A 115,343-nucleotide genomic window follows, 5' to 3' on the forward strand; every position below is an offset into this window, starting at 1 on the left:
AGATGAAGTTGAAGTTATTCAAGTAAGCGGTATTCGCGGCAGTATGATCCGCTCCATGGACTTGAAACGCAGTTCCAATGGCGTTGTAGATGCCATTTCTGCCGAGGAGTTAGGTAAATTTCCAGACACTAACTTGGCGGAAGCACTTCAGCGTATTACCGGTGTAACTATCAGCCGAAATAACGGTGAAGGTAGTCAGATTACGGTGCGTGGTTTTGGACCAGAATTTAACTTGGTTACACTAAACGGACGTCAAATGCCGGGCACCGGATTCACTCGCTCATTCGACCTAGCGAATTTGTCTTCTGAAGGTGTAAGTACGCTTGAACTACAAAAAACTGCACGCGCAGAAAACCCTAGTGGTGGTCTAGGCGCGACAGTAAATATTATTACTATGAAGCCTCTGTCTCAGCCGGGACAAAATGCCACAATCTCGGTGAAAGGCATTCATGACACCTCTGTTGAGGAAGGCGATGACCTCACGCCTGAAATTGCAGGTGTATATAGCAATACTTTTGCGGATGAAATGTTCGGTTTCGGTGTTTCGTTCTCGCACCAAGAGCGTGATTTCCAACAGCAGTCTGCAAATATCCAAGGGTGGCAGCTTCAAGAAAATGCAGCTCTGCCTGATCTTGACCCTGCGAATGTGGTAGACAACCGCACGAACATTACCGACGTAGCTTTCTTCCCGAAAGATATGAACTACGGCATCAATGATGTTCAGCGTGAGCGCCAGAACGGACAAGTCACACTGCAATTCCGCCCGGTTGATGCTTTTACAGCGACAGTAGACTATACCGCTTCGCGCGCCACAACTGGCACAAATTCCGTGGGTTGGGGAATATGGAACAACTTCGGCGCTAACATTAATGCGTATGAATTAGATGAGAATGGTACGGCGGTATACGCTGACATTAGCGGTGATGATGGTTCATTTACTGCTAGTAGAAATACCACTCGTGTTGATGCCCGCTCGCTAGGTGTTAACTTTGACTGGATGATTAACGACGACTGGCACGTCAGCCTTGATTACCACGACTCGTACAACGAAATAGACAACGGCTACGACAAAGGCTTAGGTAGCTCTGGCCAAATCATCTTAGGCTCAAACCAACTTGATTCAAAGGTTTATGATTTCCGCGAAGGTGAGATTCCGCAGGTTTATGTGAACTGGAATAATGGCACCAATGAAATTCTGCCTAGTGAAATTGACTCAAACTTCAGTCAGTTCATTTACTCGCCTGGTCGTTCTGATATCGAGCAGCTTCAACTAGACGGCACTTGGTACAACTCAGCGTTCGAGATTCCACTTGTAAAAATCGATTTTGGTTACGCTCGCACAGAGCAAGCGCTATCCGGCTTTAGTGCGTGGAGTGGACTACGCGGTGGCCCAGGGTTTAGCCCATCGTTTACCGAAATTTTCCCTGACAGTATGTTTGTTCGCCATGATACCTCTGGCTTCTTAGACGCTTTTGATGGCGGTGGCGCAAGCATGAATCCAGGCTATTACTACACCTATGATTTTGATGAAGCGATTGCCCGACAGCTTGCCTTTATCACAGGCGATGTGGTCGGCGAAAGTAACGCCTACTCTATCGACCCTTATTTTAGTGGCGCACCTTCTGTAAGTAACGTAGAAGAGATTACCGACTCGATTTATGTTCAATCAGAGTGGGACTTCGAAGTAGGTGATTACTTCGTTCAAATTAACGCAGGTGTGCGCTATGAAGAAACAGAAGTACCAAGCTCTGCGGAAGTGCGCGTTCCGGTGCAGGTAAATTGGGTAGCCGCTTCTGAGTGGATCACACAATTTGAAGATGAGCTACAAGTACAAGATTTTACCGGCGAATATGATGTTCTTCTGCCTATGTTCGATGTGAAAGTGGATCTCACGGACGACATTGTTGCGCGTTTCTCATGGGGTAAGTCAATTACCCGAGCTCCTATTGGCTTGCTACAAGGTGGCCTAGCATTTAGTGGCAGCCCTAAAATTGGTGCAAGAACCGCATCGGCGGGTAACACAAGCTTGTTACCGTTCGAGTCAACTAACTTAGACCTTTCATTTGAGTGGTACTACGACGAGTCGAGCATGCTTGCCGTTGGCTTATTCAGAAAGTCGGTAGAAAACTATATTACGACCACAGGTCAAGACCAGCAGTTTGAAGGTTTACGCGACATCTACCAAGGACCACGCTGGAACGAAGCAGTGACTGCATTAACGGCAGCCGGTGAGCAGGCAACCGATAGTGCTATTTATAACTACTTCATTGATAACGGTTATGCTGACGAAAACGGTGTGGTAACCCCTAATGCGGACGACCCGTTAATCACGTGGCGCACCACACAGCCTGGTAACTCTAGCGATTCAAAAACCGTTGAAGGTATTGAGTTAGCTATTCAGCATACGTTTGGCGACACTGGCTTTGGCTTCGGCGCGAACGCGACGTTGGTTGACGGCGACGTTGAATACGACCCTTACAACCTGAACGAGCAAGACCCGCTTGTAGGCATCAGCGACTCTGCTAACTTCCAGGTGTTTTATGAGAAAGAAGGCCTATCTGTAAAAGTCACCTATGCATGGCGCTCAGACTACGTTGTTGGAATTGGTCAAGCACAAGGGTCATCAGATAACCCAGCTACTCAGTTCGACACTTTCGGTCAAATTGATGCCAGCATCAACTACGACGTTAACGAACACCTAACCGTGTTCTTAGAAGGCGTGAACATCAACGATGAAACAGAACGTGGCTATGGTCGCTTCGAAGAGCAATTCTTATTTGCTCGTCAATACGGACCACGCTATACGCTGGGCGCTAGATATACTTTCTAAGTTCAGCAAGCAATATTATTAAGGGCCTTTCCAGGCCCTTTTTTTTACATATCGCCTAGGCGCCAAGCTACCTAGCAAGTCGATTACCATTAATCAGTAACTGGCGTTCCATCCTTGTTAAATTTCGCAATATCAGCGCCTGAAGACTTCCATTCTTCCTGCTCCGCTTTGGTAGCTTTTGGCGAGAACCAGCCAAGATAGGCGTACAATATGCCTATCAATGGAGCAGTCCAACATGCAAATGCAAAGGGGATATACAGTAAGTTTTCCAGGCTTGCGCCCGATATTCCAAGACCAAGTGCAGATATCACAAACGCACCACCAGCATTCCAGGGAATAAGTGGTGACATTAAGGTGCCGCCCTCTTCAATTCCACGAGACAGATTAAGTGTGGAATAACCCATACCACGGTAAACGGGTGAATACATTCTTCCCGGTAAGGCAACTGATAAATATGGGTCGCCAGCTACTAAGTTAGTGGCAAAGGCCGTTCCTACCGCTGCAACCTGAGTACCAGCGAAGGTTTTCGCTTTGCTTTTAATAGCGTTAATAATGCTTCTTAGGCAGCCCGTCGTTTCTAGCGCACCGCCAAAACCAAGCGCAATGAGTACCAACGAAATGGTCCACATCATAGACTGAACACCACCACGGTTAAGCAAACTATCTATTTCAACGATATTAGTTTGAATTGAATAGCCGTTATTTGCATAGTCGAAGACGGCTTGTAGGCTTTGTCCCTGCATAAACATGGCGAACACGCCTCCAACTACAGCCCCAGCGAATAGTGCAGGTAGGGGCGGAATTTTCTTTAACGCCAGCCCCATAACAACAAGCGCTGGCAATAATGCCCAGCCGGAAATGGTAAAGTTGTCTTCTAATGCTGCAGTAATACCTGCAATTTTTGCAAACGAAACACTCTGAGCGTCAATGACGAAAAAGCCAACGCCAAGATAAATTAAAAATGCGATAACCATGGCTGGAATTGTGGTGGCCATCATATTTTTGATATGTGAAAACACATCCGTGCCGGTAACAGCTGGGGCAAGGTTAGTGGTATCAGACAGGGGCGACACTTTATCGCCGAAAAATGCGCCGGAAACTACTGCGCCCGCCGTCCAATACATAGGAATATCAAATCCTTCGCCGATACCCATCAAGGCAAGACCAACGGTACCTACACTTCCCCAACTTGTGCCTAGTGAAACGGATACCACTGCACAGATAACCATTCCTGCCGCAAGAAATATCTGAGGAGACAGGGTTTTCAAGCCGTAGTAAATAATAGTCGGGACTGTCCCGCTTGCTATCCATATACCGATAATCATTCCTACGACAATAAGTACGCTTACCGACGGCAAGGCGACATGGATAACTTTAAAGATTCCAGCCCGCACTTCTTCCCATGTAAGGCCAAGATAGGTACCTACAAAGCTTGTCAACGCAATGCCAATGGCTAGAGGTATATGAGGCTCAAACACACCAAAGTAAAATATCTGGGTGCCAAGGATTAAAAGCGTTAATACAACAGGTGTTAACGCAAGTAAGAGACTTGGTGTAGCACGCTGTTCATCTGTCATTTTACTACCCTGTAATTCAATGAGTGATAAGAATGAATGCACAGTCGACAAACACCTAAACCAGCTTTCATTCAAACACTGATTATTGTTAATGTTACAGATTGGCTACGGGATGAATTGCATAATAGATCGATAAATAGCAGGTTAAGAGACAGTTGGTACCGTTCTCATCTATCGAGAACAAATGAAATTTCATTTAATCATGAGCATACGATCACCTTTGTTGGCTCCTCGCATTGTGGTTTTTCAGCATTGGACTTGAACGTGAAAGCTTTTTGTAATTTAGCTCCAACGATACGTGTTTGTGATATAGAATCTCTATTGAGGAACACACGCCTCACTATTTCACAAAGGATAAAGGGATTAATGTGAATATGATTAATAATAAAACGTTTATATCAGCGGTATCACTTCTAGCCATCATCGGCGTCACATCAGGATGTGCAACAACATCTTCTCAAGTAGTTGAAACACCGAAAGTAAATAGCTATAACACTCAGTATACAGGCGAAAAGAAAAAACTCGTTGTCGGCCAGTTCGTAAATCGCTCTAGCTTCCAAAACGGCATTTTCTCAAATGGCCAAGACCGTCTGGGTAGCCAAGCGAAGACCACGTTGATGAGCCACTTACAACAAACCAATCGTTTCAGCGTTTTAGATAGAGATAATATGAATCTCTTAGCTGAAGAAGCTCAGCGTACTGGTACAGAACAAAAAATTTCTGGCGCAAAGTTTGTTATCACAGGTGACGTTACTGAGTTCGGTCGTAAAGCAATTGGTGATAAGCAGCTTTTCGGTATTCTCGGTAAAGGTAAATCGCAAATTGCTTATGCCAAAGTAACGTTAAACGTGGTCGATGTTACCACGTCAGAAGTGGTTTATTCTGTCGCAGGCGCAGGTGAATACAGTCTTTCAGAAAGAGAGGTTATCGGCTTTGGCAGCACAGCAAGCTACGATGCCACGTTAAATGGAAAGGTTCTTGATTTAGCCATCCGCGAATCGGTTAACAATTTAGTTAACGGTATCGAATCAGGGGCATGGAAAATTTAAGAATGAAAAAGTTAATAATACTTACAGCCCTAACATTAGGAATTGTAGGGTGTAAAACTACCGAGCCGCTTTACTATTACGGTGAATATAATAAAGCCGTTTACAGTTACCTGAAAGGCGAAGAAACGACCGTCGAAGAACAAATTATGGTTCTAGAAGAGACTATTGAACTCGCTGCGGCAAACGGAAAAAATATTGCACCTGGTGTACATGCACATCTTGGAATGCTGTATTTCGAAAGTGGAAATATTCTGCAAGGCGAAGCGCATTTCGAAACAGAAAAGCAATTATTTCCAGAATCAAAGCAATACATCGATTTCCTTCTTAATTCAGCTAAAGGAGCGTAATTGATGTTTGCTAGAATCCTTAGTGCACTTGTTTTAATTACCTCTTTGTCTGCATGCGTAAGCATGCCGCCTGCTCACGACTACACAGCATTTAAAGCTGCCAATCCTGCGTCGGTTATTATTTTACCTCCGTTGAATAATACCCCTGAAGTGATTGCGCCATATAGTGTTATGACACAGCTTGCTACCCCAATTGCCGAATCAGGTTTTTATGTATTTCCTGTCGCTATGGTTAATCAAACCTTTAACAATAATGGTTTGACGCAAGCCGCCGATATTCAAGCAGTTCCGACGACTAAGCTAAAAGAGATATTCGGTGCAGACACGGCACTTTACGTCACTATCGATGACTACGGCACAAGCTATGTGGTTATTTCAAGTGAAACACGAGTAACAGTAACAGCATCTCTCGTAGATCTTGAGACTGGAAACATGCTTTGGACCGGAGCGGCTACCGCATCGAGTGCAGAACAGCAAAACGCCAACAGCGGCGGTTTAGTGGGTATGCTAGTACAAGCAGCGGTAAATCAAATTTTTGAAACCGTCACAGATAGAGGTTTTGATATTGCAGCTATAACCTCTGCGCGACTTCTTTCTGCTGAAAGCTATAACGGCCTGTTATATGGCCCTCGCTCTCCGAAGTACGGGCAACCTGTACCTAGCGAAAAGCAAAAATAAGAGCGTTTATCGTTGGTTAATACCGCCATGATTAGGTAATCATGGCGGTATTTTTTCACTCAACTCGTCACTTGTCTGTAACTCAGTTTTGGCAATTTATACTCGCCGATTTGCCAGCCTCGGGCGTAAACTGAATATCTGCCACACTCAAGCTAGCCTTCCCTGAACTTCCCAGCTCAAACGGCACCACAAGACCGGTAAAGTCGATACCTTCATTTACAAAGCACTGTAGGTCAATACTTACGTTTGTCCATGTGTCAGCTGGCATTGCCTTTAGCTGCTCGCTAATATCAATTTGAGTTGAGCAGCTGCCCGCTGCGTCTCCCTCGCCTTCACAGTTCATGCCTACCGTTACAGGTGCATTTATGTCTGAGTGACGACTAACGTTAAAGCTTAAGGCACCATGCGTAAGTAGTTGCGCACTTAAATCTTCACGGAAAAAGCTCTTGCTTGCAAAACGCATAGCGGCGAACTCAGTGCCATCGAAGGTTATTTTACGCGCATCTTCCTGCACTTCTTTATCAACTGTACGATAAGTAATTGCTCCAACAGTATGCGTGCTTGCGTTCACTGCCAGAGAATCATCACCAGAGTAAAGCCATAAAACCCAAGGTGCCTCAACCGAGCCCTTCAGAATTTCCATCGGCTTGTTACTGTCCGTACTCACCTTAATTTCAGTATTTAGCGTATCGCTTAGAACGTTGTCATCGCTGTACGTTAAGCCGAAGCCATAAGGCAGCAAAGGTTCATAGGTTTCATCCCCTTTGTTAACGATTTGCTGGGGTTCTGATGGCCAAGAGAAAGACAGCTTGCCTTTAAAGTCCTGCTCACCAAACAGCACGTCTGCCACCGCTGCACCTTCAGAGCCAGGAAGCCAAGCTGCAACAAATGCATCAGATGCATTTAGCTCTGCATTAACCCACATCGGACGGCCGCTGATAAATACCGACACCACGGGAATGCCCTGAGATTTCAATTTTTCGAGCAACGCTAGATCTGTCTTGCTACCGTGTTGATAAATTAAGGTTTCTCTATCGCCATGACCTTCTGCATAAGGCTCTTCACCGAACACCACAATGGCTACATCAGGTTTAGTTTCAAAGCTACCGTCAACCGATAGCTGTACGTTACCACCAGCATTGTCTACATGTGCTTTAATACCGTCATAAATAGAGCTGCCGCCAGGGAAATCATCGTTGGTATTATTTGTGCCTTGCCACGTAATACTCCAACCACCTGATTGCTTGCCGATGTTATCCGCACCATCGCCCGCTACCAGTATGCGTTTGCTTGCAGAAATCGGGAGAGTTTTATTCTTATTTTTCAGCAGCACCAGAGACTCGCGCACCGCTTGCGCCGCCACTTCTCTATGCTCTGCCTTACCGATAAGCGAACGGTCACCAGATAACGGGCGGTTTGCCGGGCTTGGCTTTTCGAAAAGCCCAGCGCGTACTTTGACTCGAAGAATTCGGCGTACCGCATCGTCAATACGCGACATAGGGATGGTGCCGTCGTTTACTTGAGCAAGAGTGTTGTCATACAGCACCTTCCAATCGTTGGGCACCATGAAGATATCCAAGCCTGCGTTAATGGCCTGCGCACAATCTTCGTTGTTGCAACCTTTAACTTGCCCATGACCGTTCCAGTCACCAACAACAAACCCGTCAAAGCCCATTTGCTCTTTAAGTACGTCGGTTAGTAAGTATTTATGACCGTGAAGCTTCTCGCCATTCCAGCTATTGAACGACGCCATAACAGACTGTGCGCCCGCCGTTAGTCCGCCCACATAGCCTTGGGCGTGAATATCAAATAACTCTTGTTCGCTGGCAACATTGTCACCTTGGTCATCACCGCCAACCGTACCGCCGTCACCTACAAAGTGCTTTACTGTGCTAATTACACGCTGATCGCTTAAGAAGTCTTTGTCCGCTGCGCCTTGAAGACCTTTAACCACTGAAGCAGCATACTCTCTAACAATGGCTGGGTCTTCAGAATAGCTCTCGTAGGTTCTGCCCCATCGGTCATCGCGAACCACAGCAACGGTAGGCGCAAATACCCAATCGATACCTGTCGCCATGACCTCTTTAGCTGTAATGTGCGCAATCTTCTCTACCAGTTCAGGGTTATTCGCCGCGCCTAATCCAATGTTGTGAGGAAACAAGGTTGCGCCTATAACATTGTTGTGACCATGAACAGCGTCTGTCCCCCACATTGTAGGAATTGTCGAGCCGTCCAAACTGTCGTCAATGGAAGCTTGATAGAGCTTTTCTGCAAGCGCTACCCAGTCTTCTGGTGTGGCGTGCTTGTCGTTATTAGGGAATGCACCACCGCCATTAAGATAAGAACCAAATCCGTATTTGCGCATATCTTCTACCGTGATATTGCGAATTTCAGGCTGGATCATCTGCGCAATTTTTTGCTCGACAGTCATGGTAGACAGAATTTCTTCAACCTTGGTTTCGACAGCAGGATTTGATTTAACTTCAATATCAAGCTTAGGCCACACAGCGCTCGCTTTGCTTGGCGTCGGCTCAACGCTTTCAACTGAAGCAGCATCTTTTTCAGCAGAACATGCACTAACTAAAACGCCAACCAATGCACCGGTAACAACTTTCGCGATTATACTTTTTCGCATTTTTAATCCTCGTTACTTTTCAGTGGTATTAATTTGAGATACGCGACTTCCTACAAGGCCATAGTAGGCAATGTAAAGGTAGCAAGAAGCGGGTAGTAAAAATGACAGCGTAACGCCGATAGTGTCTGCCAGCATTCCCTGTAGAAGTGGAATAATGGCGCCGCCAACTATGGCTAAACAAAGAATGCCAGAACCTTGTGGGGTGTCTTTTCCTAGCTGGTGAAGTGCAAGGCTAAAAATGGTGGGGAACATGATTGAGTTAAACAAACCTACTCCCAAAATACTCCATAGCGCTATATCACCTGTGCTTGAAAGTGATAGCAAAATAAGCGCAATAGCCATACAAGCGTTAAACGCCAGTACATAACCGCCCGAGATTTTTTGCATAACAACAGCACCGATAAAGCGCCCTACCATCGCGCCTCCCCAGTAGTAGGCAAGTAGCTTGGCCGCCCCTGCCTCGCTTAATCCGCCAACCGCCGGACTCGCTAGATAGTTCACCAGCATACTGCCAATAGCTACTTCCGCGCCGACATACATAAAAATGCCAACCGCGCCTAAAACAAGGTGCTTGTGGTGCCATGCTCCGCCTTTAAACACTCCAGTGCTTGCGCTGGTGTGATTTAACTTCGGCAGCTTTAAATACATAAAAATAAGAGCCAGAAGAAGCAGTGATGCAGCAAGAATTAGGTAAGGCACTTGAACGTCTGATGCGCTTGGCGTACCGCCCCCGTGCTCGCCCGTTGCGCCGTAAATAAGATAAGAGCCGAAAAAGGGAGCCACAGTTGTACCAAAAGCGTTAAATGCTTGGGTCATAGTTAGCCGTGACGAGGCAGTTTTAGGGTCACCAAGCGCCGTTACATAAGGGTTGGCAGAGACCTGAAGTACAGTGATTCCAGACGCTAAGACAAAAAGAGCTAACAGAAAGATACCGTATATTTGACTTGAGGCAGCAGGGAAGAACAACAAGCACCCCGCGCAGGCTATGGCGAGCCCAAGTACAATCCCTTTTTGGTAGCCAATGCGCGAGACCACCATGCCTGCAGGCAGTGAAACAATGAAATAGGCACTAAAAAAGCAAAACTGAATCAGCATTGCTTGAGTGAAGCTAAGGTTAAATGCACCTTTTAAGTAAGGAATAAGGATGTCATTCAAACAGGTAATAAAACCCCACATGAAGAACAGCGTGGTGAGTGAGATAAGCGCAAAACGGTATCCACCGTTTGCCTCTGCCTCTTGGGCGCTTGAAATATTAGGCTGCACTGGTGTGTCCACGAATAACCTCTGTTGCTATTTTTCTATTTAATGATAAATTTACATTTGAAAGCGCTTACATCTAGCTACAAGCAATTTTGTAAGCGCTTACATTGAAGAGATAATTACACGAAGCGTAATCGAATTCAATGTAAATATGATGTTATTTGCTCTGTCTAACGCAGGGTTAATATGAAGAAATTGTTATAGTCAGGACATTTCCACGATGCAAGAAATTAACCTTCCATCCAACTCAATGATGTTGTCGAAAGACTTTTTGTTTGGTGTGGCTACATCGAGCTTCCAAATAGAGGGAGACCGTAAGGGTAGATTGGATTGTATCTGGGACACGTTCTGTGAAAAGAAAGGGGCGATTACTGACGCCACTAATGGCGATATTGCATGTAATCACGTTGATTTGTGGAAACAAGATGTAGAGCTAATTGACTCCCTTGGTGTAGACGCTTACCGCCTATCCATTTCGTGGCCGCGAGTAATGAAACAAGACGGTAGCGTAAACGAAGTTGGCATGCGCTTTTACGTAAACTTAGTCAATGAAGTTATCAAGCGCGGCATGAAAGTGTTCGTGACGCTTTATCACTGGGATTTACCGCAACATCTTGAAGATAACGGTGGCTGGCTTAATCGCAATACAGCCTATGAATTCGAAAAATATGCTGAAGCCGTAGCAAACGCGTTGGGCGAAAAAGTCCACTCCTACGCTACATTAAATGAGCCATTTTGTTCAGCCTATTTGGGTTATGAGGCAGGCATTCATGCACCTGGAAAGACAGGCATGGCAAATGGTCGAAAGGCAGCGCACCATTTATTACTTGCCCACGGTTTAGCGTTGAAGGTGCTTAACCGAGTTTGTCCAAATAGCCAAAACGGTATCGTACTTAACTTTAGTAATTGCCATACAAGAAGTGATTCACAGGAAGACATTCACGCCGCCAAGCTGGCCGATGACTACCACAATCAATGGTATCTAAAGCCTATTATAGAAGGTAAGTACCCAAACATTATCGATAAGCTTGATGCCGACGCAAAACCTGACATATTGGACGGTGATATGGCTCTTATTTGCCAACCAATCGATTACTTAGGCATTAATTACTACACCCGCACTGTGTATCAAAGCGATGGCAACGGTTGGTTTGAAATTGTACCACCAGCCACAACCGAATTAACCGCAATGGGCTGGGAAATTACCCCAGATGCCTTTACCGAACTGCTTGTTGATTTACACCAGCGCTACGATTTACCGCCTATTTATATTACTGAAAACGGAGCCGCAATGGATGATGAGCTCGTAGACGGTGAAGTGTTAGACGACGGGCGTACCGCCTACTTTCACACACATTTAAATGCGGTAAATGAGGCAATAGAAAAAGGCGTAGATATACGCGGATATTTTGCCTGGAGCCTAATGGATAACTTTGAATGGGCACTGGGCTATTCAAAGCGTTTCGGCATAGTTTATGTTGACTACGAAACCCAAAAACGTACGCTAAAACAAAGTGCTTTGGCTTATTCAGAACTGGTTAAGAGCCGGATAAATGGGTACATTAGCGGTATCAAATAAGGACAAGTACCAAACCGTATGGCAACAATTTACCAAGTATCAGAGGCTGCTGGTGTTTCGTTAGCTACCGTTTCTCGCGTTATGAATGGCAACGCGAAGGTAAGTGAACGCACCCGCAAAAAAGTAGAGGATGCTATGGCGTCGTTGGGATATCAGCCCAATGCCATTGCTCAATCTCTTGCGTCAAACCGCACTAACAGCGTAGGTCTGCTCGTATCAGAACTTCACGGCTCTTACTTTGGCGACCTGATGAGTACGGTAGAACATGTGCTAAAACAAAATGGTAAGCACGTTATTATTACCGCCGGTCACGTGGATGAAAAACGCGAACACGAAGCCATTGAATTTTTAAAAAGCCGCCGTTGCGATGCGTTAATTCTGCACGCTGAAGCGGTATCTGATGAGTACTTAAAAACATTAGTAGACAGTAAAATCCCCGTTGTTGTCATAAACCGTAAAGTGGAAGAACTCGACGAAAACTGCTTTGTTGTGGACAACGAAAGAGGCGGTTACATGGCAACGAAAGCTGCTATTGATGCAGGCCACAAAAAGATTGCGTACATTAGCGGCCCGCTATTTAAAAAGGATGCGAGCGATCGTCTGGAAGGTCACAAAAGAGCGCTACAAGAAGCAGGGCTAACTTTTGATGAAACGAGCGTCTTTGAAGGCGATTTCCACGAGTCATCAGGCCAAGAAGGTATGCAGCATCTTCAAAAGGTATTCCCTCATTTTACAGCTTTGGTATGTGCTAACGACGAAATGGCGTCTGGCGCAATGACCGCTGCACGAGAATCGGGTTTTGATATCCCTTCACAGCTATCCATAATCGGTTTCGATAATGTGCTGTTTTCGCGCTACCTTTATCCAAAACTCACTACCATTAATAACCCTATTCACGCTATGGGCGAAATGGCTGCTTATTGGGTGCTACAACATGTTTATGACATAAAAAGCCCCATTCCTATTGAGCACCTATTTGAACCCGAAGTAATAAATAGGGACACATTAGGCAAATTATAAAATGAATAAAGCCCTGTCTCCGTCGCTGTATTACACTCTCATTGTCTCTCTTGGAGGGTTCATTTTTGGCTTTGATGCCAGTGTGATAGCAGGAGCCAATGGCTTTATCGATGCTGAATTTAACTTAAGCGACTGGCAGCAAGGCTTCGTCGTAAGCTCTCCGACACTAGGTGCGCTTATAGCCATGCTATTTGCAGGCGGCGTTAGCGACGCTATTGGCAGACGCAAAGCACTCATTCTTGTCGCTTTCCTTTACCTGCTTTCTTCTGTCGGCTCTGCCTTAGCCCCTAACTTCGAACTATTAGTGCTCTCTCGCTTTATTGGCGGCATTGCCTTTTGTTCGCTGATCATTGCCCCGCTGTATATCTCGGAAATAAGCGCCCCTGAAAACCGAGGCAAAATGGTGTCGGTGAACCAGCTAAACATTGTATTTGGCTTCGCCCTATCCTATTTCACCAACTATTACCTGTTGCAGCTGAGTAACAGCGGTGCAGGTTGGGTTGCTGAATGGGGTATAGATACGCATTTGTGGCGCTACATGCTGGGCTTGGAGGTTATCCCCGCAGCACTATGGTTTGGTTTACTGTTTACTATTCCACGTAGCCCTAGGTGGCTGGTATTGAAAGGCCAAAACAAAGAGGCGGAGCAGGTAATAAATCGCTTGTTCGACAGAGCCCAAGCCAGCGCTCTTGTTGAAGATATAGCGTCTTCACTTAAAGAAAAGTCGTGGCCTTTTCGCGAGCGGCTCGGCTTTCTAAAAGCCAAAGCCATGCGATTTCCGTTAATGGTGGGCATTATCATTGCCATTGCACAGCAAATTACAGGCATTAACGTTATCTTTTTTTACGCGCCCACTATTTTTGAACAAAGCGGTGTAGGTACCAATGCGGCATTTATGCAGGCTGTATGGATTGGCTTGGTTAACGTGGCATTTACTGTGGTTGCTATGCTAACTATTGATAGATGGGGTAGAAAACCGCTGCTACTTATTGGCTTAACTGGCGTAGTGATCAGCATGTCTATTTGTACCTATGGCTTTAAACAAGCAACGTACCAAGTGCAGCAAACCGCCATAAGCGAAATACAGCTAGACGCGCCGAGTGTGGCAATAAAGCTAACATCATTAACCAACGATACTTATTATTCAGACGTCGAGTTTAAGCGCGCGCTTAAAACCGCACTTACCAGCGAAGAATACGATACTTACCAGCAACCATTGCTTACAAGCAGTATTAACATGAATGCGCCTCTAGTTTTGTTTGGCATTATTGCGTTCGTTGCTTCGTTTGCGATGTCCCTTGGCCCTGTGATGTGGGCAATGCTTGCTGAAATTTTTCCGAATCAAACTCGCGCTTTGGCTATTTCATTAGTGGGCATGGTGAATTCACTCACCAGCTTTCTTGTTCAGGTCATCTTTCCTTGGGAGTTGGCTAACTTGGGAGCCGCGGCCACGTTTGCAATCTACGGCGGGTTTGCCTTAGTCAGCCTGATATTAGTTGCTAAGTTCTTCCCAGAAACAAAAGGAAGAACGTTGGAAGAAATCACGGAAGAATTTGAGCAATGTGCATAATTTAAAACTGCACTGATGTTCAAGTGACCATGTTAAAGCGCTGACCTTTACTCAGGCTACCAACACTCCCTTCATCTAGTGATAGTATTGATGACACATTCAACGCGCTTGGCGTAACGTGAGAAGCAACAAGGATGAGGTGGTTGGCAGCGTAGCGATTTAATACCTCACACACTTTATGTTGAGTAGTTACATCCAAGCCCTCGAAGGGTTCATCAACAAGCAACACATTGGCGTGAGATAGAATAGCGCGCGCTAACGCAAGCCGTTTACGCTCCCCACCAGAAAGCGCCCTTCCCGCCTTGCCAACCCAAATCGACAGTGGCATCAGTGCCTCTAGCCCTAATTGAGCCAACAGATTACTCATGTCATCAAGGGGAATACCCACTCCGGCAGGGTCTAAATTTGAAGAGACACTGCCAGAAAGTACTATTGGCTCTTGTTCCACATAGCGCCAGTTTGTAATTAAGCCATCGGGTATACGCATGCCATCCACCTCTTTAATGCCTGTAGATGGCAGCACTCCAGCAATTGACTGAAGCAAGGATGACTTACCACAGCCTGAGGGCCCAGATACAGATACGATCCCTGAGGCTGGAAATGTTGCGCTCACCAAGGGTAGACGCCTGTTTTTAGTTGCAAAATCAAACAATGTAAGTGAATGCTGCAGTTCGGTATTTTCGATTACCTGAATGGGTGTGGTTTTGAGCTTTTTAAGGGCCTTCACGCTTTGTTTGTGCTGTGCAAACTTGGAGATACTGTGAAACGCCGCGCCAGCCCAATCAGGGGCAGCCAGAAGTATCATAGGTACTACAATAGCGATGGGCATATACGACATCTCAGATGGCGAGCTTAATACGCCCGACATGACTAATACAACGGTAGAAAATGCAGCCCCCTGAAACCACCAATTCGCGCGTTGCGCTTTGTCTTTCTGCGCAGTTTGTTGTTGCCAAACACTATGAGCACTCGGAGCGCTGTTGATCACATGCCTTCCCTCTTCCTTTGGCATGTTGTTCATTGCTTTATTTAAGTGCCATATAGCGCTGCAATTAAGAAAGTCGGCCGATTGCTGGCGAAATGCCTTATTTTCTTTCGTTACTCGTTTGGCAATATTTAGTGCACCTAAGCCTTGTACCACCACTGCCACTAACCAAATAGCAAAAAGCGTAATTAAAAATGAGGTACCGGGAAGGTCAAACCATACTGCAACAACGCAAAGATTTGTGAATATAAATGTAATGTTAGAAAGCGGAGCTATCCATGCAATCCAACGGCTGGCAAGCTCTTCGGTGTGCTGTGCTAACGCTTCTGTGGTGAAGGCTTTGTCGGTAATTTTACTGTTTTCAAGTTGCCTAAAAACACGTAGTCGCACCCCTGCGATACGCGCAAGTAAATCGTTGTGCCCCACCCACATACTGGCATACCCAGATGCTATGCGAAGTAGCGCTAGCGCGCGAATGACCACCGCCGGAATAACGTAGTTAAAACCTACAGGTGCAATAGCACTGATAGCGATGAACCACGAAGAAATAACGAGAATGGTTATTCCTGCCGCACCGTGTAGAAGAGCAAGCAGTAGCGTGAGATAAGCCGGTTTACTTTTCATCAAGGCTACGCTCCTTTTGATTGGCATTCGTCTTGAAACTTGTTTCTACAACGCTACTACAACCTTGTTGGTGCCCTTCATGTTTTGCGCCCAGCTTGCTTTTAAGTCCTGCCTTTGACTTTAAGAGAACGTCTTGTTCAGGCGTGCTTCGCGATACCGTCCAAAAGCGGTTAAACCAGTTTGCAGGGAGGGCTTTGTGAGAAGCCCAAATCAGTGTTTTATCTTTGCCCAATCGTTCAATTAGCTGTGCCAATCTTGTGTGCTGAGCATCAGGTAAATGGGCCGTGGGTTCATCAAGCAACCATATATTGTCTTTGCGCAACAGCGCTCTCGCAAGCGACAGCCTTTGCGCTTCTCCACCTGAAAGCAGCGGATAATCCGTCATTACCGTATCAAGCCCCAAAGGCAATAACGACAGCCACAAGTCAAGTTCTACTGCTTCTAGCGCTTTCATAAGCGCGTCGTCTGTATAGGTGTCGTTTAAGCACAAATTTTCACGCACGGTACCTGGCGTGATCACGGGGTGCTGGGTTATCCAAATTACCGGTTCACTGAATGTATGTGTGCTAGGTCTTTGACCACCTAGGGCTTCTAATAACAGTGTTTTACCCGAACCTGAGCGCCCGCTAATAAGTATTTTGTCGCCCTTTGATACTTCTAGAGATTCAGCGTGCAAATGCACAGACGGCTCATCAACATCCGTTGTAGCGCAAGAGCTTTGCGAGTGAGTTTGCCCGGCGTTAATGTCATAGACCTTAAGATTGTTAGCCGTTAGCAATACACCGTGTTCTGAAAAATGATAGTGGGATGTGGCAATGTTAACCGCGTTCACTGCACTACCATCAAGATTTTGCGTGAAGCACGAGAATAACGGCGCGAGTTCAGTTGTGGCTGCTTCTGCTTGCGCCTTCTGATGGTATACCTGCCCTAACTTTTTCATTTCACTTAGCAGCAAAGGTACGGTCAGCAATATCCATAAGCCTTGCTGGAGCGTTATTTCCGGCCCAATACTCAATTCTCCTAACAGTGAAAAACCAATAAATACTGCCGTAAGTGCAACCGCGAGTGTTGCGAAGAAGTCGAGCACGCTGTTGGACAAAAAGGCTACGCTCACTACTTTCATAGTACGCGCATTCAAGTTTTCACTGGCATCTTTTAGCAGGGCAGTTTGCTTTTGATGCGCCTGATAGCTAGTCAGCATAGGCAATGCAGCTAACCTATCAGTAAATAAACTTCCCAAACGTTCAAGGGCGATAAAGTGCTTTCGATGAAGAGCTGCCGCCCCTTTACCCACAATAATCATAAAAAGTGGCACTACTGGCAATGTAAGCAGTAGGCCAATCCCTATAACGGGGTTCACATAAAAGATAACGGCTAAAGCAAATAATGGGACAACAACTGCAATCAATTGCTGCACTCGATATTCAAGTGCCCAGTCGGCAAAAGCCTGTAAGTGCTGTAGCCACAACGTTTGCCAATAGTAAACCGAGTGCTGTCGAATAAGCGCATGTTGACGCTCAATGAATACGTGTTGTAGATGCTGTTCGAGCTTGTTTAACACCTGCATTCTTGCACTACTAGATAAGGCATTGAATGCGCCTTGTAGCAGCCAGCTAAGCCCCAGAGAAACGGCAAGTCCTGTGACATCACTCGCTGTTGCAGGAGTCTGGTTTACTACCCAGTCATGAGCAATATGTGAAAAATAATAGAACCCAATAATCAAAGAAAAAAGCGACAAACACTTAACCATTACTTGGGCCGTAAGAGAGGTACGCAAGCCAAGCGACTGCGCCTTATCTATCTTATTGGACCACGTGTTGAGCGTTTGCCGGTTGGGAACTTTTTCTTTGATCACTGTGGTTTTGACTCATCTTTTTCGTTACTTAGTAACGAGAGCAAATCTCGCATTTCTTTTTCATTCTTTCGAAGTGGTGGTGGGCTGGCTGCAAGAACGCTCTAACACCTGCCAACTGAACTGATGACTCGGTGTTCACCCGTTTTCAAACCTTCAGCAGCAGGGACGCTGCTGAAGAGCCCCCAAGGACGGGCTCACGGCATGTTCTGGCGGCCAGCCTACCTCCGCTTCTACTCTTGGTCTTCGGGTCTATCCATATTTTCCGTCGACTCCAACCACATGGCGTTGATAATGCCAAAAGAGCACGCCAGTAAAACTCCTAAAATCCAAGCGAAATACCACATAGCGTTCTCCTTAATATATGGTGTGAGACTGGTCAAGGTCTTCATTTTTAATACGTCCGCGCATTACGTAAAAGCTATAAGCCGTGTAGCTGAGTACAATAGGCACAAAGATACAGGCAACGATAAACATTACGTTGAGCGTCATATGGCTAGACGTAGCGTCCCAAACCGTTAAGCTCGCCTCTGGCATAGTGATGCTTGGCATTAGAAATGGGAACATTGAAAAGCCTGCCGTTAAAATAACGCCTGCTATAAATAGCGCACTCGATACAAACGCCATACCTGCATTACCCTTCTTAGAGAAAAGCGCACAGGCCAAACCCGCAATAATGCCCAGCACAGGTGCTGCAATCATAAAGGGGTATTTGCTGTAGTTGCTCATCCAAGCCCCAGCTTCAATGGCAACCTCTTTCTTAAGTGGATTTGACGTAGCAATGGTGTCAATTGCCGAGGTAATCACGAAGCCATCTAATCCAAATGCTACCCACAGGCCTGCAAGTACAAATAGCGTTACACCAGTCAGGCTTAACACAACCGATACTGCACGTGCGCGAACTTCAATGAAGCCATCGGTTTTCATTTGTAGCCAGGTTGCACCGTGGTTCAGCAACATAGCCACAGAAAGCAATCCTGCCACCAGCGCAAACGGTGTTAAAAGGCCAAAAAACGAGCCTGTGTAGGTTGATTTAAGCGTGCTATCCATTTCAAACGGTACGCCCAACAGCAGGTTACCAAACGCCACACCAAAGATAAGGGCTGGGATAATACCGCCAGCAAATAACGCCCAATCCCACGCTTTACGCCACTGCGGGTTAGGTAATTTACTGCGGTAATCAAAGCCTATCGGGCGCATCCAAAGGGCAATTAAGGTAAGGGCCAATGCTAGGTAAAACCCAGAAAACGCGGTGGCGTAAATCATCGGCCACGCAGCGAAAATAGCGCCACCTGCGGTGATAAACCAAACTTGGTTGCCATCCCAATGCGGTCCTACCGTGTTTATCATTACACGACGCTCTTTGTCATTTTTACCAATAAGCGTGAGCAGAGCTCCAACGCCCAAATCGAAGCCATCAGTAACCGCGAAGCCAATTAGCAGAACGCCAACCAAGCACCACCAAATGACTCTTAGTAGTTCATAATCAATCATGCTTTTGCTCCTTGCTCATCAAGGTCAATAAGATCAAATTCAGTGTCAGGCTGTTTATCTGCAGGGGGAACCGGCCCTTTTTTGGCAAACTTCTTCATTAAGTAAAAACCAATAATGAACATGCCGGTGTAGAAGGCGCTGTACGCCACAAGGGTTATCACCACATCGCTTACCGCGAGGTTTGAAACAGACGTATGCACCGGAAGTACTTCTGCAATTGACCATGGTTGGCGGCCATATTCAGCGACGAACCAGCCAGCCTCACAAGCAATCCAAGGAAGCGGCAAGCCATAGAGCGCGCTTTTTAATAGCCAGCGTGGCTTAGTAATTTTGTGCTTAGTGCTGTAGTAAAAGGCACACACAAATAGCGCAAGCATGATAAAGCCAGCCGCAACCATCAAACGGAAACTCCAAAACAAAGGAGCAACTGGCGGAATGCTGTAATCTACAGCCTGTTGGAGTGCGGTATCAGAAGGATTTGAAACGTTCTCAGTAAAAGGCTCTAGCAGCATGGCATAGCCTAAACTATCTTTATTTGCATCGAATGCAGCACGCTGTTCAGCTGTCGCGGTGCCATTTCTTACATCATCAAGTACTTCATAAGCTTTAATTCCGCTTAAAATACGCTCGCGGTTATCTTCTTTGAGATCCTTAATGCCTTTCACTTCTTCAGTTAACGAGCGGGTAGCAATTATGCCCATCGCCCATGGAATCTGAAGGGCGTACTCGGTTTCCTGCTTCTCGTCGTTTGGAATACCAAACACGGTAAACGGCGCAGGTGCAGGATGGGTTTCGTACTCAGCTTCAACCGCTGCCAGCTTCACTTTTTGTACATCACCAAGTTCGTAACCACTTTCATCACCCAGCACAATCACTGAAAGCGTTGAGGCCAAGCCAAAGCTAGCAGCTATGGCGAACGAACGGCGCGCAAAGGCGATGTGCTTGTGATTAAGTAAGTAATAGCTTGAAATTGCCAACACAAACATTGCGCCGGTAACGTAGCCTGCTGACACTGTGTGAACAAATTTGACCTGTGCTACGGGGTTAAAAATAACCTCAGCAAAGCTGGTCATTTCCATACGCATGGCTTCAAAATTAAATTCAGCACCTACCGGGTATTGCATCCAGCCGTTGGCAATCAGGATCCACAGTGCAGAGAAGTTTGAACCAATGGCCACCAGCCAAGTCGCCATAAGATGCTTCACCTTTGACATTTTGTCCCAGCCAAAGAAGAACAACCCCACAAAGGTAGATTCCAGGAAAAAGGCCATTAGGCCTTCGATGGCAAGTGGCGCGCCGAAGATATCGCCTACGTAGTGAGAATAATACGACCAGTTCATTCCAAACTGGAATTCCATGGTTAAGCCTGTGGCTACACCAATGGCAAAGTTAATTCCAAACAGCTTTCCCCAGAACTGGGTCATCTGCTTATAAATTTCTTTACCCGTCATTACGTATACCGATTCCATAATGGCAAGTAAGAAACTAAGCCCCAAAGTTAAGGGTACAAATATAAAGTGGAACATTGCAGTTAATGCAAATTGCCACCGCGATAGTTCTATTAACGTATCGCTCATGGGTTATCTCCCTTGTATTTCGTGTGCGCGTTAAACGCTTAGCAGAAAAAGTGGTTTAAAATTCAGTGATGAACACATGAATATGCCGCATGGCAAGAGCACGGTTTATGCCATACATCTGTGATTTGGCTGCTTAAGCCCAATTACCGATGAATGGCGGTATTTTCGTACTGTGCGGATAAATTATTCCACGACCGGGAGTTTGGCTTATTGATCCAACGCAACAATTAATGGTGAACAGTGCGCCATATTTGTCACTAAAATGACAAATATGACACAAAAGAAAGGTCACGTAGGTGAACATTGAGAGGTAGAGAATAGGGCGCGTTAGGGTGTATATGTGATTGTGAATGCACCCCGTAGATCACCCAATTCAAACCCTGTAGCTTGATCATTGGGATAGTGTTCTAAAATGGCGTGCTTTACTGACGGTGCCACATTGGCTCCGTGGCAGGCCATACATACTTGCCCTTGTTCAATCGCCATCATGTACCTAAACTCACCACTTTCGCTATCGTATTGATAAGTTTCAATAGGTCTTTTAGGGGTCAAATTGTCTTGCTTAGCTTTGGTCAGTAATTGTGAAAACCACGCTAGCTGCTCACGCTCCCAACGATCTGCCGCATTGTTTGGGTTCCTTACTTTTAGCGCGGTACGCCCGACCTCCCAACCATTTTGACTAAGCGCTTGAGCAATAGGAGCCGCTGCCATCTGACATTCGTTAACGCCAGCCTCAAGTCCTCCGGATTGAATTGCTTGCTGTAATCGTGACTTTAGTGCGCCTCCCAGTGCTTTTGCATGTAATCGCGCTTCTTTAACTTTTTCCTGTACACTATTTTCACTTTGTTGCTCATTAGCAGTTGTAGTGTCTGCCAAGGAATGAGCACTACTTGCCAATAGGCTTATCACTACCAGCATTACGCCATTTTTCATTATAAAGCTCTCCTAGGAATTAGATGGACTTCTATTGAAGTGCTGCCATTTATCTCAAACAGTGAACAAGCTCTATGCCAATATGATAAATTGCCAGAATTAAATTAGAACAAACTAATATTCAGCCGCCCATGAATATATCCATAGTACAAGCGATGATAGATGCGATAGATAAACCCGCAATCTTCATTAACCCAAGCTACGTTATTGAGGCTGTCAACCAGCCATACAGAGACACCTACCCTGTGGATATAAAGCTTGGCTTTAGTACCTGCTATCAAGTCTCTCACCGCAACAACAAGCCTTGCGATAAGTGCGGCGAGCATTGCCCCATGCAAGAGAGTAAAACCACGGGGCGAGCTGCTAGCGTAGTGCACGTTCACACTACCAGTGAAGGTCAAAGCTACTGTGACATTCTCATGCGCCCAATCTTCGACGGTAGCGGAGAGTTATTAGGCTACTTGGAAATACTTGATAAGCTGTCGTTTGCCTCAAACCAACCTTCAATAGGGAAAATGGTGGGTGAGTCAGAAGCATTCAAAGCAATGCTTAACAAAATAAATCGCGCTGCTAACTCAGATATCTCAGTGCTTCTGTTTGGGGAAACCGGTACAGGCAAAGAGTTGGTGTCCCAAGCACTCCACTCTAGTAGCCACCGCGCAAACAAACCGTTTATTGTCATCGAGTGTACCGGCATGTCTGACACCCTACTTGAGAGCGAGCTATTCGGTTATGAAAAAGGTGCGTTTACTGGCGCAACAACGAACAAGAAAGGACTCATAGAAGCAGCGGAAGGCGGCACATTATTTTTTGATGAAGTGGGTGATATTCCACTTTCAACACAGGTAAAGCTACTGAGGTTGTTCGAGTCGCAAACTTATCGTCCAGTAGGAAGTGTAGTCTCTAAAAAGGCTAACTTTCGTTTAGTGTGTGCAACACACAAAAATCTAAAGCATATGGTGGAAACGGGCGAATTCAGACAGGACCTGTACTACCGCATTGCCGGCTTTCCTATCAATCTGCCTTCTTTAAGACAAAGAAAGTCAGATATCGCGCTAATAGCAGCCCACTTTCTAGCAATGTCCAAAGAGAAAAAACGGTTTCATAAAAACGCGCTTGAAAAACTCACTAACTATCAGTTCCCAGGCAATATTCGCGAACTCAAAAATATTGTAGACCAGGCTATTTTACTGGCTAATGAGACGACTATTTACGAGGCAGACTTGCCCGACCTCGATAACATTAGCTCTGATGCTATCAATGATACTTCGTCATTCAACGGTAACGTTGTGACCTTAGACGAAATGGAAAGCCAATATTTACGTCAGGTTCACTCTTCTTTTGAAGGCGATACCCAGCAACTTGCACTAGCGCTGGGAGTGAGTACCCGTACACTTTACAGAAAGCTAAAAAAGGCAGGGATTGGAAGTAATTGAAAAATATTTGGTAGAAAAAGTATTTAGCTGCAGGCTATGATAAAAAAGTGCTCACCAGATTAATAAAAAATGACTTTAAAGCGCCTACTTACACTAACACTGTGCCTTTGTATGCTTTTGCAAAATGCATTAGCACTTGGCCTTGCTGCCCATACTATGCAGCAAGCACGTGGGCTTGTAGGTGAAGATATAGAACTTATCTGTACTGGCAAAACCATGCGCTACATTTCAGTCAGCGCCACAGAGTTTGAAGGTGAGTTCGTTTTTGTAAGCCCTGAACTACTTAAAGCTCCCGCCGAGCACGTTGACTGTACCAATGGCACGTTAGCCGACCTACCTCAGGTTGACGAGCCACTACATGCCACATTACCTTTGCTGTCGCTAGTTCGCTATCGTGCTTTAGTGGCGCGTTTAGCGGCTAAACCCTTTACAGATTTCGCCTACGCGGCGCCGCTAAGCCGCGCCCCACCGCACGCATAACAACCTCCAAAACACACTGAACATGCATGCTTTAACCATGCACAACACTCGTTTTTTAAAATGGAATTGTTATGAAGCAATCTATCATTGCGCTTGCAGTATTTACTGCGTGCGCACCCGTACACATTTTCGCAAACACCACCAACTTGGCCGATAACACTTCAACAGAAGTGGTCACCGTTATTGGCACACCGCTTTCCCTTAGCACGCAAAATATCGAACAAGAGTCTGTTAATGCTACCAGCAATATTGACGCTGACTTCGGCGATCAGCTCGCCACATTACCTGGCGTATCGATATCTCGAAATGGCCCGGTGACAGGGCTTATTCAGTATCGAGGACTTTATGGTGACAGAGTTGGTGTGAGCATTGACGGCGTCGATATAACTGGTGCCGGGCCAAACGCCATGGACTCGCCCCTTTCTCATGTACTGCCAGAACCAGGGCTGACTGCCACCCTTTACCGAGGAATTGTACCTGTAAGTGCAGGTGTGCAAACGTTAGGCGGAAAGCTTCGTATTCACTCTGATGCCTCAGCACTTTTTGACTTGAATACAGGCTTTAGCGGTAGCGCAAGTGCCAGCGCAATATCTCCGGGAAGCGGACAGCAATATCAGGGCAACGTGTTTTATAAAAGTGAGCAAGCTTTTGTTAGCGGCGCCTTCACTCATCAACAGCGTGACGAACGAGAGTCAGCAGATAACAGCGTTATACCGAACAGCCATTACCATAGAAATGGCGGTAAGATTAGGGCGGGCTATGAGTGGGGTAACCACCAAGTTGATGTGAGTTATCAGCAACTTAATACTAATGAAAGCGGCACGTCGGCTTTAGCCATGGACATTGGCTTTATTGATGCCGCTTGGTATCGACTGGGCTATCGCTATAGCGCAAACGATAGCGAGTTCTTTACGTTAAGCTGGTTTGGCAACAGCAACCAACATGCCATGGACAATTTCTCACAGCGCATGGTGATGTCTGCCGACATGGCGAGAGAGAATAACGCTGATGCTATTGCTCAAGGTGTAGATGCCACCTATGTTGTGCCATTTTATGAAGGTGACCTCAAACTGGGTGCCTATCTGCACCACAGCAGGAACAACTCAACCATCACGAACCCTAATAACGGCATGTTCTTCGTTGATAACTTTACCAATGTAGAAAAAGGCACGGCCAGTGTGTTCACCGAATGGCAGCAGGATAAAGCGTCTTTCTCTACAACGATTGGCGTGCGATATACACGTGTTGACATGGATGCCGGGCTAGCTGGTTCTAACATGGTTATGATGAACCCTGCCATTGCCAAACTCGTTGATGATTTTAACGCCGCAGAGCGCGATAAAAGCTACAACATGTTGGACGTTGCCGCCAGCACGCGATATCACGCCAGCGACAATGTCGATGTTGTCCTTGGGGTATCGCAGAAAAACCGTGCCCCTACGTACTTCGAACGCTATACGTGGCTACCTCTTGGCATTTCCGGGGGAATGGCAGACGGGTTTAACTACATTGGTAACCTGGCTTTAGACAACGAAACCGCACGCCAGATAGATGTGGGTATTGATTACCGTTTCAAAAGCTGGTCAGTTTCTCCTCGTCTCTTTTATCAAGATATTGAAGACTATATTACTGGTTCTCCCAGCACGAATATGGCGGCCAATATGGTCTCTACCATGATGGCAGGCACAACTCCATTTCAATGGACTAATACAGACGCCGTAATCAAAGGGGCAGATCTGACTGTTTCGGGTAACCTGCTTGATAACGTGAGGCTTAACGCAGTAGCAAGTGTTCAGCACGGTAATCGCGACGATATCGACGATGCGTTGTTTCGTATTGCCCCCGAACAGCTAATCACCACCATTCAGTGGGATACACAGCTACTCAATGCGCCAATGGCGCTGCAACTAACGTCAGAATTGGCAGGAGCACAAAACCACGTTTCAGCGCTACAAAGTGAAAACACTACCGCTGGATATGGATTAGTGCACATTACGGGGCTTTTCACCCTTTTAGATAATGCGCAGTCAAATCTTCAGATTACGGTCACCATTCATAACCTGTTTGATAAACACTACGCCCCACACACAGCGGGAATTAACCGCGTGAGGAATACTGATGTTGCAGTAGGTAAGCGAGTACCCGCTGCGGGACGAGAGTGGCATCTATCGCTAAGCTACAGGTTCTAATTGTTTAAAACTCAAACCCCATACGTAATATGTAGGTTCAGCCCTGAGTAAAAGCGAAAGGCAAAAAGATAAACCAGTGGTCTGCCTCCGCTGGTTTATCTTCTCTTAATGTTTGATACACATGCCGTTAAGCCGCAGAGCTTAAACGCTAGAAATGAAAACTTGTGCACTAACGTAAGTATTTTGAAGGTAAAGAACTGTGTCAGATTACAGCGGGAAATAAAGCTGAAAATGCCTGCCACAAGAGGCGCAGGGCCAACAGTGTCACCACTATCTTGAACGCCAGCATAAACTTTTCAGCTGGGACACGCTTTAATACTTTCAAGCCGATGAATGTGCCGAGCGCACCGCTGGCAATCATAATAATGATAAGCCCCGCCCACTGGGCAAAGGAAAATCCTACAAAGGTAAAAACAAACGCTTTAAGGCCGTGTTGCAGTGTCATACAGCTGGCAAACGTGCCGGTTATCTGCATTTTGCTGTAATTATTTCGATGAACAAATGCCGCAACCAAAGGCCCTGTGGCACCTACAAACATTGATACCAACGTGGTCACCACTCCGGCCAACGTTCTACCCGCGGGTTTCATTTCTTGTGCTCTGGGTTTGCTCCCCCACACCAGGAATAAAATAAATGCGGCAACCGCAAATTGTATAATAACCAACGGCAACTGAACCACAATAAACGACGCCAAGAACGCGCCAACGATTGCGCCTAAAGAAAAATACTTCAGCATACTCCAGTCGATATGCTTTGCCGTCATCAGTGCACGATTTCCATTTGAACCAAGCTGAACTAACCCGTGAACTGGAATTAGCGCACTAACCGGCATAATACCGGCCATTACTGCCAGTAATAAGACCCCGCCACCAATACCCATCGTTGCTGTCATCATCGACGTAAAGAAGGATGTAACAACAAGTACAACTGATGATGATATCGACAGCGCATCATTGGCCGTTAACCAGCTATAAAGTAACTCCAAGGGTCAAATTCCACTTTAAATTCGTAACACAGTTTGCGTGGTTTTGGTGATCATTACACCGAAACACATCGTTTAAATATCATACAAGAGTCACGCCTAGCGCGTAAGGTTATTTATCATGCCGTCTATTAGTTATTTAAACAAAGCACTTCGAATAATATGCGACAAGCAATGTACAAAAGGCGCTAAGCTTGTTGCCAGGCAACTTCTCCGCAATAGCGGGTTCACTGATAGAGATATTAATGATTGTTTAAAGCAGGGCTCGATTATTCGCATTACCATATTTGAAGCCTAGGGTAGCGTTACACCTTACATCTTATACCTTACACTCACCGCTTGCCCACTCATCCCCATGGGTCTAATTTCTACACTTAAAAAACCCATTGACTTTCTTTATTGTGCACAGGATACTCAGGTCATTAAATACTCACTAGCAGCGCACTGTTTTTAAATACTATGCCTAAAAACACGAATACACATACTGCTTACTCAGCGTCTGCGCTGATTATTATTCTCGCTATTCTACGGAATGGGCGGGTTTGCTAGTGCGTAAATAGAATTCACTAAACCCGCCACAAAGGCGGGTTTTTTATTGGCTCGTCTTGCGGTAAAAATAACGGAACGACAGCCATGAACAACCCAATATCTCACGTCTTACAGCAGTTGCACGACGCAGTAAATCGAGGCGATCAAGACGCTTTAGCCCAATGTTATGCTAGCGATGCAACAGTGGTCGCGACCCCTATGTCCAGCTCAACGCAAAACCAAGCCGCTAAAGAACATGCCACGCAGCGCGACTGCGTTGAAGCTCTGCTTAAATTTCAAAAGAAATTCATGCCCGATCATTTTGTTACAACCGGAGATGAACGGGTTATACAAGCCGGTGACGTAGCGCTAGTCGTCGCTAAGCTTTACCTTGTCCCCAAAGCAACACCCAACGCCCTACCCTGCGAGGGTAAGCGCGCCGTTTACGTTCTGCAAAGGGATGCAAGTGGTGAATGGCGCTGTGTTATTGATAACTTTTTTGGTACTGACTTACTGGATTTTGCGTAACTTTAAAAGTTGAGCCTGATGCCCATTACAGAATCTGAGCTTCAGCTTTTCCGGCGATTAACGTCATTACGCCAATGGCGCTTTAAAACAGCGCTATTGTCAGGCTCTTTGCAAACTTAAAGTGTGATAATGTATCAATTAAATCCTTTAAATGTTATGTTATAACACTCAAAGGGTGTGGCAGGGTCAGTAGCGCTGTGAATTAAATATCTAACAAATGCTTTGTAGCATCAAAAGTGCGAATTGCTATTTGCGCAAAGCACAGCACAACCCCATCACCTATTGTTTCATTACTTCATCAAAAGCGAGCTGCTTTTTAAAAGATAGTGATGTAAGTCGTTCTTAAGGTCTCATTCAGAGGTAATTTTGGCCAGTTTCAATTCTCCCAATACGGTACTTCCCGATGTCACCACCGAGCAACCTACTGCGCAAGTTCCTGTTATTGATAAAGTTGGTATGCAGGGCATTGCCATACCGCTACACATCTTAGGTAAACGCGGTGAGCGCTTAGCCAGTAAGGCTACGGTTGATGTAACAGTAAGTTTAGATCATCCCAATGCCAAAGGTATTCACATGTCTCGTTTGTACAATCTGCTGCAGCGGTATTTGAGCAACCAAGACTTGCATAAGTCGGCGCTTGTATCGTTAATGAACTCGCTTATCGAGTCGCAAGATGGACTGAGTAACAGCGCTCAGCTTAATTTACACTTTGACCTCACCGTGTCACGCCCGGCGCTTACAAGTAAGATGTCAGGATATCAATCGTACCCTGCTTCACTTTGCGTAAGGCGTTCACCAACCGGTCATAAGGCACAGTTAAAGCTAACAGTACCGTACTCTAGTACTTGTCCTTGTTCCGCCTCACTTTCCCGCCAGGCGTTGTCAGATGCATTTGTACAGAAATTCGAAGGAAAAGATTTATCCCTAGAAGAAATGGGGGCTTGGCTGGCTTCCAAACAAGCCAGCATCGCCACGGCGCATGCGCAGCGTTCCTTTGCCGATATAACCCTAGACTTAAGCGACAACGAAATTCCCGATTTTGTTGGTATTATTGATCTGATAGAAAACGCGTTAGGCACACCGCTTCAAACAGCAGTTAAGCGTGAAGATGAACAGGCGTTTGCCAAGCGCAATGCTAAAAACCTAATGTTTGTAGAAGATTCGGTAAGGCGACTGCATGAAGCGTTAAGTACGTATTACCAAGCTACCTATTTTCGTGTAAAAGTAGAACATCAAGAAAGTCTGCATGCACACGACGCCATTGCTGAAATATCCGGCCCAGTTTATCGATAAGATCAGGGGTAATTATGGTGTTGAAACCCGTAGGCAGAAGAAACGATAAAAGGAAAATAACATTGTTATCTCTTAACAAACTCTCTGATATCAGCAAAGTTGTTTGCATCTGCGCTGCGGTGTCGACCATTGCTGCATGCTCGTCTACAGCATCAACCCCGCTTGCTGGTGAAAAAACGCATACCCTTTCAAATGCCGTGGTGTATCAAACCAGCAGCAAAGAGTACCCTGTTCTTTCCAGCTTTGTGTATAACCAAGCTATTGCAGCACTACCTACGCGCTTTGCCGATGGCGACGTTGTGGTTATGGATGTTGATGAAACTGTATTAGATAACAGCACATACCAGAAAGAGCGCGAAAGCGTAGGTTTGGGCTACTCGTCAAAAAGCTGGGCTGATTGGGTAAAGCGTGAAGAGGCCACACTGGTGCCTGGTGTAGCCGCTTTCCTCGATGAAGTTGTTGCACGAAATGGCAAGGTGGCGCTTATTACGAATCGCGATAAAACACTTGATAGTCACACGTGGAATAACCTCTTGGCGCAAGGTTTACCGCTTACCACCAGCAATACCTGCGTGGTTGGCCGCACTACAGAAGATAAAGAAGCGGTAGGCCAGGAAGGTATGGTTAATGACAAAGACTTGCGCAGAATGCAGCTTACCCAAGGCAAGCTCGCATGTTCAAATACATCTGACGACACGGCATCAACCTGGGGTGCGCCTCACACTATTATCATGCAAATTGGTGACAACATTGAAGATGTGGGCGGCGTAACCCAAGAATCTGCCAACGTTCAGTCACTCATGCCACGAGTGGGCACAGAGATTTTTATTCTGCCTAATCCAATGTATGGGTCTTGGTAGAGAGCGAAGCTAGAGTAGCCGGGGCAACTCGCGTGTTCATCTTAGCTACTCCACGAATAGCGCTAGCTTATTCAACACTGTTGAATAAGCTAGTAAACCCAGTTCGCTCAGCTGATTATAGAAGTTAGCCCCTTTCTATCGAGAAGTAGGAGTGTCTGCAGAACACGCTAGCTCCCGTTCACTTTTAAGGCCAAGCACGTGTTTAAAGAATAGCGTTGCTGGGCAAAAGCCAGTGAAGCTTTGTTGAAACAAGTTTGCGCCGATAAACACGGTGAACCACATAAAATTTGCATGAACAAACTGGGTTAGGACTACAGATAACAACACCATGAACCCTGCAAATGCAGTTAATGCTTTTTCCTGTGACATAACGAAATCCTTAAATATTGAAGAAGATTAAAAATAAAATCGATAGGCAACAAACGCATTACTTGCGTCCTCAAACTGCCCCCAAAACGTATAGTTATCCTTACCTGAAAACACATTTACGCCCGCTCGCACTTGCCACTTATCGGTGGGCGAATAAGCCACTGTAGTCTTTAGGTATCCGTCGCTATCGCTGGGTGAATAAAACAGAAAAGTATTTAATGTCAGTGTTTGACGAAGTGCTAACCACGTTAAACGGGTCGTCACCCAATGGCGATATTTCTCCTGAACTCGCTCAGAAGACGAGACTGTTCTATCTAGGCCATCTGCATTGTGTAAATACTCGGTGTACCACTGGAAACCACCGGTAAGATTTGCGGCAATTTCTTGGCTATAGCCTAGTAAGAAACGACTTTGATCATTCGCTATTTGCCCGTCAGTTCCATCTATGTCTTCAAGGCTGTTGTAGAAAACGTATTCTGCATTTGCTATCCCCCGCCCCAGAGGCGTAACAACACTTGCGCCATAGGCATTCATTTTACTGTAGCGAGGCCTTCCAAGAGAATCTGTCGCGGTGGGCTGCCTTGTATAACCGGTGTAACCATAGCCTGCGATCTCTATCCCCTTAACGGATTTATACACCCTTAAGGCAAGCTCACTTCCTCGTGGGCGATTTTCGCGCTCAACAGAAAACGAAGGGGCAATGTTTTCATCCAATTGCGGGCTGTAAAAAGAAAATATTTCGCCTGTAATACCAATATCAGGCTCAAATTCAGGTGTGACGACTAAATCTACATTGGCAAAATCCGTGTAGCCCGACACCTTTAATGCATTACTCGGCGCTTTAAGGTATTCGTCTTCTCTTCCTGCAAAGAACGACTGATAATCTTTAGGGAAGAGATCATTTAAGAACAAGTAATCCCCTGTCCCCCAGGTCAGTACTTGCTTACCGACTTTGATGTCAAATGCACTTGCCCAGTCCCCCGTGCCGACTAAAGCGCTGGGTAGAATACTGCTTAAGCTACCTTGCCATGCCAGCTCGCGAAGTTGTGATTCCCACGACGACGTTACGCCGTCATACCAAACATCGGCTTTACTGGAAATGGAAGAACTGTCTAATGCATAGTCTGCGCGAAGTTGAACTCTGGCGTCGCGCAATGTGCTGTTATTTAGCACGGATGGCGCGTTAGCAGCTTGGAAACTCTCGTTCATTTGTGAATTCTGACTGCCAAACGCAGTAGCCATGTCACGGGAAAAACGGTTTCCTACGACGAGCTCGGCAAAGCCAGAAATACGAAGTTTACTTTTGCTGTCAGTGCCCCATTCGTCATCCCACTCATCATTCCAATCATCACCTGATTCGACATTGTCGTCCCCAGGCCACACGCTGTCCCACTCGTCGTTTGCGCTAGCTTCCTGTTCTTGAGCGCCCCTTTTCACTGGGTCTTTCTGATTCTGGTTTTCAACACTCACTGTCTGGGCGTTTAGCGGTAAACTAACTACAGCCGTGAACGCAAAAGTGAAAATAAAAGGCGCGAGCAAAACGTGCGCCCTCCATTGCTTTTTAACCCGCTCAGAAAGACCATAGGCTTGGCTAGGCAGCGTTATCCGCATGGATGGAGCTAGTAATTTAGACAAGCGCACAGTGCTGCCCTCCTTTTTAGGGATAGTGTTATTTAATATAGTTTTGTGGTGGCACACGTAGGCTACGCTCACTAAATATGCTATCTGGAAGACCTATGTCGTACTCAATCCCTCTGAATTCCATAAGGGTATAGCCACCTGATGTAAGGTCCGTCACCTTACTTCTCACCACAGTAGGGTTGCCCTGTATAGTCTCAATGGTCACAGCTTCAACACGACGGTAGTTATTGTCACCCTTATAAAAGTTAATTAAGGTGGGCAAGTAAGTGTCTTTGTCTATCTCTACTACATAGTGACTGAACTCTACGAGCACTGTGTCCTTAGGCGTCGCTTTTAAGCGATAATGAGTTTGGGTTTGTTCAAGCAACTCAAAACTGTCTTGCGCCGTTGCGCGGCCTGAAACATCTTCATAGAAGAAATGAGAACCAACAAACGATGTACGTTTATCGCCTGCTGCGATTCGCTTTACTAAATCTAAAGCCGGCAAATATAACCAACGGTCGTCATCAGAATTAAGCGACGCATGCTTTTCAACGCGAAATACCGTACCTTCAACTTCAGTAGGACGGCTAAAGAAAACCAGCATACGTTGATCGCCGGTGTCGGCGCCTGCCTCATTCAGCACATCTTTGCGCAGAATAGTAAATTGACGCATTTGCTTTCGACCTTGCTCATCTACAATCAGCATTCTCGCCATTGAACGACCGTCATTGCCTGCGTAATACGCTGCTTGCTCGGCCTTATTGACGATTTCGCCAACATCTATATTACTACCGCTTTGGTTTGCCGAGGTTTGAGCGAAACCATTACCTGATATAAGTAATAGCGCAACAAGCCCGGTGAATGAGCTGCGTAGATTTAACTTTGTTGGTCGACGCAACCTTAGAGTTGATAATAGGGAAATACGCATTTTAGGCCTCCTTGAAAACCCAACGTTTAAGCAAAGTCATAGCAGCTGGCAACACCAGCAGCGTAACGAGTGCCGAAATAAACATGATACTTGCCAGAAAAATACCCACGGTGATGTAAGGCACGAGTGGCGCTAAAAGCAGCGGCGTAAAGCCAAGCGCAATAACCAGCGCATTACGAGTTATAGCGCTAGCAGGCTCTTCAAACATAGCACTTAGTGTGGCATTCACATCACCAGTTTGCTTGTAGATCTCTTTAGCTCTAGCCAAGAAGTGAATGGCAAAGTCTACCGACAAACCCAATGTAAGGGCCGAAAGCACGGCAATTGGCATGTCGTAATCTTTACCTACAATGCCAATAGCGCCGTAAATAAAGGTGATAGTTATGGTAAGAGGCAGCATAGCTAATAGGCCAAACACCAGCGAACGCAGCAGCAACACCATCATCACGAAAACAATAATGAAGGCGCTAAGTAAGCTGTCTAACATGCCCGCAACCATATTGTCCTGCCACACCACATTTAGGTACGCTTTACCTGCCCATTGATAAGTTAGGCCGTCAGGCAGTGGATGTTGAGCAAAGTAGTTATCTACTAACTCAATTACCTCTGTCATATCTTGGTTATCACCACTTGATAGCTGCAGCCACACCAAGGTTTTACGATAGTCTGGTGTCACGAAATGCCACAAGTCTTGCGGTCTATGAGAGGACTGATACTGTAAAAGCGTCTGTGCTATCGCTGGCTGAGTATTAGGTAACACGTAGTCACTATCATTGCCCGAGTGCAGCTCTCGGTTGACTACTTTAACCACATCACTGAGGGACTGAGTTTTACCCACCAGCGTTTGAGTGCTTAAGTAACTTTGCAGGTCTGAAAGCAACGCTACATTATCGGGCTGTTGAAACGTTTTGCTTGTGCCTTTAATTACATCAATACTTGAAAGCAAGCGATTTAAAGCGTCATATTCGTTGCTGTCTAGATCACCGAACAATGCATCATCGACGGCAAATGCGAGAGTCTCATAATTATTACCGGCATTTTCATTGTTTAGTGCATCGAGGGTTGTTTTGCGCCATTCATCTAACGAAGAGGGCAACACTGCACTTTGTAGTATTTCACTTGCACTTTTCAGCTTGCGGGTATCTTCAATAACAATGTACGCGTTGTACGTACCCGCAAACTCCTTGTTAAGCGCCTTATCTGCTACACGAATTTCATGATTTTCTTTAAACCAGCGCACAGGGTTGTCGTTAATTTGTATTTGGAAAATACCCCACACTGACACCGCTGAAATCACCATGAACGCTACGAGTAACGCACCTTTGTAATTCAGCGCAACATTTCGAATACCGTATACAAATCGCTGTAGATACGTAGCCTTTACTGAAGATGAGTTGGCATCGGTATGTAACGCAGCCTGCAACTTAGCCAGCGCTTCTGGGGACATTCTTGATATATAAGCAGGAATAAAAGTGAGCGTAATAACGAAAGCCAACAGGATACCTGAGCCAATGAAGGCGCCGAAGATTTGCACCGGCGGGATCGGTGTAAGCATAAGTGAGTAGAAACCGGCTGCGGAGGTCAGCGACGTATACAGCATCGGTTGAAATAAGTGTTCAACCACAGTGGTAATCACATCATCGGCCTTTTGACCTGGTTTATAGCGGTCTGAAAACTCAGACAGTATATGCACCGAATCGACAACAGCTATGGGCATCAAAAATATGGCAATCATGGATGACATGATGTGCACAGTGAAACCTAAGCCGATTAAGGCACCCATTGTGATAATTACCGTTGCCATTGCTACCACCATTGGGGCAGTAATCAACGTGAAATTACGGAAGAAGACAAATAGGAGAATAAAAATCATCAATCCCGCAGCTGGCGCTGAAATTGCCATTTGAATAAACATTTCAACGCCGAACTGATCTTCAGCAACGGGCAGCCCTGTTATGTGCCACTGCAATGTTTCGTTTGTTGTATTCGCGCCGATAAATGCGCGAATGTCTTCTGCAATTCGAAAGCTTTCATTTTTGTCTTTAATTGGCACATAAATAGCTGCTGCATTTTTAGAAGAAGAGGCTAGGGTACCTTGCAACATCGGAAGACGTGCTATTGCCTCAGCAATTTTCCCCGCTTCCTCTTGAGACGCTGGAGCGTTTGGCATCATCCAAGAAAACTTAAGCTCGCCACTGTCGCCCTGAGTGATGTTGTCAACCGTTGAAAACGACATGACATCTTGAGCAATTACACCCTCAGTGTTCAATATATGTTGAGTAACCTTGTCTATTGCACTTAGATTCTCTGGTGTGTAGATGCCTTTATTGGTAGTCCTATCGGCATTCTCAGTAGCAGTGTCATTCGCCGATGATGCTATAACCCCGACCACAATCGCGTCATGCATAGCAAAAGTATGTTTCACATCGTTATGAAACACGCGGGCAGGATGATTGGCTTCAAGCATATTCTCCGGATCGGTGTCTATCGTAATTAACCGCATTTGATAAGCACAAAATAAGACAGCCAACAATAAGACGGCATACACCCACTTTCCTTTGTGGGTAGACAAAAACAGTAATCTTTCAATAACTGCCGTAAACATAACAATGAACTCCTAGTTGGACTGCGCTTAAGTGCATTCATTAATGCTTAGAAAAATTTGGCTTTTCCCATGCATCATCCTGCTGCACTGAAATAGATTCGAAGACTGCTTCTTAATAAGAGCTGCAACTTAATTAAAGTTATACGCGAGACTAACAACTTTAAATAAGATAAATCTTATATAAACAATTTAATGTATTTTCAGAAAAGATCAAGGGTAATGCGACAAGCGACATATGAGTGTTAAATGTGTTTGTAAAACGCTACACACTACCGAGAAAAAACTACAGAGTCGTTTCACGACAGTTTTACAAAACGGATAGAAAGAGCTAATGAACCAAAAAATAAACCATACAAATCAATCATATATAATATTCCTAAATTGTTTTTAAGGTTTGGCACAGATCACGCATACATTAGACTAACGGATAAATACAGAACGCAGTTTGTAGCTAGGACAGCTTTAGCGACGGAGAGGCCAAATTGCGTAGATGAAAGGTACTGAAGGTGACGACATGGGAAGTTCAAGGAGTGTGTCACCAAGGAAAGATGGAAGTGTCAGTATCAGAACTAATGGATGACTGTAGAAGATTCGTTAAATTGCTGGTCGATGATGAGGTTAGGTAAAAGACAACCTAATTAAACTCGCAGGACGCAAGGCACTTGTTTCATAGGGATTGCAAACAAGCTCTGAGTACCTACATCGCAAGCACCGACAGTGATGTCTCGTGCAGCAAGGGATTGTTGACCCAATTTGGATTCGTTGAATGTACGTGTGTGTTGCTTCAGCGAAGCCATTGTGAGGACACTGGTAATGTCGTCGATGTTATTAGTGAGTTGTCATCCGACGACTACCCTCTCCCCTCAAAGGCCCATCCCGGCCTTTACATACCTCTGATTTTGGCCCGCCTTTGGCGGGCATTTTTTTATCTTCAATTGTGATAAAATTACCAGGAATTTTGCCGCCTACTAAAAGGGCTACCTGCGTGTTATCGCCGTCTGCATCAAGCATTGTTTTTAGAGTACTTTTTTGTGCGCTGCTCGCTACGTCTGTTGGCCAAAGCGTTATGCTCACCACACTTCCTTCTATGGGTCGGGAAGCAAACCTTTCTGAATTCCACATTGCCACCATTATGTCTAGTTCTGCGCTTATTTTTGCGTTTGGTACAAACGTGTGGAGTAAGGTTGCGAGGCGTGCAGGCTTTAAACGAATTTTAATGGTAGGGTTAACGGGTTATAGCTTGGGTACTTTTGCCTTTGCAAGCGCATGGATGGCAGGGTTTTCTGGCATTATAAGCGGAACCAATTTATTTCTGGCATTGTTGATAAGCCGTAGTTTGCAATCAACTATTATGTCCGCAACTCCGCCCTCTGCCGTGGGTTACGCCGTCGCCATAAGTACGCCCCAAAGTAGAGTAAGTGCAATCAGCAAAGTGACCTCTGCAAGCAATGTAGGGCAAATCGTTGGGCCCGCTTACGCCGGTTTATTAGTTGGTTTTGGCTTATTAGCTCCGTTGTACAGCATTGTTTTATTAACTCTACTGGCGCTGGCATTGGTGTATTTTAAGCTACCTGTTCTGCCACCTTTGTCCCAGCAACAAAGCACACAGCAGACGAGCGACAAAGGCCAAGCATCAACTAAGGTGCCGTATATCTTTGTTGCAGCATGCATTTGTGTATTTTGCGCGATGGCGATGATGCAGCAGTCCTTAGGTTTCTTTTTTATAGATTTTTACCACTATTCCCCTGTAGAAGCCGCCCGACAAGTAGGCTTTGCCATGATGGTCAGTGCAGCCGCTTCGCTTACTGCACAATTCGGGTGGGTTCAAAAGGGGCGCGTCAGTAAAGAAGCCATGATAACAATCGCACTCCCCTTACTTGGAGTTGCATATTTACTGCTCTACCTTCAACACTCATTGGCGGTGCTTTACACTGCCATGACACTGATGGGTTTAGGCATGGGTATGGCTTACCCTTCGTTAGCAGCGGCGGCGACAACCTATTGCGCACCATCTCAACAAGCTACTGTTACTGGACTAATCACTGCCACCACTGCCATGGGGTACGTAATTGGCCCACCATTGGCTGCTTTTATTTATCAAGTAAATATCGCCCTTCCCTTTGCTGTAGCGGCTACGTTAATCACAATCATTACGTGTGTTGTCTACATAACGTTGCGAAGAGCAAGTCGCATTAATTGAATACTGGTGCCATCTTTTACAGTACCCAACCACAACGTTTGAAAGCGTTTTTTTAAAGGTATTTATTTTTTTACCTTTTATTTTTAAATAAGCGGAACCTTTTTTAAATTGAGCTATCTTAACTTATACATGAAGTCGTTGAGTGTGCGTCTTTGTGGTGTGTAAATGTGTTTTCCAAGTTATGTTGTGGTTTTTTAAGGGGCTTTTTAGCCCCTTTTCTTTTGCTTATACTTTTTCTTTTATTACAAGCTGTCACATTTACCCTTTTTGAAATTCTCCATTCTGTATCAACTTGTTGAATCTGCTCACGCTTTCTTTAGGCTCTTCCGGTTAATCTAAAAATTAGAATTAAATAATCTTTTTTGTTTCACCTTTAGAAATGGTAATGAGAATTATTAACAAATAAGATAGTAGCTCCATATTACAGGAGTAAGCTAATGCCCAAACCGCAACTTCGCCAAGCTGTTGTGACCCAATCAGTCCGTATTACCCCAACCATGCAACGCATTTATCTTAGTGGTGACGATCTGCTTAACTTTCCTGTTGTTAAGGCTGGCGCGTACGTGAAGCTGTTGTTCGACCTAAACGGAAATCCGCTCCAGCGCCCTACAGACACAGACCAAGTAGCAATGCGTACCTATACCGTTGCGCAGTTTGACGCTGCCAAGCCCGAATTAGTTCTTGATATGGTTGTTCACACCGATGGCGGTAAAACTGGCCCTGCATCGGCATGGGCAACGAGCACTCAACCCGGTGACATCATCACAATTGCGGGCCCAGGCTCAAGTAAAGGGCTAAGCGAGCAATACGACTGGGTGTTATTGGCGGGGGACATGACAGCGTTACCCAGTATTAGAAATCATCTCGCGGAACTTCCTCAACAAACCAAGGGGTATGCTGTCATTCAAATTGAAGATGCAAAAGATGCGGTGGCATTGAAAAAACCCGAAGGAGTCACTGTGATATGGGAATATGAGCACCCCTTACCTGTGCGTCTCGCTCAACTAGCATGGCATGAAGGCATACCCAATGTCTGGGTGGCGTGTGAATTCTCTGATATGCGAGAAATTAGGGCATGGCTAAAGGGTGAAAAGGCTGTTGCCCATGAGAATATTTATATTAGTAGCTACTGGAAGAAAGGCCGTAGTGAAGATCAACATAAAATTGAAAAAAGGCGGGATAACGAAGCATTTATTAAAACGTTGGCATAGCGTCTATCCAGCCTTTATGTAGGGTTTGCAAGGGCTTGTAAATTCTGCATGAGAATTGAGTTTTCATTTGGGCACTTAATTGTAAAATCCTATTATTTTCATACACCTACGCAATGGAACACCATTTGCTGCTAGAAGAATAACTGGTCAATGTTTTTCGCCAGTTTTTTCAGCCAATTGTTTGGATAAGGAGAGCAAGTTATGAACAGTGATCGTATTGAAGGTAATTGGAAAGAAATGAAAGGTAAGGTGCAACAGAAATGGGGCAAACTTACCGATGACGACCTTGATGTAATTGATGGTCGCCGTGAAGAATTAGTAGGTAAGATTCAACAAGCTTATGGCAAAAGCCGTGACGAAGCTGAAAAAGAAGTAGACGGTTATTTTAACTAATTGCCGCTTAGCTTTGTAAGTTAAGACGCTAGTAACTCTATGTGATACCACTGAAGTTGCTAGCTTCTACTCCTACCAAAAGGGCCGCAGCATCATGCTGCGGCCCTTTTTAATTATCCTAATACCAAAGCAGGAACAGTCATTCCCTCTAGCCCGGCATTATTCTTCTGTTTTCGGCTGTAAGTTATCGCGGACTTCCCTCGCATCAAAGCTGGTTGCCGAAGTGGGGCGAGTACCTTTACCCATCTCAATACTCAAGATACTTTCTATCTCACTTTGTTGTGAACCTCCCACAAACACGCCCGTTTCGAATTGCGTTGTAGGATGATACGACGTACGGCAAGTAAGTACGCCACATTCTGTTACTCGTGCATAGCGCTGGCTAAACCCTGCGGTAGGTGTGGCTTGTACCGTCTCTTTGTCTACCAAGGTTTCGCGGTCAGTCACTACAAACCAGTCGTAGCCTTCCAGTAACGTAAGCTCCGCTGCACGCAGCATGGCGTAATCCATCGCTTTGCCTTTGTCTGAGCCTTTAGCTTTGAAGTGCACACGATATTGTGTATCGCTTAGTTTGCTTTCTGTATAGCCAAAACCACCTTTTTTAGCCTCTCTGTAATCAGGCTGACTCGCACAGCCCGCCATGATTAACACCGCAAGTACTAACATAATTTTAGTTTTCATCATTTACTCCTTTGGCCTTGTCAGTTAGCCAAGTTGCTTCAATTGCGTTCTTCTCTTGCTCTCGGTTTAATGGCGCAGACGCCATCATGTTATCCAGTTCGTCTTCCATTAATTTGGCGCTAGTGGCTGTTTGATATTGCCCTGTACTTTCACCTAGCTCATCCAGTTTGCTAGCAGCAAGCTGCCAGACGCCTTGTTTATCTTTACAAGCGATCATTACATTTAGTTCATCTTGAGATGCCACTTCAGCCTGTCGGCAGTAATTAAAATCCGTATTTACAAAAGACAACTGGGGTGTAACCGTAACACCTGTGTCAAAGGTGGTTGCTTCACCAGTTAGGTTGCTGTCCAGCACCGACGATACGTTTTCCCAATGTGTAGGCTGCGTTGTTTCAGCGCCCTGCTGATTAAAGAAAACTAGGCCCGCTAATACCGCCACACTTGCAGCAATGGCGAAGGGTCCCTTCCACTTTGTCTGATTTTGCTGCGCACTGTTAATCGAACTCGCCTTCTGCGGAAACGGCGTTACATTTTCCGCTGAATGTTGCTCTGTTGTACTTTCGCGCTCTAAGCTCACATCTGTTGCCTGTGCTTCACTTTTATCGCTTTGGCGGTTTTCATCGCTCAAAAGTGCCACTATTTCTTTAGGTAACGCCACTGCCGTCGCTTTTTCTGCCGCCGCTTTTACCACTCTATCGACCTCAGCAAGCGCGGCGAGCCGGTCAGAAATGGCAACGTCATGCGCTATCGCTTCACGAACCAGGTCCATCTCAGCAATGTCTAGCTCGCCATCTAAAAATGCAGAGAGTTTTTCGTCAGTTAAGATCACGATAACACCTCGTTTTGGCCATTAAGTAAATTTGATATTTTTGCTCTCGCTCTGGCAAGCCGACTCATGATGGTCCCAGTAGGAACCTGTAACACTTCCGAAGCATCAGCGTAACTCATTCCCTGTACTGCAACTAAGGAAAGGGTTTCTCTTTGCTCACAGGGTAATTCGTCCATGGCACTTGATACCTGTTTTAGCGTAATAGTCTGAGTGACCGCGTCATCCAAATTAGTATTGCTATTTGCTGATTGCGTTTCGTAAGAAAGTGCATCGGTTGCGTTGGTTCTCACTTTCTTCGCTCTATATTCGTCTATCCAACAATTTCGGCACACTCTAAATGCCCACGCCATTAGCGTAACTTGTTCAGGAAGCGGCTTACTCAATAGCCGTTCAAGGGTGTTCTGAAGTAAATCATCAGCATCATGCATGTTACCCGTCAACGAGTATGCGAATTTTCGCAACGACGGGACGAGTTCAGTCAACTCATCTTTCATTTTCATGTACCTTTGTGAGGATTTCCGTTGTCTATATTCTGTTAACGAGCCACAACTATTTTTATTCCACGTATTAAGTATTTTTTTATTAAGTTAAAACGCGTAGATCTTCGGACTCGTATTGGAATTTTTTTTCTATCTATTCGTCACTACACTATTAGGCAGTGATAAGAGGCATGGCACAATTTATGCCATTCCTTCTTACAACATCAAACTGCGCCAACGTTAAAGTAAAGGTAGCAAAATGAAGTACACAATTATTATGGGATTTGTTGGTTTGTTTGCGGCTTCAATATCGCAAGCCCAACTAGCGGGAACATTGAATCAAGTGGTTCCTCCCGTGCGTCCTGTAATAGATAGAACGCCCTCTGATTTAAAAGCTATTCGTGAGGAAGCAAGACGGAAAGTGCAATCATCTGTAGAAGGTGTAAGCAACGTGTCTACGCTGGCTTCAGACGTTATTAGCGGCATACCAACACCCCAATTTACTCCACCCGCTGCGACAAACATTTTATCAGCGTCTGGCCAAGTGGTTGTTAAGGAAGTAACCGTTGAAGGTGGCTTTCTTGCTGTTGAAAAAGAATGGCTTTTTTTAGGTGAAGAAACCGACAGAGTGCACTTCCAAGGCGCAAATATAGCGATTCAAAAGGCTCAGTATTTACCCGCGCTCTCCCAGTGGCTTTATCAAGTTAAAGTCACGGGAAATGAAGATGAAGTGTCGTATATTCGCAACAGTTTGCCACACAATCTACGGTCTCAAATAGGCCGGAACCATATCTATCTATCGCAGAGCAGGTCCCCAACAAATGAATTGACTCAAGAGTTTGAAACTAAAAATGAGGCCAACGAACTGGAAACCTGTTCCATACCGCTGCGCATTGGAATGGTTGATACCCATGTAGCGCCCACTCATCCATTGCTCTCACACATTGATTTAACACAAGCGTCTTTCATCGCTGGTCAGAATCAAGATCAAGATAGCAACGCAGATGACGAGGGTACAGCTGAAAAAACAGGTAAAAAGCCTGCGGATCCCCAAGAAAATACCGTGGCGTTTTCGTTTGACCACGGTACTGCGGTAGCTAGCTTGTTGGCGGCATCATTGCCCGATTCAAGTCAGGTGTTTAATGCCAGTGTTTTTTATTCACGTAATAGTGTTAGCCAAGGCGCCACGCTGATGTCGTTGATTGAAGGTCTAAACTTTCTTGCGTCACAGCACGTAGACGCCATAAATATGAGTTTAGCAGGGCCTGACAACCCGGTTTTAGCGCGGGTGATAAAACAGCTTGATGAAAGTGGTATTCAAGTCATTGCAGCCGTGGGCAATGAAGGCCCAGCCTCTTTGCCCTTGTACCCCGCCGCTTATTCAGAAACGTTGGGCATTACGGCCGTTGATAAGTCTAATGTAATTTACCGATGGGCGAATCAAGGTGATTATGTGGATTTTGCTGCATTTGGCGTGTCGGTAGATGCAGCACACCCCAATGGGAAAACAGTTAGGCAGACGGGAACCTCTATGGCATCACCTCGTGTCACCGCTTTATATGCGTGCTATTTACGCAAAGAGAAAGCAAGAAACGCTGCCCTGATAAAGCTGCAACAATTAGCCATAGACGCAGGAACGCCTGGGCGGGACAGCGTGTTTGGTTTTGGCATATTGCCTTAAGTTAAAAACACCCTTCATAATATGATTTACATTAACGTTCACTAAAAATGAACGTTAATGCCTAGCTCAGCAATGGTTTCTTGGTAGTTTGCACCATCTACACTAGACGCATAGTCGCCGTATTGGGTAGACAGTTTTATATCGACATTGCTGTGAACAGCGTAGTCTGCACTTAACTCAACAATATGCCTGTCGTCTTCCCTATCAATGCCTCCATCTTGTTCTGAAGCGTAATCCCTTACATCAAGTTGATAGGCAACCTTAAGCTTCAGAGGTTTACTGAACATCGCTATGGGATAGGTGTACGCAAGATTTACCCCCTTACCTGTGTAGTCGAACACATTGTTTTGAGCATCTTCGTTTTGATACTTAAGTGCGATTTGAAAAAAGTCGTCTCCTTCAAAAAAGTAGAATAGATCACTGCGTACGGCGATAGCGTCGCTATCTCTAATCGGCGCATCCTCAGGTGTGTTTTCGAACTGTTTGTCGATAAGGTCACTACTAACGCGCAAATACGTGCGCTGGCCCAGTAGTTTTCCCGCAGATAGCCCATATTGTTGATAAGTGAGAAAATCGCGTCCCTCAAGTTCTGCGCTAGCGTGATAGTAGTGCGTACCTAGCTTCGCGAAATCAAACGCATAGCTAGTGCTTGCAGACAAAGTGGTAAGGCCAAGGTCAAACTCGCTTAGTGTTTGATAGTTGGTATTAGCCTGACTTACCGACAGTACATTTTCCCACTTCTCAGTGGGCTTCACTGACACCTTTAGCTGCGCTTCTGACTGTATCGCATCGTCTGCCACATCTGAGTTCGTATCTAACTCGCTTACACTCACATTACTATCATTGCGATAGCCAATGTAAGTAGAACCTGAGAATGAAACTGTTTGGTGCTTATCACTTGTATTGCTTGCACCTTCAGCAGCGTTTGACTGACTTTCAGCGCCCGCATAGGCAGCACTACAGCCGAGTAAAGCAGCGGTAACGGCAAAAGAAAGGCGTTGGTAGCTACCAAAGGTAGAAATAAATGTCGTGAGTGAATGTTGAGATATTTTCGTGTTCATTGTTTTTACCTACCACAGAGAAAATAAGTCTTAGCGATTACTGTTTTGCTCTATTTAAATAAGGGGAGACATGAGAATTGACTTGAGACGTTCGGTTTGACTGGAAATGTGGAATAACCAGATAGCGCGTCCGTACGTATAGCCAGAACCTTAGATTGCGGCTTGCCTTTCTACTTAGGCAAGCCGCTCTCAGATTTTAAGGTGGCTATCTAAAGCGCTAGCTCAAGATTGCTCGGCTCCCACCTATTGGTTTTGGCCAAGATGTTAAAGGCCTAGAGCGCCAGAGATACTTGATGTAACGTTGTCGTTTACCGTGCTTGTTACGGCGCTTTCTACCGAGCTCGTCACTGTATTATTTACTGAGCTTTCCACCGTATTTGCTACAGTATTTCCAACTGTTGCTGACACAGTTTGCTCAACAGTCCCTGAAACTGCACCTTCGACAGAGCTTGCTACCGTATCAGTAACCGTTCCTTCGACAGCGGTGCCAACCGTTCCAGTTACAGCACTAGTCACTGTATTAGTTACGCCGCCGTCTACTGCACTTTCAATGGTGCCTGCACCCGTGCTCTCTGCCGCACTTGATACACTATTGCCTGCGGCGGCCTGGGAAGTATTACTGAGCGCGCCACTTACATCTCCCGTTAGCGAGCCACCTGCGGTATTTACCGCGTTAACGTTAGCTAGCGTGCTTATTTGGTTTAATTCCGCACCCTGTGTCGCAGTTTGTGTAGCGCTTTCTGCTTCACCGCTTGGGTCTGTGTTTGCCGAAGTTGATGAAAGCGCAGATAAAGAACCAGACAAACTGTTTGACACCGTTCCTGACACCGACGCTGTCATGGTATTTGCTGTTTCTGATGCTGCAGACACCGCACCATCAACCGAAGCTTGCGAAGTTGATAACAAAGATGCCGCTGCTGCTGTCGAAAGCTGCTGAGTGCTATTTGCTAACAAACTGGCGTTTGACGTAGACGTTTGCGCCACTTCGTTTGGTGATGCTTGGTCAGCGTTCTCTTCACCCTCTTCTTCAGGGGCTAGCTCAGACACTTGGTTCGATCCCTGAACGGTAGAGAGGTCATTACCTGACTGGCTTGCCGAAAATTGTCCGCTAGCGTTAGCTGAATTTTTGGTAGACGCTTGGCTTTGCGTAAAGGCTTCACCTTCAGCAGAAGTCTGCGTATTAGCTTGAGTAGCAGATTGTGAGTTTGCACCGTTTGTAATTGAAAGCGATGCAGAAGTCGATGCATTAGCTGAAGTATTCGAAGAAAATGCAGTTTCTTGAGCCAACACTGATGTTGAAGCGATACCTAAAGCCAGTGCAATTGCAGTATTTAACTTTTTCATCCGTTTATCTCCGTTTTTCATAAAGGACACTGAGATAACGATTGAAGAAGATCTTTTATTCCGCGCAAAAATAGATTTTTTAAAAAGAATTAAAAAAGCCCTGTAAAAACAGGGCATTTTCGAACTATTTTTCTGAAGCAGTCATGCTCTTTTCCCACCAGGGAAGCGAGAAATCTATGTTCTCTGGGTCATAGGTTTTGGCGTATTTCATTTTAACTGAACTCCAAAACGCGGCTTTAAAAGCAGGGTCATAAATAACGAATTCACCTTTTTCGCGATATTGTTCGAACAGTTTTTGATAAGCACCAACAGGCGTTAGTGGGTTATCTTGTTGGAAAACCACATCACCACCATACGCTTCGTAAAGTGCCTTCGATACTTTCCAGCTTTTTGCCATGCCTTCAGCCATAGCTAAACGATAACGCTCTAGTTCTTCATCTTGATAGGCGCCATCACTGTCTAAATCTACGGTCCATAGTTTTATTACCGAGTACGCAGATTGAATTTCGCTTTCATTGGGCTCGATCGCATTTTTATCGGCAAAGTCAGAAAGTACAGACTCGGTAATTTTATTACCAAGGGCACGGTGAGCCAAAATGGCTCGCACTTCTTTCTCTGACTTGTCGGTCAAAATAGATTGAAAACGGTCTACATCAGCCTGTGAAGGCTGCAGTTCGGTACTAGAAATGGATTTATTGAACAAACGAGCAATTATCTCGTTTGCGGCTTGTGGTGTATTAATCCCAAGCGAAACTACTATGGCTGCAAATAGCACCATAGGAATAACGTTCGAACGCGTCACTTTGTATGCTTCCCTAAGTTCCAATAATTAGCATAAGCACAAGACACATTCGTTTATTATTTTAAGAATTTTCCGTTGTCTTGCGAAATGACATCTATAAGGCTTAATACTTTAGACGAGTTTTGTTTAAAATTCCACTTTCTTACGCATAGATTTTTTAGCACTTTGTTGTTTTTTTACATCGACACGACGTGCTTTTGCCGCACGGCTCACCTTGGTCTTTATGCGCGGTTTTTGTTCAACCGTAGCAGCTTTTATCCACTCAACCAGACGCGCTAACGCATCTTCTCTGTTTTGCTCCTGAGTCCTAAAATTCTGTGCTTTAAGCACAAAAACGCCGTCATTTGTCACCCTACTGTCATTTAGTTGAAGCAGCTTTTGCTTCAGCTTTTCAGGTAACGATGACCCATTGATATCGAAACGCAAATGGATAGCGCTACTTACTTTGTTGACATTCTGCCCTCCACTGCCCTGGGCCCGAATGGCTTGCAATTCCGCTTCGCCCTCATCTATAGCGATAGAAGGGGTTATCATTAATTCCATCTCGAATCCTATTTGTTCATGGCTTAGCCACGTTAACTTTGCATCAATAGCACCGCTGCATCTATAGGGCACTATCACTACTGCTTACTTGACCACGTTAGGGTTAACCGATAGGTTAATTTTCACCCTTATTTAGGAAGTACAACATGTTCATTGCTTTGCTTATTTTTATTTGTATCTTCGTGGCTCTTATTTGGTTTACTGCCAAAATGGACAGCAGCATCGAAAGCGCATTCTCTCCGTCAGGTAAACTCACCCCTGTTGAAGGAGGAGTAATACATTGGCAAAAGCAAGGAAACGGGCCGGCGCTTATTCTTATTCACGGTTTATTGGGCAATAGTAACAATTTTAATGAATTAGCCAAAACCCTTGCACCCCGTTACACGGTTTACTCAATTGACCGGCCAGGAAGCGGGTTTTCGAGCCGTTACAAAGGAACACCAGCAAACTTTGAGCAGCAAAGTAAAATGATTCTCGAATGGATGGAAAAAGAGGGTATTGAAAAGGCAAGCATTGCTGGGCACTCAATGGGAGGAGGCATTGCGTTAAGGATGGCAATTGACGCCCCTGAAAAAATTAAGTCAGTTTCGCTCTTATGCCCGCTGACTACGCCTCTTAAAGGTGGTGCTGGCCCTTTGTCGGTTCTCTACATTCCTAATGAGTGGGTACGCAGTAGTGTGGCAAAAACAATCGCCAGTCCGTTAAGAGCACGGTTAGGCAGAAAACAAGTCGCCCAAATTTTTCACCCCGAACTGGTACCGGCTTCTTTTTCAACGGCTGGAGGGGGCTTATTGGCGCTTCACTCTCGAAGCTTTTATGAGGGGAGCCGAGATACTGTTTCAGCTCAAGGTAGTCTGCACAGACAACAAGCACGCTACGGAGAAATTCAATGCCCGGTAGGCGTGTTGTATGGCGAAAAAGATACCATTTTAAAACCAGATGAGCACATCGCGGCAGTGACTAAAGCGATTGACTCTGCTGTACACGAAGTCATTGCTAACACCGGTCATATGATCCCCGTTACACAGGTACAAGCATGTGCAGATTTCATTGTATCGATAGACGACAAGAGCAAAGCCGATTGATTAATGAAGGGTCGCGCCGACTTTTTCTACCTGCTCCTTATGGGAATACTCGATAACGGCCAGCGAGCGCTCTCTGCCACATGACGACTGCTTCAATTTACGAAGCTGGTCAGCTACGCGTTCAATACCATCGTGCTCTTTACACATTTCGAATGGGGTCATTTCAAGCGTGACGTTGTAGCTGCTAAACCACACTTTCATCTGCTCAGTGTCCCCATCTGACAATGAGATGAGTAAATGATACATACGAATAAACGCCAACTGCTTTCTATATTCTGTGGTACCACTTTCAAAGCCAAGTAGCGTGGTCTGCGCCAACGAAGATGGAGAAATACCCAGTATTTCAGAAGCTTGCTTGATATTTAGACCCAGTTCTTGGTACGCCCAAGTAAACGCTTTGGTAACAACACTAGTAGGAAATAATGATCTATTCATAGTATCGCCTCGTCTTATCGAACAATGTTATATAGATGTTATAAGACGTTGCGAAATGCGTACCAAGTTTGCCCTAAAGCTTCATAGAAACCTTCTCGCGGTGTGCATCAATACCTTCTTGGTCAACCGTAAACCCTTTTGAAGATAACCATTCAACGGCGTCCTCTACTGAATCCACGAAAACATATTCTATATTGGTATCGCGATACACGCGTTTGAGCTGCGCCTGTGTGGTTGCTCGCACGGATGACTCCCCCATCACTAAGGCAACATGTGTAAGCCCTATGGGGTTTACTGAAGCAACACGCTCATGAAGGAGCGTTTCAGCATCTGGGATAAGCAGGGATTCTCCGATGACACAAACAATATCGCACCAGGTCTGCCCATGTAGACTCTCAGAGTGAGTGCGATATTCACCAGCAAAACTATTCACACACTCTTTGTTCCAAGGCCCATAGGCTTGCGTTAGCACCGCATCACCACAGCGTGTAATGATGAATTCGCCATGAGCATACTGCATATAACCACCTAACTACTTCAATAAAATGTTGAGTTAGCAAATACCGTTAATGCGATATATGCCTTTGACTACGCGTTGTTTAAAAGCAACGCGTAGTTAAAGTATGGTCCAGTATTGAAAAAATTGAAAATTAAGCTGCGAGGATATTAATTAACTCAGCAAACGTAGGGCGGCCTTGTATATCCAGCGGCAAGCGCAGTTCTCTGGCAATGTCGCTAACGCTAATCACTCCGCGAATTTCATGACTGTCTCTGTCCATGACAAGACAATGGTGCTGTCCGTAGTCTTTAAGTGTTTCTATTACGTCACCTACAGACGAACGCATTAGTTCACTGAAGTCGAAAGACATAAGCGAGGTTTTAGGGCGCATGAAGTCATGAACGGTGAGTTCTTCTCGCTTAACCTTAAGCTCGCTCACACGCTGAATGATTTGCTGTTCACCCACATCGTGACTGGTAACAATGCCTATGAAACGGTTTTCACTGTTTACCACCAGCATCATACGAACATGAGACTGACGCATAATCGACTCTACTTTCGTTGCCGGAGTTCGAGCGTCAATAACATGGGGTAAGTGCTGCTTAAAGTCTGTGAAGACCGCCATAGCAGATGAATTGACAGTAATAGTGTTTTCAACAACCGGCCATGCCAAGGTATCGATAGCTTCGGTTTTATATAGATTTAAGGCGTGCATACCTTTCTCCTAATCAAAAATAAAAAATGCGTTTTTTTAAATGATTAAGCGAAAGTAGGGGGCCCTCGTATGATGTTTGCGCGTAGTTTGGTGAAAATTTTCGCATCAGCTGCTTTTCCAGCAGAAAGCCAATACTGCTCTACACCATTGGCAATGTTAACAAACGGAATGCCGTCATCAATGTCGTCGTCAGATACCTCAAAAGCCGAGCTTTCCCACTCACTTATAAGGGTTGAAAGCGCAGTAGCACTGTTCGATTGCCCCGTCATATTTTGCACACTTCTTCCCTCTCCCAATACAGAGACGGAAACCAGTGATGAAAATAGCGCTGGCAGAATGACAGCCAACAAAACGTATGAAACGCGCAAAGCGTACAACCTCTACTGAACTAAACAACGTTGAAGCCAAGAAGCCACTTTTGTTACTTCTTATTTAAACTATAAGAGTATTTGGCGCGTTTAATAGAGGTGTTTGGCGCATTTTATCGACCATTAAACGACACTAGATTAAAGACGCTAACTATTAACGTGGTTTTACAGGCCGTTGGCTATGTCTTCATTCTAAAAACAAGAATGAATACTCTCATTAAATATGATGTTTAGCCGGTGTAATTGGAAATACACTAGGTCGCATGACTTTTGCTGTACGTTTTAGCAACGACGACACACTGAAGCAGATGTTACGGCTTCGATAATATTCAGGATAAAGGAGAAATGATGAAGAAGTTAACACTTGCCTTGGCCGCAGCGCTGTCTTTGAGCACCGCTAACGCCGCAGATTATGTGATTGATAGCAAAGGCGCTCACGCGTCTATCAACTTCAAAATTCAACACTTGGGCTACTCGTGGCTTACTGGTCGCTTCAACGATTTCAAAGGTACCTTTAGTTACGACGATGCAGCACCAAGTGCAGCCAAGATAATGGTGACTATCGATACAGACAGTATCGATTCAAACCACGCTGAGCGTGACAAGCACCTTAAAAGCGACGACTTCTTAAATGTTGACGAATTTCCAGAAGCGAAGTTTGTCAGCACCAAAATTGTCGATAAAGGCAATGGCTCGATGGATGTAACGGGTGACTTCACGCTTCACGGTGTGACAAAGCCTATTACTATTGAAGCCAAGAAAATTGGCGAAGGTAAAGATCCATGGGGCGGCTACCGCGCAGGCTTTATGGGCACGACGACTATTGCACTTAAAGATTATGGTATCGACTATGATTTAGGCCCAGCGTCGCAAACAGTAGAACTAGAGCTTCACGTTGAAGGCGTAAAGCAATAGCTATTTCCATTTAGTTCCAGCGAGCTAAATTTATGATTTAAAAAAGCCCCGAACACGGGGCTTTCTTTTTTTATATGTGGTTAGTGAAGTTTCAGCTTAGGGCTAATGGCCTGACTTAACTTCTTCACTAGTAGTTTAAGTGCACCTTTAATTTTTCCGTGTACCGCAAACTGATGCATATTATACAAAGAAACATAAACCAACTTAGCTAGACGCCCTTCAATAAACATACTGCTGTTTGATAGTGAGCCCATCAAACTTCCCACTGTGCTGTATTTACTCAAGTGAACCAGCGAACCATAGTCTTTATAAGTGAAGTCCTTTGTACCTTTTTGGGTAAATAACGACGTTATATTGTGCGCAACGATGTCAGCCATTTGGTGAGCAGATTGCGCCCGAGGTGGCACCCACTTTCCATTTTCCTGCTGGAAGCCACAGCAGTCACCTAATACCCAGATATTTTTGTGCGTAGTGCTGCGAAGCTGCTTATCAACAAGAATTTGATTGGCTCTGTTCGTTTCAAAAAGTTCTAGCTTTGTTATGAAGTCAGGTGCTTTTACCCCTGCAGCCCACACCATTAAATCAGCGTCAATCCGGCCACCGTCTTTGGTGATCAACCCTGTCGCGTCGGCTTCGGCCACCATGGTTTGCTCTTTAATGTCTACGCCCAACTTATGCAGTGCTTTTCTTGCAGAGTTTGCTATGCGCTCAGGAAGCGCCGGTAATATGCGCTCTCCGGCTTCCACAATAGTAATTTTAAGACGAGAAGCCGACATATCTGGCATACCGTAAGCCTTAGACAAATTAGCCACATGGTGAAGTTGAGCGGCGAGCTCAGTACCTGTTGCTCCTGCCCCGACGATGGCGACATCAATTCTGGCGTCTTTGTCTTCTTGCTGATTAATGCGGATAAGCTGATTAAGGAGCGCTCGGTGAAAGCGTTCAGCTTGCTTTAACGAGTCGAGGAAGTAGCAATGCTCAGCAACCCCTGGCGTACCGAAGTCGTTACTCACGCTGCCAACCGCCAGCACTAACTGGTCGTAATGAATCTCGCGCTCAGGCAAAACCTGTGTCCCTTCCTCATCGATTAGAGGCGACAAGGTTATAGTTTGCGCCTGCGCGTTAAGCGAGCACATTTCACCTAATTGGAAGCGGTAATGATGAGCGGCAGCGTGAATAGCGTAGTCCACACCGTCTGAATGTTTATCAATGACGCCAGCGGCCACTTCGTGTAATAGCGGCTTCCAGATATGGGTTCGACTGCGGTCGACAAGGGTAATTTCGGCTTGTTTCTTTCTCCCGAGGGTGCGGCTTAAGCGACTGGCTAATTCAAGACCACCAGCACCGCCACCAACAATTACTATTTTTTGCATGGGTATACCTATTAACAATCATTCCACGTATGTCGCCTGACCTTAAAAAGCGCTATACATGGCGTGACTGAAACCCATGCTGATGTCTACAGACTACGCCTGAAGCCGATGGGGTACAAGCAAATCACGGCAATAGTCTGCATTTTCAGGATTAATAGTTATCTATTACACCTATTTATTTGAAACTATAATGAAAACGACGCCGTTATCATGAAGTTTCGAGGACGACCGGGAAAGTAACGAGGGCCTGTAAAGCTAGTAAAATCGGCACGTTCAGCGTAGTCCGTATCAAATATATTGTTAATTCGTGCGTATAGCGTAACGTCTTCGTTCACGCTATAACGAACACGCCCATGAACTAAATCATGCCCTTCGTATTCGTTGAGATTTTCAGCGTCAGTGAAATAGCTCGAAACATGTTGCCACTCTAGCTGCGTTTGTACCTTTCTCGACATATCAAAGCTTAAACGCGCGTTAAACTGAAGCTTTGGCGCGGTATCAATATCATTACCTTTAATGTCTTGTTCACCTGAAAGTTGGCTGTGCTCGTAGGTATGTCTTGCATACGTGCCAGCAAAGTCTAAACGCAATGCGTCATTAAGCTGCTGATCAAGAGAAAGCTCTATACCTCTATGCCACGTTTCACCGTTGCTCACGTTAAAAAAGTCGCTGTCGCGGTAAATCACATTATCTTTTTGTAGGCTGTAAAGGCTAAGTGTATAGCTACCTTCAAGTAGCGTGCCTGTAACTCCCACTTCGATATTATCGGCGGTTACCGAGTCAAGATCAGTTACTGTTTGTGCACGCTGCAAACGATACAGCTCTGTTGCCTGAGGTGCGCGATAGCCTCTTGCGATGCCGCCAAATAACTGGGTTTGTGGGTTTAGTTGATAACGAAGTGAAAGCTTCGGACTAAAGTTATCAAAATCATTTTCGCTGTTTGCTGGTCTGGAGTATCTGCATCCACCAAAACCGCATTCTGTGCCATCTTCGCGTAAACGACCGACATTCATATTGTTGGTGTAGTCGTATTGCATAGATTCAAAGCGTCCGCCCACAGAAATAGCCCAACGCTCAGCTTGCCAGTTAAACGAAAAGAAAGGCGCAAATAGCTTTGCATCTACATCATAATCATAGTGTTTGCCTACAGGAATGGTTTCAACTAAAAAGGCAGACCCTTCTGTGGCGCTGTCTTGTGACTGGGTTAATTCACCTTTGGTGTATTCTACGTCTAGCCCTATATCCGCACTCAAGCTGTCATTGAAGACATAATTGAACTGAGAAAGCACACCAACGCCTTTTTGGGCATTCGTTTCAAGGGGTTTGCCTGGAAGAAAATGCATTCTAAAACGCATGTCCTGGTTGCGTAAGTAAGGTGTAATCGACAGTGCATGACCGCCGTTAAAGTTTGTATCGAACTTGCTCCATAACCTAAGACTTTCTGCTTTTCGAAACGCTTCTGGGTTCGGGTTGCTCTTGGCTATTTGTGTATTTTTGTAGCTTTCAAACCCTTCTATGTAGCCGGCAGTTTCTTGGTCTAAATGGGTATAAGTAAGGCCACTCGTGATAACCGTGTTATCCCACTCTAGCCTGTGGCGAAGCGAGACTTTCTCTTGGTCAACGCCCTCTTCATTTCGATATCCTGTATCTCTGGTAACACTAGCAGCAATACCCACGCCGCTGCGACCAAAGTCTTTACCTTCTTTAAGCTTTACGCGATGAAAGCCATAAGACCCATAATCAACGCTGAATTCCCCGTCTCCTTGTGTTGTGTCAGGCGTAATCACATTAATCACACCGTGTATCGCATTAGAGCCATAAAGCGCTGACGCAGGGCCTTTTATCACGTCAATACGCTGTGCTATTTCACCGTGCGCTTCAAACAGCTCGTTGATATTGCAAAACCCTGCTGCGCGCAACGCAATACCGTCTTCGGCCGCTAAAATTCCGCCGCATGCACCGGCTCCAGTTAACACTGGCGAACGAAGGGCAGGCAAATACTCTTGTCCGTTGCCCCGCTGTACACCGGCGCCCGCAATGTAATTCAGCGACTCTTGGATATGTTGAAATGAAAGCAGCGAAAGCGTTTCTTCTGAAATAGACGACACCGCGTAGGCAGAAGCATTCATGCTACCCTGTATACGAGAAGACGTGGTTTCAATTCTTTCTATTTCGTTTGTTTCTATTTCATTTTTTTCTTGGGCAGTAGCTGTATGTGACAGCAAAGACACGGTGATTAACGACAGAGGAAGGCATGGGGCAAAGCGCATTATCTATCCTTATGATGACAAAATGTTTTTTTAGCAATGGGTGCTAGTTTACCGTTAATTTAGGTAAGAATGGGTTAAAAAACCGCTAAACTATTGCGGCTTTTCGACAATTGCGTCATATCACTGTTTTAAGCGTTGGCGTAGACTTTGCAGTTCGCAGACTTTACTGTCACAACACATGTCTTAGTTCTATACACTGTTTCTATGTTACGTGTATTTAACGTAAATAGACTGGCAGTACGTAAATAGATTGCAGCAACGGGTTAATCACCCTTTGCCTGAAGTTAGAACACCAAACTTTGTTCGCTGGAGGAACCATTGGACACACTTATTCCTAGTCTTTCACAGCTTATCGAATTCGCTGTTGCCCCCGTATTTTTACTTACCGGTATTGCGGGCTTTCTCAATGTTATGTCATCTCGGCTGGGCCGAATATCAGACAGGGTGAGGGTGGCGGAAAGACAGATTCATACTCTATCAGACCCGCATATTGTCGATCGCTCAAAGAAAGAAATTAAGGTGCTATGGCGCAGGGTAAAAGTGATTAACTGGGCGATTGGGCTGTGTGTCGCCGCTGGACTAATGGTGTGTACTGTCATTATGGCGCTGTTCTCTGGGTCGCTGTGGGTTGTCGATTTAAAAACACCTGTCATCGTGTTGTTCATACTGGCTATGATGTTTTTGATTAGTGCGCTTATTGTCTTTCTGGTTGAAGTAAAACTTGCGACTAACACCATAAATATGGTCAGAACCATTCGCTAGTCCCACCACGTCAACGGTTTGCTCGCTGACGTTCAGTTGATAACGTTAGAAGCACCTAAGAAAGGCGGATAGAGCGTATTGTTAACCTTCCCTATCCGCCTTTTTCGTTTTAGGTAGTCGCTATTGGCTTCACTTTGAAACGCTCTGATATATGCAAAGAAGCAAATGCGTTATCGATGCATATCATGCTAACCGCTACTCGTCCTCAGCTAATGTGTCTAACACAGAAAACAAAACGTTAGCGCCAATTCTAGAGACTTCTTGGTCGTACTTGTTTTCTACGTTAACCCCCTCTTGTCCACCCGCTAAATCGCTAATGGCCCGCACAATCACCCAATCGACATCATTAACCGTACACACCTGACCAATCGCGGCTGACTCCATCTCAGTTAATTCGGCATCAAATACGTCTCTTGTCCACTTTCGATACTCGCGGTTATCCATAAACACAGACCCGGTAATACCGTTTCCGCCAACGAAGAGTTCAGCGTCCCGTTCTTCTAGCACGCGCTGCGTTGGCATGGAGCTTATAGCCTGTTTTGCAGCGGCTAAAAGGCGTGGTGTCGCGCTGAAATAGGCGGTGTCTTGTGGTGTATCCATCCCCTCTTTCACAATAAGCACTTCGTCAGGATGAATGAAGTGAAAGGGCTTATATTTTGGTGTGTGAGGATCTTTAGCGCGGCGTTCATCTTGCTCTTCGATGAACTTTGCATAATATTCAGGAAGTATGTATTCGCCTGGCGCATTTGGGTCTTCATTGGTATACACGCTTTCGTCATGATAATACCAACGCGCGGGAACAATTACGTCACCCGGTTGCCATTTTGGGTTAACCGCTCCCGCAATCCCCATGTAAACCACCTGCTTAACCGGAAAGTAATCAAGCGCCATCTGCATAGTCATTGCAGCGTTGGCAATACTCATTCCGGTAGCAAATATCAATATTGGCTCGTCGTGATAGGTACCAATGCGATATGTAACGCCCTTAATTGTTGTGGTGGTATGAATGGATGCATTGGGGTCTTGTTCAATACGATTAAGAATACCCTGCATTTCTGGTGCATACGCCACGGTGACTGCTGTAAATGCCGGTTGTGAGAACGCGGCGGGTCCATATGAGGAGTTAACGGATGTTTGGGTAGAAGCACATCCGCCCACCCACGACGTGGAGAGCAGAACGATAATCATCAAAGTAAATCGTTTCATTCGCGATTCTCAGCTGCATAGTTAGTGAGTAATTAAACTAGCACTTTAATCAAATAAAGAAACGCTGCATTTCAATAATTTACTATTTAAAAACAGAAAGAAAACATCTTTAAAACAAGGTGAACTCTCTTGTTACTTTTAACTACTAATGCAATGGGGCTGCATAACATTTCTAATGTAAGCATTGCGTAAAGACCCGCTTCAAAAGCGTTCATCAACGTTAAAATACGGTAGAATTCGACCATTTCCGTCGTTAATTTGCTACAAATGAACAGTCAAAATGCTGCGGCCAATAAAAAGGATTAACCAAGCGCCATGAACACTAAATTACTTCGCTCTCTTCAGGTTTTTGTTGCAGTAACTGATAGCGGCAGCATGAGTGTAGCCGCCCGAGAGCTTCATATGACTGTCTCAGCTATTAGCCAGCAGTTAAGAAAGCTAGAGCATGATATCGGCCTTAGCCTTTTTAATCGAAACACCCGAAGCTTGAGCCTAACGGAAGCAGGCCGCATCTACTACGAAACCAGTAAGCAAATGCTGCAAACAGCAGAACTCGCCCAGCAGAAAATTGAAAGTCTACAGGACGATCCCACTGGTAAAATAAATATCATCGCACCTGAGGGGTTTGGCGGAGGACTGTTAAGCGAGCCGCTGAAAAAGCTTTGTGAAGAATTTCCTAAAATAACAATTTCTTTAACCGTGACTGACGAGCCTAAAGACATTATCGCTTCTAGTGCAGATCTTGTTCTTTGTTTCGCCCCGGTTTCCGATACCAACTTCAGCAGCTTAGTACTTGCGACGTGGAAGCGTATTTTGTGTGTCTCTGCAGACCATCCACTTGCTAGCGAAAAGCTTACTTCACCTGACGCACTTAGTGCACATGCATATATTGCTCACAGGCATATCGACGACTATGTGATGAAACATGCAGACGGGGGCGAGTATGAACTGGACACTCAACGCATTGACGTCAACTCTATGCAGACGCTCATTAAGCTTACCCAAGATAGTGTTGGCTACGCTGTTCTTCCGGAGCCTGAAGTGAGACATCTATTAAAGTCTGGTGAAATGAAACAGCTCTTTACCAACTGGCAACTACCTGATTACACGGTATATGCGGTAACCCCAAAGCGCGAGCTCATGCCAGCCAAAATCAGTGCAGCAATTACCTGTTTGCAAGATTTGTTCGCGCAAATTTAGCCGTAAAATATTGCGCAAGAGTTCCATCGCAAATAAAAAGGCAGCGTAAATACGCTGCCTTTCTTATTTGCCTTGGCTTCTTTATTTTTAGAAGCGAGTGTTCATTTGAACACTTAGAATGTGCGCAGTAGCTGACTGAGTACCAGTGAAGTTAGTAGTGAAATCAGTACCTGGCAGAACGTTTCTTAGAATAGTTCTGTCTTTGTTGATATTCGCTTCACGTCCATCAATGAATACATACGCTACATCAATTGATGTGTCTTTGCTCAATGTGTAAGTCATACCACCAGAGAACCAGTGGCGATCCGTATCAGGGATACTTAGTGAACGATTCTCTACCGATACCACACCATCGTCATAAGCATAGCCAGCGCGTAGAGTGATTTCGTCATTTAGGATGTAAGTTACACCAAGTGCCGCTCTCCAAGAGTCATCGAAATTCTCTTCTTTAATTAGGAAATCGATACCATCTTCTAGGTTAGCTTCAAGCTTCTCAAACGTGCTCCAGTCAGTGAAGGTAACACTTGCTTGCACTGACCACTGGTTATCAATTTTCTGATCAACCGCTAGCTCTGTAATGGCTGCAAGATTCAAATCTAGGCTACCAGGCTGATTTAAGTTGATAGGAAACACAGGCGTCTGTGAAGATACTGCGCCTTCCAGCTCTAGTTTGGTTTCCGCGCGATATGAAAGCGCAACATTGGTCATATCAGTTGGCTGCCAGAAAATACCTGCATTCCAACCATAGCCTATATCGTCGCCTTCCATGCTAAACAGTGAGTTGCCAGGAGTAAGGGTAGGTAAAGTAATACCTAAAGCTTCTGCTGTTGGCGCTAGGGCAGCAACCGTACCTGCAAGGGTGTTTGATACACCAGAGCCAATTTCAGCTTCTGCATAAGTAATGTTCAAGCCAAAACCAACCATAAGCTGTTTATTTACTTTGTAAGAAACAGCTGGGTTAAGAGTTACCGTTTTCACTTCAGCCGTGTCAGCAAAGTGCAGCGCGCCGAAATCATCAGAGTAATCTGAACGAAGACCATAGGTTGTAAATACACCCACGCCAGCAGATAGCTTTTCATTAATTGGCCTTACATAAAAGAACCCTGGAACAAAAGCAGTATCAGCAATGTTGTCTTCTGCCGCTGGCATAGGCTGGCCAACTGGGCTTTCGCCTAATGCAAAGCTTACATCACCATCAATGTCGACGTTAGGATCGATAAAACTTACTGACGCGCTGAACTCAGCTTCTTTAAATACACCAATTGCTGCTGGGTTAGTCGCTAGAATAGAGGCATTCTCTGGCTTAGCTGCTTGACCAGCCATAGCGCGGCCCAGGCCGTTTGCACTGTGTTCATTAACTTGGAAACCAGCTGCCAGCGCAGAAGAAGAGGCTAAGGTAGCAAGCGCTAAGCAAACTGAGGCACGTAGAGAAAACTGTTGCTTCATAAAATACTCATTGTAATAGGGGAAAATTGCACAGCGCATTCTACGGATCTGAGTACTTTTGTTCAATGCAAGTAAACGCCATTTACGCTCTTTTATCGCATTTTTTACAATTATAGCGACAACTTCGATGCATTTATAAGCAAATTTGATAATGCACGGTTAATGAAAGATCTCAATATTGTTAACGCCAATTTAATTGACTATCACTAACAACTATTGGAAATGTAAAAACGTTTCACTCAAATTTATAAACAGTCAGCGTTAGAGGTTGTGTTTAAGCCCATAAACCCCACCCTCTTTTCAATGTTTGGACGCGCCCGTGTTAAACAACGCGCTTCACCGTTCGAAAAACGCCGTTCCCATTTACTTGTTGCCGGAGGATACCATGTCAACATACAAAGCTATTACGCTTGTTAAGCGTCCCCATGATAGAAAAATTGGTCCGCACCTTTTTGAAAGCAAAGAGCTTGAAATTCCTACGCCTAAAGATGGGCAAATTTTGATAAAACAAACCTATATGTCTTTAGACCCTGCCATGTTGGGGTGGATGAGCGAAGACAGAGAAAGCTACATCCCACCTGTCGAGCTTGGGGATGTGATGCGCTCAAGCGGTGTGGGCGAAGTGGTGGAGTCGAACAACCCTAAATTTTCAGTTGGCGACAAAGTGATGGGCATGACCGGCTGGAGTGAATATGTGCTAAGTGATGGCACTGGGTTTAACAAACTTCAGCCTGGTGTTACCGAAGAAATGGCTCTGTGCGTTTTCGCACTACCAGGTTTGACAGCCACAACGGGTTTGTACAATTTTGGCGACCCAAAAGCAGGTGAAACGCTTATTGTTACGGGCGCAGCAGGCTCGGTAGGTTCCATTGTGGGGCAACTTGCGAAAGCAGACGGCCTTCGCGTAATTGGGGTCGTAGGTAGCGACGAAAAAGCCGACTGGATTGTGAACGAACTTGGGTTTGACGGTGCCATAAATTACAAAACCGATAATTTAGAAGAAAAGTTGGCGGAGCTTACACCAAACAAAATAGACGTCTTCTTTGAAAATACGGGCGGTCCTATTCAGCAGCACATTTTTAATAGAATGAATGCCCATGGTCGTATTGTGGTGTGTGGAATGATTGCCGACTACCAGTCAGAAACGCCGTCACCGGGCCCGAACTGGATCCCACTGATTAAAAAGCGCATAAACATTCGTGGCTTCGCTATGCCGGATCACTGGGGTGAAATTCCTAAGTTGTTACAAAAACTTTCACCTTATGTTCAACGAGGCAAAATCAAATACCGCGCACATACGGTGGAAGGTTTGGAGAACGCTGAAAAAGCCCTAAATATGTTGTTTGAAGGCAAGAACACCGGAAAGATGCTAATAAAGCTCTAAATCTGTCTAAGCTCTAAATCTATCAGAATGAGGCGCAGTGTTAGCTTGTACACTGCGCCTTTACTAATACATATTGCGCTTTACCCTTTTCCTTGGCGTCATAAAGCGCTTTGTCGGCCTCGTCGATAAGACAATCTATGGTCATTTTATCGACCGAATTCGCGAATACCACACCAATTGAACAACTCATTAGCGGGTGCTTCGCCTCTTTCGCATGTTCTAAAGCCGCCTCTTTCCACTTGTCTAACAGTGCATCACAGTGCTTTTCTACTTGGGACTGCTCAATGTCGCTCAATACAACAATAAATTCTTCTCCGCCGTATCGACCTAATATATCTGTTTCGCGCTTAAACACCTGCTTCATAATGCGGGCTTGCACTTTTATTGCTTCATCACCCTGCTGATGACCAAAACTGTCGTTGTATTTTTTGAAGTCATCTAAATCGAGCATCATTACCGCCATCGACACCTTGTGACGCTTGCTGAATGCCAACAGCTTTTCACTTTGTTCCCTAAGGGCGCGTCGATTTAATAAATCAGATAATGGGTCGTACTTGCTAAGCTTAAGTAGTCTGTCGTTAGTTTCTTTAATCATGTGCACGCTGCGGTCTAGTCGATAACGCGCATAAACACAGATAAATAAAGACCCTAAAACAAATGCCATTGAAATTAGCACTCTGTCACCGTACACCGGCGCAACCCACATTAAACCAAAGAAACCCAATATATTGATGACATTGGCGGCAAGCGCTAATTTAAACGTGATACCCAGCGCAAAGACACAAAAAAAGGCATATAAAATGGTACCTTCGTAAGGGAAAATGAAGTTGTGTTCTTCCCAGCAAACCCATATCAGCCAGTAGTTACTGTAAGTAAGAGCGATGAGTAAAGCGGCGAAAATGCATGCTCGATATTGAATAAACTTGCGCCAGAAGGAAAGGACAACCACGACAAGTACAATGGGAAGCTGAAGAAGTAAGCGGTCAAATACATACAGCTCATACATACTATGAGGGATTAACATTAAGTCGGCGGCCATAAAGGCTAGCACGAGTACAGCACCAATGATCAGCGCTATTCGCAGCCGAAGTAACTCGCTGGGTTTATTGATTTGCACACGCCACCTTAAGCAATAAATTACCGTTTACCATTTGAAGAAACGCCAGTGATGGAAGTAAACACCGGTTATTTCAACTTCAGCTCACTGAAGTTGCTTTGCTTTAACTATTATCAGTGACATCTTGGCTAAGCGCCAGTTTTAGCAAACTTTCTTGTAACGCTTCAACGGTAACTGGCTTAGTGACAATGTCGTCCATACCTGCTTCCTTGAAGGATACGTGACGCTCTTTAAACGCTTCTGCGGTCAGCCCTATGACAGGGGTCTTACTAAGCTCCCCTTCTAATTTGCGTATGCGCTTCGTTGCTTCAATACCATCCATTACCGGCATGTGTACATCCATGAAAACAACATCAATTCCACCTTCTTCAACTCGCGCGGCGGCTTTTAACCCATTATCCACATGCTCAACATCACAGTTGAGCTGCTCTAAAAGCGCCTGCGCAACGACGGCGTTAATCGCATTATCTTCTGCCAATAGAACTTTAATACCCGCGGGCAAACTAGCGCGCTCCGCTTGTCGGGCGGAATCTGAATCAGCTGCCGACTCCACCTTGCGTCGCGACTGCACGCTTGCGGTAACCGTAAAGCATGAGCCTTCCCCGACTTTACTTACTACTTTAATGTCGCCGCCTAGTATCTGGGCTAGCTGCTTAGCAATCGCTAAGCCCAATCCCGTACCGCCATACTTTCGCGTTATAGACGAATCGGATTGAGTAAATTTATCAAAAATATGCTCAAGCCTGTCTGGCTCAATACCAATGCCGGTATCTTTAACTGCAATCACCAAACGGTTATCACTCACGGTGTCTGTTGATGGCTGCTTAAGTTTGGCAGTGATACTCACAGTCCCTTTGTGAGTAAATTTAATGGCGTTGCTGACCAAGTTAATAATGATTTGGCGAAGCTTAGTGATGTCACTGATTACAGCCACAGACTCCATGTTCTTACTGCTGTAGATCAACCGGGTACTGTTGGCGCTGGCATTCGTGCCCAGCAACGTAATGAGGTCGTTTAGCATAGCGTCGAGGTCAAACTCTGTTACATCGACCTCTGTCATACCCGATTCAATTTTTGAGAGGTCCAGAACGTCGTTAATGACAGTAGCTAGGATAGACGCCGATGACTTCAAATCACTGGCGTATTGGTGCTGCTTATCTGATAGCGGTGTATCAAGAAGTAGCGTTGCTAGCCCCTGGATGCCGTTTAGCGGGGTACGAATTTCGTGGCTCATAACCGCGAGGAAATCTGTTTTTGCCCGGTTGGCCTGTTGCGCTTCGTCAACATATTGCTCGATTTCGCCAGACATTGCCTCTACATCTCGCGCCAAACTCCCTAGTTCATCATTTTGCTGTAAATCGATGTTGACCTTCTTGTGATCAACGGCAATACGGCTCGCTGCAGATTTTATTTTTTCGATAGGAGATACAACGAATACTTGCGTAACTCTTCCCATTAATAAGCTAACGATAACGACTGCGAACAGCGTCACTAACGACGTTAGCCAAGCAATAGTAGATAACGACGACTGCAATGAATCTGCGGGTTGTAAAACGGTGACTTTCCAATTCCACGGTGCAAATTCAGAACACGCAAATAACACGTCAGCGTCATTGATGGTTGACTCGCCAAACGCCACCTGCCTGCGGGCAATGGTCGCTATCGTTGCATTCTCGGCACTGGGCACAAGCGTATGCTCCATTGTACTAAACACAACCGTATCAGTACTTTTATCACTTATAGCAAAGTGACGGTCAGTGGCTTGCTGTAACGACTTTAACTCTTCAAACACTTCCTTTTGATAAGCCTCGCGAAACACCGGCACATTCTCTAGACCTGATTCAATAAGCAGCTCTCGCCGTTCGTCGATAATTTCTAAAACATTTAGAGTAAGCGTTTGAGTAAGAAGCTGATATTCCCTCTCGCGCACTGAATCGTACGCTGTTAAATAAGCCCAATATCCTGTGAGCGTCATTCCAATAAGTAATATTGGAATGTATATAACCAGCAGTTTCGTTTTAATCCGCATACTTACTTCTAATCAGGCCTTATTGATACACATGTTTTTTAGATAACTTCAGATAACTTGAAGGGATGGGCAACTGTAGTTTTATTGCCGTTGATACATTAACCGCTACAGTGTACGTATCCATCTTATCGACGGGAATGTCTCTCGCCGATTTTTTCTCAAGAATGAGTTTTGCCTTCCGTGCTGCTGATTTTCCGATACTTGCAGGCTCAGACACAACGCCAAGAAGCGCTCCTTCTTTCACCGAAGAAATGCTTTCCGCAAATAATGGGAGTAAGCCGGTTTTTTCTTTTACTTTCGTGACTAAACCTTTTGATTCAGCTAGCGGGCCTGATGAAAGCCAATAACCATCTAATTCACCTGCTTTTTGCTGCAAGCTGCTAATAATACTGTCAGTCATTTCAAGCAGACCGTCATCGCCTTCTAAATAGGGCGTACTAACAGCAACGAGATTGATATTCTCATAGTCATCATTAAGTGCCAGCAATTGATTCACCAAGTTGCTAGAAGATGGGTACGTAGAATGGACTAGCCCAATAGTAAAGGGAGATGAGGGTTTAGAGGCTCTCAAGACGCCCTCTAACATGTCTAGTTTCACCTTAGCATCTAGCACGTGTGACTCGCCTGTCATATTACGCTCACTAACTGCGCCGATAGCAGGCACAATTCCCTCCTCCACAGGAGCAGAAACCACCATAAAAAGCTTGGGTGTATCGAGAAATTCTTCTGACGCGTTTAGCGCACGTGTGGCGAGTGTGGCCACGGATACGATCAGGTCAGGAGCAGGGTTCTGCGCAAGTTCGACAAGGATCTCCTTGGCGCGGACTTCAGAGCCTTCTGCGTTGTACGTGGTTACGCTTATCTCGTATTCCGGCATAATTCGTACTAGCTCTTTTTCGAACTCAGCACGAGACTCGGAAACCACCGGAACGGGCAGCGTTTCAAGAACAATAAGGTCTAAAGCTTCTTTCTCAGACGCAGCGCTTACCTCCGACACCAGCGAAAAGAAGGCAAAGCATAAGGAAAACCAGACCTTTGTCATGAATGTAGTCCTACCACAACTAACTGAAATTACGCACATATGGACGTATCATAAGGTTATTCGATGGGCATTCATAGAGGAAGTTATAACCATACAGTCAACACAGGTAATAACCTCCTGCAGTCTAAGAGGCGATTTCTGCAAATGCATTGACGCTGAATAAGCGCGCCTCAATATCATAAATTGGCATCGACACGATAATTTCATCAATGCCTGTTGCTTCAACAAAATGATGCAACTTGTTTTGCACTGTTTCTTTGGAGCCCACCAGCGCATACCTAAGCACATTCGATAGCATTGCTTCATCTGTCGCGGTGCAATACTCATCAAAGTTACGCATAGGCTTGGCGAAAGGTTTATTTAGTCCACGGCGCATGTTCATAAATTGTTGCTGAACCGAAGTGAACAAATATTTTGCGTCTTCGTCGGTTTCGGCAATCACCACCATAACACCCGCCATCGCTTTCGGCGCTGACAATTGCGATGAGGGTTTAAACATATTGCGATAAACATGAAGCGCATCAAATAGCGCATCGGGCGCAAAGTGCGAAGCGAACGAATATGGCAGCCCCATTTTTGCTGCCACTTGGGCGCTGTACAAGCTAGAGCCCAGCAACCACAGCGGCACATGAGTATTTGCCCCAGGTACCGCAACAATTGGCTGACCCTCTTGCGGTGTACCCAAGTAATGCTGAAGTTCTCGAATATCTTCTGGATAACTGTCTACATCGCTTTGTAAATTACGACGAAGCGCCCTTGCAGTCGCCATATCCGTGCCTGGTGCACGACCAAGACCGAGCTCAATGCGATTAGGGAATAATTCAGCCAAGGTGCCAAATTGTTCAGCAATGACCAAAGGTGCATGATTAGGCAGCATAATACCGCCCGCACCAACTTTAATCGTAGAGGTGGCATTGGCAATGTGCGCTAACACTACCGAAGTGGCGGAACTGGCTACGCCATGCATACCGTGGTGTTCAGCCAACCACACGCGCTCATAGCCACTGCGCTCTGCTTCCATAGCCATTAGCTTTGAATTCTTCAGCGCGTCTTTTACGCCAAACCCTTCCGATATCGGCGCTAAATCTAGCAGTGAATAAGGTATCGCCATGTTGCCTCGCAATGTTTAAACCGTGTAATTACTCATAAGTATGACCTTACTTCCTGTTTTACAACGGCGCTGCATAGCAAAGTAAGACGGATGGAGAGGGTTTATCGATGAAGTGAAGGTTGTTTAAAAAGCAGTGAGGCTTAAACCTGGGGCACGCTGTTTGACTGCAGGCCAATATTCACCTTAGTTAAATAAGAAAGCCTGCGATTTAGTCAATCGCAGGCTTTGTATGTGAGCGTTACTAAGTGTGTTAGCAGCGGGCTTTACTCTACCGTCACCGACTTCGCCAAGTTACGCGGCTGGTCAACGTCTGTGCCCTTAATTAGCGCTACGTAGTAGCTTAATAGCTGTAGCGGTAAGGTATAGATGATAGGTGCAATTGGCGCTTCACAGTGCGGTACGTCAATAACACGCATGGTTTCATCACCCTCAAACGCGGCATCCTTATCAGCAAAAACGTACATAATACCGCCACGGGCACGCACTTCTTCAACGTTCGACTTCAATTTTTCAAGCAGTTCATTATTCGGTGCAACCACAATTACTGGCATTTCGTCATCAATTAGCGCAAGTGGGCCGTGCTTCAGCTCACCTGACGCATACGCTTCAGCGTGAATGTAGGAAATCTCTTTAAGCTTAAGCGCCCCTTCCATAGCGATAGGGTATTGATCGCCACGACCTAGGAATAAACTATGGTTTTTATCTGCGAATTCTTCAGCTAAATCTTCGATTCCGCCTGTGATAGCTAGCGTTTCTTCAAGCTTGGCAGGTAGGCTGTGAAGTGCAGAGACAATAGCTTTGCTATCAGCATCTGTCATGCCGTTTTCTTTGCCTAGCGCAAGAGTTAGCATTAAGAACGCAGTTAGCTGAGTAGTGAACGCTTTAGTAGATGCTACGCCAATTTCCGCGCCAGCACGGGTCATAAATGCAAGGTCTGACTCGCGTACCAATGACGAGCCCTGAACGTTACAAATGGTCAAACTCGACATATAGCCCAGCTCTTTTGCCAAGCGAAGTGCAGCCAACGTATCGGCTGTCTCACCTGATTGAGAGATAGTAATAAGCAGGCTGTTTGGATGCACAACTGACTTGCGGTAACGGAACTCTGATGCAATCTCTACATTGCACGACACATTTGCATATTGCTCTAGCCAGTAGCGCGCCGTCATACCCGCATGGTAGCTGGTACCACAGGCAATAATTTGTACATGCTGTACTTTTTTGAATATCTCGTCAGCACCTTGACCAAATACATCAGCGGTTAGTCCGTTTTCGTCAATACGATCTTTAAGCGCGTTGCGCACAACAGTTGGCTGCTCGTGAATTTCCTTAAGCATGTAGTGGCGGTAACCCGCTTTGTCACCGGCATCGTGCTCGATATTCGACTCAATCACTTCGCGTTCAACAGCGTTACCTTCTTTATCGAAGATTTTAACGTCGCGACGCGTAATCTCTGCCACATCGCCTTCTTCTAAAAAGATGAAGCGGCGTGTTACCGGCAATAATGCCATTTGGTCCGAAGCAATAAAGTTTTCGCCAAGACCTAAACCAATTACAAGCGGGCTGCCTGAACGCGCAACGACTACGCGGCTAGGATCTTCTTTATCCATGATGACGGTGCCATACGCACCGTGGAATGTTTTAACGGCACTTTGCACAGCGTCTAGTAAAGTCTTACCTGACTTAAGCTCTTCGTGAACGGTATGTGCAATGGTTTCTGTGTCGGTGTCGCTGGTAAAGGTATAGCCCTGCTCTTTTAACTGCGCTTTTAAGTTAACGTAGTTTTCAATAATACCGTTGTGAACAACAGCTACACGTTCAGTTGAAAAGTGAGGGTGCGCGTTCGCTTCGGTCACACCACCGTGCGTTGCCCAACGGGTATGAGCAATACCGGTTGTGCCCAAAGCATCACCTTCTGCAACCGCATCAGCAAGCTCTTGTACTTTACCTGTACGGCGAATACGAGTTAGCGTTCCGTCGCCTTGCAATAGCGCCACTCCAGCTGAATCATAGCCGCGATACTCTAGTCTTTTTAAACCTTCTAATAGGATTTCAACCACGTTACGCTCAGCTACAGCGCCAACAATTCCACACATAATTATTCTCCACTCGGCGCAGCAATAAGTACTGTCACGCCCTGATTTTCAATATTAAATTTGTCTTCATCACTAATGCCTTCATCAGTGATCAAAACAGAAATGTTTTTCCAGCTCAGCTCAAGATTAGGCATTTTATGCGTCAATTTCTTTGAACTAGCTAATACCACGACCTTACTGGCCGCTTCGGCCATAGCACGGGTTACCCCAATAAGTTCGTTAAAGGTAGTGGTGCCCCTGTTCACATCTATGCCCGCGGCACCAATAAATGCAATATCAAAACTATAGGCACTAACCAACTGTTCAGCCATCGCGCCTTGAAATGACTGAGATTGCGCATCCCATGTGCCTCCCACCATTAATACTGTAGGCTCTTTATCACTTTGGGTAAGATAATTGGCAGTGGATAACGTGTTGGTCATTACCACTAAATCGTCGATTTTTGCCAGATGGGGCAAGACTGATGCGGTGGTAGAGCCGCAATCTATAACTAGCTTACTGCCTGGTTTAACCAAGCTCGCTGCGAGTTGCCCTATAGCGTTAATTGATGGGCTAGTAGTTGAATTCGCGAAAGGGTCACTGGTAATAGGTTGTGAGAGGTCAGAAATTGCACCTGTATCGGGTACAGGCACTGCGCCACCAAACTGTCGAATTAGCAAACCTTGCTGTGATAGCGCTGCAAGATCTTTTCTTATCGTGACTTCAGACGTAGCAAAACGCACGGCCAAATCTTCAACTTGTGATTGACCATGTGCTTTCACCCACGCCACTATTTGTTGGCGGCGATGTTCAACTGATTTACTACTTTTCAATACAACCTCGATGCTTTTGTGGATGTTTTACTAAGCTTCGCTTATAGCGATAGCCATAGTAAATGAGCTGAAGAAAAGCCCTAGAACCAATCCACAAACAAACCCATAACTTTCAAAACGAAAGCTATAAATTTTAAAGTGAAAGCATCGTAAGTTAAATTGAAATGGCGATCAAGCTAATTGTTTAATTAAACGTCAATGTTTTCTTTTGATCGCTCGCTTTTATGGCTAACTCAATGACTTTAATAACAGGTACAACAGTGCTCGCGTCTGCTGGTGAGAAATTACCGTCTTCAATGGCATGGGCAAGACGATTGAAGAATGTCAGGTATTCACCTTTCAACGTTTTGACCGTCTCTTCAACTAGCTCACCACTTTCGTTAACCACAGCTAGTACGCCATGCTGTTCTTCGTTTGTATTTGCCCAGTTTTCGTCGTCAAACGATAGCTCTGCACGAAGCTGATCTTCCTGAGGGTCTAAATAAAATTTACGGTAGCTGCCCTTAGTACCTTGCAAGTCGTAGCGCAATGTCGCGCTGGCCTGAAAGGCGGAGCTGCCAAGCTTTACTACTTTGTCGCTGTAGTGCAGCGTAATAGCGAACGTGTCGTCTGACTGCCCGTTCTCTCGAAGAGCCACAATGTTAGCCGACACTTCTTGTGGCTCGCCGAATAGCTGTATCGCTTGGTCTACTAAATGCGGGCCTAAATCCCAAAAGATGCCGCTACCTGGCCCTGCATTTTCACGCCATCTATCCCGAGGTACTGGACGAAACCGGTCGAATCGGCTTTCCAAGCGTTTAATCTCGCCAAGTTTTCCATCGTTAATTAGCTGCTTAATCGTAAGAAAATCGCCATCAAAACGTCGGTTGTGATAAACACAAAGCTGTCTATTTTGCGCTTGTGCGAGCTCTACTAGCGCTTCTGCTTCTTCACTATCTAATGTAAATGGCTTTTCTACTAATACGTGACAACTGTGCTCTAATGCCAGTTTCGCCTGTGGCCCGTGAAGGTGGTTTGGAGTGGTAATAACCACTAAGTCTACATCGTGAATTTTAAGCGCTTCTTCCAACGAGCCATACACTTCGGCGTGGGGCAAGACTGCTTTAACCGCATCGGGCTTTGAAGAGATAACTACATCGACAGAGAACTGCGGCAGATAATTTAGAAACGGTAAATGAAAGGTTGTAGCGGAAAACCCAAAGCCCACTAGTAGTGTAGATATCATTGCAGCTCCTTGTATTACGTAAATCTTGAGGTAAGTGAACACACACTATCAGTAATAGTAGATAGTGAGAACCCGGAAAGGTTCATTATTTGAAAGACATAAGAAGGTGGAAAGCTGGAATAGTTTATTGTACGTCCACATACCAAACGCTAGTTCTAGACGCTTGCTTTAATCGTTTATTCCAGCCGCCTACTTGAGCCTTTTGTTTTGCTCGTTCATTTAATTAGGCGCTATTTTGGATAGAACCGAAGAAGACATCGGGCCAGCAAATCATAGCTTTTGTTTGCCAGCCCTAATTCTTGAGTTAAAGCTTAAGTAGCCTTGCGGGGGAACGTCTTTATTTCTTAGTCGGACGAGGCCAATTAGGAATGTTGCGCTGCTTTCCTCGCGCAACGGCTAATGCGTCTTCGTCTACTGTCGAAGTGATCACTGAGCCAGCACCTACGGTAGCGCCTTTGCCGATATTTACCGGTGCTACAAGCGATGAGTTTGAGCCGATAAAGGCATTTTCGCCAATGACGGTTTTGGACTTGTTCACACCGTCATAGTTACAGGTAATTGTACCTGCGCCAATGTTCGCTTTGGCGCCCACTTCAGCGTCGCCCAAGTAGGTTAGGTGATTTGCTTTCGCCCCTTCACCCAAAATGGTTTTCTTCATTTCTACGAAGTTACCCACCTTGGCATTTTTCTGCATTACTGCACCAGGGCGTAGTCGCGCGAAAGGCCCAACCGTACAGCCTTCACCTACACTAGCCTCTTCAACAATAGAATTTGCTTCAATTACGGCGTTATCGGCAATGGTACAGTTGCGCAAGATACAGTTAGCGCCAATTGAAACGTTGTTACCCAGGGTAACCTTCCCTTCAACAATAACGTTTACGTCTATCACTACGTCGTTACCGTTTTCGAGCTGCCCACGCAAATCAAACCTTGCTGGGTCTAACAGAGTTACACCATTAGTCATTAGCTCATCAGCTTGGCGACGCTGAAGCGCACGCTCAAGGTTAGCCAACTGCAAACGGTTGTTAACCCCTTCAACCTCTACCGCAGACTGTGGCTGTGCAGACTGAATTCGCTTGCCTTCAGCCGCAGCCATGGCAATAACGTCGGTAAGATAATACTCACCTTGCGCGTTATCATTGCTTAGCTCGCCCAACCAGCGCTTAAGATCTGCACCAGACATCATCATCATGCCGGTGTTAATTTCTTTAATCTCACGCTGTGCATCAGTGGCATCTTTGTGTTCAACAATTGCAGTAATATTGTCATTTTCACGAATAATGCGCCCCATACCTGTTGGGTCATCTAGGTTAACGGTCAACAATGCTAAGTCGCAGCTTTCTTTTGCCGTTTTCAGCGCACTTAACGTTTCTTCTCGAATAAGCGGAGCATCGCCAACCAGAACAAGTACGTCTTCATTATCTTTAATGTGAGGAGCCGCTTGCTGAACGGCGTGACCTGTGCCTAGTTGCTCGGCCTGTAGACACCAGTTTAGATTATCTTCAATAATCGTTGCCTTAAGCTGGTCGCCTCCGTGACCATAGACCAAGTGAATATTGTCAGCACCCAGTGATTTTACTGTGTTGATAATACGCTGCACCATAGGTACGCCACCTACTTTGTGTAACACCTTTGGCAACGACGATTTCATACGAGTACCTTTACCCGCTGCTAAAACAACCACTGAGAAAGCCATATAATTCCTTTATTTCGCAAAGAGAATGAAAATTGTCGCATAGTGTAACCAAGGGACCGCCATATGTCAGCGATTGATTGGGGTTAAAACGACAGCAAAAAAGTGTAAAATCTAGGTGTTTTCCTTCATTGTCATTTAGTCTAAAGTTGAGGATAGTCACCTAGTAGTTCATTATTGCAACAGGTATACTTACCGACATAGGTAAAGTTCAGTCAGGCAAGGGAGCATGCGTAGTCTGTGAACACATTTAGAACACTGCATAGAAGCATTTTAGTGTTATTTGCGGTAGTGGTTGTCGCTATCGTTACACTGGTGCACTTTAGTATTTCCAAGATTGTTGCCGAGCAGAGTCGAGCGCAACAACAGTCACTTTCGCCCGCGATATCGCTTATTGTGGAGCAACTTCTCAAACCATTACATATCTCTGAAGCCTTGGGGCACTCTACTGAACTGGTAGACTTGATGGATGGAGAAACGATTGACCAAGAGGCTGTTTTTAAGACATTGGATCGTCTTGAAAATGAGTTCGGGTTATCTTTCTTTATTGCCAGCGAGGCAGATAGAAAACAATATAATTCAGATGGCAGCATTATTAACCTTATTGAAGGGGAAGTAAGCTGGTATTTCAAGTTCAAGGACTCCCCTACCGATGCCGTAGCAGATATCGGTAAATGGGAGGATACCCATTTTTATATTGATATAAAAATTCACGATGAAGATGGCCGCTTCTTAGGCTTCTTTGGTGTTGGCAAAAGCTTGCGTAGCTTTATCGAGGTGTTTGATACCTACAAACAAGAGTACGGCTACGATTTTCTATTTGTAGACGGTGAAGGTGACATTATGTTGTCTTCCGACCCTAACCTTATCGCGTCTTACTCTGAGTTCACTAATTTGTCTGAACTTCCGTGGTACGCCAGCCTTCCGTTGACTATCCAGAACGAGCAGGCACTCAACAATAAATTAGTCACTATTGATCAGAACGATTACCTTATTGCCGAAGTAAAGCTAAATCAATTTGGCTGGACGGTGTTCTTACTCAGCCCTCTTGAAGAGCGTCAGGCGGAAATTTCACAGGCATTTATCTTCAGTGTAGTTACTTTACTGGTTGTTGTATTTTCGCTGTTTTTACTTATCTACAATTTGCTGTACTACTTCAGAAAGGACATGCAGCCCGATTTAGTTGTTCGACACACTAATCGTCTGCCAGAAAAAGAGAACCTGCAGCTTATTTACAAAACCTTGCTAGCTGAACATAAGTCATTAAGTGTGATGCTAATAAGCGTTGATGATTTTTCTGACATTGTCGACGCCCACGGCAGAAACACCGGTGACGACTTGTTAGATAAAGTTGTGGCATATTTGGCTGAGCACTTGCGAGAGCAAGACGTTCTGGGCAGATGGAGCAGCGCCGAATTCATTATTTTACTGCCGCATACTGGCCCACATGTAGCATTTGATATGGCGCAAAACCTTCGCCACGGCATTGCGACCTTACCGCCGCTACAAGAGTTACCAGAACTGCTTATCACGGCGTCTATTGGTATATCTTACACCGCGTCCCCACGTGCTATGCACGAAGTAACAGCGCACGCGGAAGATGCGCTTTATCAAGCCAAGCGCGACGGCAGCAATTTAGTAAGAATGCAGCTGATAGACTAGCGTCTATCAGCCGTATCTTAAGCGGGTTTAACCTTAAGGCGTTTTCGTTTGAGAACGCCTGTGGTTAGTGCCACTCCGAAGAGAATCATTAAACCACCCACAATGGTTTGAATTGATAAGTGCTCTTGCAAGAACAATACTCCCCAAATAATGCCAAACAATGGCACTAAGTAGGCTACCGTAATAGCCTTTGCCGGGCCGATATCGGCAATCAGTTTGAAATATAGAATATACGCTATTCCCGTGCCGCCAACGGCGAGTGCCACTGCATTTATCCATGCATTCACGCTTGGCATGGCATCTGGCAAGGTTGCAAGTGCAAACGGCGCTAGCATCACGCTGGCCATGGCCTGGCTACCTGTTGCAACAACTAAGGGTTTTACTCCCTGCAGCCATTTCTTCATCATACACGCCGCAATGCCATAACCTGTTGTTGCTAAAAGCGCAGTGAGGATGGGAAGAAAGCTAATATCTCCCTCGCCGAGCTTTTGCTGACTAATAACCGTTACGCCAACAAAGCCAACAAACAACCCAGCTACTGCAGATTTCGTTAGTTTGTCACCTAACCACAGCCAGGCAACAATAGCGCCGAACATGGGAGCTGTGGCATTTAGAATGGCATTAACTCCTGCCTCTAAATGCAGACTGCTGTAATTAAAAAGAACAAATGGAACCGCCGTATTAGCCATACCCACCAGCGCAATAGCCAACCAGTGGCGCTTTATGTCTTTTACCGACCCTCGTATTAACAACAAAGGTAGCAATACCGCTGTAGCAAGCACGGTACGAATGGCTACTAACACATAAATGCCAAACTCTGGCGCAGCAACACGCATAAAAATAAACGAACCGCCCCAAATACCCGCTAACACCAGCAGCGAGATAATGTCTCTTATTGCCATTCTCTTATCACCACAGCACCCCTTGGGCTCCTTCTAAATTAAGTAAATATTGCTTACGCGGTAAACCACCTGCGTAGCCCGTTAGGGTTTTATTACTGCCAATTATACGATGGCAAGGCACTACAATAGCAATAGGGTTACGACCATTTGCCATACCCACGGCGCGGACAGCTTTTGGATTACCTATTGCCTTTGCAATATCTAAGTAGCTAGCCGTTTCACCGTACTTTACTTGCTGCAAGGCATCCCATACCTGATTCTGAAACGCCGTACCGCTTGGGCAAAGCGGTAGGTCAAACTCCCGTAGCGTACCGTCGAAGTATGCCTGTAACTGACTGCATGCTGCATCGGTAATAGCGTTGTTACGCACGCACAAGCCATCTTCAATAGCATTATCGTGAGCGGCATCTTTTTTACTTGCGCCGCCGTGGTTTACGTCGCTAGCTATCTCTGATGCAGCGGCGGTTACAAACTTGATAGCAGTAACGCCTTCATTGGTAGCTTCGACTTTAACAAGACCCTGCATACTGTTTACAAAACCTGTATATATCATGCTTGCGATTCTCTTTATTGACTGCTTAACTGCCACAATTGAAGGGTTAAATAGCTGCGCCAAGGTGCCGCTTTTTCGGGCGCTATGGGGTACTGCTGCGCCATTTTACGAACGATTAAATCACCGCCAAGGTAGACGTCAGGATTTCTCTCCCCCCGCATTTTTAAATAGTCGAGCGTCCACGGGCCAACGCCTTTAATGGCGAGTATGTCTTCATGGCTTGGCATGTTACCGTTTATGAATAAACGAGCAAAATGACGTACGGCTTCTTTCCTCGCCTGTGGCATGCGTAAAAACTCAAGGTTGTTTTCGGCGACATCTTCAGGCGCAGGAAAGCTATAGCATTCGCTGGTGTGACGTTTATCGCTTTTAGATGGGGTCTCTTCTGAGACCGCTTTGCCTAGCTGATGCACAAGCAAAGTAACCTGCCCAATAGCCGCTTTCACACTTACCTGCTGACCTACAATAGCGCGACAGCCACTTTCAAATACACTCCATGCGCTGGGAAGGCGTAGGCCAGGTGTTAACTTTTCGGGCGGTAATCCAGACTGAACTAAGCTCTGTTCAATTAAAAGCGGGTCGGCGTGAAGGTCCAATACCTGCTTTATGTTTTCAATGGTTGTATGAAGACTGCTTAAATCAGACAGGTCGATGAAAAGTTTAAACCCATGGCGTACGTCATCATGCACGGCTTTAAAAAAGCCTATGTTCTCTTTGTATGAAAAGTAACGCTCGTAGCTCTCTTGTGTTACTCGCTCCATGCCTTCAATTGCACGGGTTGCCAAGAAATCTCGTACGTAGGGCCAGTTGTACGGCGGCCGATAAGACAGAAACAAAGAAATAGTCTTTTGTTGAACCGGCTCTTTTTTTCTAAGCTGGGTAGGAGAGGTAGCGCAATATTGCTCGATGGCCCGCTGCAATTGTCTCAGTGATTGATAGCCTGCTGTTATTGCCACATCTGTCATAGATAAATGGGTTTGTTGAATAAGCTGCTTTGCAAACAAAGCGCGCTGCATATTTTGAAACTGTTTAGGCGGTATGCCGACTGCATTAACAACCAGCTTATTTAAGTAACGCTCACTAATACCCAACCGAGCGGCAATATCTGCTACGCGCTCAATGGGAATAACAGATAGCAGCGACAACGCTCGATTTATCGTTGCGCCCACGCCCTTCCACGCAGCAGAGCGAGGGGCACTGTCGGGTCTGCAGCGAAAACACGGGCGATAACCTTGTGCCATCGCCTGTGTAGCGTGTTGAAAGTAAGTAACATTTTCTTCTTTCGGAAGTCTCGCTGGGCAAATTGGTCTGCAAAAAATACCGGTTGTTTTTACCGCCACAAAAAATCGTCCGTCAAAGCGCGGATCTCTACTCAATCTTGCCTTCGCAAGCATTGACTTAGCGAATGTCGAGTTTCCTGAACCACTCTCATCTGGCACAAATTGATTATCCGGCATTAGTATGCGCTACCCACCCGTCGTGTATTACCTTTATCTAGTGTATCGTGCATTTGCCCTAATCGTGCGACAAAATCGGAACTCAATAGTTATAAACCTTTCTAGTCGAGCCTATCGCCCATTTTTGTATATTCTCAAGACGGTTCACATACAGTTAAAATAAATCAAATCATTGAAGACATAGTGAGCATAATTAGCGACATTTGATCATTGGAGCGGCTAAACGCATAATAATGCGATAATAATAATGAACGCCTGATGGACACAGTAGTAACCCCAGGCTTAACGAGCGGACTGTATGCTGAACACTTTGCGCACCATCAAGCTGCGCCTGTCTCAAATCTGGCTAATGGCAATGCTAGTGGCTGTTACACAAAGCGCTTCTGCGGATTGGCTTGATGACTATGCAAGTTACGTTCAAAAAGAAGCTTCAAAATACAACGTGCCCGGTTATGCATTTGTGTTTTATGAGCAGGGCAAAGCGCCAAGAGTTTACGTATATGGCAGCACCCGCAAACGCGGCGGAGAAAAGGTAACAGAGAACACTGTATTTAGGCTGGCCTCAGTTTCAAAAACCTTTACCGCGTTACTGTCGGCTAAACTCGTAGAAAAAAAACAGCTTAGTTGGGAAACCCCGATATCTACCCTACTGCCCGATATTCCCTTCAAAGGTAAAGGAATGGGCGCACTGCAGCTGCAACATATTGTAGGTCAATCGAGTGGCTTTATGCCTAATGCCTACGACAACCTTATCGAAGCAGACTACTCGCTAGAGCGCGTGCTTAAATCGCTTGGTGAACTTGAACCTCTGTGTGCCCCAGGCGATTGTTATACCTATCAAAATGCGCTCTTTGGCGCGCTGGAATACTACTTTAGCAATAACAATACGTCTTACTCCCGACAGCTTCAGGCTAACCTTTTTGCACCACTAGGAATGAAAACCGCGAGTGTTGGAAAAGGCGGGCTGCTCGCTTCAGAATCGTGGGCACAGCCTCACATCGCTATTGCCAGAAATAAATGGCGTGAAGGACAAGTAGAAAGTAACTACTACCGCTTCTCGCCAGCAGCGGGCGTTAACGCAAGCATTTCAGATATGACGATTTATCTGCAAGCTTTACTAGGCGAGTTTCCTACGGTGATCTCCAAAGAGATGGTGGACTATGTCACTACAGAGCGAGTGAAGACAAAGCGCGAAACTTACCGCAGAGGTTGGCGCGGAATGATAAGTGATGCTCACTATGGCTTGGGTTGGCGTATTTACGACTTAAATGGACTACAGATGAACTACCACGGAGGATGGGTGAAAGGCTATCGCGCTGACGTGGCGTTTATACCTGAACGCAAAGTGGGTTACGTCATGCTGATGAATGCAGAGTCGAACATGATTAATTCAACAACGGCTGAACTATGGAAGCGCTATTTAGAAAAAGCCGACGCAGATAAGTAATATCAGCATCGGCTTTTCGGTATTTTCAGCAGTTTGTGTGCTTACACACTACTGTTTTAAGTATGTATAACCTGCCAAACAGTTTTCGTAGAAATCGGTCCAGCGAACCCCTTCACGAGGGTTTAACTTACCGTCCCACACTTGCTTGTCTATCATGCGTTTTACATCTGATGCCATTGCACGTGGGTTGTACTGCATAACGTTAAGTACATCTTCTACCGATGACCCTTTCACAACTTCTTCAATGTAGAAGTCTTCAGGATCGTCGTCATAGCTATAAATATGTACTTCGTTTAAACGGCCAAACAAGTTGTGCATGTCGCCCATCACGTCTTGATACGCACCCGTTAAGAACAATCCAATGTAATACGGCTCGTCTTTTTTCAGCGGGTGCATTGGCAATACGTCAGTAATTTCACGGCCAATAGTGAACTGGTCAATTTTACCGTCGCTATCACAGGTAATATCCACTAACGAGCAATTCACCGTTGGCTCTTCGTTCATACGAATAAGCGGTACTACCGGCAGAAGCTGGTCAATTGCCCATGTGTCAGCCGCCGACTGAAACACTGAGAAGTTACACAGATACTGAGACGACAAGCTGTAATCTAGCTCTTGAAGCTCTTCTGGCACATATTCTTCGTTGCGATACCACTGCTGTAAGCGGCCCATAATTTGCCAGTAAAGCGTTTCTATTTTGCCTAGTTCTTCTAGAGACAACACGCGTAGTTTGAACGCATCTAGTGCCTGCTCTTTGTATTGTGACGCATCATTGTAGATTTCATGCATGTTCGTTTGTTCATCAAACGTGTCTGCAAGTTCTCGCATGTTCTTTAAAAAGAAGTGCTCACCCGCTTTCGCCGACGTATCCATTTGTGATGCATTCGACTTAATTTCGCCCACAATTTCTGTGATCACGCAGCTGTGGTGTGCTGTAATTGCACGTCCACTTTCACTCACTAAATGCGGGTGCGGTACGCCTTCAAGGTCGCACATTTCTTTCATGCCATAGACAACGTCAGCCACATACTCTTGCATGCTGTAGTTACGCGACGACTCATTGGTTGAATTACTGCCGTCATAGTCGATACCTAGACCACCACCAACATCAACGTAATCTAACTCGAAGCCCATTTTATGAAGGTCAGCATAAATACGCGCACCTTCGGTTACCGCTTCTTTAACTGCTCGAATGTCAGTTAACTGGCTACCAATATGGAAATGAAGTAGCTTCAAGCAATGCGCCATACCTTGCTCTTCAAGGTAGCGGGCTGCATTAATGATTTCAGTAATGGTTAAACCGAATTTCGCACGTTCACCACCAGAGCTTTCCCACTTGCCGCGACCTTTCACGGTCATTTTTGAGCGCACACCAATAATAGGATCGATATCCAGCTCTTTAGCTATTTTCACAAGAAGAAGAAGCTCGGTGTATTTTTCAACCACTACCACAACGCGGCGACCCAGCTTTCTGCCTAGCAGTGCTAGACGCATAACTTCGTCGTCTTTATAACCATTTAGAATAGTCAGCGACTCTTCGTTGGTATTCATGGCAAGCACAGTAAGAAGTTCGGCTTTTGAGCCTGCTTCTAAACCGTAGTTAAAAGGCTTGCCCGCATCGACAATTTCCTCAACCACTTCGCGCATTTGGTTAACTTTTACCGGATACACGCCTTGGTATTGGCCTTGGTATTCGGCTTCTTGGATGGAGCTTCTAAATGCTTTGTTCAAACCAGCAACTTGCGAACGCAAAATATCGTGGAAACGAACGACGACAGGAAATTGCACGCCTTCTTTGCGGATATCTTCAATTACCGAATTAAAGTCGATTTGAATGCTAGGATCTTCAGGAACAGGGGTAATATGGACGTTGCCGTTTTCACCTATTTGAAAATAGCCACCACCCCATTGAGACACGCCATAGACGCGCTCCGCTTCTTCGATGCTCCAATCTGACAATTTATTCACCTATTTGTAAGTGGGCTAGGCCAATACCTAGCATAGAAAGTGCGAAAATAAGCAGCGTATTATAGTCAACGCAAGACTGAACGCGATAGTTGTTGCGATATAAAATATCTATTGTCGCGACTAATTTTGTTTATCGAACATTTTTTTTAAGATGCAATCCATGTTCGAACGTAGTCCAACACAATCTTATCTGCTTTTTCTTCACAGTGCGTTATAAACTCTGAGATGCTTTGAGTACGTTCTAGTTCAAATCCTAGTTTACCCGATGGCGTTGTAAAAAACTTCTGAGCGATATGATCAGCATCAGTTGCGTTATCTTCCAACCACGTTTCGCTAAGTTGGCTTCGCCTGTCTAGCTTTATAGGCGCTTTTATTTGATTGAAGGTATCAGATTTGGGGATTTGCCAACCGCGCATGTCGACAAATAAGTGGAATGGCCTGCCTTTACGGGTTTTCAAGCAATCGGAAAGTTTAGCGAGATACTGAATGTTCGTGGACATATCCCACTTACCGCGAAGCGTGACCAGAATACAATTTCTAAACGGCTCAATATGAAAAGGGGTCGTAGACATTTACTCGTACATCTCTATGCGACTATATGAATAGTGAACTCAACTTCTATAGCATTCACATAGTAGAGCTGAAAAGCGGCAACTACAACTATAGTTGAATACTTTGTAATTAAGTTTAATACCCTAAAAGAAAAAGGCCTGCTATCACACAGGCCCTTCAAACATTCTAGCAAACAAAGTGCTTTGAATTAGTCGTCTCCGAACTCACGGATAATACTGTTAATAGTGTCTTTAGCGTCACCCAGAACCATGCGCGTGTTGTCTTTGAAAAACAGCGGGTTGTCTACACCGGCAAAACCGGCATTCGCAGAACGCTTAAGTACAAAGACCGTTTTCGCACGATGTGCTTCGATAACTGGCATGCCGTAAATAGGGCTGCCTTTCATCTCTTTGGCTGCTGGGTTAACTACATCGTTTGCACCGATAACAATAACCACGTCATAGTTTTCCATACGAGGGTTAACGTCATCCATCTCGTATAGTTGGTCATAAGGCACGTCAGCTTCTGCCAATAACACGTTCATATGGCCCGGCATACGCCCCGCTACAGCGTGAATGGCGTAATCAACCGTACAGCCATTTTCCTCTAGCAACGACTGAAGTTCACGTACCGCGTGCTGCGCTTGCGCAACCGCCATACCATAACCAGGCACCACCAGCACTGCTTGCGCTGCTTCTAATACATAAAATGCATCTTGCGCTGACAGTACTTTAATCTCACCTTCAATTTTCTCGCCGGCTTCTACTGGTTTGGCAAAGCCAGATAACAGCACATTCATCAGCGAGCGGTTCATTGCCTTACACATGATATTGGTAAGAATTAAGCCTGACGCGCCTACTAACAAGCCGGTAACAATTAATATTGTGTTGCCAGTAGCAAGACCTGCCGCCGACGCTGCTACACCTGAGTAGCTATTTAATAGCGCGATTACCACCGGCATATCTGCGCCACCAATTGAAATAGTCGCCCACAAGCCGAAGCTTAGTGATAACGCAATAGCACAGTAAATCCAAAGTGGGTTGCTTGGGTCGGTAGTAAAGAAATAACCAATCACCACCATGCCAATTAGGTGCAAGATGCTCAGCTCACGAAGTCCTGTAAAAATAACGGCTTTAGAGCTCATTTTCCCAGACAACTTACCCCACGCCACTACCGAGCCCGAGAACGTAATGCCCCCAACTAAAATAGTGAAAAACAGGGTAATAAAAGTAAACGCGCTTTCAGTTTTAAGGCTAATTAGGCTCATTCCGGCTAGCGTTGCCCACCCCAGAAGCAATGACGCTGCACCACCAAAGCCATTAAACAATGACACCATTTCAGGCATTGCTGTCATTTCAACGGTCTTGGCCTTCCACGCACCAAAGGCACCGCCAATTACAAAGCCCAACAGAATGTAATGATAGCTAATAATCTGCTGGTCAAGCAGGGTAACGACGACAGCAACCAACATACCAATGGCAGAAATAAAGTTACCTTTTTTAGCGGTATCTGGATGACTGAGTAATTTAAGTCCAAGTATAAATAGAGCCGCAGCTACTACGTACGCAAGGTTTATTACGGTTACGATATCACTCACTTGCGTACTCCTTATTTATCTTTTTTCTTGAACATGCCAAGCATGCGATCGGTAACAAGATAGCCACCCACCACGTTGATGCTGGCCAGCGCTACCGCTGCAGTACCAAGAATGGTCGTTAGCAAATTGTTGTCGCTGCCAGAGGCAACCAATGCACCCACTAGCGTAATACCCGATATCGCGTTAGAGCCTGACATTAAGGGTGTATGTAAGGTTGCTGGCACTTTTCGAATTAGCTCAAAACCTAAAAAAGCAGCCAGTAACACGATGAAAAGTAAGTAAATGATTTCCATGATTAGGCTCCTTTGTATGCGTTGATAAGCATGTCGTTGGTAATGTTACCGTCGTGGGTAATAACACAGCCGGCCAAAATGTCATCTTCTAGATTCAGCCCAAAGGTTTTGGTTTCATCATCAAAGAATTCATCAACAAGGTTGTAGATGTTATTGGCGTACATGTCGGTGGCTGCTTTAGCCACATACTGGCTCCAGTTTCCGTTACCGATTACCTTAACACCGTTAACTTCAACGGTTTCGCCAGCAACTGAGCCTTCAACATTGCCACCTGATGTTGCGGCCATATCTACTACCACACTGCCCGGCTTCATAAGTGCTAATGTATCTTTTGAGATAAGCACTGGTGGTTTGCGACCAAATAACTGCGCTGTCGTAATAACAATGTCAGAGTCTGCAATCGCGTCGCGTTGCGCTTCCTGCTGCTTCGCTTTTTGTTCTTCGGTCAGTTCTTTTGCGTAACCGTCCTTCGTTTGGCCTGTTTCCCCAATGTCGATTTTAAGGAACTTGCCACCTAGCGATTCGACTTGCTCAGCCACCACAGGGCGGGTGTCATAAGCAAGCACGTTTGCACCTAAGCGTTTCGCGGTTGCTATAGCTTGAAGACCCGCTACGCCTGCTCCAATAATAAACACCTTCGCTGGTTTTATAGTTCCTGACGGTGTCATCATCATAGGTAATATTGAGGGCAATTTGTTCGCCGCCTGCATCACCATTACATAACCCGCAAGACTTGCTTGCGAACTCAGCGCGTCCATTTTTTGTGCACGAGAAGAACGAGGGATCATCTCTACAGAAATAGCGGTCAGCCCTTTTTCTGCAATAGATTCAATAAGCGGTTGCTGAAAGAAAGGGTCGAGATGGCCTACCACAATGGCCCCTTTTTTCATCAACGCTAGCTGCGCATCGGTGGGCTTATTCACCGCTACCAGCATATCTACCGTTGATAATGCATCATTCACATCATCGATGACAGTAACGCCTACATCTTCGTATTCTTTATCTGAATACCCTGAATGTACGCCTGCTCCTGCTTCAAGCAGTAAGGTCGCCCCTTTTTTCACCAGACGCTGTGCACTACTTGGTGTAGCCGCACATCGCTTCTCCACATTATTTAGCGGATCTGGCGCTTTTGACTCATTTAATATTATGATTTTCACACGCTTCTCCTCACATTCCGGCTATCCGAGAATGACACTCTTTAAACAGTACCAAGCCATTTTATTCACTTATGCCTAGCATTCTCTAGCGAAATCAAAAACAGCACAGGCAATTTCTGTATTTATTTTGCTTCGAATAGCACTCCTCATTTCGCTTATTTTTCAAGCGAAACTGCGGCAAAGCTACGCTATATGGGCATACATCACTAGTATCATTTACTTACGAGTCATAACTAATATTTATATAGAAATGGCATACAGAAGATAAATGAACTAGATGGTTAAGCATTTATTCCGTGAATACATTATTTATTGCGCATTTTTTGCACAGCCGTAAAGGTGAAAAGCGGCTAGCGTTGTTGAGAAAAATAATGTCTCTTGAGCATGACGATTTAACTAATTTAAAAAATTGTTAAATAAATTTGGGGGATTTTACAAACCGTGTCGTCTTGATGAATTAACAGCGAAAAGCTGTGAGAGAAAGCCAAGTGGGGTGCACACCACAAGGCACATTAAAATTAACGATTAGGACACACACCATCATGTATAGGAAAACCAAGCTTGCATGCTCAGTGGCTGCAGTTTTAGCGTCAGCTATTTCTGCAAATAGTGCATTTGCCCAAGACGCGCAACCCAATAAAGACGTAGAAGTGATTGAGGTAAGTGGTATTCGTTCATCGGTTGCAAAGTCGATGGATGTTAAACGCAGCTCTGCTGGCGTAGTCGACGCCATTAGCGCAGAAGACATTGGCGACTTCCCCGATACCAACTTAGCTGAATCACTACAGCGTATTACCGGCGTATCTATCGACCGTTCAGGCGGTGAAGGTCAGTTGATTACGGTGCGTGGTTTTGGTCCACAATTTAACACCGTGTTGGTGAACGGTCGTCAAATGGCGTCTGAAAACGATTCGCGTGCGTTCAGTTTCGACACCATTGCTTCTGAGTTAGTAAGCAGCCTTGATGTGCATAAAACGTCAACGGCCACAATGCAGTCTGGTGGTGTAGGCTCTACTATTAACATTAATACCGCACGCCCGTTTGCGTTAAACGGTTTCAAAATGGCGGGCTCAGTTAAAGGCGTATATGACGAAAATAGCGAAGAAACAACACCACAATTTTCTGGCCTTATTAGCAACACGTTTAATGATGACACTTTCGGTGTATTGCTTGCCGTTTCACATCAAGAGCGTGAGACTCGCTTAAACCAAGCTCAGATGGACGGTTGGCTAGAGAACGTTGGCGTGCCAAACCCTGTTACGCAGTCAGGCGATGCTTGGACAGGCAATGTATTTTCACCGCGAAACTACGATCACAAAGTGACCTTTGAAGAGCGTACGCGTACTAACGCTAACCTTGTATTTCAATATGCGCCTAACGACAAACTGGTAGTAACCGCTGACGCATTGTATTCAGATTTTGACGTAGAGTCTGAAGCAACGTCGTACGGCCACTGGTTTACCGCACCTAACATTCAGGGTGTAGGTGATGACGGCAGCCTGTTTGATGAAAATGGCAATCGCCGCAGCCCAACGGTTGATGCGAACGGTACTATTGTAGACTTATACCAAGAAGTCGGTTTGGCGACAGATATGCACGCCAAAACGTTCGACCGTTTAACCGACACCTATGCGGTAGGTCTTAACTTTGATTATCAGTACTCAGAGAATCTAAACCTGTCTTTCGATTTGAGTCATTCAGAAGCCGAGCGCGAAGCCAATAACGGTGGCGGCGACCAGCTTTCACTTATCGGTTATGCCAACCGCGTACGGTTCCAAGTAGATGACAACATATTACCTGTTGCCAGCATGTTCGCCTCGCCTAATGCCAATATTTACAGTGGCCAACAAGAACTGGATGGCGCGATTGTTACAGGTCCTGACGGTTTCCCTATATACAACCCGGCACTTACACCTGATGGAGTAAGCAATCACTTAGATGAGGCTAATAGCCGAGCTCACGTAATGCTGCGTCGAGGCTGGGCGGTAGAAGACGAAGTCAGCCAATTGCGCTTTGACGGCGAATACGTAACAGATGGCAGCGGCCTAACTGAAATTCGCTTTGGCGCACAGTACAGCACCGAAACCAAATCACTTACCCGTTGGGACAATGAAGGTGTAGGGATTCACTGTACTTACTGTGGTTACCCCGACTTACCTGAGATCCCAGCAGGCAGCCAATACGTTTTTGACGCGGGCAGCGACTTCCTCTCTGATGTGAGTGGTAGCGGTCGCATGCCCACCTCTTGGCTTGCCCATGATGGCGAAGCCAACTTTGCGTTTTTAGAGTCTTACTATCAAAGCGTCAACGGTGAGTCGATTAGTTTTGATGCGGTGCGTCGTAATAACAGCTTTGAAGTTGAAGAAGATATTATCTCTACCTATATGGAATTCGACTTTGAAGGCGAAGTTGCAGACATGTTCTTAAGCGCAACCGCAGGTGTGCGTTATGAAATGACGGATGTGACAGTTAACGGAACGCAAGCGCCAATAACAGGCTTAACGATTTTGGATCAGACCGAAATGCTGGCTGGTTTTGGTGATGCGCAAAGTATTGCCACTGAGTCTGATTACGACGTGCTTTTGCCAAACTTCAGCGTACGTTTGGAAATTACCGACGATTTAATTGCGCGCTTTGCGGCGAGTTCAACTATTACTCGCCCTACGCTTAACAGCATGTCGCCGGTAACGGTAATTACAACCACCCGCCAAGGTGGTGACTTAACGTCTACCAGTGGTAACCCTGCGTTAGAGCCATTCAAATCGGATAACTTGGACCTGTCACTAGAGTATTACTATGACGAAGCAAGCTATGCATCGATTGGTTACTTCAGAAAGCTGGTATCGAACTTTATTGTTAATAGTCAAGAAGACAAAACCTTCGAGCTTGCTGACGGCAGCCTGCTAACCGACCCTTCTACAGGCACTAACGCTAGCGCCCCAGATGCGGGTGACGACGTAGCTGTGTTTACCAATACACTGCCAAATAACGGTGAAGACGCGACGGTAGACGGCTTCGAGATTGCGCTTCAGCACACTTTTGACAACGGCTTTGGTGTACTTGCCAATGGAACCATTGTTGATAGTGATGCCGAACTCGATCCATTCGATATTAACCAAGTATTTGCGCTAACTGGGTTAAGCGATTCTTACAACCTAGTGGCATTTTATGAAACTGACGACTATCAAATTCGTCTTGCCTATAACTGGCGTGACGCATTTGTTCAGTCGTTAACACAAGGGCAGGGTGACGGCCCAACCATTGTTGAGTCTTATCAACAGCTTGACATTAGCGGTAGCTACAGCGTGACAGACAATGTAGAAATCTTCTTTGAAGGTATTAACCTTACAGAAGAGTTCGTACATAAGCGCGGTCGCTTCTCTAATCACTTGCTGTTGGTTGAAGACAGCGGCAGACGTTGGGCCTTCGGTGTGCGCGGAAACTTTTAGTTTCGCGTAATTGGGGCCGGCGTTTGTTGGCCCCACATTCGTGGCTACCCTTTGGTAGCCACAGTTTTTATTCAGGAACACAGTATGACAACAGCAACTCCCATAACGCACATTGTAGTAGTCGGTGGCGGCAGCGCAGGGTGGCTTACGGCTGGTCGTATTGCAGCGCAACATCAATGCGCTATCCGCAAAGACATTAAAGTAACTTTAGTAGAAAGCCCCAATGTGCCTATTATTGGCGTGGGGGAAGGCACCTGGCCTACCATGCGATCTACGTTGATTGCGTTGGGTATTAGTGAAACCACCTTCATTAAGGAATGTGACGCCACATTCAAGCAAGGGGCAAAGTTCGCTAAATGGACTACAGGTGAAGAGCACGATTTTTACTACCACCCTCTCATGCTGCCCCAAGGGTTTTCGCAAACAAATTTAGGCCCTTATTGGCAGTCTGTTGCACCCGAATTAAACGAATCTTTTTCCCATGCAGTATGTGTTCAGGAAGCTATATGCGAAGCAGGCTGTGCACCTAAAAGCATACGTCACGCAGAGTTTGCAGGCACCGCAAATTATGCTTATCACCTAGATGCAGGGAAATTTACCGCCTTTTTAACCAAACACTGTACTGAAAAACTAGGTGTACACCATGTGTTAGCAGACGTTAACCGCGTCGAAAGCAGCGATAACGGCGATATTAAAGCCCTTCATACCGAGCAAGGGGTAATAGTAGAGGGCGACCTTTTTGTTGACTGTACCGGCTTCAAATCTATGCTGCTTGGTGAGCATTACAAAGTGCCGTTTATTCCCTGTGACGATGTACTTTTTATCGACCGAGCATTAGCAGTACACGTGCCTTATGACACTCCGCAAAGTCCTATTGCCTCCCACACTATCTCCACCGCACAAGACGCCGGTTGGATTTGGGACATCGGTTTGCAGTCACGCCGAGGTGTAGGCCACGTCTATTCCAGTAGGCATCAAAGTAAAGATGAAGCCTATGCTCGCTTAGACTCATACGTACGCCAAACCAGCACGTTAAACGGCATAGGTGGGATAAACGTAAAAGACATTACTATTCAAAGCGGACACAGGCAGCACTTTTGGCAAAATAACTGCGTGGCTGTTGGGCTAGCGGCGGGCTTTCTAGAGCCTTTAGAAGCCTCAGCGCTTGTACTGGTTGAGCTGTCTGCCTCAATGATTGCCGAACAGTTACCCGCAAACCGAGCCGTGATGGATATTGTGGCGAAGCGCTTCAATGAAACTTTTTCCTACCGTTGGCAGCGAATTATCGACTTCTTAAAGCTTCATTACATGCTAAGTAAGCGAGAAGACAGCGCATTTTGGCGGGACAATCGCGATAGTCATAGTATTCCAGACTCATTAAAAGAATTACTCGCACTTTGGCAATACCACCCGCCTAGTGACAAAGACTTCACCAGCAATAATGAAGTATTCCCCGCGGCAAGCTATCAATATGTGCTGTACGGAATGGGGTTTACCTCAGATTTAGCTACACATCAGCAATGGGTGAACGCCGACTTTGCCAAGCAGCAATTGATGCAGAACAGGAAAGCACGCGACATGGCGGTGGAGAAACTGCCTAAACATCGCGAACTTATTAATAAAATTCACCAATTCGGCCTGCAGGCCGTTTAACAGCAAATCAATAAGCAGGACCTACGTATGACTCATATGGTTGCCATTAATAATAATCAGCATGCAGATTTGAAAGTAACCGACGATGCATTGTCACTCAGTGCCAATCAGCACCTTGTTCCTGTGGTGGTCTCTGAGCTAAACAAGCTAGTGGTGCATTATCCCGTGGTGATCACCAAGTTTGACGACTCAGGACAATTTGGCTTATCTGCCTTGTTAGGTTTTGAAGAAAAGGAAAACCTATTTTGGCAGCAAGGTGAATGGGATGCGGTTTATATTCCGGCACAGTTTGAACGCTTGCCTTTTTATGTAGGGACGGAAGCGCAAAGCGCTGACAGCAGTAACCGGGTGCTGTGCATTGATATGGATAACGCCTCAGTAAGCGAAGAAAAAGGAACGCCGCTCTTTGATAACACAGGAGAGCCTAGCAACTACCTGTTAGAGAAGCAGCAGATCCTTGCTCAGCTTCTTGATGGTGAAAAGCAAAATCAGCGTTTTATTGCCGCCCTACAACAGTACAACCTTATTACACCATTCACTCTAGATATTACCTTTGAAAACGAAAGCAAAACGTCTATAACAGGGTTATATACCATTGACGAAGATAAGCTAGCGGCGCTTAGCGCTGACGCAATTGCTGATTTGCATGCACAACACATGCTGCAAAGCATTTACACGCTCATAGCGTCAAACGCAAAAATCTATGCCCTTATCGACAAAAAGAACAAGGCGAATAAAAACGCAGACGCATGGTTTCAAACTACGAATTAATTAAGGTTGGTGAGCAAGCCACACCGATTATCATAATCGATAATTTCATACCAAACCCGCTGAGTTTAGTAGAAACAATTGCGCAACACCACCCGTTTACAAAACGAGATGGCGACTTTTATCCGGGGGTGAGAAGTCACCCGCCCCAGGAGTATGTCGAACACCTACATACCTCGCTTCCCCAACTTTTTAGCCAACTTGCTACGCATAATGGGCTACAAAATTTTGGCTTGGAAAAGCCTCTTCATATGCCCCTAGTGCAACTTTCCATAGCCAATCAAGCGCCGAAAAGTTTATCCCCCATTCAATGTATTCCGCACATCGATACGCAAAAGGATAATGAATGGGCATTAGTGCACTATCTGTTTAGCGCTCCTTTGGGTGGTACTGCTTTCTATCGACATATTGAAACGGGGTTAGAACGGGTTAATGCAGCGCAGTACGAAGGCTATTTTAAAACCTTAAAACGTCAGGCCACCAGCGTAGGGTTACCTCCTAAAGCGTACATAAACGGTGATACCTCCATGTTCACCCAAATCGCCCGCATTGAGCCTATGTTTAATCGTGCCGTGTTATATCCAGCCAACTTGCTGCACAGCGGCTGTTTACCTAACGATATTTCGGATTCTGTTGATGTGAAAGAAGGCAGGCTAACCGCAAACGCCAGTATCATCTTTAAAGAGTAAAAACTCTCACCCCTAACGATGTGGCTATGTAACTATAAGATAGCGATTTGCGATAGCTGCCTTTGGTAGTGCTCGTTACGTTACTGCAATTTTAAGATCGACGCCTAGTTCATTAGTGAAAGTGTAATAGACGCGATTTCATCCGTGCCCGTTACGGTTATTGGTGAACTCAGGCTATCAAAGGTAAATGGAATTTTTTCGTAGCTTCGACCACCATGCTCTCTAGCTACTTCTACGTGAAGTATTAACGAGGCTGAGTTAGCGCTTTTTCCAAAATCATCCAAACCATCCCACTTTATGTGTAACGGCGCGTTTTTCTTAGTAGCCCCGGCAAACCCATCGACTAAGCCTTCATTTTTTCGGCCCACTCTTCGCCACCATGTGCGAAGCTCAGCTAGCCATCTTTCGCTGGTACCGCGAAGCGCTAAACTTTTTACTAGCCGGTTCTTTTCATCGCTTACCCACACGCTTACGTAAGGACCGCGATAATCTGCAATGTCAAATAGCGGTAAGGTGATATCAATTGAGATGGCGTGGCCATTTTTTTCAGCCTTGTTTTCCCCCGAGTTGTCACCCGACGTGCGAACCGTATAGGTGTTGCTGGTAAATACCCTGCCATTTTCATCAATTAACTTCAGCGCTAGTGATGGGTTCGCGTTAACTAACTCCATGGCTTGCTGCGCTGTTTTGGTTGCCGAAAAGTGTGCTAACAACATCGCTTCAAATGCGTTATCCGCCACTGATATGGCTTGAAACTTGGCGCTAGGCCAACCGTCACTGTGGCTTAACACGCCTTTTTCTAAAGACACCAGCTTCGAAGTGGAAAGTACTGGGCGCTGCCACGGTCTGATGTATGCGATGGTACTTTGAATACTAACAGCATCCGGTGTGCGGCCAGTTTGGGTAACAGCTTCTTGAGCCACAGTTCCCTGCCAACTAAAATCTTGGTTCGAGGCGTGGGTTTCTAGCCCTTGCGCGCTAATGTGGTAAGAGCGAATATTAAGTGATGTCAGGTAGTTAGCAATGCGTTCTACGGCAAGGGACGCTGCGAACTCAGACAAATCCCACTGGATAGGTGACGCAAACGTCACGCTGTTATCGTCGTTAAAATTGACCTCAGCAATGCGCGCCACACGAGCAAGACGTCTCACTTCGCGACGTGAAAGGTCATGCTTACCCTGAATATATTCTTCCCAATAGTTGTACAGCTCACCGTTACGGCAGCTTATGTTACCCTCAGTTCGGTTAAACCAAGCTTCACACCGCTTAATGGCACTGTACAGCCATGCCGGAAGTGTACCTTCGAAACGTCGATTAATTTCGCTAAGCGCACTCGTTGTGTTTGATTTGTCTAACGTTTGATAGGTGTCTTTAATCAGTAGATCAATATTCTTTTGCTCAATGGCGCTAAGAGTCTGCTCTTCGTACAGGGTTATTTCTGTGTTAAGCGTGTGGGTGGTTGCTTCTGGTGATGGTGCGGGAAACACATACAACTCGGCCTTAACGGTATAGCTGGCGGTAACCACCGCCAGATATAAAAGGAAACGCCCAACCATTATTCGCTGACTTGTGCAGTGGTGGTGTCACTTTGCTCCTGCTGACGTAGCGCAGGCGCTGGATCAGCTAACGTTAAGTAGCCATCACCATTAGTGTCGTAGCGATGAAAAGCATTAAACCCAGACACCATGTACTCTGAAAATGTCATTTTGCCGTTCTCGTCTGTATCTAGAACTTCAAAGCGAACGTAAGTTTGCTTAATTTGTCCTTCATGGGTTTTCTCAATCTGTGCATCCAGTCTGTCTTCAAACTCAAGTACATATTCTTGCTCTGTGAGTTTGTCGTCACTGTTTTCGTCTGTGCGCTGGAACTGCGCTTTGCGAACGGCGTGAAACTCCTCCTTTGTTACCTTTTCGTCACCGTTTTGGTCGTACAAGGTGACAAAGCCTTCAATATTGTGACTGGTCGGCATGCGCAACATAGGGCGCTGTACTAGCTCAGGTTTGTCATCTTTTTCCTGTGACGCCGAGCGACGGGATGCAGGCTCAGGGTCGCCAAGTGCAACAACACCATCATTATCACTGTCCATACGCGAGAAACTTCGCTCACCCACCGCATTGACTTCATCAATAGTAATGAACTCGTCATCGTTACTATCGACAGCATGGAAACGTATGTGAGTTTGTTTTACCGATGCTTTTCTGTCTTCAGCTAACCGTTTCTCTACTTTGCCTTCCCACTCATAAACGTATTCGCTTTCATCAAGTACACCGTCTTTATTGGAATCAGAAGCATTGAAGCGAGCGCGTCTTGCATCAACAAACTCTTCTAACGGAAGTGACTCGTCCTTGTTTAAGTCATAGGTCAATATAATACCGCTGGCACTATGCGGTGCAGCTACCGCCGAAGCGCTAATACAAAGCGCAGATACAACGGCTAAACTTACTGTTTTCAACATAATTATCTCCTTGTACCCTTGTTAATTAATAGGCTTCGAACGAAAGTGTGGTGGTGTAACTGTAGGTAGGCACTTCTGCACCTTCAGGCGCATCGGTACGCAGCCTTACTTGCATCAAATAGACATCTTGAGCTGAGGGAGTAAACGACGCTTGCCCTTTTGCATTTGTCGTTAATTTTTCTACATCAGATTCTTCGGCGAACTGATCTTTTCCTTGGTAAACCGATACTTCGTGATCGGTTACAGGCTTACCATTGAACAGAACTTTGAAATTAAAGCTCTCGTTAGCGAACAAACTGTTAGGGTGGTTAATTGCAACAATCTCTAAGCCTTCGTTTCTTGGCGCTAGCGCCTGTTCAGTCGGTCCTTTCTTCGTAACATATGTCGTAGCAAACGTTACCGACTGAAAGTGCTCTTTTAACACCGCACCTTCGGGAAGAGGCTTGTCATTACCTCGCATAGAGCCACGCTCACCGTCCTTTTCATACACGCGAAAAATTGCCCCCATGCGTTTACCCGTTGAAAACTGGTAAGTCCCTTCTTCTTCTAAAGTGTGCTCAAGTACATTGCGGGTAGAAAGATCCACAACCTTTTCCACGCTCACTAACTTTCCGTCAGGGGTTATTACTTCAAACGATGCATTTGTAATCGCCGCTTCAGGAACAAAAAACTGTTCTGCGAAAGATGCATCCAGCGTGACTTTACCGCCTCTAACCGGTTCAAACTGAAGCGGTTTTAGGTAAGCCACGTGGGCTAAAGCAGCGCCACTGAAGCAGCTTGCAATAAGCAAGGGTAAACTGATGAGCGTGTGTTTTTTCATGGTTTTTTTGTTTGCTAGTTGTGTAAAAGTGGAATCATACTATTGCAAATGATAATTGTTATCAATAGTATTACGATCGATTTTTGACGCACGAGGTGTCAAAAAATCGTTCTGACAGGCGCGATTTAGAAAAAATAAAAATGATATCAACCGACGCAAACTGGAGGCTAAGTGTTGATACGAAATACTAATCATTTGCACTTTTATTAAAATTTGGAAAAGAACAATGAAATTTAAACGCTCAACGGTAGCTATTTCGCTTGGCTGTGCGCTAACACTCCCTGCCTTAGCTCAACAGTCTGAATTGGCAGTAACAAAAGCCAAAAGTGAAGAAACACTTACAACGACTGTCGAAACCGTGCTGGATGCACAAACCCTGTCAAAGCGCTCAATCACGAATATTGAAGATACTGCTCGTTATATTCCAGGAGTACAAACTAATGATACGGGTAACCGTTTCGGTAACGATGGCTTCAATATTCGCGGGTTAGAAGGGGACGCTGTAGCAGTAACTGTAGATGGCGTAGGTCAAGGCGAAACGCTAAACCCAAGCTCATTTGCCGCTTATGGAATGTATGGATCGAGCCGCGGCGAAATTGAATTGGAACACGTAAAAGCCGTCAATATCACTAAAGGCCCGAGCGCTGTCGCGCAAGGACCAGGCGCACTTGCTGGCTCAGTTACCTACGTGACCAATGAAGCGAGCGACTTTTTACCTGCCACAGGTGATGCCACAGGCGTTAAATTGAAAACCGGTTTTGATGCACGCTCTGACGAATGGCTAGTACACGGCACCGTCGCTAATAGAACGGGTAACTTCGACTCGCTATTGCAATACACAATGCGCGACAGTAGTGAAACAGAAGCCCACAGCCATGGTGAGAATATCTCAGGCTCAGGACGTGGTCAGGCAGACCCAATGGATAATCAAGTTGATGCAGTTTTACTTAAATTTGCTTATAACTTTTCCGAGCACCAGCAACTAGGCGTTGTTTACGAAAAAACGGACAGAGAAACGAACGGCGTACCTCTTTCTCGCCAAAGTGACACTTATTTTGACTTCACCTCAGCGGATGAAAATAACCGCGAGCGAATTGGGCTTTTCTTTAACAACAAAAATCTAGGCCTAGCGTTTGCTGACAGCATAGATGTGACATTGAACTATCAAGAGCTGTTTTCATCGGGTGTAACCAGCTTTCTTTACGGCAGTGCAGACGGCGACGCTATATTGCGTACCGAAGACCGCAATTTCAGCCAGGACTCATTGAGTTTCAATGTTGATTTAGCCAAATCAATCACCGGAGAATTTAACCATGAGATTATTTATGGCTTTAGTTATCAACAGGTGGACGCAGAAGCGGTGATGTTCGACCGCAGGTTCGCTGGACAAACCGCGGACTCGCCTATATTAGACGGCTACCCTATTCGCGACCAAAGCTTTGTTCCAGAAACCGAAAAAACGTTAATTACAGCCTACCTAGCTGACACGGTTGAACTTAGCGAGCAATTAAGCGTGAACCTTGGACTTCGTTACGATTCAACCGAATACACGCCTACTGTAGACAGCACATTTTCAGACCCCACAGGGTTAAGTATCACAGACAGCGAATTTAGTGCGGTGGTAGGAGAGATTGGTGCTACCTACGAATTCGTAAAAGGTCATTCTATAAATGTCCGTGTTGCTCAGGGCTACCAAGCCCCTACGCTACAAAGCTTATATTTTGGCACGAACTCAGGGGATGAAGTTACCGATATTATAACTGGTGACACCTTTATTGATCTTGATCGTATAGCCAACAGTGAGCTTGATGCTCAAGAGTCGACTAATTATGAACTCACTTATATTGGTGATTTCGAGAACGGGAATGTCAGCGTGTCGGTGTTTAGAACTGAGTACACCAACATGATCCAGGACGAGACTTATTCAACGCCTTATGGCACTGAAGTAACTACCGTGCAGTGCGGTCGCTTCGGTTGTGAAACCGTAGTGAATACTGATGATGTATTCACACAGCCACAAAATACGGGCGAACTGACTGTTGACGGTTTTGAAGTTACGGCCAATTACCATTTTACCGATAATGTATCAGGTCGTTTGGCTTATACGGCATTGGACGGTACCTACGACACCGCATCTGCTTTTAACAATGCGGGCGACGACTTAGAAACCGTATCACCAGATACCGCAACAGTTGGACTAGGCTACGTATCTGATGAAGGTGACTGGGGCGCAGAGCTCGTCGCAATATTGAGTAAAGGTGTAGAAGAAAGTACCCAACTTAGCTACACCTCGTTGAACAATGGCGCAGGTCCATCGCATACGCCTGCAGGCTATGCTGTTTTCGACCTGCTCGCCTACTACGACATTACTGAAAACCTGCGTTTCACCACGGCAATTTACAACCTTACAGACAAAGAATATTACCGCTGGGAAGTGCTTAATAGCGTAAGAGACGGTACTGGTGGTTTCTTTGGTGGTGTGAGCGGCAATGGATACCAGCGCTACTCAGAGCCAGGTAGAAGTATTAGTGCCTACGTCACTTACCAGTTCTAATGTAACCAAAGTGCAGGCCATACTTAGCTCAACTTAGCCAAATGGCCTGCCATTCACTCAAGTATTCTCCCATGAATCTTTATGAAAGTTTGTTCACGAAAATGGGTGATCGAAAGTTCCTGTTTAAACGTTTTCTTGCTATCTCTTTATTCAGGACTTTCACTATGTTTGGACTTTTTAAAAGCAATCCAACCAAAAAGATGCGAAAGCAGTATGACACCCTTCTTGAAAAAGCCATGCACGCGCAAAGAAACGGTGACATAAAGACTTATTCATTGCTTACCGCTCAATCAGAAAAGCTATGGAAAGAAATTGAAACAATTGAGAAGAACACGCAAGGGGCATGAAACTAAGCGCTTGTAGGTTGCGTGCTACCGCATACTAATACGTGATGTTCACACCCAAGGCGTAGCGCGCTCCTGCATCTTGCACAAGTAAAAGATGATTGCTGAATCGGCCGCGCTTATGCACGGTTTCGTTGGTAATGTTGATACCTTCAAAAAATACAGAAACCCTAGGGCTGAACTGATATGAAAGGCTCATATCCCACTGCTGGTAAGGGCTAACAAAGGTAGGCTCGGTGCTTTGGGTTTGGTTTAGTGACTGCAAAAAGCCTTCTCGCTGGTTCCAAGCCACCCGCCATTGCAGCGCATTTTTTTCATAAAACAGCACCATGTTTTTGGCACCTGACAACCCCGTAAGCGCAAAGGTTGAGCGAATATTGGCAGTGTCTAATTCAGCGTTACTGTCTACAAAGCTCGCATTGGCCTGAATTCCCCACCCTGAGTCGCCAAACAAATGCTGCACTGCTATCTCGACCCCTTCGACCGTTGCTGACTCGCCATTGCTTGGAGATATTACGGAAAACTGCGCTAACGCATCGGCATCGTCAGCCGCGTTTGGATTTGTGCCGGTACTAGGGTCGGTCACGTTATTAAAGGTTTGCGTACTGCTTTCATTAACAATGAAATTGTCTACCGTTTTTCTAAAGTAACCTGCCGATATATAGCTATTTTCCTGGTAGTAATGCTCCACAGCCACATCAATGTTTTTTGCCTCAAAGGGCAATAGCTGTGCGTTTCCGATACGCGCCCGCAAATCGCCACCTTGTCGCGTTGTGGTATAGGTTACACCCGGCGCCATCTGCTCTAAGGTTGGACGGGTAATACTGTGATTGTAAGCCGCGCGAAATACCCAGCTATCTAACCAGCTGGCTTTAAAACTTACGCTAGGTAAAACATTGGTGTAGTTTGACGATTCATCAATACTTACCGAGGCGCCGAATTCTTGCCCAAGTTCGGTTTGGTCTAAAATAACTAACGCCGACAACTGTTCGTCGACACCACTTACTTTTACGTCAGTATACTCAGCCCGTAGCCCTGCATGCATATCGATAAACCAAGGCGCAAAATCCTTTTCAATAGCGGCTTGAACATACCCCGCATACACCGTTTCCTTAACCGCGAAAGAACTCCCCCGAGTTTCAGCGGCTAAACTGACATCACCAGCGTTCTCCAAGTAACGAAATAATGTATCGCCGTCGTGACGCAGCCACTGATGAGGTATGTTCTCATGCCCACTAATCGACCCAAGAAAATCGTCACCTGCGTCAAATATGGTTTGGAAGCTATCGGGAATATCTGGTGCATCAAAATAGCCACAAAAACTGCAGTGTCGTGCGTCAGCTTCGTTGTCTCTTCTTTCGTTGGCTTTTTCTCGCTGAGTTAATGCTCCGCCAACGTCAATTTTGCTAAACCAGTTATCGTCGCCAAGCACGCTTACATTGATTTTTGCTTGCCCTATATCGTCGTCAACACTCCATCCTCTGCGCAGCATCACATGAGAACGGCCGTTAGCTGGGTCTAAGTAATGGGATACCCCCACTGGCTCACCCAAAGCGTTAACTTGACGAGGGTTGGCTTGTTCAAAGCCCGATATAGCCGGCAATATGTTTGATTGAGTATGGTCAAATGAAGAGCGATTTAAATAGCCGATAAGAGAGAGTGAATTGCCCTCTCCGTTATTGTCATCGACATTAGCCATTGAATAAGACAGATCAGCATCAACAATTACGCTATCGCTCGCGATATAGTTTGCTGCAAAACCGAAGCTTTTCAAGGTCGACGAACGGTTAAAAGTGCGAGCGTGAAAGTCTGTGGCGTGCCCACTGTTTTGTGAAAAAGACACCGCTGTGCCGTTTTTATCAACCGTAACATCTTCAAGGTTACTCGATGTAAACCAATGCCCCATTGAGGTTGCCGAGGTCTCCACATCAAATGTTGACCCCAAATAGTCGGCAGTAAGCTCTAGCTTGTTGTTAGGTCTATACTGTAAAACGAGTGCAGACCCCGTGCGGGTTCTATCGTCAAAACGCACTCTTTGATCGTAATTTCTGGGAACGTATAACGTAGGAACGTATTCAGAAAGCTCACTTTCAGGTACGTTAGTATTTACCAACCAGCCATCAATTTGCGCTTCTTCTAACCGCGCTTGGCGCTTGTGCTGAGTAAAAGAGGCTAGAATACCAAACGAGTTATTTAAATAGGTGTTGCTGAACATAGCAGAGGTAGAAGGCGCGTATTGTTGCGAGTTGGTGTCGTACTGCATTTTGACGCTGCCAGCCGCCCGCATTCCCTTGAAGGATAAAGGTTTAGCAGTTTGAACATCAATCGTAGCGCCAATGCCACCCGACTGCATGGTCGCCTGACTTTGTTTGTGTACGGTTACACTGCTGACAATCTCAGAAGCCAGTGTATCAAAACTGAATTCGCGCCCGAGCTTATCGGTTGCCATGGGCCTGCCGTTTAATAAAACCCGATTAAATTCCGGCCCAAAGCCCCTCACCGTAACAAGTTGCCCTTCCCCTTCTGCGCGGTCGATAGATACGCCAGACACACGCTGCAGCGCTTCTGCGAGGTTTTGATCGGGGAACTTACCCATATCCACCGACTGGATTGTATCAATGATGACGTTCGCGTTGCGTTTAATCCCCACCGATTGAGCAACACGCGCTCGCAAGCCCCTTACTTCAATGTATTCAATGTCGTAACTACCTTGCTCATCCGGTACGGTCACCAAGCTATCGTCTTGTGCGGTAATGGCGTTAAACAGGCGACCTAGCAAGTGATTGTTTTCATCGCCATCGCTAGCAGGCACTATTTTTATGCGTGTGTTATCAACAATGTGAGCACTCAGACCCGTACCAGCTAAAAGCTTTTTAATTGCCTCCTGCGGCGTATAGTTACCACTTACTTCGTTGGCAAAGACATGTCTGACTTTATTGAAGGGAAAGACTACGGTCAGCTCGGCCTGGTTTGCAAACGCGATGATCGCCTCATCTGCGCTTTGTGCGGGAATAGCGAAATTTATCGCTGAAAGCGGTGACTTATTTTGAGCAATTACTTCGGCTTGTTGGTGAGGAAGCACCGATTGAGCAATAGCGGTGTGACTTGCGCCGAACGACACCATACACAGCGCAACCGTTAAAGCTTTAGGCTTAAAAGGCAGCTTGGGTTGTGTGTCGAATGGGTTATTTGCCACAGGCATATTTGTATTTACGCTATTGTTATTATTAATTTATGAAGGGGAAATGCCTACGCGTCACCCTCCTCTTTATTGTTGGTGTTGTTTTAAACTAGCGCCGCATTATATACAACCCATTAACAAATTTAATTTTTGAGCGATAATGTTGAAAATACTGGGGGAAAATAGCGTGGCTGTCGTCTTAGTAAGTAACAACGATAAAAAATAACAATATGCCCATAGAAACAGCCATACATAATGCCTATATGTCGGCGCGCGGCTCGATGGCCAAAATGCTATCGCGCCTTGTGCCGCCTAAAGAAGTCGACGACATACTACAGGATACGTACGTCCGCTTGTGTCAGGCTAAATCTACTGAGCATATTAAAGAGCCTAAGTCGTTTTTGTTTAAGACCGCAAAAAACTTGGCTTACGATCATTTAAAGCGTGCTGATACGCGCATGGTAGACGACAGCGTAGAGGTTGCGGCAGCGCTGGAAAGTGCAATTAGCGGTGTTGAAGATGAAACATTTCACAACAACGCTACCCAGCAAGAGTTTAAGTTGTTTTGTGATGCAGTGCGCGCCCTACCCAAACAATGCAGGCGCGCATTTGTGTTGAAGAAAGTGTATGGCTACTCTCTTAAAGAGATTGCCCAGGAATTAGAGATAAGCGAAAAAACCGTGGAAAAGCATATTGCTGAAGGGATAAAAAGATGCACCTTATTTATGCGACGACAAACAACGTCGTATACACGGCCGAACGCTTTTCAAAATGGTGGGCAACACAGCTCGGCGGATGTAAAGAGAGACGCCCATGAATAGTTCTAAAAACGAAACTAAAACCGACAAATCAGCCACCCAAAGCAACGTTGTTCAATTTAATAGCGATGATCGTGTGCTTGATGTTGCTAGCGAATGGCTTGTGAAGCTAGACGAGGGACTTGATGACGAGGAAATGCAAGCGCTAAAAAAATGGCTTGCAACGCCATTGCATCGAGACACTTTCCTAGAGATGGTAGCGTTATGGGACAAAATGTCTGTGCTTAGCGAATTGGCTGATATCGTACCTCATACACCTGAGCCTAACGCCAAACACAAAACAAACAGCACCGTGGCTTGGAAGCGCCCGCTGGCTATTGCAGCCTCGTTCTTAATGGTTGGATTGTTAAGTTATCAGGGTCTAAATTTATTCTCGTCGTCTAATCAAACCGAACCTGCTTTACAAGTAGCAAACTACTCGTTACAAGCCTCGACCAAAGCAGGCGAGCACAAAAGTATTAGCTTAGAAGACGGCAGTACACTATGGCTTAATACCAACTCTCAAGTGAACATTGCCTTTACTGAGACCTCACGGGTTATTCAGCTTGTCAAAGGTGAGCTTCATATCGAAGTGGCAAAAGACAAATCCCGCCCGCTCAATGTACTTGCAGCCGGTAAAGCTATACAGGCGGTTGGTACTGCATTTAATGTGCAATATCATCGCGGCGACCTTGAACTGGTAGTTACCGAAGGCGTGGTAGAAGTCGCCAGCTATACACTTAACAAAGCGAATGGCGAAAGCATTATTGATCCAATTATTAAACCGCAGGCTCAGCCACTGACGTTAGTTCAAGGTGAAAAGTCGCTTTTATCTTTACCCAACAGCACCATCGAGACTGTGTCAGATGAAGATATCGCGAATGATTTAAGCTGGCGGGAAGGCAAGATTGTATTTCGCGGCGAGCCATTAATTGACGTGATTGAAGAAGTAAGCCGATATACGGATAAAACGGTTGTTTTAGGTGATGCAGCGCTTGCCAATATGCAAGTAGCAGGGCTATTCAATACCAACGACGTAGATGCGCTTATTGCAGCCCTTGCCGACAATTTACAGATATCTACAGACTACTCTAGCGACACTATTGTCCTTCGCCCCCGTTAACGGTGCGCTTGGCTCATAGGTTCTTATTTAGCTTTATTGGGCTACAAACTAAATCGAAAGCGCGTTCTAAAGCTTAACTCGCGCTTTTACCCACTACCCCTTACAATGACGCCTTATACCAGTTCGCATGCATTGGTATTATATATAAATGCATCAAACAATAAGGCTTCTTTGATATGCAAATAGGCAGTGCTTTAACGGCAATTAGGCAGCTCACTTCCAGCCTACTACTTCTGACCACCTGCGCGGTGCTATCTAATACAGCTTTCGCCATTGAAGCTGGCCAATATTATTATTTCATCTCTGACAAGTGCGTCGCTAAAGGCCCTCAAACGCCCGAAGAGCGAGGCGCCGTAACCCCAGATGTTATGCTATTTGAAGTGGTACCTGCGGGGATCAGCGACTACTACGTAAACATGAATACAAGCGCACTGGTTCACTATACAGAGGAAGGGCAAGCGCACCTTTCTTCATTGGAAGCAGAGCAGGCCTATACTGCTGGCAAAGCACCTTCGAAAGACAGCCTTAGAAAAGATGGCAATGCCATCCAGCACGACTTCATGCTACAGCGCGAAGCAATAGATTTAAAGACCTTAATAAACACGTTAAATGGTTTTTCCCAGCTGCAGTCTGATAAAGGCTACTTTTTTAAGAAAATCGTAGGCCTTTCTAACCCCGACGCTAAATTTAAAGCCATAACCCGGGTGCGCTTAAGCGATACGGGTTACGACAATCGCATGATGCTGACAAGCTACTCCAGCGACTACTTTATACTGGATGAACAAGGTAAGGCCTCTGACACACCTTTTATTACGGTAGATCACGGCGCAGCGCTACGCAATTCACTGCACGACACCAACAGCCCGTACGCCATATTTACCAAAAATTCAGTATGCGGTGAAAAGTGGGAGCCCGGCAATTAACAAGGTAATTAGCCAAGACATAGTTTAAACGCTTGTTGAATGGACCGGGCTTACTTCGGCTTTAGCGGCTTTGATTATAAAAGGCTCTGGTTTTAATTACTACGATAGAGCGTTTTAATAAGGTGGTAGCCGAAACGGGTCTTCACCGGCCCGTGTACTTTTAGCACGTCTTTTTTAAATACCACATCGTCGAAGGCTTTTACCATTTGGCCTCGGCGAAATTCACCAAGGTCGCCGCCACGCTTGCCCGACGGGCATTTGGAATGACGCTTTGCTAACGTCGCAAAATCCTTACCCTTTTTGAGCTGCTCTAAAATAGAAAGCGCTTCTTTCTCTGTTTTAACCAAAATGTGAAGTGCGGATGCCGTTGCCATGGAAAGGACCTAATTTGTATCGGGGGTTTAAGAATAATATCGTGCACGCTAAGTATACCCTAGTGAACAACCCGCCTGCCATTAGTCAATGTGATGTGTTGGGTTAAAAAAGCGATGTAAAGGCTACTCTGCTGTTTAAAAACTGCGTATCGTTAACCTTTATCAATCATTGACGAGCCTTCCCTTTTGTTACCAGAATTTGACTTGGCCCAAGCGATAGGAATGCTGAGTTTTGCGCTTGGCATTTTGTGCTTTTATCAGCGTGATGATCAGCACCTGCGAATAATGATGGTGGTGATGAATTTAAATCACGCCCTGCATTTTGCGCTACTTGGTGCCGTAACCGCATGCTTAAGTGCCTTGCTTTCAGTGGTAAGAACAGGCATTTCGATTAAAACCCGTTCTCGCAGTGTCGCCTATCTATTTATATTAATATCGCTAGCAGCCGGGCTGTATTTGGCCGAAGTTTGGTACGATTTATTCCCTATTTTGGGAACGTGTATAGGCACTTATGCCTTGTTTTGTTTATCGGGGATCCGCATGCGTTTAGCGTTTTTGTGCGGTGCAATATGTTGGCTAACCAACAATATTATTGTCGGCTCTATTGGCGGCACCTTGCTTGAAGCTACGTTACTGGCAGTTAATAGCTTCACCATTATTCGCTTGTACAGAGGGCAAAAAGCACTCGCTCAGGCCTGATTCCCAATCTATGCCAGACTATGCTCCCAATCTACACGCCTTGATTGCCCAAAGTGAATGAATTGCTATACGCACACTGTATTGGAAGCTTTCAAGCAAATATTACCGAATGACTAGAAACGCCTTATTCAAAACGAAAGTGCAAACAGACTCGTTACTGACGTGTGATAGTCCAGTGACATAGCGATAGATAACAGCGTTATATTCACAATGGAAAAACCAAATACTCGTTTTGCCCAGCCTTCTACGTTGATGTCGGGTCTGTATCCGCGCAGTGCCATCAACAGCCACCAAAGGCTTGTTGCGAAAGCTACTGTTAAAAAGCCAATACCCGTATAACCGTTAAGTGGAAGCAGCATTACAACTAAAGCAAATAACGCAATATGAAGAACAATATGGCGTTTTGCTTTCGCGATACCTTGCGAAACAGGCAATACGGGAATGCCAGCCGCCTTATAGTCGTTATATCTAAAGATAGCGATGGCATAGGAATGGGGCATTTGCCAAATGCTGAACATACCCAGCAAAATAGCTGCAGCCATATCAAACTGACCGCTCGCCGCGCAATAACCGACTACGGGCGGAACGGCCCCCGACAAACTGCCAACGAAGGTGCCATACACCGAGTTTCGCTTCATATACAGGCTGTACACACCCACATAAATAACGTAGCCAAAAACAGCAAAAAATACGGCAGTAAGGTTGGTGTAAAGCGCTAACAAGCCAAACCCTGCAATGCCTAGCACAGCACCGTGCAACATCGCAGTACGTAATGGCAACTCGCCTGTTACTGTCACCCGATTAGCCGTGCGCTGCATTTTGCTGTCGATATCTCGGTCAATGCAGTTATTAATGACACAACCTGAAGCCACCACCAGCGATAAACCGATGAGCGTTGCGAGCAATAGCCAGTAATCTATATCGCCACGGGACGCGAGCAAGAAACCGCCCGTTACCGAAATAGCATTGCCCATAATAATGCCGGGCTTGGTTACTGACAGGTAACGTTTATAAGTAGAGGTCATGGGTAAAATCCAAATTTAAAACGCGCCCATTTAGACGCGTATCAAGGTGTACTGAGAAGCCCCAATGTTGCCCCCAAAATAGGTTGCCCCAATAGAAGGGCAAAACATGAGGGCTTATCGTACTGACCGCGATGAAGTAAACACATTGAAAAGCCTGACATGATCGTCAGGCTAGACCACGCATATACAGAGACTTGCTAATACATCATCATGGCATTTGATTCGTAGATAATCCAAACGGATAACCCAACCACCATGAAAATAATAAGCGCACTAAATAAGAACGAAAACGTATTGGCTCTGCCTTCTTCGGTAACAAAGTTAAGGTGCAAAAAGTATTTAAGGTGCACCCAAATTTGAACCAAGCCCAAGGTTACCACGCTCCAAATCGTGGTAACTTTAGATAGGTCGCCATTCATCACTAGAGTGAACGGAATAGCGGTGAGCACCACAGATAGAATGAAACCAATAACATAAGACTTTACATCGCCATGTACGTCATCACTATTGTGGGTCGATGAAGCGTGACCGTCCGTATTTGAAGCTAATTTTGCATCGTGTAACGCCATTACATTGCCCCCATTAAGTACACTACGGTAAATACACATATCCATACGATATCGAGGAAGTGCCAAAACAAGCTTAAGCAGCTAAGTCGGGTAACGGTTTGCTCACCTAGACCTCGGCGGGTTACTTCGATAAACATGATCGTCATCCAAATAAGACCCGCTGTAACGTGCATTCCGTGCAGTCCCACTAGCGAGAAAAACGCCGTTAAAAACGCACTTTGCTGCGGCCCGTTACCATGCTCAATAAGATGGTGGAATTCGTACACTTCCATACCAATAAAACACGCACCCAGTGCCCATGTCACAGACAGCCAAGCAAGGGCGCCAGACTTATTTTGTCGGTGAGCGCATATCATGGCAAAGCCAAAGGTAATGCTGCTTAAAAGCAGTGCGGCGGTTTCAACTGCAACAAAGTTGAGCTCGAAAATATCTTTGCCAGACACACCGCCTGCCGTATTCATAAACAGCACGGCATAGGTGGCAAAGAAAGAAGCAAACAACAAACAGTCGGTCATTAAATACAGCCAGAAACCAAACACGGTGTTGTTTTCATGATGTTCTTCGTGTGCGTGTTCATGCGGCATTGACGCTGAACTTGATGTTGCAATAGTACTCATGAGCGACCTCCCACTGTATTGGCACTTAAGTGCGTAGCTTCAACTCGTTCGACCTCATCTACCTGCACGTAGTAATCAACATCCGAGGTATAGCAACGCTTAATAAATACTCCTACTCCAGCCACTAAACCGACAACAGCAAGCCACCAGATATGCCAGATAAGGGCAAAGCCCATTAGAGTAAAGCTCATACTCATAAACACACCTGCTGAAGTATTTTTTGGCATATGAATAGGCGCGTAATTTTCAGGGCGTTGATACGACTCGCCACGTTCCTTCATATCCGTCCACGCATCAATGTCTTTGATGTGAGGTATCTTGGCAAAGTTGTAAAACTGAGGCGGTGACGCCGTTGACCACTCTAGCGTGTGACCATTCCACGGGTCGCCCGTTGTATCGTTAAGCTTTTCTTTGTTTTTGAAGCTTACAAACAGCTGAAGTAGCTGGAAGAAAATACCAATTGCTATAACAAACGCACCAAATGCAGCAATGTATAACCAGATATTCCAGTCAGGATTGTCGGTGTGATTTAAGCGGCGTGTCATACCCAAAAAGCCAAGCACGTACAGGGGCATGAACGCCAAAAGGAAACCAATTTGCCAGCACCAAAAGGCTGCTTTTCCGGTTTTTTCGTCAAGCTTAAAGCCCATGGCTTTCGGGAACCAAAAAGCAAAGCCAGCCAGATAGCCAAATACCGCACCACCAATAATGGTGTTATGAAAGTGTGCAATTAAGAACAAGCTATTGTGAAGCACATAGTCAGCACCTGGAATGGCAAGTAACACCCCTGTCATGCCCCCAATGGTGAAGGTCACCATAAAGCCTAACGTCCACAGCACTGGCACACTCAAAATTAAGCGACCGCGATACATGGTGAATAGCCAGTTAAACAGTTTCACGCCCGTGGGTACGGCAATAACCATGGTCATAATGCCGAAGAAGGCATTCACATTGGCGCTTGAACCCATGGTAAAGAAGTGATGTAGCCAGACAATAAAACCGAGAATAGCAATGGCACCGGACGCATAAACCATCGACTTGTAGCCAAACAGGCGCTTAGCGGTAAACGTAGATATAACTTCTGAAAAAATACCAAATGCAGGCAGTACCAGAATATAAACCTCAGGGTGTCCCCACGCCCAGAATAGGTTGATATACATCATCGAATTACCACCGGCTTCATTCGTGAAGAAGTGGAAGTCCATGTAGCGGTCTAGGGTTAGCATAGCCAACACAGCCGTAAGAATAGGGAACGAAGCAGCAATCAGAATGTTCGCCCACGTACAGGTCCATGTGAATATAGGCATTTGCATTAACTTCATGCCGGGCGCACGCATTTTAAACACGGTAACTAAGAAGTTTACGGCGGTTAGCAGCGTACCGAGCCCGGATATCTGCAGGGCCCAAATATAATAGTCGACGCCAACCCCGGGACTAAACTCCAACCCGGCTAGCGGCGGATAAGCAACCCACCCTGTTTTTGCGAATTCACCTAACCCCAAAGACACATTTACTAGAATTGCGCCACCTGCGGTCAGCCAAAAACTTAAGTTATTTAAAAATGGAAACGCCACATCGCGAGCACCAATTTGTAGTGGCAAAATGATATTCATCAACCCAATCATAAACGGCATCGCCATAAAGATAATCATGATAACGCCATGGGCTGTGAAGATTTGGTCGTAGTGCTCTGGCGGAAGATACCCGGGCGCACCATTGGTTGCCATTGCAAGCTGAGTACGCATCATAATGGCGTCGGCGAAGCCACGCAGCAGCATGATCATAGCCAACACAATGTACATAATTCCAAGACGTTTGTGGTCGACAGACGTTATCCAATCAAACCACAGGGTTCCCCACTGTTTGTGCTTGGTGATAAGCATGGCAATGACCACACCCACCACTGCCACAACAGCAAGTGTCACCATAATAATCGGCTCGTGATAGGGCACGGCCTCAATAGATAATTTACCTAATAAAGACATGGTTATTGTGCATCCTCTTGGTGATGGCTGTGTTGCATTTCAGGCATGGCGTGATGTTCGCCCATGACGGCGTTTTCCGGCTTGTTGTAGAAATCCATAGAGCCGTGATCTTTCATGTATTTCATAACAATGTTATGAAATAAGCCGTCATCGACCTTGCTGAAATAGGTCACCGGATTGTTTTCGCTTGGCTCAGCAAGCTGCTTGTAGGCACCTGAAGTTAACGATGTTTGCGACTGCTTAACGCTGGCAACCCACGCCTCGAAGTCATCTTCGGTAGGTGTGGCAATAGCGTTAAACTTCATGCCAGTGAATCCCGCACCGCTATAATTTGAAGAAATGCCTTTGTACGTACCTGGCTCGTCGGCAATAAGATGAAGCTTGGTTTCCATTCCCGCCATAGAGTAAATCTGGCTTCCTAGCTGAGGAATAAAAAACGAGTTCATGGTGCTTTCAGAAGTAATCTTAAACGCAACGGGTTTATTGGCAGGAAACACCAATTCATTGACCGTTGCGATACCCTGTTCAGGATAAATAAACAGCCACTTCCAGTTGAGCGAGACTACTTCAACAGTAAGATGCTCTCCTTGACCTTCTAGCGGCGCATAAGGGTCGAGTGCGTGAGTAGAGCGCCAGGTGATCACACTCAACGACACGACAATGAGAATTGGAATGGACCACACCACCGCTTCAATTTTGGTTGAGTGTGCCCACTTAGGGGTATAAATTTCGAAATCGCGACTAGCGCGATACTTCCACGCAAAGTAAAGCGTAAGAAAAATGACGGGAACAACAACTATTAGCATTAGGATGGTGCAAAGAATAATTAGATTCTTTTCATCCATGCCCACTTGCCCTTTAGGGTCAAGCACGCCACCGCTGCAACCGGCCAACGTCAGCCCTGCACCAGCAACAATTAAAGTAAAAAGGTTACGAATAGACAAAACAAGTTCCTATAACCCACAAGTTAAACGGCGATGACTGAGCCGCTTAATAGAGAATGGCAGCGTTACAGCATCGAAAAACACACCGGTAAAGCTTTGTCGCACTTACTGCGCAATGCTTTCGGCGTTAAATAATTAAATCGGAGACGTTTAACTAAAAAGTGGGGGCGCTCTACTGCCAACCGTTTGAACAAAAGGTTGGGGAAATGTAGGGCAAAGATAAGGAAGAGGTCGGCGCTGTTTTGTTATTTGCGCCTTTGCTATCGCCGTGGCTTTTACCAAAAGGCCCACTAATACCAGTGCTATGGTAGGAACGATAAATTGTGAAAGTGTGTGATTAGCGAGGGCAATGAAAAAAGGCTCTACAACCAAACTTTCATTAAATGCACTGACGAACTCTGCTGAGTCAGCCAAAGTACCACTGATAACTAGCGTAATGTTCAGCAATAACACCATATTAGCCAACCACAGCATAGCGCCCACACCATTGGTGTAGTTTACTGCGGGTCTAATTAGTGAATTCAGTTCGTTTAAGAAACTGAAAGGACGTGGTGCCATATAGAACGTTATGCCTTATGAAAAATACACAAGTATTTATGCAACTCCACCTGATTAGGTGCAGGCGTGGCAGGGTAATCATAATTGAAAGCAAGCACAAGCCACCCACCTTAGGGCTTTCAAGGCCTGTGATTTGAAGTACAACGCATTGATAACCAATTCATTAACATTTAATGAAAGTCTCACACTGTACTAAGACGCTTCTGTCACTGACACATAAACAGCGCATCTTTTGGTTTCTCTAGGCTAAACAACGCTTCTAATAATTCCTGTCGCCATCTGTAGTTGTTAATTATTTGTTTTAACAATCCGAATTTCTGTGATGCTTTCTAAGCAATTCATAAATCGCCAGGCGTCTTATTAATGCGATGAATCGCACATTAACGTGTCCTCGTTTCACAACGCAACTGTTCTAAAAATCATCATTATTTTAAAATGCCACCGGTAGCATTTTGTTTAATTCGTGTTAATATCAGGCAGTATTATCTTGATTTTGGGACCGCAAAAAGATGGAAAGGTATGTAATTCCCAGTGTTATGCAGGCGCTGCAGCTATGTCAAGCTATCGCCGAGTCTCGCTCAGGTTTAAGTGCCTCTGAAATCGAGTCTGCGCTCAATCTTCCCCGCACATCAGTTTTTAGATTACTTAGAACGTTAACCAGTGAACGTGTAGTAGAAAAGCGTGGCACAAAATATTTCTATGGAACGCGTATTTACGAAATTAGCGCAGCAAACTCACGCAGCCGATACGTTCAGAGAATAGTTGCGCCCGAGCTTTCAAAACTTATTGCGCCAACTAACGCTAGCGCCATTATCTGTACGCTTGGTGACTATTGTGCGTTTGTTATCGATGTTTTAGACGCCAGAGACAAACAAATAACAACGATTAGACCAGGAACAAAGCTGCCCCTATTTGAATCTGCTGCGGGCCACGTCATGTTGGCTTACCACCCAAAGTATCAAAACATGGACGACAGTAATCACCCTGCTTATTTTGATGAACATCAAGCCGCGAAACTACGAGCAACAACCTGCACTAGAGGCTTTGCCGTTAGCCACTATTTACCGCGAAATGTAACGCTGGTTGCCGTGCCGGTCTTTATGCGAGACGGTGAGCTTGTATCAATTTTAGCGATAGAACTAGACGGCGTGATCCACGACTTTAAGATTTTGCAGGCATGGAGCACAAAACTTAAAGATATCGCTCGTCTTCCAACCATCAGTGCCCAACCTTTTGAGCAGGACATGCAGTAATGAAACATAAATCCATCCAATTTCTTGTCGCAATCGTCTTGCTTTTTGTACTGACTAATTGTCACGCTCAACCCTTAGCGTTTGAAGGAGCGCTGGGCTTTGGTAAATACACGCAAGGTGGAAACCAAGGTAGAGTGTTAGTTGTTAACTCGTTGTCTGACAATGCGAAAAGCCCACAAGAAGGGACGTTGCGTTGGGCGGTGGCGCAAGACTACCCGAGACTAATTGTTTTTAATGTATCTGGTGTTATCGTCCTTGAAAAAGACTTAGAGATAAAGCACGACAATGTCACGATTGCAGGCCAAACTTCTCCTCACGGAATTGTGGTTTCCGGTGCTTCCACAAGCGTTGAAGCTAACCAGGTTATTATTCGTCACATGCGTTTTAGGCCAGGGAAAGACAGTAAAGAAGGCGACGCGGTCACTGTAAGAAACACTACTGACGTCATCATCGATCACTGCTCGCTCAGTTGGTCAAAAGACGAGGTAGGTTCGTTCTACAATAATCAGCGCTTTACACTACAAAACAGCATTCTCTCAGAGAGTTTAAACAACGCCGGACACCATAAAGGCAGCCACGGTTATGGCGGTATTTGGGGCGGCAGCAACGCTAGCTTTTTACGTAATATTTTAGTCAATCATACCAGCAGAAACCCTCGCATTAATGGATGGCGACTGAACCCGCCTTACCCCCAACAGCAAGAGTTCGTTGATATTCGAAACAATGTCATTGCTAACTGGCAAAAGAACTCAGCCTATGGCGGCGAAAACGGCATTGCGAATCTGGTGGGGAATGTCTACGCGCCTGGGTCCGCAACAAAGAAAATATGGTTTTTTCAACTATGGGACGATAAGGAATCACTCACTCGACTGTACGTTGCTGAAAACCTGATGAAGGGCCATAGCGATATGTCTTCAGACAATAGCAAAGGTATAGATGTTAAAAGTGCCAAAGCTGGCTCGGAAAAAGAAAAAGCTGTACTTGCTCGTTCCCTTTCAAACGTGCCTTTTCATCAAGACAAAATAGATGAGCTTGGCGATACACAGCTAACAACACAGCAGACGTGGGCAAGCCTGATCGAAAGCAAACAGGTCGGTGCTAACCTTACTCGCGCTGGAAAAGGGCTAGACCCCGTGGATGAGCGCATAATTACGCAAATACAACACAATCAATACAACAGCAAAAATGGGATTATAGACAGCGAATTAGATGTAATTGACTGGACGAATTACCGCAACTATTTTACCGCCGACACTGTTCCTCCACTTACTTTCCACGAAGAGAATTCATGGCGCGTACTTGCTGGAATTCCCACATTGTGACGGCTAAATATTCATATATTAATAATTTGTGAAATAAACGTTAAATAATAATGCATTCCTAAACTACAAGATCAATACTGCCACCGGTGGCATAGCAAACTACAAATACTACAGCTATGTCGATTTTGGAATTTAGGAGTTCAAAACATGAAAGTGTTTCAATGGACAGCCCTCGCTCTAGCCGTGTCCACGGCGTTTTCCACCATGGCGCAAAGTACTGCACCGGCTCAGGAAAATACCGAGCAAACTGAAACAAATGAAACCCCTAGCGAAATTGAAGTAGTTGAAGTAAAGGGTGTTAAACAGGCAGACCTAAAAGCGCGTGACTTAGAACGCATGAAGAATGGCTTTAGCTCTGTTATCTCTACCGATGACTTAGGCAACTTTGTCGATCAAAACGTAGCGGAGTCTCTTCGAAGATTGCCAGGTGTAACGCTACAGCGCTCAGAAGGCGAAGGTAAGTTTGTTACCGTTCGAGGCTTAGGGCCCGGCTTCGTATCAATAAATATGAACGGCGCACAAATGTCTGGTGCAGGCGAAGAGCGGAAAGTGGGCTTAGACGCACTTCCTGCTGACCTGCTAGGAACCATTGAGGTGCTTAAAACCCTCACACCAGACCAAAACCTGAATTCCATTGGCGGCACAGTAAACGTAAAAGCAATTTCAGCGTTTGATCGCGGTAAAAACACCTTAAAAATGCGTATTCAGGACGCGTACTCAGAAGCCCGCGAAGAGCACTCTCCAAAATTTAGCTTAGACGGCACCCAGTTTTTCCTCGACAACACGTTTGGTATTGGTTTTGCGATATCTCACGAAGACCGAAAAACCCAGATAGACGAAACGCGCCACCACAGCACCAACGAAATGAAGTTTTACACCGCTGACTTGGGTAAAACGGAAGAAGAAATTGCTCAAGGTGACGAAATTCTCGCGCCTTCTCAGTTGGAAATTCGTCGTGAGATTGCTGGCAGAACCCGCCAAGCTGCTGCGCTTAACTTAGAGTATAAGCCCTCTGCCGATGCGTACTATTATGCCAAAGGCACGTTCACACAATTTGAAGATGACGACCGCGCGCAGCGTGAATTTTACGACTTTCAAGATGCAGGCTCTGTAGGAAACGATGAAATCGTTTACGTAAACGGCGCTACTAAAGAGTTTATTCTTAGCGATATAGATGTGTTCCACCAGCACTTCTTGCAAGAAAGTAAAAACAAAACCATAACGTTCAGCTTAGGGGGTGAAAACCGTATTGCTGAACGTTTCGTGTTTGACTACGAATATGCTCAATCTCGCTCAGAAGAAGACTCAACCGGTGACCGCCGCGTTCAGTTTCGTGAACGAGACCTGATTGTTTATGGCCAAGGTGGTCGAGACAACATTAATGCTCGTATTTTAAGCCCGCAGGAAGCTGCGGAAATCGCAGGTCTAACCTACGACCCGGAAAACAGCATTTTTGGCACGTCGGGCAGCGGCGATGGCTCTGACCTTTCAAATTATCAATTTGATAATCTGTTTTTAGAAGGCGGAACCCGAATTGACGAAATTAAGACGGTAAACCTTAATCTGCGAACCGACATTTTTAATGACTGGTTAAACACCATTAAGTTCGGTGTGCAGGTAAGTGAACGCGACCATGTACGCGATAAAGACCGTTGGAGCTTTGACCCTTCTGCCAGTGACTGTAGCGACGACGCATGTATTGCCGCAGTCAACTCTACTCTTGCCGACTACGACACCCAGATTCCTTCAAACAGTGCATTCCAGTTGCCTTTTGAAAGTCGCGGTGTAGTGGACCAAATTGTTAATGCAACCCGTCAAACGGTGGTACCTGCCACAAATGGCGAAGTGTCCATTGAAAGCACTAAGGGCGACTACAGCATCACCGAAGATACGCAGGCGGTGTATGCTATGGCAGAGTTACCTCTGGGGCCTGATGCCACGTTAATAACAGGTGTTCGTTGGGCTCAAACCGAGTTCTCTTCCACCGGTTTTCTTTCGCTAGAAAACGATGACTTTGAATTTAATGGCGCAGGTGCGGGCGCACTGGATATCGCCATCCCGTTACCGGAAGCATCTATTAAATACAGCGAGTTTTTCCCTAGTGCGCACATTAAATGGGAGCCCAGTGAAAACTTCCTAGTGCGTGCAGCGGCGTGGACCAGCTTTACTCGCCCATCGTTTAAACAAGCTCGCGCATTTGCCGTATTTGACAGCGATATCGAGCTTTGCCCTCCAGGTTCGGACGATTGTGATGACAGTCAAGGTGGCGCATCGCTTCAACAGTTAAGCCAATATGTGCTGGGTTCCGATAATGCACTAGATGTGGGTAACCCTAATCTCGTTGCAATGACATCTATTAACTACGATGCGTCAATTGGCTGGTATCCAAGCGAAAACCTCTTTATGGAAGCGGCTATTTTCTATAAAGACATCGACAACTTTATTGTGGATGTAAACGGAATTGGCATGGCGCTTAACGACCTGCCACTTACGCTTCCGGTAAACCAGGTTACTGAGTTTGTTATTCCGCAGGACTTATACCTAAACGAGATTAATATTACCGTAAACGGTAATAAGGCCTCGGTTATCGGGTTAGAGCTGAGCTACAACCAGTACTTCGAGAATGGTTTATTCATTCAAAGTAATGCCACCATCCTAGATAGTGAAGCCACGCTTGATGGCAGTATTCGTCAAGGTAAAGTGGCACTGCCTGATCAAGCTGATACCACCTTCAACCTTGTATTTGGTTGGGAAAGTGAAACGTTCTCAGCTCGCTTAATTGGTAACGTGCGTTCTGAAGTTCTTGAACAAATTGGCTCTTGCCCAATTACTGCCGATCTTAACGATCCTAAGTCCTGCAAGATTTGGGGTGACCAATATCAAGATTCGGTTAAAAGCTTAGACTTTAAACTTCAGTACGACATTACCGAGTACGCACAATTGTACTTTGACGCCATCAACCTTACCGAGGAGTCAGACCTTCGCTACTTCCAAGGTAACGCGTTAAGCGGCGGTAATATTCTGTACCAGAAAGAAGAGTACGGCCGCAGCTATCAGCTGGGTGTAAACATTAAGTTCTACTAATTGTCTGCGCCGGGGAAACCCGGCCTTTTCCACATAATAAAGCTGGAGCGGACATGTAGTGCGGTAGTACGCCCAGTAAAATATGGAGATTGAGTACCATGAAACTCACGAAAATTGCTGCCCTGATGGGTGGTGTTATTCTCGTTACTGCCTGCGGCGAGAAAAGCTCTACCAACGTAACACTCCCCCCCGATCCAGCACTGACTGGCGTATTTGTTGATAGCCCCGTTGAAGGAATTAATTATTCTTCTGCTTCTGTGGAAAACGGCACCACTAATGCGCAGGGTGAATACTCTTACTTCAGAGGCGAACAGCTCGCTTTCAGCATAGGTCAGCTGGCGTTTCCAGAAACCCCGGCATCGAGCGTTATCTCTCCTCTTGACCTATTCGCAACCGACAACCCTTTTAACCAGTCGGTCGTAAACACCCTTCGACTTTTACAATCTCTTGATACCGATGGCGATCCAAGTAACGGTATAACACTAAGCGCCAGTGCCGGCGATGTAGCAGTGGCAACCCTCGACGAAGGGCAAACCATTGAAGATTTCTTTAATCAATCTGATGCTGATTTTGCAGCCGATGTAGAGGTGTGGCTTGGTTCCGCTGGCGGAGCCAGTGCTACGCTTGTGGATAAAGCACAGGCTATCAGTCATTTCGTGAATTATCTTGAAGCCGAATTAGGTACGCTCTTCCCTAACACCTTTGATGTAACCCGCTTCACAGGCGAC

95 protein-coding genes (2 of these 95 cut by a window edge) are annotated in these 115,343 nt (G+C 45.6%); 38 read left to right on the forward strand and 57 right to left on the reverse strand.

The annotated features are described in order from the left end of the window. Positions 1-2,830: the 3' portion of a TonB-dependent receptor gene (locus tag BGK61_RS00500; protein WP_014999889.1), read on the forward strand. The gene continues 116 nt to the left of window position 1, outside the view; 2,830 of the gene's 2,946 nt are visible here — the last part of the coding sequence; its start codon lies off the left edge, out of view; the stop codon is at positions 2,828-2,830. Positions 2,831-2,919: 89 nt separating this feature from the next. Here the strand turns inward: BGK61_RS00500 and nhaC are convergent, their stop codons facing one another. After that, positions 2,920-4,407: a Na+/H+ antiporter NhaC gene (gene nhaC, locus BGK61_RS00505; protein WP_076012796.1), complete on the reverse strand. Its 1,488-nt coding sequence runs from the start codon at positions 4,405-4,407 to the stop codon at positions 2,920-2,922. Between the two features lie 374 nt (positions 4,408-4,781). On the opposite strand from nhaC, the gene BGK61_RS00510 reads away from it, so the two are divergent. From BGK61_RS00510 to BGK61_RS00520, 3 genes are read left to right on the forward strand one after another with little or no spacing between them, the layout of a single operon-like run. Continuing rightward, positions 4,782-5,456 carry a CsgG/HfaB family protein gene (locus BGK61_RS00510; protein WP_014999891.1) on the forward strand — a complete coding sequence of 225 codons (675 nt, stop codon included), beginning with the start codon at positions 4,782-4,784 and terminating at the stop codon, positions 5,454-5,456. 2 nt (positions 5,457-5,458) lie between these two features. Further along, positions 5,459-5,803 carry a DUF4810 domain-containing protein gene (locus tag BGK61_RS00515; protein WP_044556859.1) on the forward strand — a complete coding sequence of 115 codons (345 nt, stop codon included), beginning with the start codon at positions 5,459-5,461 and terminating at the stop codon, positions 5,801-5,803. A 3-nt stretch (positions 5,804-5,806) separates the two neighbouring features. Then, positions 5,807-6,481 (forward strand): DUF799 domain-containing protein, encoded by a 675-nt coding sequence (locus tag BGK61_RS00520; protein WP_076012797.1) that lies wholly within the window; start codon positions 5,807-5,809, stop codon positions 6,479-6,481. An 82-nt stretch (positions 6,482-6,563) separates the two neighbouring features. On the opposite strand, the gene BGK61_RS00525 is transcribed toward BGK61_RS00520, so the two are convergent. Then, positions 6,564-9,116 (reverse strand): glycoside hydrolase family 3 protein, encoded by a 2,553-nt coding sequence (locus BGK61_RS00525; protein ID WP_076025986.1) that lies wholly within the window; start codon positions 9,114-9,116, stop codon positions 6,564-6,566. Between the two features lie 12 nt (positions 9,117-9,128). Then, a complete protein-coding gene (locus tag BGK61_RS00530; RefSeq protein ID WP_076025987.1) occupies positions 9,129-10,391 on the reverse strand; it encodes a sugar MFS transporter in 1,263 nt (420 codons plus the stop codon). 205 nt (positions 10,392-10,596) lie between these two features. Here BGK61_RS00530 and BGK61_RS00535 point away from each other — a divergent pair, with 205 nt between their 5' ends. From BGK61_RS00535 to BGK61_RS00545, 3 genes are read left to right on the forward strand one after another with little or no spacing between them, the layout of a single operon-like run. Continuing rightward, entirely contained in the window at positions 10,597-11,955 is a 1,359-nt protein-coding gene (locus BGK61_RS00535; protein WP_076012794.1) for a GH1 family beta-glucosidase, read from the forward strand. A gap of 18 nt (positions 11,956-11,973) precedes the next feature. Next, positions 11,974-12,975 carry a LacI family DNA-binding transcriptional regulator gene (locus tag BGK61_RS00540; RefSeq protein WP_076012793.1) on the forward strand — a complete coding sequence of 334 codons (1,002 nt, stop codon included), beginning with the start codon at positions 11,974-11,976 and terminating at the stop codon, positions 12,973-12,975. 1 nt (position 12,976) lies between these two features. Beyond that, entirely contained in the window at positions 12,977-14,545 is a 1,569-nt protein-coding gene (locus BGK61_RS00545; RefSeq protein ID WP_076012792.1) for a sugar porter family MFS transporter, read from the forward strand. 19 nt (positions 14,546-14,564) lie between these two features. Here the strand turns inward: BGK61_RS00545 and BGK61_RS00550 are convergent, their stop codons facing one another. The 6 genes from BGK61_RS00550 to BGK61_RS00575 form a co-directional block, all read right to left on the reverse strand. After that, positions 14,565-16,154, reverse strand: a complete 1,590-nt coding sequence (locus BGK61_RS00550) for an ATP-binding cassette domain-containing protein (protein WP_076012791.1) — start codon at positions 16,152-16,154, stop codon at positions 14,565-14,567. Then, positions 16,144-18,009 (reverse strand): ATP-binding cassette domain-containing protein, encoded by a 1,866-nt coding sequence (locus BGK61_RS00555; RefSeq protein WP_083648722.1) that lies wholly within the window; start codon positions 18,007-18,009, stop codon positions 16,144-16,146. The genes BGK61_RS00550 and BGK61_RS00555 overlap by 11 nt, the downstream gene beginning before the upstream one ends. A 230-nt stretch (positions 18,010-18,239) precedes the next feature. Next, complete coding sequence (cydX, locus tag BGK61_RS00560) at positions 18,240-18,353, reverse strand: cytochrome bd-I oxidase subunit CydX (RefSeq protein WP_014951149.1); 114 nt, start codon at positions 18,351-18,353, stop codon at positions 18,240-18,242. A gap of 10 nt (positions 18,354-18,363) precedes the next feature. Beyond that, positions 18,364-19,500: a cytochrome d ubiquinol oxidase subunit II gene (gene cydB, locus BGK61_RS00565; RefSeq protein WP_039233673.1), complete on the reverse strand. Its 1,137-nt coding sequence runs from the start codon at positions 19,498-19,500 to the stop codon at positions 18,364-18,366. Next, the gene (locus BGK61_RS00570; RefSeq protein WP_014999902.1) at positions 19,497-21,077 is read right to left on the reverse strand and encodes a cytochrome ubiquinol oxidase subunit I; all 1,581 of its coding nucleotides are present in this window, start codon (positions 21,075-21,077) and stop codon (positions 19,497-19,499) included. Before BGK61_RS00570 ends, cydB begins: the two co-directional genes overlap by 4 nt. A gap of 327 nt (positions 21,078-21,404) precedes the next feature. Next, positions 21,405-22,010, reverse strand: coding sequence for a Tll0287-like domain-containing protein (locus BGK61_RS00575; protein ID WP_076012883.1), 606 nt, complete (start codon positions 22,008-22,010; stop codon positions 21,405-21,407). Positions 22,011-22,165: 155 nt separating this feature from the next. Between BGK61_RS00575 and BGK61_RS00580 the strand changes: the two genes are divergently transcribed. From BGK61_RS00580 to BGK61_RS00590, 3 genes are all read left to right on the forward strand, one after another. Beyond that, complete coding sequence (locus BGK61_RS00580; protein WP_076012884.1) at positions 22,166-23,446, forward strand: sigma-54 interaction domain-containing protein; 1,281 nt, start codon at positions 22,166-22,168, stop codon at positions 23,444-23,446. A 111-nt stretch (positions 23,447-23,557) separates the two neighbouring features. Beyond that, positions 23,558-23,926 (forward strand): hypothetical protein, encoded by a 369-nt coding sequence (locus tag BGK61_RS00585; RefSeq protein ID WP_240498938.1) that lies wholly within the window; start codon positions 23,558-23,560, stop codon positions 23,924-23,926. Between the two features lie 71 nt (positions 23,927-23,997). After that, the gene (locus BGK61_RS00590; protein WP_076012389.1) at positions 23,998-26,115 is read left to right on the forward strand and encodes a TonB-dependent receptor plug domain-containing protein; all 2,118 of its coding nucleotides are present in this window, start codon (positions 23,998-24,000) and stop codon (positions 26,113-26,115) included. A 202-nt stretch (positions 26,116-26,317) separates the two neighbouring features. Here the strand turns inward: BGK61_RS00590 and BGK61_RS00595 are convergent, their stop codons facing one another. Then, complete coding sequence (locus tag BGK61_RS00595; RefSeq protein ID WP_076012388.1) at positions 26,318-27,100, reverse strand: sulfite exporter TauE/SafE family protein; 783 nt, start codon at positions 27,098-27,100, stop codon at positions 26,318-26,320. A gap of 630 nt (positions 27,101-27,730) precedes the next feature. Here BGK61_RS00595 and BGK61_RS00600 point away from each other — a divergent pair. From BGK61_RS00600 to BGK61_RS00610, 3 genes are all read left to right on the forward strand, one after another. Continuing rightward, positions 27,731-28,153 (forward strand): YybH family protein, encoded by a 423-nt coding sequence (locus tag BGK61_RS00600; RefSeq protein WP_014999908.1) that lies wholly within the window; start codon positions 27,731-27,733, stop codon positions 28,151-28,153. 366 nt (positions 28,154-28,519) lie between these two features. Beyond that, entirely contained in the window at positions 28,520-29,446 is a 927-nt protein-coding gene (gene folE2, locus BGK61_RS00605; protein WP_076012387.1) for a GTP cyclohydrolase FolE2, read from the forward strand. 62 nt (positions 29,447-29,508) lie between these two features. Continuing rightward, positions 29,509-30,306 carry an HAD family acid phosphatase gene (locus tag BGK61_RS00610; protein ID WP_076012392.1) on the forward strand — a complete coding sequence of 266 codons (798 nt, stop codon included), beginning with the start codon at positions 29,509-29,511 and terminating at the stop codon, positions 30,304-30,306. A 135-nt stretch (positions 30,307-30,441) separates the two neighbouring features. Here BGK61_RS00610 and BGK61_RS00615 read toward each other — a convergent pair whose 3' ends face one another. The 5 genes from BGK61_RS00615 to BGK61_RS19565 all read right to left on the reverse strand — a co-directional run bounded on the left by BGK61_RS00615 (position 30,442) and on the right by BGK61_RS19565 (position 36,905). Further along, positions 30,442-30,675, reverse strand: a complete 234-nt coding sequence (locus BGK61_RS00615) for a YgaP family membrane protein (protein WP_014999911.1) — start codon at positions 30,673-30,675, stop codon at positions 30,442-30,444. A gap of 27 nt (positions 30,676-30,702) precedes the next feature. Further along, the gene (locus BGK61_RS00620) at positions 30,703-32,316 is read right to left on the reverse strand and encodes a hypothetical protein (protein WP_076012386.1); all 1,614 of its coding nucleotides are present in this window, start codon (positions 32,314-32,316) and stop codon (positions 30,703-30,705) included. Positions 32,317-32,344: 28 nt separating this feature from the next. Then, positions 32,345-33,226 (reverse strand): outer membrane lipoprotein-sorting protein, encoded by an 882-nt coding sequence (locus tag BGK61_RS00625; RefSeq protein ID WP_083648711.1) that lies wholly within the window; start codon positions 33,224-33,226, stop codon positions 32,345-32,347. A gap of 1 nt (position 33,227) precedes the next feature. Next, positions 33,228-35,831 carry an efflux RND transporter permease subunit gene (locus tag BGK61_RS00630; RefSeq protein WP_076012385.1) on the reverse strand — a complete coding sequence of 868 codons (2,604 nt, stop codon included), beginning with the start codon at positions 35,829-35,831 and terminating at the stop codon, positions 33,228-33,230. 828 nt (positions 35,832-36,659) lie between these two features. Further along, positions 36,660-36,905 carry a hypothetical protein gene (locus tag BGK61_RS19565; protein WP_167369491.1) on the reverse strand — a complete coding sequence of 82 codons (246 nt, stop codon included), beginning with the start codon at positions 36,903-36,905 and terminating at the stop codon, positions 36,660-36,662. Here BGK61_RS19565 and BGK61_RS00640 point away from each other — a divergent pair. From BGK61_RS00640 to BGK61_RS00650, 3 genes are all read left to right on the forward strand, one after another. Beyond that, on the forward strand, positions 36,898-38,031 hold the full coding sequence (locus BGK61_RS00640; RefSeq protein ID WP_234349519.1) for an MFS transporter: 1,134 nt from the start codon (positions 36,898-36,900) through the stop codon (positions 38,029-38,031). The two genes, BGK61_RS19565 and BGK61_RS00640, sit on opposite strands and share 8 nt — an antisense overlap. 437 nt (positions 38,032-38,468) lie before the next feature. After that, entirely contained in the window at positions 38,469-39,242 is a 774-nt protein-coding gene (locus BGK61_RS00645) for a siderophore-interacting protein (protein ID WP_014999917.1), read from the forward strand. Positions 39,243-39,443: 201 nt separating this feature from the next. Further along, on the forward strand, positions 39,444-39,635 hold the full coding sequence (locus BGK61_RS00650) for a CsbD family protein (protein ID WP_014951177.1): 192 nt from the start codon (positions 39,444-39,446) through the stop codon (positions 39,633-39,635). 159 nt (positions 39,636-39,794) lie between these two features. On the opposite strand, the gene BGK61_RS00655 is transcribed toward BGK61_RS00650, so the two are convergent. From BGK61_RS00655 to BGK61_RS00665, 3 genes are read right to left on the reverse strand one after another with little or no spacing between them, the layout of a single operon-like run. After that, positions 39,795-40,316 carry a CC0125/CC1285 family lipoprotein gene (locus BGK61_RS00655; protein WP_014999918.1) on the reverse strand — a complete coding sequence of 174 codons (522 nt, stop codon included), beginning with the start codon at positions 40,314-40,316 and terminating at the stop codon, positions 39,795-39,797. After that, the gene (locus BGK61_RS00660; protein ID WP_014999919.1) at positions 40,306-41,145 is read right to left on the reverse strand and encodes a hypothetical protein; all 840 of its coding nucleotides are present in this window, start codon (positions 41,143-41,145) and stop codon (positions 40,306-40,308) included. The genes BGK61_RS00655 and BGK61_RS00660 overlap by 11 nt, the downstream gene beginning before the upstream one ends. Next, a complete protein-coding gene (locus BGK61_RS00665; protein ID WP_014999920.1) occupies positions 41,142-41,639 on the reverse strand; it encodes an RNA polymerase sigma factor in 498 nt (165 codons plus the stop codon). Before BGK61_RS00665 ends, BGK61_RS00660 begins: the two co-directional genes overlap by 4 nt. A 244-nt stretch (positions 41,640-41,883) precedes the next feature. On the opposite strand from BGK61_RS00665, the gene BGK61_RS00670 reads away from it, so the two are divergent. Further along, positions 41,884-43,305 carry a S8 family serine peptidase gene (locus BGK61_RS00670; protein WP_076012384.1) on the forward strand — a complete coding sequence of 474 codons (1,422 nt, stop codon included), beginning with the start codon at positions 41,884-41,886 and terminating at the stop codon, positions 43,303-43,305. 41 nt (positions 43,306-43,346) lie between these two features. Here the strand turns inward: BGK61_RS00670 and BGK61_RS00675 are convergent, their stop codons facing one another. From BGK61_RS00675 to arfB, 4 genes are all read right to left on the reverse strand, one after another. Beyond that, complete coding sequence (locus BGK61_RS00675; RefSeq protein ID WP_076012383.1) at positions 43,347-44,366, reverse strand: outer membrane beta-barrel protein; 1,020 nt, start codon at positions 44,364-44,366, stop codon at positions 43,347-43,349. Between the two features lie 264 nt (positions 44,367-44,630). Then, the gene (locus BGK61_RS00680; protein ID WP_076025990.1) at positions 44,631-45,710 is read right to left on the reverse strand and encodes a serine-rich family protein; all 1,080 of its coding nucleotides are present in this window, start codon (positions 45,708-45,710) and stop codon (positions 44,631-44,633) included. Positions 45,711-45,834: 124 nt separating this feature from the next. Next, positions 45,835-46,512, reverse strand: coding sequence for a hypothetical protein (locus tag BGK61_RS00685; protein WP_014999924.1), 678 nt, complete (start codon positions 46,510-46,512; stop codon positions 45,835-45,837). Between the two features lie 126 nt (positions 46,513-46,638). Then, positions 46,639-47,055 carry an alternative ribosome rescue aminoacyl-tRNA hydrolase ArfB gene (gene arfB / locus BGK61_RS00690; protein WP_044557093.1) on the reverse strand — a complete coding sequence of 139 codons (417 nt, stop codon included), beginning with the start codon at positions 47,053-47,055 and terminating at the stop codon, positions 46,639-46,641. Positions 47,056-47,201: 146 nt separating this feature from the next. Here arfB and BGK61_RS00695 point away from each other — a divergent pair, with 146 nt between their 5' ends. Next, positions 47,202-48,140, forward strand: a complete 939-nt coding sequence (locus BGK61_RS00695; RefSeq protein WP_014999926.1) for an alpha/beta fold hydrolase — start codon at positions 47,202-47,204, stop codon at positions 48,138-48,140. Here the strand turns inward: BGK61_RS00695 and BGK61_RS00700 are convergent, their stop codons facing one another. The 4 genes from BGK61_RS00700 to BGK61_RS00715 all read right to left on the reverse strand — a co-directional run bounded on the left by BGK61_RS00700 (position 48,141) and on the right by BGK61_RS00715 (position 50,157). Then, positions 48,141-48,575, reverse strand: coding sequence for a hypothetical protein (locus BGK61_RS00700; RefSeq protein ID WP_014999927.1), 435 nt, complete (start codon positions 48,573-48,575; stop codon positions 48,141-48,143). Positions 48,576-48,648: 73 nt separating this feature from the next. Then, a complete protein-coding gene (locus BGK61_RS00705; RefSeq protein WP_014999928.1) occupies positions 48,649-49,095 on the reverse strand; it encodes a hypothetical protein in 447 nt (148 codons plus the stop codon). 130 nt (positions 49,096-49,225) lie between these two features. Then, entirely contained in the window at positions 49,226-49,789 is a 564-nt protein-coding gene (locus BGK61_RS00710; protein ID WP_014999929.1) for a CBS domain-containing protein, read from the reverse strand. A 44-nt stretch (positions 49,790-49,833) separates the two neighbouring features. Beyond that, positions 49,834-50,157 carry a hypothetical protein gene (locus BGK61_RS00715; protein ID WP_234349543.1) on the reverse strand — a complete coding sequence of 108 codons (324 nt, stop codon included), beginning with the start codon at positions 50,155-50,157 and terminating at the stop codon, positions 49,834-49,836. Between the two features lie 348 nt (positions 50,158-50,505). On the opposite strand from BGK61_RS00715, the gene BGK61_RS00720 reads away from it, so the two are divergent. Beyond that, the gene (locus tag BGK61_RS00720; protein WP_076012840.1) at positions 50,506-51,072 is read left to right on the forward strand and encodes a YceI family protein; all 567 of its coding nucleotides are present in this window, start codon (positions 50,506-50,508) and stop codon (positions 51,070-51,072) included. 80 nt (positions 51,073-51,152) lie between these two features. On the opposite strand, the gene BGK61_RS00725 is transcribed toward BGK61_RS00720, so the two are convergent. Together BGK61_RS00725 and BGK61_RS00730 are read right to left on the reverse strand one after the other, a co-directional pair. Further along, the gene (locus BGK61_RS00725; RefSeq protein ID WP_014999932.1) at positions 51,153-52,445 is read right to left on the reverse strand and encodes an NAD(P)/FAD-dependent oxidoreductase; all 1,293 of its coding nucleotides are present in this window, start codon (positions 52,443-52,445) and stop codon (positions 51,153-51,155) included. Between the two features lie 185 nt (positions 52,446-52,630). Then, the gene (locus BGK61_RS00730) at positions 52,631-54,715 is read right to left on the reverse strand and encodes a TonB-dependent receptor (RefSeq protein WP_014999933.1); all 2,085 of its coding nucleotides are present in this window, start codon (positions 54,713-54,715) and stop codon (positions 52,631-52,633) included. Between the two features lie 318 nt (positions 54,716-55,033). On the opposite strand from BGK61_RS00730, the gene BGK61_RS00735 reads away from it, so the two are divergent. Continuing rightward, entirely contained in the window at positions 55,034-55,477 is a 444-nt protein-coding gene (locus BGK61_RS00735; RefSeq protein WP_014951195.1) for a DUF2721 domain-containing protein, read from the forward strand. A gap of 195 nt (positions 55,478-55,672) precedes the next feature. Here BGK61_RS00735 and BGK61_RS00740 read toward each other — a convergent pair whose 3' ends face one another. Next, the gene (locus BGK61_RS00740; RefSeq protein WP_044556862.1) at positions 55,673-56,683 is read right to left on the reverse strand and encodes a 5'-methylthioadenosine/S-adenosylhomocysteine nucleosidase family protein; all 1,011 of its coding nucleotides are present in this window, start codon (positions 56,681-56,683) and stop codon (positions 55,673-55,675) included. 315 nt (positions 56,684-56,998) lie between these two features. Between BGK61_RS00740 and BGK61_RS00745 the strand changes: the two genes are divergently transcribed. Next, the gene (locus BGK61_RS00745) at positions 56,999-57,883 is read left to right on the forward strand and encodes a LysR family transcriptional regulator (RefSeq protein WP_014999935.1); all 885 of its coding nucleotides are present in this window, start codon (positions 56,999-57,001) and stop codon (positions 57,881-57,883) included. Between the two features lie 87 nt (positions 57,884-57,970). Here the strand turns inward: BGK61_RS00745 and BGK61_RS00750 are convergent, their stop codons facing one another. Further along, entirely contained in the window at positions 57,971-59,329 is a 1,359-nt protein-coding gene (locus BGK61_RS00750) for an OmpP1/FadL family transporter (RefSeq protein ID WP_076012818.1), read from the reverse strand. Positions 59,330-59,714: 385 nt separating this feature from the next. Between BGK61_RS00750 and BGK61_RS00755 the strand changes: the two genes are divergently transcribed. Further along, positions 59,715-60,713 (forward strand): NADP-dependent oxidoreductase, encoded by a 999-nt coding sequence (locus BGK61_RS00755; RefSeq protein WP_014999937.1) that lies wholly within the window; start codon positions 59,715-59,717, stop codon positions 60,711-60,713. A 40-nt stretch (positions 60,714-60,753) separates the two neighbouring features. On the opposite strand, the gene BGK61_RS00760 is transcribed toward BGK61_RS00755, so the two are convergent. The 8 genes from BGK61_RS00760 to glmU form a co-directional block, all read right to left on the reverse strand. Beyond that, positions 60,754-61,830 carry a GGDEF domain-containing protein gene (locus BGK61_RS00760; RefSeq protein ID WP_076012819.1) on the reverse strand — a complete coding sequence of 359 codons (1,077 nt, stop codon included), beginning with the start codon at positions 61,828-61,830 and terminating at the stop codon, positions 60,754-60,756. A gap of 103 nt (positions 61,831-61,933) precedes the next feature. Then, the gene (locus tag BGK61_RS00765) at positions 61,934-63,859 is read right to left on the reverse strand and encodes an ATP-binding protein (RefSeq protein ID WP_076025991.1); all 1,926 of its coding nucleotides are present in this window, start codon (positions 63,857-63,859) and stop codon (positions 61,934-61,936) included. 19 nt (positions 63,860-63,878) lie between these two features. Continuing rightward, complete coding sequence (locus BGK61_RS00770) at positions 63,879-64,901, reverse strand: ABC transporter substrate-binding protein (RefSeq protein ID WP_076012710.1); 1,023 nt, start codon at positions 64,899-64,901, stop codon at positions 63,879-63,881. Positions 64,902-65,025: 124 nt separating this feature from the next. Next, positions 65,026-66,012 carry an LLM class flavin-dependent oxidoreductase gene (locus BGK61_RS00775; RefSeq protein ID WP_076012711.1) on the reverse strand — a complete coding sequence of 329 codons (987 nt, stop codon included), beginning with the start codon at positions 66,010-66,012 and terminating at the stop codon, positions 65,026-65,028. A gap of 263 nt (positions 66,013-66,275) precedes the next feature. Further along, positions 66,276-68,108, reverse strand: coding sequence for a glutamine--fructose-6-phosphate transaminase (isomerizing) (glmS, locus tag BGK61_RS00780; RefSeq protein WP_014999942.1), 1,833 nt, complete (start codon positions 68,106-68,108; stop codon positions 66,276-66,278). Positions 68,109-68,110: 2 nt separating this feature from the next. Beyond that, the gene (locus tag BGK61_RS00785; protein ID WP_076012712.1) at positions 68,111-68,920 is read right to left on the reverse strand and encodes a DeoR/GlpR family DNA-binding transcription regulator; all 810 of its coding nucleotides are present in this window, start codon (positions 68,918-68,920) and stop codon (positions 68,111-68,113) included. A 184-nt stretch (positions 68,921-69,104) separates the two neighbouring features. Next, positions 69,105-70,145, reverse strand: coding sequence for a Gfo/Idh/MocA family oxidoreductase (locus BGK61_RS00790; RefSeq protein ID WP_076012713.1), 1,041 nt, complete (start codon positions 70,143-70,145; stop codon positions 69,105-69,107). 337 nt (positions 70,146-70,482) lie between these two features. Further along, positions 70,483-71,841 (reverse strand): bifunctional UDP-N-acetylglucosamine diphosphorylase/glucosamine-1-phosphate N-acetyltransferase GlmU, encoded by a 1,359-nt coding sequence (glmU, locus tag BGK61_RS00795; protein WP_076012714.1) that lies wholly within the window; start codon positions 71,839-71,841, stop codon positions 70,483-70,485. Positions 71,842-72,078: 237 nt separating this feature from the next. Between glmU and BGK61_RS00800 the strand changes: the two genes are divergently transcribed. Further along, complete coding sequence (locus BGK61_RS00800) at positions 72,079-73,500, forward strand: sensor domain-containing diguanylate cyclase (RefSeq protein WP_076012715.1); 1,422 nt, start codon at positions 72,079-72,081, stop codon at positions 73,498-73,500. Positions 73,501-73,517: 17 nt separating this feature from the next. On the opposite strand, the gene BGK61_RS00805 is transcribed toward BGK61_RS00800, so the two are convergent. Genes BGK61_RS00805 through BGK61_RS00815 form a run of 3 tightly spaced genes read right to left on the reverse strand, consistent with a single transcriptional unit; the run spans position 73,518 to position 76,412 of the window. Then, entirely contained in the window at positions 73,518-74,402 is an 885-nt protein-coding gene (locus BGK61_RS00805; RefSeq protein WP_014999947.1) for a DMT family transporter, read from the reverse strand. A gap of 7 nt (positions 74,403-74,409) precedes the next feature. Then, complete coding sequence (locus BGK61_RS00810) at positions 74,410-74,955, reverse strand: methylated-DNA--[protein]-cysteine S-methyltransferase (protein WP_076012954.1); 546 nt, start codon at positions 74,953-74,955, stop codon at positions 74,410-74,412. A 14-nt stretch (positions 74,956-74,969) separates the two neighbouring features. Beyond that, positions 74,970-76,412 carry a DNA-3-methyladenine glycosylase 2 family protein gene (locus BGK61_RS00815; RefSeq protein ID WP_083653879.1) on the reverse strand — a complete coding sequence of 481 codons (1,443 nt, stop codon included), beginning with the start codon at positions 76,410-76,412 and terminating at the stop codon, positions 74,970-74,972. 298 nt (positions 76,413-76,710) lie between these two features. Between BGK61_RS00815 and BGK61_RS00820 the strand changes: the two genes are divergently transcribed. Next, positions 76,711-77,859, forward strand: a complete 1,149-nt coding sequence (locus tag BGK61_RS00820) for a serine hydrolase domain-containing protein (RefSeq protein WP_076011621.1) — start codon at positions 76,711-76,713, stop codon at positions 77,857-77,859. A gap of 48 nt (positions 77,860-77,907) precedes the next feature. On the opposite strand, the gene speA is transcribed toward BGK61_RS00820, so the two are convergent. The 5 genes from speA to BGK61_RS00845 all read right to left on the reverse strand — a co-directional run bounded on the left by speA (position 77,908) and on the right by BGK61_RS00845 (position 83,429). Continuing rightward, positions 77,908-79,818, reverse strand: coding sequence for a biosynthetic arginine decarboxylase (speA, locus tag BGK61_RS00825; RefSeq protein WP_014999951.1), 1,911 nt, complete (start codon positions 79,816-79,818; stop codon positions 77,908-77,910). A 155-nt stretch (positions 79,819-79,973) separates the two neighbouring features. Next, on the reverse strand, positions 79,974-80,399 hold the full coding sequence (locus BGK61_RS00830) for a hypothetical protein (RefSeq protein WP_014999952.1): 426 nt from the start codon (positions 80,397-80,399) through the stop codon (positions 79,974-79,976). A gap of 188 nt (positions 80,400-80,587) precedes the next feature. Further along, positions 80,588-81,976, reverse strand: coding sequence for an NAD(P)(+) transhydrogenase (Re/Si-specific) subunit beta (locus BGK61_RS00835; RefSeq protein ID WP_076011622.1), 1,389 nt, complete (start codon positions 81,974-81,976; stop codon positions 80,588-80,590). 11 nt (positions 81,977-81,987) lie between these two features. After that, positions 81,988-82,269, reverse strand: a complete 282-nt coding sequence (locus BGK61_RS00840; RefSeq protein WP_014951245.1) for an NAD(P) transhydrogenase subunit alpha part 2 — start codon at positions 82,267-82,269, stop codon at positions 81,988-81,990. Positions 82,270-82,271: 2 nt separating this feature from the next. Next, positions 82,272-83,429: an NAD(P) transhydrogenase subunit alpha gene (locus BGK61_RS00845; RefSeq protein WP_076011623.1), complete on the reverse strand. Its 1,158-nt coding sequence runs from the start codon at positions 83,427-83,429 to the stop codon at positions 82,272-82,274. A 542-nt stretch (positions 83,430-83,971) separates the two neighbouring features. Between BGK61_RS00845 and BGK61_RS00850 the strand changes: the two genes are divergently transcribed. The 4 genes from BGK61_RS00850 (at position 83,972) to BGK61_RS00865 (ending at position 89,988) form a co-directional block, all read left to right on the forward strand. Further along, positions 83,972-86,878 (forward strand): TonB-dependent receptor, encoded by a 2,907-nt coding sequence (locus BGK61_RS00850; RefSeq protein ID WP_076011624.1) that lies wholly within the window; start codon positions 83,972-83,974, stop codon positions 86,876-86,878. Positions 86,879-86,962: 84 nt separating this feature from the next. Next, complete coding sequence (locus BGK61_RS00855) at positions 86,963-88,531, forward strand: tryptophan halogenase family protein (protein ID WP_076011625.1); 1,569 nt, start codon at positions 86,963-86,965, stop codon at positions 88,529-88,531. A gap of 27 nt (positions 88,532-88,558) precedes the next feature. Continuing rightward, positions 88,559-89,302 (forward strand): SapC family protein, encoded by a 744-nt coding sequence (locus BGK61_RS00860; protein ID WP_076011626.1) that lies wholly within the window; start codon positions 88,559-88,561, stop codon positions 89,300-89,302. Then, positions 89,281-89,988: a DUF6445 family protein gene (locus BGK61_RS00865; RefSeq protein WP_076011627.1), complete on the forward strand. Its 708-nt coding sequence runs from the start codon at positions 89,281-89,283 to the stop codon at positions 89,986-89,988. Before BGK61_RS00860 ends, BGK61_RS00865 begins: the two co-directional genes overlap by 22 nt. 104 nt (positions 89,989-90,092) lie before the next feature. Here BGK61_RS00865 and BGK61_RS00870 read toward each other — a convergent pair whose 3' ends face one another. Genes BGK61_RS00870 through BGK61_RS00880 form a run of 3 tightly spaced genes read right to left on the reverse strand, consistent with a single transcriptional unit; the run spans position 90,093 to position 93,263 of the window. Next, the gene (locus BGK61_RS00870; RefSeq protein WP_076011628.1) at positions 90,093-91,544 is read right to left on the reverse strand and encodes a DUF2271 domain-containing protein; all 1,452 of its coding nucleotides are present in this window, start codon (positions 91,542-91,544) and stop codon (positions 90,093-90,095) included. Then, positions 91,544-92,443, reverse strand: a complete 900-nt coding sequence (locus tag BGK61_RS00875) for an EF-hand domain-containing protein (protein WP_076011629.1) — start codon at positions 92,441-92,443, stop codon at positions 91,544-91,546. The genes BGK61_RS00870 and BGK61_RS00875 overlap by 1 nt, the downstream gene beginning before the upstream one ends. 25 nt (positions 92,444-92,468) lie before the next feature. Next, positions 92,469-93,263 (reverse strand): DUF4198 domain-containing protein, encoded by a 795-nt coding sequence (locus tag BGK61_RS00880; protein ID WP_015068425.1) that lies wholly within the window; start codon positions 93,261-93,263, stop codon positions 92,469-92,471. A 226-nt stretch (positions 93,264-93,489) separates the two neighbouring features. On the opposite strand from BGK61_RS00880, the gene BGK61_RS00885 reads away from it, so the two are divergent. Next, on the forward strand, positions 93,490-95,817 hold the full coding sequence (locus BGK61_RS00885) for a TonB-dependent hemoglobin/transferrin/lactoferrin family receptor (RefSeq protein WP_076011630.1): 2,328 nt from the start codon (positions 93,490-93,492) through the stop codon (positions 95,815-95,817). A 164-nt stretch (positions 95,818-95,981) separates the two neighbouring features. Then, positions 95,982-96,164, forward strand: a complete 183-nt coding sequence (locus tag BGK61_RS00890; protein ID WP_014999963.1) for a DUF6435 family protein — start codon at positions 95,982-95,984, stop codon at positions 96,162-96,164. Between the two features lie 34 nt (positions 96,165-96,198). Here the strand turns inward: BGK61_RS00890 and BGK61_RS00895 are convergent, their stop codons facing one another. Further along, a complete protein-coding gene (locus tag BGK61_RS00895) occupies positions 96,199-99,363 on the reverse strand; it encodes a TonB-dependent receptor (protein ID WP_234349469.1) in 3,165 nt (1,054 codons plus the stop codon). A 209-nt stretch (positions 99,364-99,572) separates the two neighbouring features. On the opposite strand from BGK61_RS00895, the gene BGK61_RS00900 reads away from it, so the two are divergent. The 3 genes from BGK61_RS00900 (at position 99,573) to BGK61_RS00910 (ending at position 102,185) form a co-directional block, all read left to right on the forward strand. Beyond that, a complete protein-coding gene (locus BGK61_RS00900) occupies positions 99,573-100,163 on the forward strand; it encodes a sigma-70 family RNA polymerase sigma factor (RefSeq protein ID WP_076011631.1) in 591 nt (196 codons plus the stop codon). Continuing rightward, positions 100,156-101,262, forward strand: coding sequence for a FecR family protein (locus BGK61_RS00905; RefSeq protein ID WP_076011632.1), 1,107 nt, complete (start codon positions 100,156-100,158; stop codon positions 101,260-101,262). The genes BGK61_RS00900 and BGK61_RS00905 overlap by 8 nt, the downstream gene beginning before the upstream one ends. A 176-nt stretch (positions 101,263-101,438) precedes the next feature. Beyond that, positions 101,439-102,185, forward strand: a complete 747-nt coding sequence (locus tag BGK61_RS00910) for a hypothetical protein (RefSeq protein WP_076011633.1) — start codon at positions 101,439-101,441, stop codon at positions 102,183-102,185. A 92-nt stretch (positions 102,186-102,277) separates the two neighbouring features. On the opposite strand, the gene ppiC is transcribed toward BGK61_RS00910, so the two are convergent. Then, positions 102,278-102,559, reverse strand: a complete 282-nt coding sequence (gene ppiC / locus BGK61_RS00915; protein WP_012520075.1) for a peptidylprolyl isomerase PpiC — start codon at positions 102,557-102,559, stop codon at positions 102,278-102,280. Between the two features lie 186 nt (positions 102,560-102,745). Here ppiC and BGK61_RS00920 point away from each other — a divergent pair, with 186 nt between their 5' ends. After that, the gene (locus BGK61_RS00920) at positions 102,746-103,258 is read left to right on the forward strand and encodes a YgjV family protein (RefSeq protein ID WP_076011634.1); all 513 of its coding nucleotides are present in this window, start codon (positions 102,746-102,748) and stop codon (positions 103,256-103,258) included. A gap of 128 nt (positions 103,259-103,386) precedes the next feature. Here BGK61_RS00920 and cyoE read toward each other — a convergent pair whose 3' ends face one another. The 6 genes from cyoE to BGK61_RS00950 all read right to left on the reverse strand — a co-directional run bounded on the left by cyoE (position 103,387) and on the right by BGK61_RS00950 (position 108,956). Next, complete coding sequence (gene cyoE / locus BGK61_RS00925; RefSeq protein ID WP_076011635.1) at positions 103,387-104,283, reverse strand: heme o synthase; 897 nt, start codon at positions 104,281-104,283, stop codon at positions 103,387-103,389. A 197-nt stretch (positions 104,284-104,480) separates the two neighbouring features. Further along, positions 104,481-104,852 (reverse strand): cytochrome o ubiquinol oxidase subunit IV, encoded by a 372-nt coding sequence (gene cyoD / locus BGK61_RS00930; RefSeq protein WP_014999970.1) that lies wholly within the window; start codon positions 104,850-104,852, stop codon positions 104,481-104,483. Continuing rightward, entirely contained in the window at positions 104,852-105,469 is a 618-nt protein-coding gene (gene cyoC / locus BGK61_RS00935; RefSeq protein ID WP_076011636.1) for a cytochrome o ubiquinol oxidase subunit III, read from the reverse strand. The genes cyoD and cyoC overlap by 1 nt, the downstream gene beginning before the upstream one ends. Next, the gene (cyoB, locus tag BGK61_RS00940; RefSeq protein WP_076011637.1) at positions 105,466-107,454 is read right to left on the reverse strand and encodes a cytochrome o ubiquinol oxidase subunit I; all 1,989 of its coding nucleotides are present in this window, start codon (positions 107,452-107,454) and stop codon (positions 105,466-105,468) included. The genes cyoC and cyoB overlap by 4 nt, the downstream gene beginning before the upstream one ends. 2 nt (positions 107,455-107,456) lie before the next feature. Then, a complete protein-coding gene (gene cyoA / locus BGK61_RS00945) occupies positions 107,457-108,398 on the reverse strand; it encodes a ubiquinol oxidase subunit II (RefSeq protein ID WP_076011638.1) in 942 nt (313 codons plus the stop codon). 150 nt (positions 108,399-108,548) lie between these two features. Beyond that, positions 108,549-108,956 carry a hypothetical protein gene (locus BGK61_RS00950; RefSeq protein ID WP_014999974.1) on the reverse strand — a complete coding sequence of 136 codons (408 nt, stop codon included), beginning with the start codon at positions 108,954-108,956 and terminating at the stop codon, positions 108,549-108,551. 509 nt (positions 108,957-109,465) lie between these two features. On the opposite strand from BGK61_RS00950, the gene BGK61_RS00955 reads away from it, so the two are divergent. From BGK61_RS00955 to BGK61_RS00970, 4 genes are all read left to right on the forward strand, one after another. After that, positions 109,466-110,209 (forward strand): IclR family transcriptional regulator, encoded by a 744-nt coding sequence (locus tag BGK61_RS00955; RefSeq protein ID WP_234349470.1) that lies wholly within the window; start codon positions 109,466-109,468, stop codon positions 110,207-110,209. After that, entirely contained in the window at positions 110,209-111,531 is a 1,323-nt protein-coding gene (locus tag BGK61_RS00960) for a pectate lyase family protein (protein ID WP_014999976.1), read from the forward strand. Before BGK61_RS00955 ends, BGK61_RS00960 begins: the two co-directional genes overlap by 1 nt. Positions 111,532-111,678: 147 nt before the next feature. Beyond that, complete coding sequence (locus BGK61_RS00965) at positions 111,679-114,615, forward strand: TonB-dependent receptor (RefSeq protein ID WP_076011640.1); 2,937 nt, start codon at positions 111,679-111,681, stop codon at positions 114,613-114,615. A gap of 98 nt (positions 114,616-114,713) precedes the next feature. After that, a protein-coding gene (locus BGK61_RS00970) for a pectinesterase family protein (protein ID WP_076025992.1) crosses the window boundary here: on the forward strand, positions 114,714-115,343 show its 5' portion. It continues 5,508 nt past the right edge of the window; only the first 630 of its 6,138 coding nucleotides appear in the window; its start codon is at positions 114,714-114,716; its stop codon lies off the right edge, out of view.

The sequence above is a fragment of the Alteromonas abrolhosensis genome (genome assembly GCF_001953635.1).
GTDB classification, from domain to species: Bacteria; Pseudomonadota; Gammaproteobacteria; order Enterobacterales; family Alteromonadaceae; genus Alteromonas; species Alteromonas abrolhosensis.

Excerpts from the sequence above, each read along its gene's own strand:
- nhaC (WP_076012796.1), bottom strand. The coding sequence starts at position 4,407 with ATGACAGATGAACAGCGTGCTACACCAAGTCTCTTACTTGCGTTAACA.
- BGK61_RS00510 (WP_014999891.1), top strand. The coding sequence starts at position 4,782 with ATGATTAATAATAAAACGTTTATATCAGCGGTATCACTTCTAGCCATC.
- BGK61_RS00515 (WP_044556859.1), top strand. The coding sequence starts at position 5,459 with ATGAAAAAGTTAATAATACTTACAGCCCTAACATTAGGAATTGTAGGG.
- BGK61_RS00520 (WP_076012797.1), top strand. The coding sequence starts at position 5,807 with ATGTTTGCTAGAATCCTTAGTGCACTTGTTTTAATTACCTCTTTGTCT.
- BGK61_RS00525 (WP_076025986.1), bottom strand. The coding sequence starts at position 9,116 with ATGCGAAAAAGTATAATCGCGAAAGTTGTTACCGGTGCATTGGTTGGC.
- BGK61_RS00535 (WP_076012794.1), top strand. The coding sequence starts at position 10,597 with ATGCAAGAAATTAACCTTCCATCCAACTCAATGATGTTGTCGAAAGAC.
- BGK61_RS00540 (WP_076012793.1), top strand. The coding sequence starts at position 11,974 with ATGGCAACAATTTACCAAGTATCAGAGGCTGCTGGTGTTTCGTTAGCT.
- BGK61_RS00545 (WP_076012792.1), top strand. The coding sequence starts at position 12,977 with ATGAATAAAGCCCTGTCTCCGTCGCTGTATTACACTCTCATTGTCTCT.
- BGK61_RS00550 (WP_076012791.1), bottom strand. The coding sequence starts at position 16,154 with ATGAAAAGTAAACCGGCTTATCTCACGCTACTGCTTGCTCTTCTACAC.
- cydX (WP_014951149.1), bottom strand. The coding sequence starts at position 18,353 with ATGTGGTATTTCGCTTGGATTTTAGGAGTTTTACTGGCGTGCTCTTTT.
- cydB (WP_039233673.1), bottom strand. The coding sequence starts at position 19,500 with ATGATTGATTATGAACTACTAAGAGTCATTTGGTGGTGCTTGGTTGGC.
- BGK61_RS00570 (WP_014999902.1), bottom strand. The coding sequence starts at position 21,077 with ATGAGCGATACGTTAATAGAACTATCGCGGTGGCAATTTGCATTAACT.
- BGK61_RS00575 (WP_076012883.1), bottom strand. The coding sequence starts at position 22,010 with ATGAAAAATGGCGTAATGCTGGTAGTGATAAGCCTATTGGCAAGTAGT.
- BGK61_RS00580 (WP_076012884.1), top strand. The coding sequence starts at position 22,166 with ATGATAGATGCGATAGATAAACCCGCAATCTTCATTAACCCAAGCTAC.
- BGK61_RS00585 (WP_240498938.1), top strand. The coding sequence starts at position 23,558 with ATGCTTTTGCAAAATGCATTAGCACTTGGCCTTGCTGCCCATACTATG.
- BGK61_RS00590 (WP_076012389.1), top strand. The coding sequence starts at position 23,998 with ATGAAGCAATCTATCATTGCGCTTGCAGTATTTACTGCGTGCGCACCC.
- BGK61_RS00600 (WP_014999908.1), top strand. The coding sequence starts at position 27,731 with ATGAACAACCCAATATCTCACGTCTTACAGCAGTTGCACGACGCAGTA.
- BGK61_RS00615 (WP_014999911.1), bottom strand. The coding sequence starts at position 30,675 with ATGTCACAGGAAAAAGCATTAACTGCATTTGCAGGGTTCATGGTGTTG.
- BGK61_RS00625 (WP_083648711.1), bottom strand. The coding sequence starts at position 33,226 with ATGCGTATTTCCCTATTATCAACTCTAAGGTTGCGTCGACCAACAAAG.
- BGK61_RS00630 (WP_076012385.1), bottom strand. The coding sequence starts at position 35,831 with ATGTTTACGGCAGTTATTGAAAGATTACTGTTTTTGTCTACCCACAAA.
- BGK61_RS00640 (WP_234349519.1), top strand. The coding sequence starts at position 36,898 with ATGCTCACCACACTTCCTTCTATGGGTCGGGAAGCAAACCTTTCTGAA.
- BGK61_RS00645 (WP_014999917.1), top strand. The coding sequence starts at position 38,469 with ATGCCCAAACCGCAACTTCGCCAAGCTGTTGTGACCCAATCAGTCCGT.
- BGK61_RS00650 (WP_014951177.1), top strand. The coding sequence starts at position 39,444 with ATGAACAGTGATCGTATTGAAGGTAATTGGAAAGAAATGAAAGGTAAG.
- BGK61_RS00655 (WP_014999918.1), bottom strand. The coding sequence starts at position 40,316 with ATGAAAACTAAAATTATGTTAGTACTTGCGGTGTTAATCATGGCGGGC.
- BGK61_RS00665 (WP_014999920.1), bottom strand. The coding sequence starts at position 41,639 with ATGAAAGATGAGTTGACTGAACTCGTCCCGTCGTTGCGAAAATTCGCA.
- BGK61_RS00670 (WP_076012384.1), top strand. The coding sequence starts at position 41,884 with ATGAAGTACACAATTATTATGGGATTTGTTGGTTTGTTTGCGGCTTCA.
- BGK61_RS00675 (WP_076012383.1), bottom strand. The coding sequence starts at position 44,366 with ATGAACACGAAAATATCTCAACATTCACTCACGACATTTATTTCTACC.
- BGK61_RS00680 (WP_076025990.1), bottom strand. The coding sequence starts at position 45,710 with ATGAAAAAGTTAAATACTGCAATTGCACTGGCTTTAGGTATCGCTTCA.
- arfB (WP_044557093.1), bottom strand. The coding sequence starts at position 47,055 with ATGGAATTAATGATAACCCCTTCTATCGCTATAGATGAGGGCGAAGCG.
- BGK61_RS00695 (WP_014999926.1), top strand. The coding sequence starts at position 47,202 with ATGTTCATTGCTTTGCTTATTTTTATTTGTATCTTCGTGGCTCTTATT.
- BGK61_RS00700 (WP_014999927.1), bottom strand. The coding sequence starts at position 48,575 with ATGAATAGATCATTATTTCCTACTAGTGTTGTTACCAAAGCGTTTACT.
- BGK61_RS00705 (WP_014999928.1), bottom strand. The coding sequence starts at position 49,095 with ATGCAGTATGCTCATGGCGAATTCATCATTACACGCTGTGGTGATGCG.
- BGK61_RS00710 (WP_014999929.1), bottom strand. The coding sequence starts at position 49,789 with ATGCACGCCTTAAATCTATATAAAACCGAAGCTATCGATACCTTGGCA.
- BGK61_RS00720 (WP_076012840.1), top strand. The coding sequence starts at position 50,506 with ATGAAGAAGTTAACACTTGCCTTGGCCGCAGCGCTGTCTTTGAGCACC.
- BGK61_RS00725 (WP_014999932.1), bottom strand. The coding sequence starts at position 52,445 with ATGCAAAAAATAGTAATTGTTGGTGGCGGTGCTGGTGGTCTTGAATTA.
- BGK61_RS00730 (WP_014999933.1), bottom strand. The coding sequence starts at position 54,715 with ATGCGCTTTGCCCCATGCCTTCCTCTGTCGTTAATCACCGTGTCTTTG.
- BGK61_RS00740 (WP_044556862.1), bottom strand. The coding sequence starts at position 56,683 with ATGAAACGATTTACTTTGATGATTATCGTTCTGCTCTCCACGTCGTGG.
- BGK61_RS00745 (WP_014999935.1), top strand. The coding sequence starts at position 56,999 with ATGAACACTAAATTACTTCGCTCTCTTCAGGTTTTTGTTGCAGTAACT.
- BGK61_RS00750 (WP_076012818.1), bottom strand. The coding sequence starts at position 59,329 with ATGAAGCAACAGTTTTCTCTACGTGCCTCAGTTTGCTTAGCGCTTGCT.
- BGK61_RS00755 (WP_014999937.1), top strand. The coding sequence starts at position 59,715 with ATGTCAACATACAAAGCTATTACGCTTGTTAAGCGTCCCCATGATAGA.
- BGK61_RS00765 (WP_076025991.1), bottom strand. The coding sequence starts at position 63,859 with ATGCGGATTAAAACGAAACTGCTGGTTATATACATTCCAATATTACTT.
- BGK61_RS00770 (WP_076012710.1), bottom strand. The coding sequence starts at position 64,901 with ATGACAAAGGTCTGGTTTTCCTTATGCTTTGCCTTCTTTTCGCTGGTG.
- BGK61_RS00775 (WP_076012711.1), bottom strand. The coding sequence starts at position 66,012 with ATGGCGATACCTTATTCACTGCTAGATTTAGCGCCGATATCGGAAGGG.
- glmS (WP_014999942.1), bottom strand. The coding sequence starts at position 68,108 with ATGTGTGGAATTGTTGGCGCTGTAGCTGAGCGTAACGTGGTTGAAATC.
- BGK61_RS00790 (WP_076012713.1), bottom strand. The coding sequence starts at position 70,145 with ATGATATCTACACTACTAGTGGGCTTTGGGTTTTCCGCTACAACCTTT.
- glmU (WP_076012714.1), bottom strand. The coding sequence starts at position 71,841 with ATGGCTTTCTCAGTGGTTGTTTTAGCAGCGGGTAAAGGTACTCGTATG.
- BGK61_RS00805 (WP_014999947.1), bottom strand. The coding sequence starts at position 74,402 with ATGGCAATAAGAGACATTATCTCGCTGCTGGTGTTAGCGGGTATTTGG.
- BGK61_RS00810 (WP_076012954.1), bottom strand. The coding sequence starts at position 74,955 with ATGATATATACAGGTTTTGTAAACAGTATGCAGGGTCTTGTTAAAGTC.
- BGK61_RS00815 (WP_083653879.1), bottom strand. The coding sequence starts at position 76,412 with ATGCCGGATAATCAATTTGTGCCAGATGAGAGTGGTTCAGGAAACTCG.
- BGK61_RS00820 (WP_076011621.1), top strand. The coding sequence starts at position 76,711 with ATGCTGAACACTTTGCGCACCATCAAGCTGCGCCTGTCTCAAATCTGG.
- BGK61_RS00830 (WP_014999952.1), bottom strand. The coding sequence starts at position 80,399 with ATGTCTACGACCCCTTTTCATATTGAGCCGTTTAGAAATTGTATTCTG.
- BGK61_RS00840 (WP_014951245.1), bottom strand. The coding sequence starts at position 82,269 with ATGGAAATCATTTACTTACTTTTCATCGTGTTACTGGCTGCTTTTTTA.
- BGK61_RS00850 (WP_076011624.1), top strand. The coding sequence starts at position 83,972 with ATGTATAGGAAAACCAAGCTTGCATGCTCAGTGGCTGCAGTTTTAGCG.
- BGK61_RS00855 (WP_076011625.1), top strand. The coding sequence starts at position 86,963 with ATGACAACAGCAACTCCCATAACGCACATTGTAGTAGTCGGTGGCGGC.
- BGK61_RS00860 (WP_076011626.1), top strand. The coding sequence starts at position 88,559 with ATGACTCATATGGTTGCCATTAATAATAATCAGCATGCAGATTTGAAA.
- BGK61_RS00865 (WP_076011627.1), top strand. The coding sequence starts at position 89,281 with ATGGTTTCAAACTACGAATTAATTAAGGTTGGTGAGCAAGCCACACCG.
- BGK61_RS00870 (WP_076011628.1), bottom strand. The coding sequence starts at position 91,544 with ATGGTTGGGCGTTTCCTTTTATATCTGGCGGTGGTTACCGCCAGCTAT.
- BGK61_RS00875 (WP_076011629.1), bottom strand. The coding sequence starts at position 92,443 with ATGTTGAAAACAGTAAGTTTAGCCGTTGTATCTGCGCTTTGTATTAGC.
- BGK61_RS00880 (WP_015068425.1), bottom strand. The coding sequence starts at position 93,263 with ATGAAAAAACACACGCTCATCAGTTTACCCTTGCTTATTGCAAGCTGC.
- BGK61_RS00885 (WP_076011630.1), top strand. The coding sequence starts at position 93,490 with ATGAAATTTAAACGCTCAACGGTAGCTATTTCGCTTGGCTGTGCGCTA.
- BGK61_RS00890 (WP_014999963.1), top strand. The coding sequence starts at position 95,982 with ATGTTTGGACTTTTTAAAAGCAATCCAACCAAAAAGATGCGAAAGCAG.
- BGK61_RS00895 (WP_234349469.1), bottom strand. The coding sequence starts at position 99,363 with ATGCCTGTGGCAAATAACCCATTCGACACACAACCCAAGCTGCCTTTT.
- BGK61_RS00900 (WP_076011631.1), top strand. The coding sequence starts at position 99,573 with ATGCCCATAGAAACAGCCATACATAATGCCTATATGTCGGCGCGCGGC.
- BGK61_RS00905 (WP_076011632.1), top strand. The coding sequence starts at position 100,156 with ATGAATAGTTCTAAAAACGAAACTAAAACCGACAAATCAGCCACCCAA.
- BGK61_RS00910 (WP_076011633.1), top strand. The coding sequence starts at position 101,439 with ATGCAAATAGGCAGTGCTTTAACGGCAATTAGGCAGCTCACTTCCAGC.
- ppiC (WP_012520075.1), bottom strand. The coding sequence starts at position 102,559 with ATGGCAACGGCATCCGCACTTCACATTTTGGTTAAAACAGAGAAAGAA.
- cyoE (WP_076011635.1), bottom strand. The coding sequence starts at position 104,283 with ATGACCTCTACTTATAAACGTTACCTGTCAGTAACCAAGCCCGGCATT.
- cyoD (WP_014999970.1), bottom strand. The coding sequence starts at position 104,852 with ATGGCGTTACACGATGCAAAATTAGCTTCAAATACGGACGGTCACGCT.
- cyoC (WP_076011636.1), bottom strand. The coding sequence starts at position 105,469 with ATGAGTACTATTGCAACATCAAGTTCAGCGTCAATGCCGCATGAACAC.
- cyoB (WP_076011637.1), bottom strand. The coding sequence starts at position 107,454 with ATGTCTTTATTAGGTAAATTATCTATTGAGGCCGTGCCCTATCACGAG.
- BGK61_RS00950 (WP_014999974.1), bottom strand. The coding sequence starts at position 108,956 with ATGGCACCACGTCCTTTCAGTTTCTTAAACGAACTGAATTCACTAATT.
- BGK61_RS00955 (WP_234349470.1), top strand. The coding sequence starts at position 109,466 with ATGGAAAGGTATGTAATTCCCAGTGTTATGCAGGCGCTGCAGCTATGT.
- BGK61_RS00960 (WP_014999976.1), top strand. The coding sequence starts at position 110,209 with ATGAAACATAAATCCATCCAATTTCTTGTCGCAATCGTCTTGCTTTTT.
- BGK61_RS00965 (WP_076011640.1), top strand. The coding sequence starts at position 111,679 with ATGAAAGTGTTTCAATGGACAGCCCTCGCTCTAGCCGTGTCCACGGCG.